The organism is Herbaspirillum sp. BH-1, from assembly GCF_002870055.1.
Taxonomy (GTDB): domain Bacteria; phylum Pseudomonadota; class Gammaproteobacteria; order Burkholderiales; family Burkholderiaceae_D; genus Herbaspirillum; species Herbaspirillum frisingense.
In genome coordinates this window covers 1-115,343 of the sequence record NZ_PKOI01000011.1, presented here as the reverse complement: position 1 = coordinate 115,343, position 115,343 = coordinate 1, and the positions used below count along the sequence as shown (strand labels likewise).

Sequence of the window (115,343 nt, the reverse complement as noted above, 5' to 3'; positions counted from 1 at the left end):
GGACTTACACCTTAATGACTGATCTATGGAACGAAATTGTTTTAAAGCATTTCCGAAATGATTGCCTGTTCCTTCAGAAACTTCTTTCCGCAATAAGCAGAGTTACAACCGTTGACATGGGAATGACTACTGCCGTTTACTACGATTCGCAATCAGATGCGCTACGAGAGCTAGCCCACGAACTAAACTTTGCGCTAGCGAGAGCAGGAGAGTTTCGCGATAACGAAACCGGGCGTCATTTAGTAAGAATGAGCAAAATGTGTCGTGCACTTGCCAAGAAAATTGGTATGGAAGATCAATGGGCGGAAATGCTAGAAATTGCTAGCCCTCTCCATGACGTTGGAAAGATCGGAATTCCAGATAATGTGCTACTCAAGCCAGGAGCGCTTCTACCCGATGAGATTAGATTAATGCGCACTCATCCCAGTATCGGCGCTACTATTATTCCAGACTACCCTGCGGAAGTAATAAAAATTGCACGTCGAGTGGCACTGACCCATCATGAGAAGTGGGATGGAACGGGATATCCCTCTGGACTGAAAAAAAAAGAGATCCCTCTAGAAGGCAGGATCGCAGCGATTTGCGATGTCTACGATGCTTTGGTGTCGGCCCGCCCATACAAAGAGCCATGGACTTCCCAGAAAGCCACCCACTATATACAGGAAAGAAGCGGGCAGGACTTCGATCCAGACTTAGTTGAAGCATTTCTAGCGATCCTTCCAGAAGTCCATGCCATTCAAATAAAGTATTCAGATCATTGACCCAACAAAAAATATGTCATCGGGTTACTTCTTGTTGAATTAATAGCCGATGAAATGAATTCTTGTGTGCCTAATAGCACGTCGATTTCCTCCGTTATCGGATAGTGGCCGATTGCTCACATCAGGGCCTTTAGCAAACATTCGCATTCGGCAACGAAAATTCCGCTTCGCATTTTTTAAGCGACCGAGGCCCAATAAGGGCTTGAGAGACGTTACTTTTCCAAATTGCGAAGCAAAAAAGAGACTAAGCATCTGATTTCATTGAATTCAACGCCGGACTTGTAATCAGGGGGTGGCGGGTTCAAGTCCTGCAGCCAGCACCAGTATTTAAAAGGCTCTCCGACCGGAGAGCCTTTTTCTTTTGCTTCGCCATTTCGGCTCTTTCCCTGCCGACATCCTGCCAAGTCGACTGCGCATAGCCTAATAGGCGTATCCAATGCCGAATCTACGGCACGCCGCAACCGCGCAATTTTCTTCCAGATGAAGCGGGAAGAAAATCCACCAATACGCAGCAGTGAGTGGAGTGATGAAAAATCTACCTCGTACTTTTCATGAAGTGGCAGGTTGTGGCCGTTGCGGGCGGTATGCCAGTATCAGAAGGTGTAGCGCATACCCACGCGTAGAACAGGGTACATGCGATAGCCGCGCAGCTTGTCATTGAGCTTGCTGTTTTCCGTAGCGATGTCCGATGCCAGTTGTGCGCAACCGGCTGAACCCAGCGTGCAATTCGTGCTGTTGATCGAGGTGCTTGCACGCCCTTGGAACATCACCCCCGCGTCCGCTGTGAACCCCCAGCCTTTGTCAGGTGTGGCCGCATTGCCATAGCCGAGGCCTAGATAGGGCGCATATTTCTTGAACGCGACATTGCCGTGGATCTTGCCAACCAGGTTTGCGGAATAGTCAGTACCGTTTAGCTGGTAGTTATTGTTTTCATCAGGCTTGCCTTCGATGTCAACGGTGTTGCGGTTATAAATCGCACCAGCAGTCAGGCGAAAGCCGTTCTCGAACGGGAACCAATCCATCAACGCATCGAAGGTGCGGAGCTTGGCACTGGCTTCACAACCAATACGATAGATGCGCGAGTAGAAAGAATAGTTAAAGTAGTTCGCACCGACCCGGGCATTGAGGGTGGACGTGATCGGCACACTGACGTGTATTCCCGCGCCAGTGGTGCCGACCTCGGTGCTGAGACCAAGGTTGATTGCATGTGCCTGTCCAGTCGAAATCGCAGCCAGCACGACAAGCAGAAGAGCAGGTCTGATTGGTTTATTGTTGTTTGCCACGGTAATCCCCCTTGTCGTTTTCTTTAGAACAGCGTTGGGGCAGTCTATTCAGAAAATTTTGTCTGAACGATCGGGGTTTTCCTGATGAGGCAACATCAGCGATTGCATTTCAAATCGGCAGATCGCCGGGAGCTGGGAAATTTTTTGCAGCGTAGTTCTGTAATGACCCACTAAAAATCAGCTCAGTGGGTAACTCCGAGAGAAAATCAGAACGAGCTAGGTCATGGAAGAAGATTTCACGCGTTTGGCAGCCAAGCGCAAAGTAGGACTGGCGACAAACGTGATCCACGTAAGACAACGGTAGCGGAGGTCGACCTGCCGTTTTATATCACCTCGTGCGAGATCGAAGAATGGGGTAACGAGGGATTCAAAAGGATGGTAAATGCCCTTCGTGCCATGCCACTTGGTGTGACTGCGTACAGCTCAAGGTGAAGGCCTTGCCATCAAGCTGTGGGGCAGATAGAGGCGGCAAGAGACGGATTTCCTTGATCCGCTTGCACAGGGAATCGATCAGTTACCGCGCAACGGTAGCAGATCATTTCAACGAACCGCTGCAGTCAGCTTCATTACACAGCGTGCGTCCCGGTTCCTCGATCACGCAAGCTGACCCCCGCCCAGGCGAAATACGCTTACCGACTGTGCCAGTCGTCGCGCCTGTTCCTTCAATGCTTCGGTGGCGGCAGCGGCTTCTTCCACCAGGGCGGCGTTCTGTTGCGTCACGGTGTCCATTTGCGCAATGGCCTGATTGACCTGTTCGATCCCCGCTTCCTGCTCGCCGCTGGCGGCCGAGATTTCACTCATGATCTGGGTGACATTGCGTACGCTTGTTACCAGTTCTTCGATGGTCGCCCCGGCGCTTCTGACCAGCCTGGTGCCGTCTTCCACCTTCTCGACCGAGTTGCCGATCAGCGCCTTGATTTCCTTCGCCGCTGTAGCCGAGCGTTGGGCCAAGGTGCGTACCTCCGAGGCCACCACCGCAAAGCCACGTCCCTGCTCACCGGCACGGGCTGCTTCCACCGCTGCATTGAGCGCGAGGATATTGGTCTGGAACGCGATGCCGTCGATGACAGAAATGATTTCCTCGATTTCGCGGGCAGAGGCCTGGATTTCGTCCATGGTGCTGACTACGTCGGAAACCACCAGTCCGCTGCGCGACGCCACCTCGGAGACCGAGCCTGCCATCGCATTTGCCTGGCGCGCATGATCAGCGTTACGTCTCACGGTAGAGGTGATCTGCTCCATCGCCGCCGCCGTCTCTTCCAGCGAACTGGCCTGTTGCTCGGTACGTGCGGAGAGATCGAGATTGCCACCAGCGATCTGCGTCGAGGCCGTAACGATGGTGTCGCTGCCGGTGCGCACGCCACCGACCACGCGTTGCAAGCTGCTGTTCATATCCTTGAGTGCTTGCAGCAGTTCACCGGTCTCATCCTTGCGAGTGACTTCGATCCGGCTCCCAAGGTCACCTGCTGCGACGGTCTTGGCGATTCTTACTGCCTCGTGCACCGGTCGTGTGATCGAACGCGTCGCCAGCACGGCCAATAAGGCGGCTAGTGCCATCACCAGCGCACCGACGGCCAGGTCGATGGACTTGCCGGTACTGATGGCTTTGGAGATATCCCGGCCCGTACCGTTGGCATTCTCGCGCGCGATCGCCAGCAGACCGGAAAAACCGGCCGCCAATACCTTGTCAGCGCCACTGATGGAAGCATCGATTTCCGTCACGGAGGCAGCCGTTGACTTCATGCCTTGCGCCTTCGCCAATGCCTCGCGGTAATTTCTTTCGCCTGTAGCGATCTTCTGTAGAAGTTCATCTTCTTTGGGATTGTCTACGCCAAGCTTGCGGTATTCGATCATCAGGCGGTTGATGGCATCCATATCGGCCAGGAAGTGCTTGTCATAGTCCTTGCCGCGGACGACGTAGTTCTTGAAGTTCTGTACACCATCGCCCAGTTTGATGTAACCCTGGGTGGCATAGTCCTGCTTGCTCAGCACCGTGCCCGAAAAGTCGTCCCAATGTCGTCCGATCTGGTTCAGGATCAGAATTGAAGCGACGATCAGGCTGCAGGCAAGCAGCGTGACCAGCATGAATGAACCACCGAGCCGAGTGCCGATTCTCATACCTGTTCCCTGAATAGTATTTATAGGATTACCAGATTCTGACCGCGATTAGCGATATGGAAAGGTAAGTGGAAGCGGTAAAAACCGGTTCAGCTCGCAATTTGATGCTCTAACTGACGCTCTAACTGCTGCAAGACAAACAAGATTCGCGTGCACATTCTTTCAAGTGCCGCAATACAGCATTACCCGATCACCGGTTTTTCTCTCATCGCCGGGCCGATAAACTTCTCGCATGAGAATGCAGCATTGATAAAGGATAAGCATAGGGCTGGGTCCGCTTGCATTCATCGAGGAGCAGATCATGAGCAACATCACCATTCGTCATTGCGCGGTCGCCATTAGCTTGGCCTTGACCGCCTTCGCTGCCCATGCAGCCTACGCAGCCGACACCCCACCGACCACATCTACCGAGCAGTCGGCAGCCAAGCAGGTTGCCAGCGTTACCGGCTCGCAAATGGCTGACAAGGGGCATACAGGGCTCACCCGAGAACAGGTCAGGGAAGACCTCAAGCGTTACCAGCGTGAGCATGCCAATCCGAGCTATGCAGAGTTGGTTTTCCTGCGCTGATCCAGCCTGGCCCGGGCTGACCTAGGCTTGTGTCAGAGATCCTGAGCGTGCTGCCGATGATCCGTTGGTGATCGAAAATCGGCAGCCGTGGAGGTGTGTGGCATTCCCCACCGCAATCTGGCTCTTCAAGCTCAGGGCAAGGTGATAGTCAGGTTGGCTGCCCGCGGGGCAAGTTTGACAATATCGGCATAGCCGGCCAGCTGATTTTCGGTTCCCTTGGTCAGGGTCCAGTTCAGCCCTATGTAGGCAAACATAGCGGTCAGTGCAAATAGGGAGGCGACTACCCACAACGGCACATCGTTGCGCAACTTGTTGACGATGGCATCAGGCCTCTCGCCATTCGGTGCGAACCCGGCAGTCTTGCCCTTCAGGTGAGCAATCTCATCACCCAGCCGAGCGGTCAGGTAATCGAGTTTTTCCGGGCCCTCTAGCGCATATTTTCCCTGGAATCCCAGCAACAGGCACATATGAAAGACTTCCAGTGGCTGGAGTCGGGCGGTACCGCGAACGCGTAGATCCTCTAGCCGATTGAAGAAATTTTCACCGGCCAATTGATCACCAAACATCGCCAGTTGAAGGGGGCGGCGTTGCCACGTATCACGGATGCTGAAATTAGAGCGCAGGACAATCTCATCCACGGAAGCACAGAAGGCATATTTGGCTGCGTAGACATCCTCGGGCGACACTTCCAGTTTCCTGGCGCCGCGTTCAACATCTCCCAGAAACTTCCGTATTTTCGCCATGAATGACACCTCGTCCACCGGCGTGCCACCGTTCTTGAGCATGAACAGCGCATAAAAACCGTCGTACATCAGGTCCAGGAGCGAACTGGCGTTAATCGGTGCGCCGGCTTCATAAGTGGACGAAAAATCCGCAGGATCCAGCAGGGAAGGGATGGTTGTCGTGTTCATTGGGTCACCGCCAGAAGTTCAATATTGAGGTCGCGAATGCCGGATGGCACATAGATACAGATCGACTGTGCCTGGAGCATGCGCTCGTACATCGCGCCCTTGTTCTCGAGCGTGAAGTAGTAGGTGTCCGGCCGAACCGGTAACGCAGCTGGCACCTGAGGAGAGTGCACAAGCTTGACGCCGGGCAGCGCCGCCAGCACGAATTTTTCAACATCGTCAGGCGCGCCGATCTTGAAGCGCAACGGCACGACCTCGACCAGCTCGATGGCCGGCAAATCTGCATGGACCGCGAGGTAGAAGTTGGTCTTCTCGTCGATCTTGCCTGAGTCCAGCATGCCCATATGGTAGGAGGGCTTGCTCTCGTTCAGAGCAATCGCAAAATACCGGGAAGAGATCACGGTATCGAGTAACTCGCGAATGATCGCGTCCAGCTTGGCGAAAGCCGGTCCCGGATCGCGGTGATCGTAAGCAGGAAGGTCGGACAGGGCCCGGCTGCGTGAGAAGGTCATGAGCGATCCGGCCAATGACAATAACTGTTCAAAAAGGCGCTCCGGGTGATGCATCGGATGGTTCAGGTAGTGCGACAGATTGGCATAGGCGGTACTGGCGGTATGCAACAACCAGAACGATGTGATGTCGCCAGAACGGAATTCGACCACACTCTTGCTAGGCTCGCGATGATGCCCGTACAGGGCGCTGACCTTGGCTTGCAGCGCGTCCATGAGACGACGCAGGCGCTGGAACAGCAAGGCTGACGCGTGTACTGACAGGCTGGGTGGAACGAAGTCAGGGTCCAGCTCGAAGCCAGGCCCGCTCGCGCGACGCAGGCGCGCCACAGGAATGCAGACCAATGAATCACGGGGCTCGTTTTCCGATACCAGACGTACTGCCTTTTTCAAGTAGCTTATTTCCGCCTTCGCGGCTTGCGTAAACAGGTCCGGCGTCTGGACGCCATCCTGAATATAGCGGGTCGATTGCTGATTGCCGCTGCCAACGGAGAAATTGCTACCGAAGCCTTTCAGCATCGGCAAGGCCGCATAAAAGGTAATGGAGTTTTGGGACAGCGGAATTTCTGTCAATTCGATGGGGGCCGGGAGGTCATCCCCGTCCGGCGCTTTGAAGATTTCTCCATCATGGAAGATAGCCGACAGCTCCAGCAGACGAAGGGTGCTGTTATTAAGCGCGTCTCCATCGATCTTCAGGGATAAAACGCCCCAGCAATGGGGATTGAGGGCGAGCGCAGTCTGATGCAGACGCGTTTCATGGTAATGATCCTGGCGCTGGAAGTGCTGAGGTCGGAGGAAAAGCCCCTCGCCCCAGAGTACCTTGTTGGGATGGTTCAATTGCTTGGCTCCGTAATAGATGATTGTCGCATCGTGATCTGCAGTTAAGAGATTGTTGATTTCTAATGACACTCGACTGGCGCGAGCATCAGGTTCCGGTCAACTGGCTTACCCAGGGTATCCACGGCAATAGCCCCCGCACCTACCGTGACAGAACAGGATTGCAAGCCCGCCGTAATGCCGTTCTTTTCGGATTCGTCGGCCTTGAAGCTGACCCGCCAGCGTTGCTGATCTGGATTGATGAACAGCGCTACCAGACCGATATATCCCGCCTCGTAGCTCACCTTTTCATCGACCTCGTAGCGCTGTCCTGGTACCAGCGTGACTTCCTTGACCTCCAGCAGATCGGCTCCCAGAACTTCCTTCTCCTTTTGTGGATTCAGAAAGGCGTCATATGACGCCTGCTGGAAACTAACGTTCTGTTTCAGCTTATAAATTCTGACTACCAACGCCAGTGGACGCTGCTGCGAATCCATGTTGAGCGCCTTGGATGCATGCAGCTTGATGAGTACCTTGCGTGGCTGCTTCATCGCGTCCGGAACTTCAGGTGCGTCAGGCTTCTTCAGGCCCAGCGCCTCCAGTGTCGACTTGGCAACCTGGCCCACCTTGGATGCCGCCCCCACTGCGGCGCAGCCGGTGATGGAAGAGATGATCAATCCCAGCGCCACAGCATTTCTCTGTCGTTTATTCAACTTTACCCCGCATGTTTTATCTGGTTTCTGATTGGCGCGAATTTCCCGCGTGCCGAAAAATTTTTAGGAAGCGTTCACATATGGAGTAGCTCCATTTTGTAAAAGGGGTCTATGGGATACATTCGAGTGATCCTCAGTTGCCTTACTTAAAAACTAAGTCTTAGCAGCAAGCCGATGGCGGAAATTGAAACGTGGCGCGACTGAAGAGCAGGAATGAATGAAGCGCCAATTTTCACCAGAAATTCATCGCCGCGTTTCATTCCAAGTTTAAAAGTCGTGACAAGCCGAATATCTTCCGGTCCTCTCCATTCGAATACGTGTGAGAGGTCGGATAGGTTCTCCAGAATTGAAAATCTAAGGATTGAATCCCCATGCATGCAAGAAAGAGACGAATAGATCGGTTGATTCCAGCTCTGCTGACGCTGGCATTGATGATGACGGGGTGCGCCAATAGCGACTCCAGGCAGGGGGCGGAGGCAGAAGCCAAGAGCAGCCTGGAAAGCAGCGTGGAAAAGGTTGAGGCGGCACTGGTCGAGGGCCGGACCGATGATGCCGTGAAGATGCTAAAGACTCTGGCGTCGCGTTTCCCCGCAGACAAGGCGCCCTGGTTGCGCATTGCGCAGATTCGCTTCGATGCAGGCGACTACAGCGACGCCATCATCAACGCCCAGGAGGCGATAAAGCGTGACCCTTCCGAAAAGGGCGCCAACAGCATCCTGACGCTTTCCAGCCTGCGCCTGGCTACCAAGTCCCTCGCTGACTTGCGCTCGCAGAATGCACTCAACGGATCAATCAAGACCGACGCCCAGGCGCTGACCAGGACGCTGCGCGAGATCACGGGGGAGGCGCCGGTATCGGTGCCGGGAAAGCCCGCCGCTGCGGCACCTCCCCGCGGCAAGACGGTGCGCAAGACAGCGCCGGCACCTGCCAGCGATGTCGGCAGCGGTAGCGGACCCAATCCGTTCATCAACCTGAAGTAAGAGGTCAGGCGGGAACAGGTTGAGTGTCTCCCGACGATCAGAAGCCTCAGGAAATGAGGCGTGTGGACCAAACCAGAAACGGAGAAGAAATGTCGAAAAAGGAAAGTATTCAGAAGAAGCTGCAAAGGGTGCGACCTCCGCGCGTGCAGATGACATATGACGTCGAAATTGGCGACGCCATCGAGAAGAAGGAGCTTGCCTTTGTGACTGGGGTGATCGGCGATTTCAGTGGCAATTCGGAAGTGCCCCAGCCTCGACTGAAAGACCGCAAGTTCGTCAACATCGATTCGGATAACTTCGATGAGGTGATGAAGGGGCTAGAGCCGCGTGCTGTCTATCGCGTCGCTAACGAGCTCTCCGACGCCGGAGGGGAGTTTGCCGTGGAACTGAAGTTCCGATCGATGGCGGACTTCCGACCTGAATCGGTGGTCCAGCAGGTTGAACCCTTGCGCAAGCTGCTTGAGGCGCGTACCAAACTGGCGGATCTACGTAACAAGATCGCTGGTAACGACAAGCTGGAAGACATCCTCAACGATGTGCTCAGCAGTACCGAAAAGCTCGCAGAGCTCAGCAAGCAAACCACCAAATAATCGAGATCTGCATGTCCGCTCAAATCAATAACGAAGTCGCTCAAAGCGCTTTGCCCACCGCTGCCGGCGGTACTCTACTGGACGATATCGTCGAACAAAGCAAGGTGGCGAAATCCGCTTCCGAGCACGATCGTGCCAAAGACCTCATCGCAGAATTGGTTGCTCAGGTGATGGAAGGTACCGTGGTCGTATCGGAAAATCTTTCCGTAACCCTGGCTGCGCGTATCGCGGAAGTGGATCGACTGATCTCCAACCAGGTAAGTGCCATCATGCATGCGGCGGAATTCCAGAAATTGGAGGGAAGCTGGACCGGACTGAACTACCTGGTGCGTAACACGACTGTGGGAGAAGGTCAGAAGATCAAGCTCCTTAACGCAACCAAGAAGGAACTGGTCAAGGATTTCAATTCGGCGCTGGAGTTCGACCAGAGCGCGATGTTCAAGAAAGTCTACGAAGAGGAATTTGGTACCTTCGGCGGTGCTCCTTTCGGTGCCCTGATCGGTGATTTCGAGATCACCCGTCAGCCGGAAGACATGTACTTCATCGAGCAGATGTCGCGTATTGCCGCTGCATCTCATGCGCCTTTCATTACGGCGGCCTCGCCCGAGCTGTTCGGTCTTGAAAGCTATGCCGACATGGGCAAGCCCCGTGATCTTTCCAAGGTGTTCGACACCATTGAGTATGCGAAGTGGAAGTCCTTCCGCGAATCCGAGGATTCACGCTATGTTGGATTGACGTTGCCGCGTTTCCTTGGTCGCCTGCCTTTCAATCCAAAGGATGGAACGACGGTGGAGGGATTCAACTTCGTCGAGGATGTTGACGGCACCGACCATTCCAAATACCTATGGTGCAATGCTGCTTACGCCTTCGGAACCAAGCTCACCAAGGCGTTCGAGGACTTCGGATGGTGCGCCGCGATCCGCGGCGTCGAGGGGGGCGGCCTGGTCGAAGACCTGCCGACGCACACCTTCAAGACCGACGAAGGTGAGGTGGCATTGAAATGTCCTACCGAGATCGCGATCACCGACCGCCGCGAGAAAGAGCTTTCCGATCTTGGGTTCATATCTTTGGTCCACTGCAAGAACTCTGATTATGCGGCTTTCTTTGGTGCCCAGTCCGCGCAGAAGCCCAAGAAGTACAACACGGACGCAGCGAATGCCAATGCCGTCCTTTCCTCGCAACTGCAATATATCTTCGCAGTTTCCCGTATCGCTCACTACATGAAATCGATGATGCGGGACAAGATCGGTAGCTTCGCTGCTGCCTCAAATGTCGAAGACTTCCTCAACCGCTGGATCGCGCAATACGTGCTGTTGGATGACAACGCCACGCAAGAGGCCAAAGCGCAATTCCCGCTGCGCGAAGCTTCGGTACAGGTGTCGGAAGTGCCGGGACGACCGGGTGTTTATCGCGCCGTGTCGTTCTTGCGTCCGCATTTCCAGTTAGATGAACTGTCTGTTTCGCTTCGGCTGGTTGCGGAGTTGCCGCAGGCAGGGAAATCCTAACTATTTTTCCTCCCTCATATTTACAGGATAAGTTATGGCAATTGACGTTTATCTGCAAATCGATGGCATCAAGGGTGAATCCACTGATGACCTGCACAAGGACTGGATCGAATGCAAGACCGTTGACTGGGAAGTTCTGCAGCCGAAGTCTGCGACGGCATCGACCGGTGGTGGTCATACGGCGGAGCGCTGCGAGCACAAGGACATCGTGCTCAAGAAAGTCGCCGATCTGGCGTCGCCGCTGCTGCTGCAAAACTCCTCGTCGGGCAAGACCATTCCGAAAGCCAAGTTCGAATTCATGCGTGCCGATGGCAAGGGCGAGCGCGTGCGTTACTTCGAAATCGAACTGACCAACGTGATGATCAGCAGCGTGAAGCCCTCCATCGAGGCAGGAGAGATCCTCGGTGAAACGGTAGGTCTGAAGTATTCCTCCGTGAAGTGGAAGTACACCCAGCAGAAAAAGGATGGTGGTGCTGCCGGCAATACTTCCGGCGGTTGGGATCTGTCGACCAACAAGGTCATCTGAGTCCATCCATCATGACGAAATGAACTGTCGGTAAAGAACAGGATTTCGCCTGCTTCCATGAAATCCGCCGGTTTCCGGCGGATTTCATTTTCCAGATTCATCGCATTCAACGATTTTTGATGTGGGTAAGCGCAAATGAAGGGTTTCGCACCGAGTCTGTTCGACAAACTGATGAACGATGGGCCGAGGTCCAACATCAGTCCAGTGATCACTCGATTCTCGATGGAGGAGCTCAAGGATGCCGTTGCGCGAGACCTTGAAGCCACGCTCAATACTCGTTCAGTTATTTCTGAAGAGTTATTGGGTAAATATCCGGAATGCAGCCAATCTATTCTTGCCTACGGTCTCGGTGATTTCGCCGGCTTGAGCCTGGCCAGCATGGATGATCGCCTGGCTATCTGCCAGGCCCTTCAGAAATCCATATCACGGCATGAACCCAGGTTGCAAAGTGTGCTTGCCAATCTGGAAATACAGGAAGGCTCGATCAACCGGCTCAACTTCGCCATCAGTGCTCTATTGGTTGTCAATACAGCGCAGGAGTCGGTCAATTTTGATGCGGTGCTGCAGCCATCGACGCTGCAATACTCGATCAGCAAGGCGCGGCCAAGCCGCATTGGAGTGTAAGTGCAAGACCTGCTTCCTTATTACGAACGGGAATTGAGCTTCCTGAGACGATATTCTCGTGATTTCTCGGAGCGTTATCCAAAGATCGCCGGTGGTCTGCTGATGGCCGGCGAGGTATGCGAAGACCCGCACATCGAGCGCATGATCCAGTCGTACGCACTGCTCAATGCGCGCGTGTCTAAACGCCTAGACGATGACTATCCAGAGCTTACTGAAGCACTGTTCGAGGTCCTTTATCCGCACTATCTCCGGCCGTTTCCGTCTTGCTCGATTGCGCGCATGGACCATCTCGCCTCTGCAGACCAGCTCACTGCGACCACCGAAATCCCCCGAGGTAGCTTGTTGTCGAGCGGCCAGGTCAAGGGAATCGTCTGTAGATTCAGGACTGCCTATGATGTATCGATAGCGCCGATCCGCCTGTCTCAGGTGACTTTTGCACCCATTATCGACGCACCAGAGGCGGTGATGCTGCAGCCCGGAATCAGCTCCTCGCTTTCCATCACTTTTGAATCCTTCGCCGACAATGTACCCTTTGCATCCCTGGGATTGGCATCGTTAAGGTTGTTCATTGACGGAGAGGCTTCATTCTGCGCGGCGTTGCGCGACAGCCTTTTCATGCGTACCGAGGCCGCCTGGGTTGAAGCATCCGGGAGCGGGCGATGGATCGCGCTTCGTCAGCCGCCGCTGGCAGAAGTGGGGTTCGCCGAGGAGGACGCGCTAATCGATTTCCCCTCACAATCCCATCCCGCGTATCGGCTGCTGACCGAGTATTTTGCTCTTCCCGAAAAATTCAATTTCTTCGATCTTGATCTTGGCGCCGTGTTTGCGGTTCTGCCATCCGGTGCCAGGCGATTTACCGTCCATCTCGGACTGTCTGGTTTGCGAGCGGACTCTCACGTTGCGCGACAGCTAGGCAGCATCAGCAATTCCAACATCTTGCTGGGTTGTACTCCGGTGATCAATCTATTCCCTCATGCCGGCGACCCGATCAGATTGACGCATGCCGGCGCCTATCATTCCGTGTTGGTCGACGGACGGAACACGTTTGGCTACCAGGTACATTCGATCAATTCGGTGCAGCTCCTAAGGCAGACTCCGCAGGGCGAAACGATTACCCGGTTTCGCCCCTTCTATTCCTTGCGTCATGGTCAATCTCCCGAACATGATGGACATTACTGGATCATGCGGCGGGATGAACTGGTGGCGCTGAAAAGTCCGGGGCACGAAACTGAGATTTCCATCGTCGATATCGACTTCGATCCAGCCAAGGTCGAGACGGATACGATCAGCCTCGAGCTGACCTGCCAACCGGGATCTTCCTGCTTCGTTGACCTATGGCCTGCCGGGCGGCGACTTGAGCATGGAAGGCGGCGGTGTAATCCGTACGGTCGCTCTGCTACGAAAACCGACCCATCCCTCACGCTTCGAACGGGGTCGAGGTGCCCAGTGGCGGCTGATCTCCCATCTTTCGCTCAATCATCTTTCCCTGATGCAGGGAGGGCTGGAGGCCTTCCAGGAAATGCTGATGCTCTACGACCAAACCAATTCGCCCATCTCGCAACGTCAGATCAGCGCCATTGTGGGGATTGAACACAAGGCTGCCGCGGCCTGGTTGCCAGGAAATCCGTTTGCAAGCCTGGTGCGCGGAATCGAGATCAGGCTGACGGTGGATGAGGACGGCTTCGTCGGCAGTGGCTTGCATGCATTTGCCGGCCTGATTAATCGTTTCATGGGGCTTTATGTCCAGGCCAACAGCTTTTCGCAATTGACCGTGCTATCTAAAAGGACAGGGGAGGAATTGCTGAAATGCAGCCCACGCAGCGGAGATTTGAACCTGGCGTGATCGAGAGGATATTCTCCACTCCTCACCGCTTTCAGTTTTTCCAGGCAGTGCGCATGATCGAACTCTGGTTCAAGCGCAATGGCGTGCCACATGAACGAGCGGTATGTGACTTCCTGCGGTTCGCCAATCGTACTCTGCTGACGTTTCCTGCCAGCGAGATAGAGCATATCGAAACCTTTCCGCCGCGAAATGGCGCGTCGTGCTCCGCGGACGAGTTGAAGAAATCCCTGCTCGATGGTGAGCTGAAGTACGTGCAGATCACGCCGACATTCATGGGCTTCCTGGGCGGCAACGGGGCCCTGCCAGCGCATTATACGGAGCGGGTCGCGCGACATCTGCTGGAGCAGCGCGACGAAGGACCGCGTGCATTTCTCGATACTTTTTCTTCGCGATCACTGGCCTTGTTCTATCAGGCGTGGCGCAAGTACCGGGTGGCCTTCCAGTACGAGGCAGGGCGCCGCGATACCTTCCTGCCCTTGTTGCTGTCGGTGGCCGGGTTGGGCTTCCGTTCATTACACCATCGTCTGTATGGCAGCGATGGGAAAGGAGTGCGCGACGAATCGTTGGCGCACTTCGCTGGGGCTCTGCGGCATCGCCCGGCATCGGCGTTCTATATGCAGCGTGTACTGGCGGACTATTTCTCGGTTCCTCTGGAAATCCAGCAGTTTGCGGGAGACTGGTACCACGTTCCGCGAGAGCACCAGACCATCCTCGGATCGACCAACTCCTTGTTCGGCAAGGCGATGGCAGGCGAGCGGGTCTGGCAACGCGACTTGCGCATGCGGCTGTCTATCGGACCGTTACAGATAGAGAAATTTGAACAGTTCCTACCCGGCGGCGGGGGCGCGCTGGCGCTGTCACGGCTGCTTGGCCTGTTTACCGGCTCTGCGCTGGAATATGAGATCCAGCTGATCCTGCTTGCGCGGGATGTCCGTGGTGTCACGCTAGGTAGCACTGGCAATGGCGGTCGTCTAGGCTGGGATGCATTCATTTCCACAGAACCGGAAACACAGGATCGCGCCGATATCCAGTACGAGGTCACCTTGCATTGACCGTGTGGGTGAGAAGAAAAAATTCAGGCCGCACCGCGGTCAACATGACAAGGAAACGCAGAATGAGCATCAATCTGAAATCGCTGATCGGCAAGCTGAACGAAACCAGCCGCATGGCTACTGAGCGTGCTGCCACGCTGTGCATGTCACGCGGGCAGTACGAAGTCGACCTGGAACACTTGTTCCTGGCCTTGCTGGAACAGCCGCAATCCGACTTCAGTCTGATTGCTCACCACAGCGGGGTCAGTAACGACAGCCTGCAGGCTGATCTCGAGCATGAGATCGCCAGCTTCAAGAACGGCAATACGCGCACGCCAGTCCTGTCCCCCCACTTGCAGACCTTGTTCGAGCATGCGTGGCTGATTGCCTCGCTGGAGGGCAGCAATCCTCGGATCCGCAGCGGGCATCTCTTGCTTTCCCTGCTGACCCATAGCGAGTTATCGCAGCTCGCCGATCGCGGCTCCCGGCTGTTCGCCCATTTCAAGGTCGAACAGATCAAGCATGACCTGCGCAAGCTGACCGTAGGGTCGGTGGAATCTGCTGTAGGGATTGAATACAGCGCAGCGCCAGAAGATAGTGGACTATCACAGGGTGATCTGGTCGGCGAAATGCAGGTGAGGTCCGGCGGAAAGACAGCAGTGCTCGATCAGTACACCATCAATCTGACGCAGCTCGCCCGTCTTGGAAAGGTCGATCCTGTGGTGGGACGCGATGCCGAGATCCGGCAGGCAGTCGATATCCTGCTACGTCGCAGGCAGAACAATCCGATTCTCACCGGGGAAGCCGGTGTCGGCAAGACCGCGGTGGTCGAGGGGCTGGCTCTGAGCATTGTCCGTGGCGACGTACCGCAGGCTCTTCAAGGTGTTGAGATCCACACCCTGGACATGGGCTCGCTGCAGGCCGGCGCCAGCGTCAAAGGTGAATTCGAAAACCGTCTCAAGAACGTGATCGATGCAGTAAAGAGCAGTCCGCATCCCATTATTCTCTTCATCGACGAGGCCCATACCATGATCGGTGCGGGTGGACAGGCCGGCCAGAACGATGCCGCCAATCTGCTCAAGCCGGCCCTGGCACGTGGCGAGTTGCGCACCATCGCCGCGACCACCTGGACCGAGTACAAGAAGTATTTCGAGAAGGATGCTGCGCTGGCGCGGCGCTTCCAGGTCATCAAGATCGAGGAACCCAGTGAGGAAACAGCCTGTGCCATGCTGCGGGCGATGGTGCCCTTGATGGAAAAGCACTTCGGCGTCCGCATCTATGACGAGGCCGTCAAGGAAGCCGTGCGACTTTCTCACCGTTACATCACCGGTCGGCAACTCCCGGACAAGGCGGTGAGCGTGCTTGATACCGCCTGCGCCAGGGTTGCGCTGGGGCAGAGCGCCACGCCGCCGTCGCTGGGGGACCTGAAGCGACGGCTGGAAGAGATCGATGCCGAAATGCTTGCCCTTGAACGCGAGGTGGCCATTGATATCGCCCATGAGGCGAGGTTGACCCAATTGAGTCGGCAACGTGTGGCGACGCTGGCCCATCTGGAGGCATTGAAAGCTCGTTGGCAGCGGGAACGTGAGCTCAATGAGCACATACAGAGTGTTCGCGCGACGCTGGAGATGCAGACGCAGGAAGGTAGTCCGGGCCAGGATCCCGCCCAGGCGCGCGCCGAGCTGCGACAGCTAATGGATGAACTCAGGCTGTATCAGGGGGAGACGCCGCTGCTGCCCGTGCAGGTCGACGGCCAGATAGTGGCGGAGATCGTCTCCGGCTGGACTGGCATCCCGCTGGGCAAGATGGTCAAGGACGAGATCAAGACCGTACTTGGCCTGGATGCCTTGCTTCAGGAGCGTGTGCTTGGTCAGCGACATGCGACCGATACCGTGGCTCAGCGGGTGCGCACTTCCCGGGCCAATCTGGATGATCCGGGCAAGCCCAAGGGCGTCTTTCTCTTTGTTGGTCCTTCCGGCGTAGGCAAGACCGAGACCGCCCTCACGCTGGCCGACGTGCTGTATGGCGGCGAGCGCAAGCTCATCACCATCAACATGAGCGAGTACCAGGAGGCGCATACGGTCTCGGGACTCAAGGGATCGCCTCCAGGCTATGTGGGTTACGGCGAGGGTGGCGTGCTGACCGAGGCGGTACGTCGCAACCCTTACAGCGTGGTCTTGCTTGATGAAGTGGAGAAGGCCCATCCGGATGTACTGGAACTCTTCTTCCAGGTCTTCGATAAGGGTGTATTGGACGACGGTGAGGGGCGTCAGATCGACTTCAGGAACTGCATCATCATTCTGACCAGCAATGTCGCCTCTGCGCAGATGATGCAGGCTTGCCTGAACAAGGTCGGCGACGAGCTGCCCACTCCTGATGAACTTGACGCCCTGATCCGGCCGCAGTTGGTCAGGGCCTTCAAGCCAGCCTTCCTTGGGCGGCTGAAGGTGATTCCGTATTACCCGATCGCTGATGACATATTGGTGAAGATCATCGAGCTCAAGCTCTCGCGCATCGCCAAGCGCATTGAAGCGAATCACAAGGCCGAATTCGTCTACGACAAGACCCTGGTGGATGCCGTGCTGGCCCGCTGTACGGAGGTCGATTCCGGTGCGCGCAACGTGGACAATATCCTCAACGGCAGCCTGCTGCCCGAGATCGCTGGAAGTGTGCTGGCACGCATGGCCGAAGCGCAGGGTATCAGTCGTATCAAGGTATCGGCCAGCAAGAAAGGCGATTTCAAGTACGTCATCCAGTAAAGCGTTACGGGAGAAGCGCCAGCGCGGTTCAGGCGTCCCCGATCAGAAACCAAGCAGACACCGACCATCAATCTGGCCCTCATGAAAATACCGATTCTCAACTCCCTAGGGGGAGACACCCCTGCCACTGCCGCCATCGTCCATTTGCTCAAGCCCATCAATGACAAGCAACCTGGCGGGGAGGACCTTTCCTTCAGTGCTGATCTGGATGTCATCGTTGAGGCGCGCCGCTTCGATGATCCCACCCTTGACCAAGGTGAATGGGTTACCGATATCAAGGAAGCCGACTGGGCGTTTGTTGAACAGCGATGCGCGCTGTTGATCGAGACGCGCAGCAAGGATCTGCGTCTGGTGGTGTGGTACTGCGAAGCGGCTTGCAAGACGCGGGCAATGCGTGGACTGGGTGATGGTTTCCTTCTGCTGGCCGGTCTGTTCGATCAGTTCTGGGATCATCTCTATCCGCCCTCGGAAGATGCAGATCATGACCTGCGCATCGGTAACCTGACGTGGCTCCTCTCGCGTACGGTCCAGATGGCACGCGAGATCCCGCTGACCGAAGGTCGGGGAACAGCCTTTTCCCTGCTGGACTTCGAAGCAGCTCGCTCTCGCGCCGCCAATGCGGAACGGGTCGCAACAGAGGGCGGCAGGCCGGAAGAGGGCGTCAAGCTGGCTGCGATGGATGCGGCCCGTAAGCGCAGTTCACATGCATTCTACGAAGCCATGATGGCCGATGGCCTGTATTGTCTGCAATCGCTTGCTCAGCTGGAGAAGTCCGTGGATGAGCGCCTGGGCTTGGATGGCCCCGGCTTTTCGGCGGCCCGCGAGGCATTGACTCTGGTACATGAGACCCTGGTCCGCTTTGCTGCCGATACCGGTCTGCGCTCCGCGGCATCCAGTGAGACGCGACTGAAGGACGAAGCCGGCACGCCTATGCTTGCTTCACCACAGCAAGCAAACGTCCATGGCAATGCGCAGCCGGGCCACAGTGGTCCCCTACGCAACCGGGCAGAGGCGATTGCGCAGTTGCGTGCCGTAGCGGAATTTTTCCGGCGCACGGAACCTCACAGTCCCGTCACGCATCTGGCCGACAAGGCGGCACAGTGGGGAGAGATGCCCCTGCATGCATGGCTCAAGACCGTCATCAAGGACAATGCGGCGCTGTCACACGTGGAAGAACTGCTGGGACTGCAGGCGCCCCCGGCCGAATGATCGATGCGTCACGGGTAGCGGCGAAATGAATAGCGGAACTGGTTCACCAGTTCCGCTTTTTTTTGGTCACCGAGGCCTGCGTTACTTTGCAATACGGAATTCGATGCGGCGATTCCTGGCGCGACCTTCGGCGGTGAGATTGGACGCGATCGGGCGATCCGGGCCTTGTCCCGATGTGCTCAGCAGACGTTCGTCCACGCCCTTGCCGTTGAGGTAACTCTTGACCGTCTCTGCGCGCGCCATCGAGAGCGATATGTTGCTGGCGCGCAGGCCTTCATTGTCGGTATTGCCGACAATTTCCACCCGGCGTCCCTTGAGCGTGAGCAGCGTGGCAGCGATCTCATCCAGGATGCGCTTGCCTTCCGGCGTCAAGGTGGCCTGTCCGCTTTCGAAGGACACTACCCGATTGCCCAGGGAAGTATCCAATACTCCCTGTTCGGAGACCGGCACGCGTAGCGCGTTATTGATCGTATAGGTCGAGTTGAGGCTGGTGGTCATGGCGCTGGCGATATTCTGGCGTTGGGCTTCGTTGGCGACTTCGCCGGAAATGCTCACCGTGGTGCCGTCGATCTTCAGTTGCCCCCGACTGACCGATGTGAGATTGAAGGAAATCAGTCGTTGTACGTGAGTGTTCCAGTTGGCCGGCAATACGACCTGTCCGATGGCGATCTGGTCTACCACGCGTTCCGCGCCGTAGATTTCCCGCAGCCGTGCCAGAGCTGCGGACTTGCTGGCCTCATCCGGGACCGTGCCGGTGACCAGAACCTGCCCGGGAGCGGGTGTGGCAACCGGTGGCGCGATGTTCTGGGCCTGACCCCAACCGGTGATCAGGAGTGCTGCCCCCAGCAGCGCGATGCGTGGGACGAATTGTGGGAAAGAAGTTTTCATGATTCAGGCACCAATGAAGGCGTGATGGAATGAACCCATGACCGACTTCAACGACAGGTCGGGATGAGTCAGGTAGCTGGACAGTTTCTGGATGCCGGGACCGCTGTACACATGCTCTTCGACCCAGTCTGCCTTGTCGAAGGCAATGTTGTGCTCCGCGCCCGAGCCGCTGTCGATGACCGCGTGCAGTGTGCGCGGGGAGGCTCCGGAAAATCCCAGAAACATGCATGGTTGCCCGCGCAGACTGGTCTGAAATAGCAGCAATTCGAAATCGGCGCGCGACAGAAAGGGTGTCAGCAGATGCATCCAGAAGCTGGTCACCAGACCACGATAGAGCGGGTCGAGCGGCAGTGGCAGGATGAGGTTCTTGTCCAGGCGGCTTGACGTACTCGTCATCACAGGGTGTAACAGCAGACCCAGCGCCAGGAGCAGGTGGCGCAGGTCGCCCTGGAATCCTGCGTGCTGCAGCAGCTGCCCCAGCGACGCCAAGGTCTGTAGTTCCAGGAAATCGGTAAAGATGGCGCTATACCCGGTGCGGTCGATATCCAGCTCAAGTTCGGCCGCAGTAAGCGCCTGCAGCGGTGGGCCCGGGTCGGACGCATCCAGTACGTCGTCGGTCAGCATGTCCAGGCGTGACCAGAGCCGTGACAGGATCATCGCACTGTGATTGACGAAGGCAATCGGGTCTTCCACATCGAAGGTACTCATCGAGATAAACGGGAAGCGACGTTGCGACTGGTCCCCGCTGGCGCGCAGGTGGCCGGCGACGGCCCTGCGACTGCGTGGCCCCATGACAACGAAATGCAGTGGCTTGAGCGCGTCATAGATATCCTTCCAGCGTGGATCGTTGGAAAGCAGCTCCATGGCTTGCGCCAGCCAGTTGTCGAGGAGCGTGATCAGTGCGGCATTGTCGGTGGCCTTGATGAAGTCTCCGCGCGCAGGAATCTTGCCGAAATAGCCGACCCGGATCGGTGTGCTGGTGCGGCTCATTGTTTCCTCCCCATGTCGATCCCTGGACGCTGCAGGAGCGTCGCCGGATCGCCCGTGATTGCGCCGGCCTGGTTGAACGGTGGGGTGGCAGAGGTCGGGCCGGAGTGAACGTCGGAACTGGATGGCGCGCTACCGACGATGATTTCCGGCAGTTTCAGTCCGCGCAGCGCTGCTGTCCCACGCGCAGCTCCATTGCCGCTGCCGGTGACCGCCGCACTGCTGATGATCTTCAGATTCACGGCGACCGTCACCCCTTCACTGGTCCACGACAATTCAAAGATCCCGTTGTCCTTGCGCTTGCGCTGTGCACTGTTGATCAGCCGTTCCAGCCCGAAACGGCCAGGCTGATTGGCCAGTTCTATCGTACGGCCGTCATAGGTCACGGCCGTCACGCGTGCGCCAGGTGCGCCTTGCGGATTGGGCCAGATGAAGTTGGTCCACTGCGACTGGGTATTGCGGTAGCGCAGTTGCTGACCGTCGATCTCGATGGAGTATTCGAGCGCACCCGGCGCCGGTTGCGCCTGGATCTGGAACACCGTCTGGCCGTCGCCGGCGCCGCCAGCAGCGCCCCCGCCGCCGGCGCTACCTGAGGTATTGACCCAGTCGGCGAAGCTGCCCGTGATGGCCGGCGAGAGGTTGATGCCCATGTCGGCCCACCTGCGTGGGGACAAGGCGTCGCCGCGTCGTACTACCAAGGGGCCCATTGCCGTGTTCACGAACTTTGCGATTGCGCCGTTCTCGCCGAAGACCGTACCGATCTCGCCGCTATTGGCTTCGATCTTGGATGCGGGGGAGAACGGATACTTGGCGGCCAGATTGTTCTGGAACGGCTCATAGACCTGGGCCCGCCAGATCTTGTTGACTTCTCCTTCGGTCGGAAGGATCAGCGCGTTGAAGCCCTGGATCAGCGGGCGGACCAACAGGGGGCGCAGCACGGCCTTCTGCTGGTCGTTCAGGCCGGGCAGCATTTCTTCATCAACAAACTTGAGCGAATCGGACAGCTCGGAACCTGTACCTTCCAGCGTCTGCTGCATCAGCTGCTTGGCCCCCGGGCCGGTATCACCCTGGTTCTTGATGGTATTGAGGCGGGTGCGCAGCTTGGAGAGGTTCTCCATGTAGCCGCTCATGTATGAGCCTCCCTTGTCCTTGCTGGCCACCAGTCGCGCCACCCCGGCAAATTCCTGGCCGACTGCCCCCATTGCGCCTGTGCCGTCACCATTGAGCTGGTTCGGCGTCGGCACGGCGATCGGCGTCGGAGAGCGACGCAGGATGTTTTCCTTGACCCACCCCGTCAAGCCATTGCTGACGGTGGCCACGCCGGCGGACACCATGGAAGGGTTATCCCAGGAGGTTTCCTCGTAGACGGTTTTGATCACTTTGTTGATCGGTGAGGTGACGGGATCGCCAAGGCGGTTCATGGCATTGGTGGCATCGTCCAGGTTGCGCAGTTCGAGAATGCTCACGCCTTGCAGGAATTTCTGCCATTCACGGGCATACTCGGCCTTGTATTGCGTTACCAGGGCTTTCTGGATCTGTTCGGGACTGCCCTCCAATGTCAGGTCGTCCTTGGAGGATGTCTTCAAGACCCAGTCGGCACTCTGCAATTCCCGGTTGGCCGCATCCTTGAAGGCATCGCCGACGAATTTGCTCCAGGCGTCGCGGGTAAAGGTACCGGGGACTGCATAGCTGCCCATGACCAGCTCTCTGTCCTTGTCGCCGACGATACGCGCCACCGTCACGGAAGCGAAGCGGGTGGCGGCCCGGGCCTTCACGTCCGCGTAGACACGCTCGCGCGCCGGCATGCCGCGCACCACGCGACGCAGGTTTTCTCGCGTCTGGTCGACCAGGGTGAGCTTGTTTTCAACCGTGGGCCAGGAGGGATCGTTGATCTGTTCCAACGAGAAACTGATCAGCCGTTCGGCATTGCGTATCATCTGCTCGCGCGGCATGGTGCCGCGATTGGCCTCCAGCCAGCCACGCCAGAAACGGGTGATCTGGTCGCTCAGGTGGCCGGATTCCGCACGTGGCTTGTCGGCCAGCATCAGATAGGTCTTCAGGGCGTTGTAGGCATCTTCCACGTTGGTGGCCGAGCTATCCTTGTAGGTGCGCAACGCCGGAGCGGACAGTGCGCTGGCGTCGGCGGCTGCAGTCACGGCGCTTGCCTGCGCCGGACGCGACATGGGCTCCAGCTTTCCGGCGTTGGCATTCACCTCCATCAGGTAGGTTTCGATGTTGGAAGCGACTGGCTTGAGCATGATCTCCCTGATGCCGGCGAAATACTCTTCGCGTAGCTTGCGCTCCAGCAGATCGCCCTGGTAGAGCCCCAATCCGACCGAAATCGGACGGCTGCTGCGGTAATGTTCAAGCTGTTCGATGCGATCCTGCAGCAGTTCCAGTGCCTCGAAGCGTGACTGCAGGTCCAGCCGGTTATCCTGGAGCTTGATGGCCTTGTCCATATCGGCCTGGACATTGATGAGCAGTTGTCGATTGCCCATATACGACCAGCTCCAGCCGCCCAGCAGCGCACCCAGCAGGGTAACGGCACCGAAGAAGGTCACATAGCGCAGCCGGATCTTGTTGCGGCTGGTGTACTGCGACACCAGCTGCTTGTCAGCAAAGATCACCTGCTTGAACAGGTTATGAAGGAAGAAGCCATGCCTGGAGATGATCGCGCGCTCCGGCTTCTTCTCCAGCGTCAGTCCGAAACGTTCCGCGATGCGTTCGGATGAGGAGCTTACCGTCTCCCCTTCCTGCAAGGCACTGGTGAAGTAGAAGCCACGGAAGACCGGTTTGAACTGGAAAGGATTGTCTTCGAACAGTGTCGAGACGAAGGAGCGCAGCGTGCCCTTGATGGCAGAGAATTCCAGCGGGAACGTCAATACGCCAGGCGCCAGATTTTCGCCGCGCCTGACGGACATGTTGGCCAGGCTCATTTCCTTGAGTCCGGCATACAGTTCATCAAAGCGCTCCGAGAAGAAGCTGGTGACATCCTGGCCACCGCGCTGGCGGTCATAGGTGAGGGTAGCGCCCCACACCCGATCACGCTCGCTGCGTTCGGTATCGAGGAAGAATTCATTGAATCCCGTGATCAGGTCGGCCTTGGTGAAGACCACGTAGACCGGGGCGAAGACTTCCAGCTTCTCGGTCAGTTCCTGCACGCGCTGGCGCAGGTTCTTGGCCAGCGTGACCGAGAACTGCGGGTCATTGCCGGTCAGATCGGCGATGCTGACGGCGATGATGATCCCATTGATCGGGGCCTGCTTGCGATACTGCTTGAGCAAACCGAGGAAACTGAACCACTCCTTGCGGTCATCGTCGTAGACCGCGTAGCGGCCGGCCGTGTCCAGCAGGATGCCATCGGTAGTAAAGAACCAGTCGCAATTACGCGTCCCGCCTACGCCCTGAACAATTTTCCCGGCCGTGTCGGCAAACGGGAACTGGAGACCGGAGTTGGCGATGGCCGTACTCTTGCCGGCCGCCGGATTGCCGATCACCATGTACCAGGGCAGTTCGTATAGCGCCGCCGTACCCGATTTCTGGCCCAGCTTGGAAGTCTTGATGGTATTGATGGCCTCCAGCATGCGCTGGCGCAGTGCCGCGACATCGTCGCGCTGAACCTCGTCGCTGCTGGCCGGAGGTGACTGTGTCGCCTGCTTCTCCAGGGCGTCCTCCAGTTTGTTTGCCGCACGACGCGCCTTTGCCCGCTTGAGCAGCCAGAAGGCCAGCCATATCAGCAGGCACACGCCGAGGACGAGAAAAACCCAGGCCAGATCGATCTCCAACTGATCGGCCGCTAGGAGGAGAAAGATGGCGAAGGCGACGAACCCGAGTATGAAGAGGGTGCGTTTATCGGTAAGGAAATGCCAGATTCGTTTCATGATGTTGGGGGATTTCTGCTAGAGGTTGTTGTCATGCGATCGCAGTGTTGAGTATCGTCGGCTCGGCCCTCGTGGGAAGGCGTAAGACGGCGCGTACGTTGGCAGGCGGAGGCTGGCCCAGTTGCCTTCTGATCCGATGGTCGGAGGATATCTGGCAGCCAGAACGCATCTCACACCCATTGATGAAGCGGGTTCTGGAAACGGTGTTCAGTGCTCTGGCGGATGACCTGCATCCATCCTGCGCGAGCAGATTCCGCGGAAATTCATCCGTGTCGGCACGGCCAGGCGAGCGGCGGGTACCGGGCGCAGCCGATCGGCCCCGGTATTGCGCCGGAAGAGCGCTGATGTCAATGAATGATGGAGTCGGCTGGAGCCAGTCCAGGACGGAGCCTGCACCGGGCTCGGTGACATGGGAGCGGGTGACGGACATCACCCCGGTGTCGGGAAAGCTTGCGCGGTTCAGGAGGGCGCATCTTGACCATGTAGGCATCGGTGTTCACGTTCTTGTTCTCTTATTGTTGTTATTGATCCCAGCCCCTGATGTGGGCGGTCCGTCCGCCCGATATGTGGTGTCTGCCCTAGCTGGCGCCGCGCAGTGCGTCGCAGCAGGAGGGCGGGCGACCGCACTTGCCGGCGCGCGCGCTGAGGCTGCGGCTGAGTGCAGCCTGGTATCGTGCATGGATGATTGGCGTGTTCATGGTGTATCCCCCGTATTTCCTGCAATCTTTCATCGGGCTGCCTGGCACGTGACGATGGCAGCGATCTACCTTTTCATCACGCCCGGCATCCGGTATTCGGTATGGCCGAAATCCATCATTTTCCAGTTTCCTCCCCAGGTCAGCCCCACCGACCCGGCCACCTCGCCGTAGAGACGATAGCCTTCCATCGCCCACGGGTCCTTCTCGCTGATCACCAGCTTGCCGTTCCGAACGAAGGCACAGTCACCGGCGAGCCCATACTGGTGATAACTCTGGAAGGCCGCCGCATTGGTGACGCTGCTGCCGAACCCCGCCAGCATGTTCTGTCGCTCGGGACTGCGATATCCCTCGATGAGCACCATCTCATAGCCATGCCTTTCCTTCATGATCCTGAAGACCAGTAGCAGTCGCTGCGCGTATTCGGCGTTAAGCAATTGCCAGTTGCGGCTGGCGTAGACCAGCATGGGTCGAACCTTGACGACTTCCGCGGTGGTAAACATGTCCGGCGGAAGCGGTGGAGGTGGTACGAGTTGCTCGCCTTTTAAAAGTTCCGCAATCCTGGAATCCGATGTCCGGTTGCTATCTTCGAAGCTGTCCAGCATAGGCTTGCCACTCAAGAGATATGCAATGACTGCTGGAGTGGTCAATAAGGCAACCATAGCGGATAGTAATTTATAGTTTCTACTCGCATAGTTTATGCCCGCGTTGAGGGAGCTTCGCACGCCGATTCTGGTTCCTGAAACCACTTCTTCTCTCTTTGATTTCCAACGCCTGCATATCGTGGAGACGCGGGCGAGGCAGGCCTGGATAATTCGTGAAGTCCGCATGCGGCCGGAGGGAAAAAGCAGCAGCCACATCACGAATCCGGTGATGATCAGATAGACAGTAATGAGGAAAAACAGCACGACGACGTCCCCTTTTTGTTGTGGTCAACGCATTGTCCTAGCGGTCGTGCGAAGCCAGCACACTTCTGGAATTGATCCGTTCTGCCCAGAACAGAAAATCAGTAAACCCAGAAATTTTATTGAATTGAATTGTCAGGAGAACGGCCTTGCAGTCCCCGAATCATGAAAAATCATCCCCCCGAAGGCCGAGCCTGATGCCAGCATCGGACACTCCCATCACCGATGAAGTTCGCATGCTCGATTCGATTTCCAAAGGGCAGATGGAGACCGGCGATCTGGTCGGTCGCAGCAAGCCAAAGCGCCGTCGCACGATAGTTGTGCTGGCCTTGTTGACGTTAGTGGCTATCTTCGTTGTAGCAGCCATTGCGGCCATGGCAGCAGGCATGACGCCGCCAATCAACTGGTTGGATAGCAGCCCGTTGAAAGCAATGGCAACAGCCGAGCCGGAACGGGCCCGGACTGGGCCTGAAACCACCCATGCAGCGGGCGTGAAAAAAACGGCGGATGACACAGATCATCCGCCGCCCGAAGGAGAGGGGGCGCGTGATTCAGGGCCTTTGACCAAGGCCCTGGAAGAGGGACTCGCTCCACCGCCAACTGTGTCGAAGAAGGCGCTTGACGCGAAGCGTTGATGCAGGGCCAAGGTGAGCCGGACATCCGCCGGTAATAACAAGGCCGCAACTCATGGAAAAAGGCAGCGGTGGCAGGAAGAGAGGCAGGAGCATTGAGCGTGCCATCGACAGGTAATACAGACTGGCGCATTAGCTTCTGAAGCCGAGCGCCTTCACCCGTCGTCGTTACTGCGGCAAGAACATCTTCTGCAGCAAGCCAATCAACTGCGCCCGCTCGTCATCGGACAGCATCTCGGTGGCCTTCATTTCCAGCTCGACGGCGGTCTGTTCGGCCTTGGTACACATGCGCATGCCGGCCGTGGTCAGGGCCAGGACCTGTGAGCGGCGATCCTGCGGGTTGCGCTGGCGCAGCACCAGGCCGCGCTGCTCCAGTTTGTCCAGCAAGGTGGCGAGATTGGGTGGGGAGACGTTGATCGCCTTGGACAGGCGCTTCTGGTTGATGTCGGGGTTGGCCTTCAACAGGCTCAGTACCGTGAAATCCACCGGTCGCAATGCGAACTTGGCCATGCGCTTTTCGAACAGCGGCATGATCGTGATATAGGCGCGGCGGCAGTTGTAGCCGACCAGGCTCAACAGCAGTTGCTGGTCCAGCGCCGCATTCTCGGCAGCGCCGTCGTCGGAATCGAAATCAGCCGGCTTCTTGGGCAGCATGGTGGTCCAGGTCGGTTGGAAGGGGCGGCAGACCGGTTGTCAGGCAGCCTTCGATCACGCTGGACAACTGCTGGACTTCCGCAAATACAAAGGCGAAATGATAGCACGCGGCATCCCGCTTGCTGCCGTACCAGGCCGGGTCCGAGTCCAGCGCCGACAACGCCCGACGCCCCGCGCGCAACCACATCCAACCCAGCGCCACATGTCCGGTCAGGCGCAGCATCTCGTCGGCCACGTAATAGGGAAGGACGGGCTTCTCCCGGGCCGCGTCCGTAATCCCGATGGCGAACCTGCTTAAATTATCCACAGCGTCTTTCAGCAATCGGCCTTGCTCGACAAATCCTGCCGCACCATCGATATCAGCCTCCACCAGCGCCAGGAAATCGTGCAGGCGCCGCCCGTCGTCGGCCAGCACCTTGCGCATCAGGAAGTCGATGGCCTGGATTTCATTGGTCCCCTCATAGATCATCGTGATGCGGGCATCACGCATGAACTGCTCTATTCCGGTCTCGACCACGTAGCCATGTCCGCCGAACACCTGCAAGGCCCGGCTGGCGCACTGGAAGCCCTGGTCGGTCAGGAAGGCCTTGATCACCGGCGTAATGAATTCCAGCCGTTCGTGATGCCGACGGCGCAGCGTGGCATCGCTATCGTGCTCTGCCAGGTCCAGCAGCAGGCCCGCCCAGCAGGTCAACAGGCGCGCGCCCTCGATGCGGCAACGCTGTTCCATCAACAGCTTCTGCACTGCCGGATGGCGGAGGATGACATCGGTGCCGGCGGCGCCCGGCGCACGTGATTGCCGGCGCTCCTTCGCATAGGCCATAGCGCGCTGCCAGGCCGCCTCGGCCAGTCCCACGCCTTGCGCACCCACATGCAGGCGCGCCGCATTCATCATCACGAACATCGCCGCCAGTCCACGTCCGGGCTCGCCCACCATCCACGCCTGCGCGTTCTCGAAATGCAGGCTGCAGGTGGCGCTGCCGTGAATGCCCATCTTGTGTTCGATGCCGGTGCACTGCACGCCGTTACGGCTGCCATCGGGCAGCACGCGAGGCGCCAGCAACAGGGACAGCCCCTTGCTGCCCGGCAGTGCATCGGGCAGGCGTGCCAGGACCAGATGGACGATGTTGTCGGTCAGGTCGTGCTCGCCACCGGAAATGAAGATCTTGTCCCCGGTCAGGCGATAACTGCCATCGGCCTGTGGCAGCGCACGCGTGCGCAACTGGCCCAGGTCGCTGCCGGCCTGGGCTTCGGTCAGGCACATGGTGGCCAGCCACTGGCCGCTGGCGATCTTCTCCAGATAGCGCGCCTGCAGTTCGGGCGCGCCATGTGCAGCCAGGCAGGCATAGGCGCCATGCAACAGGCCGGGATACATGGTCCAGCCATGATTGGCGGCACTGAGCATTTCATAGAGCGCGCAGTCCAGCACGTGCGGCAGCCCCTGGCCGCCGTGTTCGGGTGCGCAGGCCAGCGCCGGCCAGCCGGCTTCGCAGAATTGCGCATAGGCCTGCGCAAATCCGAGCGGGGTGCTCACCATTCCGCGCTCGAAGCGGCAGCCCTCGCGGTCACCGATAGCGTTGAGCGGCGCGACGACATGGGCGGCGAAGCGGCCCGCTTCTTCCAGTACCTGCCGCATCAGCTCGCCATCGATCTCCGCATGCGCCGGCAAGGCGCGCAAGACCTGTGGCGCCTGCAATACTTCATCGAGCACGAAGGCGAAGTCGCGCAGGGGCGGCGTATAGTGCATCGTCATTCTTTCCGCTTCGTTCAGTTCAGCAGGTAGGCGTCATATACCACCGCATTACCCAGCCGCATGGCGTAGCCCACACCCATGGCGCGATTGAGCCAATCGTATTTCTTGGAAGCGGTTTCAAAGTTCATGAACAGGCGGAAGGTATAGCGCGAGGGATCCACCGGCTTGCCCTTGGCCACCTCGGCCATCACTTCCGGCGGGCCGTAACGCACACCCCGCGTCTGCAGGTAGACCAGTTCGCCATCGTCCAGCTTCAACAGATAGCGGGTGTCGATGATGGCCAGCCCATCGGCGGTGACGGTCTGCCAGTCGGCGCCGTTGTTGAGGATTTCACCGTTGATCAGCGGCCCCTTGAAGCTGCCACCGGTGATCGGGATGATGCGACGTTTACCCAGATCCGAGGTCTTGCCCAGTTCCCAGATCGGCGCCACCAGGTCCACCGAAAAGCGCGCCAGGAAGGCCAGCTTGGGTTGCGGTGGGGTGAGCGCGGTGTTGTCGGCATCGCTCGCCGCATGGGCCTGGAAGGATAGCGTCAGTGCGGCCAGCAGCAGGAACAGCTTCTTCATCTTAGTCTCCGTTATCTATGTTGATTGGTCATGCGATGGTGCAGAAAGCGTCAAGGCTCAGGAAGCGGCCACCACCTCGGCCTCAGCCTTCTTGCCAAAGCCCAGGTAGGCCTGGATCACCTGCGGATCGCCGGCCAGCCGTGCCGATTCTCCCTGCATGCTGACCTTGCCCAGTTCCAGCACGTAACCATAATCGGCGGTCTGCAGCGCGGCGCGCGCATTCTGCTCCACCAGCAGCACCGCGATACCGGCCGTGCGCAGTTCGGAGACGATCTGCAGGATTTCCTTGACGATGCGCGGTGCCAGTCCCAGGCTGGGTTCGTCCAGCATCAGCAGTTCCGGCTTGGCCATCATGGCGCGTCCGATGGCCAGCATCTGGCGCTCGCCACCCGAGAGCGTGCCGGCCAGCTGGCTGCGCCGTTCCTTCAGGCGCGGGAACAATTCGAAGACCGTGGCGAGCTGATCCATCGGCTGTGCCTGTCGCAAGCGCAGGCGGCGAAAGCCGCCCAGCAGCAGATTGTCTTCCACGCTCATGCTGGAAAAGAGTTCGCGTCGCTCCGGCACCAGCGCGATACCGGCCATGACACGCTGCTCCAGCGTCCAGCGCTCCGCCGCCCGACCGTGATAGCGCACCGTTCCCTGCGCCGGCAGCACTCCCATGATGGCGTTGAGCAAGGTCGACTTGCCCGCACCATTGGGGCCGATCACGGTGGCGATGCTGCCGCGTTCGAGTCTGAGATCAATGTCGTGCAGCGCCTGCACCTTGCCATAGCTTGCGCGCAGTTGCGCGACTTCGAGGACCAGTTCGCTCATTCGATTCCACCCAGGTAGGCTTCGATCACCGCCGGATGCCGCTGGATTTCCTGCGGCGTGCCTTCGGCGATCTTGGCGCCGAATTCCATCACCACGATGTGGTCGGTCAGTTCCATGACGAATTCCATGTCGTGTTCCACCAGCAGGATGCTCATGCCGTCGCTGCGCAGCTCCTGCAATACCCGGGACAGCGCCTGCTTTTCCAGGTGACGCAGGCCTGCCGCCGGCTCGTCCAGCAACAGCAGCAGCGGGTCGCAGCAGAGGGCGCGGGCAATTTCCAGGATGCGTTGCTGGCCAAGTGCCAGATTGCCCGCCTGCTCGTGCATCAGGTGTTGCAGGCCCACGCGATGCAGGGCGCGCGCGGCCTCATCCAGCAAGGCCTTCTCTTCAACCCGCTCCAGATGCAGCATGGCATTGACCGTATTGCGCAGGAAGCCCTGCTGGCTACGCATGTGTGCGCCCAGCGCCACGTTCTCCAGCACCGACATGCCCGGTAGCAGGCGCACGTGCTGGAAGGTGCGTGCAATCCCCAGGTGGGCGATGGCACGGGCCGGCAGACCGGCGATGTCGCGCCCGTTGAAGCTTACGCGTCCACCGCTGGCATGCAACAGTCCGGTCACCAGATTGAAGGTGGTCGACTTGCCCGCGCCATTGGGGCCGATCAGCCCGACGATCTCGCCGGCCTTGACGTTGAATGACACATCGTTGACCGCCACCAGCCCGCCGAAGCGCTTGTTGATCTGGTCCACCTGCAACAGCGGCGCGCCGCGTGTCGGTCCCGACCGCCTGTCCATGGGCGCGGCGCTGGCCACGCGCAGCGGCTGCGGCGCCGGCGGGAAGGCGCGCAGCCACAGGGCGCGCACCCAGGGCCACAAGCCGCCACGGGCGTACTTCAGCAGCACGATCAGGATCAGCCCGAAGACAATGGTTTCATAACTGCCGGCGTCGCCCAGCAGCGCGGGCAGCAACACCTGCAACTGGTCCGACAGCAGCTTGAGCACACCCGCACCCAGCAGCGCACCCCAGATATGGGCGATGCCACCGACCACCACGATGAACAGGTATTCGATGCCCATCGCCAGGCTGAATGGCGAGGGATTGACCGTGCGCTGCATGTGCGCGAACAGCCAGCCCGAGACCGATGCCAGCAGCGCCGCGAAGACGAAGACCAGGATCTTGTAGCGTCCGGTATCCACGCCCATGGCCTCGGCCATCGAGCGGCCACCCTTGAGGGCACGGATGGCGCGGCCAGCGCGTGAATCCAGCAGGTTCAGCGAGACCCAGGCCGCCGCCAGCACGATGATCCAGATCAGGTAGTAGAGGTGGCGTTCGCCAGCCAGATCCACGCCCGCCAGGTGCAGAGGTGGAATGCCGGAGATGCCGTCGTACTTGCCTAGCCAATCCACCTTGCCGAACAGGAAGTACAGGCTGATCCCCCAGGCAATGGTCGCCAGTGGCAGGTAGTGGCCGGACATGCGCAAGGTGATGCGTCCCAGCACATAGGCCGATACCCCGGTGATCAGCAGGCCCAGCGGCAGCGTCAGCCAGGGCGAAACGCCATGGACCGTGGTGAGATAGGAGGTGGTGTAGGCCCCCATGCCGACGAAAGCCGCCTGGCCGAAGGACGTCATGCCTCCGATACCGGTCAGCAGCACCAGACCGATGGCCACCAGCGCGTACAGCCCGATGTAGTTGGCCTGGATCACCCAGAACTGCGGCGTGGGCAGCAGCGGGAACAGTGCCAGCACGATCAGCAGCACGTAGAGCGGGAGTCGTTTGTTGATCATGCTCATTCCTCGTCCTCGTCATGCGCCGGTGTCACCAGCGAGCGCCACAGCAGGATGGGCAGCAGCGCCATGAAGACGATCACTTCCTTGAAATCGCTGGCCCAGAAGGAACTGAAGGATTCCAGCAACCCCACCAGCAGCGCGCCTCCTGCGGCCGCCGGGAAACTCGCCAGCGCACCGATGGTGGCGGCGACGAATCCCTTCAGCCCGATCAGGAAGCCCGAGTCATAAAAGATGGTGCTCATCGGGCCGATCAACACACCCGACAGAGCACCGATAAACGCTGCCACGGCAAAGGACAGTTTGCCGGCCAGCGTCGTGGAGATTCCCATGAGCCGCGCCCCCAGGCGATTCACCGCCGTGGCGCGCAGCGCCTTGCCATACAGCGTGCGGCCGGAGAACAGCCACAGCGCCAGCAGCAGTGCCAGTGCGGCGAACACCACCACCAGTGTCTGCGCACTCAAGGTGAGCGAGGCGATGTTCCAGCGCTCATCCCAGAAGGCCGGCGTGCGGAAGCCCTCGGCCCCGAAGAACACCAGCCCTAGCCCGGTCATCGCCAGGTGGATGCCGACCGAGACGATCAGCAGTTGCAGTACGCTGGCGTCGGCCAGCGATTCGAACACCACCTGGTACATCAGTGGCCCCAGCGCGGTAATGAGCAGCAGCGTCAGCAGCACCTGCACCGGCAGCGGAAACTGCTGCGGCGCAGCCCACCAGACCAGCGCGGCCACCGCCAGCGGCAAGCCCAGCGTGCCCAGCAGCGCACGCGGCAGCAGCGCCGCCTGCCCCGAGCGCAGCAGCGCAAGGGCCTGCATGACCGCCGCGCAGACCGCCAGCACCAGCAGCAGCCACAGTGGCCCGGGGCGCTGGCCTTGCTGCAGCATGGCCAGGGTCAAGGCGCCATAGGCGACGAATTCACCCTGCGGAATGAAGAGAATGCGGGTGACCGTAAACACCAGCACCAGCGCAATGGCGATGAGGCCATAGACGATGCCGTTGGTCAGGCCATCCAGGGTGAGGATGGCGGCAATCGAAGAATCCATGAGTAGTCGGCGAAACAGGCAAATTCCACGGAACAACGGCGACACGGTCTGCAATCAAGCCGTGCCGCCGCAACGGTTGGCGCAGCGTCAGGGGTTGACTGCCTTCCAGTTGCCATTCTGGATGGTCAGCATGATGCGGGCATCGTCACCCAGACCGAAGTGATCCTTCGGCGAGTAGTTCAGCGTGCCTTGCGAAATCTGGATCGGGCCGGCGTTCTCCAGCGCTTCCTTCAGCGCAGTGCGGAAGGCCGGGGTGCCGGGTTTGGCCTTCTTCAGGGCCTCCGGGACCACCTTCTGCAACACCAGCTGGGCATCGTAGGTATGGGCCGCGAACAGGTTGCGGGTGCCGGCGCCGAATTGCTTCTCGTAGCGCGTGACGAAGTCCATGGCCAGCTTCTTGGAAGGATTGCTGTCCGGCAGTGCCTCCGGCACCACGGCCGGGCCGGAGATGACGTAGGAACCTTCCACATCCTTGCCACCCAGGCGGATCAGGTCGCGCGAGGCGGCGCTATGGGTCTGGAAGATCTTGCCCTTGTAGCCGCGCTCGATGAGCGCCTTGTGCGGCATGGCCGCGCCGCTGCCGGAGGCCACCACCAGCACCGCATCCGGGTTGGAGCTGACCACGCGCAAAGCCTGCGCCGTCACACTGGTGTCAGCCCGGGAGAAGCGCTCCACCGTGCCCATCTTGATGCCGGCGGCACTTGTCAGGCGCTGCACTTCCTTTAACCAGTTTTCGCCATAGGAGTCCGAGTAGCCGAGGAAGCCCACGGTCTTCACCCCCAGCTTCTTCATCTGTTCCACCACGCCACCGGCCATCACGGCGGTCGATTGCGGCAGGCGGAAGGTCCAGGCATCCTTGCCCTCGGCTGTTTCGATGGGAGAGATGGCCAACTGCACGGTCTGGGTTTCCAGCGCGACATCGGCGATGGCCAGGGTGGGCGGCACGGCGGCCGAGCCGATGATCAGGTCGACCTTGTCTTCCGCCACCAGGCGGCGCGCATTCTTGCTGGCCTGGGTGGGATCGGTGGCGTCATCGAGGATGATGAGCTTGACCTTTTCCCCGCCGATGGTCTCCGGCCACAGGGCGAAACCGTTCTTGGCCGGAATGCCCAGTCCCGATCCCGGGCCGGTCAGCGACATCACCACGCCGATGGTCAGTTCGGCATGTGCCATTGCGGAACAGGCCAGCATGGAAGCCAGTACCCCTGCCTTGATTGCCAGTTTCATCTTCATCTCCGTCTCCTTGTATTTGTCATCGAGTGATCGATTTATGACGGGCAGGGCATGGACGCTCCGCCTCGTTTGTTGCCTGGTCTGCTGATTCCTGTCTAGCTGCACATTTCCCTGATGTCCTGCGGAATGGCGATGGCCTTGATGCGGCTCGGATCGTCCGGATGGCGGATCGCAAACACCCGGGTGTCACGTCCTTCGCACAGCAGTTCGCCATCGCGTTTCAATTCGTGGCGCATCACGAAGGTCTTGTCGTTCCATTCGATGATGGTGGAATGCACCTCCACCTGGTCGCCGTAGGTGGCCGGGCGCACGAAGCGCGAACTGATGTCCACCACCGGCGTGCCGATGATGCCGCGGGTCTTTTCGGTCTCGCGCCAGGGCGGCACCCCGCACTGGTGGAAGAAATTGCGCGAGGCTGCGTCATACCAGCGGAAGAAATTGGGAAAGAACACGATGCCGGCCGGATCGCAATCGCCGAATTCCACGCGCACCGGATAGATGATGGTCTTGCTCATGTCGCTCTCCTCAACGCGGCGCCAGCCGCAGTGCGCCATCCAGGCGGATCACCTCGCCGTTGAGCGACAGGTTGGTGGCGATATGCAGCGCCAGTTGCGCATACTCTTCGGCCTTGCCCAGACGTTTCGGGAAGGGGATGCTCGAGGCCAGCGACTGCTGTACTTCTTCCGGCAGCTTGTAGAGCAGGGGCGTCAGGAACAGACCCGGTGCGATGGTGACCACGCGGATGCCATATTGCGCCAGGTCGCGTGCCAGTGGCAGCGTCATGGCGGTGATGCCGCCCTTGGAGGCCGCATAGCCGGCCTGCCCGACCTGGCCGTCGAAAGCCGCCACCGAGGCGGTGGCCACGATCACGCCGCGTTCACCGTCTTCCAGCGCGTCGGTTGCGGCCATGCGGGCGGCCGCCAGGCGGATCACGTTGAAGGTGCCGATCAGGTTGACGTTGACGATACGGCTGAAGTCCTCCAGCGGCATGGCGCTGCCGTCCTTGCCGACCATGCGTTTGGCACCGCCGATGCCGGCACAGTTGATGAGAATGCGTGGTACGCCATTGGCTTGCTGCGCGGCGTCCAGCGCAGCCTCGACCGAGGCGCTGTCGGTGATGTCGCAGCGTGCGGCATGGCAATTCAATTCGGCCGCCAGGGCCTGTGCCGCTTCGACGTTCACGTCGAGGATGGAAACGCGGGCGCCGGCGTGCACCAGCTGGCGCACGGTCTCGGCCCCGAGGCCGGAGGCGCCGCCGGTGACCAGTGCGGCTTGTCCTTGCAGTTGCATGGTAAAAGTCCTTCTCGATTCAATGGGAAGCCGCCGGGTTTTCCAGCAGCAGGGCAATGCCCTGGCCACCGCCGATGCAGGCCGAGGCGATGCTGTAGCGGGCTTCCCGACGATTCATTTCGCGTGCCGCCGTGATCGACAGGCGCACGCCGGTGGCTGCCAGCGGGTGACCCAGGGCGATGGCGCCGCCATTGACGTTGAGGCGTTCGCGATCGATGCCCAGTTCGCGCTCCACCGCCACGATCTGCGCGCCCTGCGCTTCGTTGATCTCGAAGCAGCCGATGTCGGCCACCGTCAGGCCATTGCGTTCCAGCAGCGTGCGGATGGCCGGCACCGGGCCGATACCCATGATCTCCGGCGGCACGCCGGCCACGGCGGCGGCGACCACGCGGGCCAGCGGTGCCTGGTCATGGCGCCGCAGATAGTCGCCGGAGGCGACGATGGTGGCTGCCGCCGCATCGACCAGTGCCGAGCTGTTACCGCCGGTCTGCACGCCATCCGGGTAGAGGGTGCGCAGCTTGCCCAGCACGTCCACCGGCGACGGGCGCGGATGGGTATCGCTGGCCGCTTCGGTGAGCTTGCCTTGCAGCTTGATGTGACGGTCGTTGTAGCCCTCCAGGTGGAAGGTCTCGTTGACCACCGGCACGATCTCGCCCGCATGGAAACCGGCGGCCTGTGCCTTCAATGCGCGCTCGAAGGAATAGGCGGCGTAGGTATCGACCTCGGCGCGGGTGATGCCATATTTCCTGGCCAGGTTTTCGGCGGTCTGCGGCATGGTGATGCCGGGCGCCGGATCGACCAGCGCTTCCCACATGTAGTCCTGGAATTCCACCGGCGCGCCCAGCCTGAAGCCACTGCGATGGGCGAAGGCGACGATGGGATTGCGGGTCATCGACTCGCTGCCCACGATCAGGGCGGTTTCGGTGTAGCCGCGTTCGATCTGGTCGCCGGCCTGGCGGATCAGTTCGAAGCCGGTACCGCAGATGCGCTGGACCATGATGGCCGGGGTAGTGATTGGCACACCGGCGTACAGGCCGATATGACGCGGCAGCATGTACTGGTAGGCGTCGCCCGGGGCCATGTTGCCGGCGATGACCGAGCCGATGTCAGCGGCCGCCACGCCGGTGCGTGCCAGTACCTCGCGGGCCACCTTGATCCCCATGTCGGTGGGCGAAAGCTGGCTGAAGCTGGTGCAGTAGTCGACCATGGGCGTGCGTACGCCGCCGATGAGCCAGATATCCTTGAAGCTTGAATAGAACGCTGCCTGTGCCATGTGCAATGCTTCCTCAGTGAGCGGTTGTGAGCGCGGCCTGTGCCGTCAGCAGGTCCGGGTCGGTGCCGGCGTACAGCGCCTCGACCAGCGCGGCGCGGTGCGTCAGTACCGAACGCTGGTTGATGGATCCCTTGTCGGTAATCTCGCCACGGTCGAAGGAGGGTGGGTCAATCAGCACCAGCGCCCGCATCACGCGATTGGAGCTGCCCGTGGCATGTGTCTGCAGACGATCCAGCACACCCTGGAAGAAGCCGCGTACGGCCGGTGCCGACAGGACCTCGGCCCGCGACGCTTCTGCCGGCAGGCGCGCCAGTTGGCGGCAGCGCTCGATGTTGGGGACGATCAGCATGCCGACCTCGTTGCGGTCCTGGCCGGTGATGACGGCATCCTGCAGGTAGGGCGCGCCCTCATGGGCGATCAATGCACGCAGCGGGCCGACGCTGACCCAGGTGCCGGTGTAGAGCTTGAAGTCCTCCGCCACCCGACCATCGAACATGAAGCCGCGGTCCGGATGGGCCGCATCGAGCCAGCGCACCGCGTCGCCGGAGCGGAAGTAGCCCTCCTCGTCGAAGGCCTCGGCGGTCTGTTCCGGCGCCCGCCAGTAGCCGGGCGTGACATTGGGGCCGCGATAGCGGATCTCGATCTTGTCGCCATTGGGGACCAGCTTGATCTCCATGCCCGGCGTGGGGATGCCGATCTGACCCGCCTTGACCTGGTGATCCACCACGAACAGCGCCGAGGGCGAGGTCTCCGTCATGCCCAGCCCGCAGGACATCACGATGCGCTCGCCGCAGGTGGCCTCGGCGGTGGCATGCAGCTTGTCCCATACCGGCTGCGCCAGGGCCGCGCCGGCGTAGAACTGCATGCGCAGGCGGCTGTAGAAGGTACGGCGCAGGGCCTCGTCCTTTTCCAGCGCATGGGCAATGCCTTCCCAGCCCACCGGCACGTTGAAGTAGACGGTGGGCGCGATCTCGCGCAGGTTGGCCAGGGTGGTGGCCAGTCCCTGCGGCGTGGGCTTGCCTTCGTCGATGTACATGGTGCCGCCGTTGTAGAGCACGATGCCCACGTTATGGTTGGCGCCGAAGGTATGGTTCCAGGGCAGCCAGTCGATCAGGATCGGCGGTTCCTCGGCCAGGAAGGGGAAGGTCTGCACGATCATCTGCAGGTTGCTGCACATCATGCGCTGGGTGTTGATCACCGCCTTGGGCATCCTGGTCGAGCCCGAGGTGAAGAGGAACTTGACGATGGTGTCCGGCCCGGTGGCGGCATAGGCACGTTCGACCTCGTCGCCGGCACGGGTGGCGTCAAGCTCGGCGAAGAGCGTGCATGCGCGCCCTGGTGGCGGCGCTTCGGTGACCACGAATTCGATCTCCGGCGCCACTGCCGCGACGGCAGCCGCAAACTTCTCGCCATGGGCGGCGAAGATCAGGCCGGGGGTGAGCAACTGCACCGCGTGGCGCAGCTTGGCGTAATCCTTGGAGAGCAGCGAATACGCCGACGACACCGGAGCATAAGGTACGCCCGCGTAATGGCAACCCAGGACCAGCATGGCATGTTCCAGGTCATTCTCGGACAGGATCAGCAGCGGACGTTCGGCCGACAATCCCCGCTGCAGCAGCGCCTGGCCGATGCGGCGCGCACTCTGCAGGGCCTGGCCATAGCTGATGCGGCGCCATTGACCGTCCTGGTCGCGGCGGGCCATGTAGGTGCGCTCGGGATCGACCGTGGCCCAGTGGATCAGCTTGTCGGTCAGGCGCGCCGGATAGTCCTGCAGTGGCTGGCTCGTCCTGACGATGGAGGTGCCGTCAGTGCCGGCGACGACGTCAACGCCGCCGATGCCGAACCTGACGCTGCGATAGCGAGGTGGAGTGTTCATACATGTCTCTGTTGTCTGACTGCCCGATCGTGGTCGGGTAGTGGTGTTGTTATGTACTACGCTGTATTACTGACTTTCTGGTCCTGCCCTGGCCGCCGCGCCGGATGTGCTCAGCCCGGCCTGACCTTGTTCTGCTTGTGATCGAGGAAGGCTGCCAGCCGACCCTTGGTATCGGGATCGCTGCCGGCCACCGCCGCCATCAGGGATTCGGTCATCAGTCCATCCTGGATCGACTGGTCGTGGATGCGCGGCAGCACATGCATGACGCCGTAGTTGGTCATCGGCGCATTGCCGGCAATGCGTTCGGCCAGCTCGCGCGCTTTGTCCAGTCCGGTACCAGCGGCCACGCTGTATTGCGAGATGCCGGCTTGGTGACCTTCTTCGGCGTTCAGCACGCGCCCGGTCAGCATCATGTCGGCCATGCGCGCCACGCCGATCAGGCGCGAGATGCGCACCGAACCGCCGCCACCGACGAAGAGACCGCGTTGCCCTTCCGGCAGGCCGTAGAAGGCGCTCGGCTCGGCCACCCGGATGTGGGCAGCCGCTGCCAGTTCCAGGCCGCCGCCGATGACTGCGCCGTGCAGCACCGCGATCACCGGTACCCGGCCGAAGCCGATCTGTTCGAAGGCGGCATGCCACATGCGCGAGTGGTGCATGGATTCGCTGGTGTCGCGTGCGCGCAGTTCGGACAGGTCCAGTCCGGCGCAGAAGTGCTCGCCCTTGCCGTGGACGATGGCGACCTTCACGCCCGCCGGCAGGTTCTCGAAGCAATCGCGGATGGCGCGTACCAGTGGGTCGTTGAGGGCATTGCGTTTGGCGGCGCGGTTGAGTGCGATCTCGGCGATGGCGCCGTGCACTTGGATGTCGAGAAGGTCGCTGTGCTGGTTCATGCTGTCTCTGGTCATGCCCGTAGGTTTTTTGAAATTAGTTATAAGTTATAACGTTTATTTAGTATAAGTAAGATGGGCGCAAAAGCAAGCGCCATCAGTGTTGCGTGTTGTGCGTTATTCGCAAAAGCGGGCGGTAGCCGAACATATTTTTGTGCGTGTCACCGATACGTCGATGCTGCGTTGCGCTGCCCTGGCTTGCTCTTTTTCCGGACGTGCAGCGCCAGCCCGCATGCCATGCGCACACGCCAAGAAAAAACGCCGGTGTGCAGTGCATCACCGGCGTTTCCCGTGGGCATGGCAAGCACTACTTGCCGGTGTCCTTCATGTTCTCGAACTTGTCGAACTCGACGTTGTAGGCTTCGTTGCCGATCTTCTCCACCTTGCGCACATAGACCGTCTGCACGATGTCGCGGGTGGCCGGGTCGATGGCAATGGGTCCGCGCGGGCTCATGAACTTCATGGTCTTGAGGATGGCCATGGCCTTGTCGCCGTCGATCTTGCCATTGAGTTTCTTGCTGACCTCGTAGATCGCATTCATGCCGTCATAGGCTGCCACGGCCATGAAGTTGGGACGTCCCGCACCGGGATTGGCGGCGGCGAAGCTTTTCAGGAAAGCCTTGTTCTCCGGCGAATCATGGGCGGCCGAATAGTGGAAGGTGGTGATCACGCCCAGCGTGGAGTCGCCCATGGCGGGCATGACGTGATCGTCGGTCAGGTCCCCGGTGGCAATCACCTTGATGCCAGCCTCGGCCAGGCCGCGCTCACGATACCCCTTCATGAACGCAATGCTCTGCTCACCGGCCGGCACGAAGATGAACACCGCCTCCGGCTTGGCATCCTTGATGCGCTGGATGTAGGGCGCGAACTCCGGATTGCGCAGCGGCACCCGGATCGATTCCAGCACCTGGCCACCGCCGCCCAGCAGGTTGGTCTTGAAGGCGGTCTCGGCATCGATGCCCGGGCCATAATCGGCCACCAGCGTGACTACCCGCTTGATCCCGTTCTTCAACGCCCAGGTCGCCATGGGGCCGGAGACCTGCGGCAGCGTCATCGAGAAGCGGGCGATGTAGTTGGACTTGGTGGTGATGACCGAGGTGGCGGCATTCATGATGATCATCGGTTTCTTGGCCTGCTCCGCAATCGGCGCCACGGCCAGCGCTTCCGGCGTGAGGCCGAAGCCGGCCAGGAAGTCCACCTTGTCACGCACCACCAGCTCCTGCGCCAGGCGCTTGGCGATCTCCGGTGCCGGACCGGTGGTGTCCTTGATGATGATCTGCACCTTCTTGCCCGCGACCTGATCGCCATGCTGCGCCATCCACGCCTTGATGCCGCCCTCCATCTGCTTGCCGTAGTCGGCGAAGGGGCCGGAGAAGGCCGCGACCAGACCCACCTTGATGGTTTCCTCGGCTCGTGCGGACGCAACTGTCATGAGCTGGGAAGTCGCCAGCAGGGCCAGCAACGCGATTTTCTTGAACGTCATTTTTCAGTCTCCTTTGTGATTGTGGTGAGGGGCGATGGGCAGGCGGTTCTGGTGCCGTCGTGATTGTCGCATCGCCGGTCCGACTGTTGCACTCGGACGACGCATCGATTTCCCTTCCTCGGCTCGCCTTGTTGACAAAGCTTCGGTGCCGACAATAGTATCGCACCATCCGTTCGGTAAACAAACCGATGTGCGGTAACCGAACGGCTAATAAAAGTTATAAAAAATAAGCAACGAGACGAATCTTTCTGCGACGCCCGTCTGGTGGTGTCGACCAACTCGTATTTTGAGCGCTGACACAAATAGTGTCCGCCAGTAAATATGCCAATGGCCTGGACCATGGGGCAGGGGCCCTTTTACGCCCGCGCCTGGCCGGCTTGCCGTAGTGGCATCGAAGAATTCGCAAGAGCAACACCCGCAATATCGGCAACATCGGAGGGACTGACGGTATTGGAAGTGACCCGGCCCGGCGAGCGGCGAATCGTCGGAGGGCGTCTGGAGGACGACGCGTTCCGGCAGCAGACCGGCCAATCATCATTCATAGAAATCAGGAGGAGATGGCAATGACAAAGAAAATGACCTTGCGCGCAGTGGCCCTGGCCGCGGCAGCATGTGCTTGTGCAGGTACGGCCGGTTCGGCGCTGGCTCAGAGTTCGGTAACCATCTACGGTATCGTCGATACCGGTGTGGTCTACACCACCAATGCCAACGCCAATGGCAATTCGGTATTCAAGATGCCGTCGCTGACCGGCAGCTTCCCCTCACGCATCGGCTTCAAGGGGACGGAAGATCTCGGCGGCGGCCTGCAGGCGATGTTCGTGCTGGAAAGCGGCTTCGCGCCTGACACGGGTTCGATGGGGCAGGGCAACCGCATCTTCGGTCGTCAATCCTACGTTGGCCTGAAAGGCGACTGGGGCCAGATCATGCTGGGACGCCAGGTCAACATGACCTATCTGTCGCAGTTGAAGACCGACGTCATGGGACCCAACATCTTTGCCATCGGTAGCATCGATGCCTACCTGCCCAATGCCCGTAGCGACAACGCCATCGGTTACCTCGGCAGCTTCAGTGGCTTCACCGTCGGCGCGACCTACAGCTTCGGTCGCGACACGTCGGCCACCGGCGGACCGGCAGCGACCAACTGCGCCGGTGAAGTGGCCGGCAACAGCAAGGCCTGCCGCCAGGTAACCGGTCTGCTGGGTTATGACGGCAAGGGCTGGGGCGTGACCAGTTCCTACGACATCCTGTATGGCAATACCGGTGCCAGCGGCGGTCTCACCAGCAGCAGCAACAGCGACCAGCGCATCACGCTCAACGGCTACTTCATGATCGGTGACGTCAAGCTGGGTGGCGGTGTGGTGGATCGCCGCACGCGCGCGGCGGCCAACGTCAATACCGATTCCGACCTCTACTACCTGGGCGTGAGCTATCCGCTGTCCGTGGCCCTGGTGCTGGATGCACAGGTGTCGCGCCTGTCGGTGAAGAACAGCCCCAACGATGTCACGCTGTCGGTGGCACGTCTGACCTACAACCTGTCCAAGCGCACTGCGCTGTATACCTCGCTGGGTTACATCAAGAACGGCGGCACTGCAGCGGTGGCCATCGATGCAGGTGGCACCGTGGGGGCGGGCAAGAACCAGCTGGGCGTGATGTCAGGCATCCGTCACACCTTCTGAGTGAGGTCGCTGGAACGCTCTTGAGGAGGATGGCGCGCCCGCAGGCAGAGAGGGCGCGCCGACATCCGCGGCACGACAAAGACAGGGTCTGTTTTTGTCTTCGGTCCGGCTCCCCGCAAGAGGGGCCGGGCCGGTTTTTTTCAGGGCAGCAGGACCGACAGTTCCTGCGCACCGCGCAGCAGCACCGGCAGGATCTCTTCTTCCATCTGCTGGCGCGATACACGTGCGGCCTGCGCGCCCACGTTCAGCGCCGCCAGCACGTTGCCGGATGCCCCACGCACGGGAACCGCAATGGAACGCAGGCCCACTTCCAGTTCTTCATCGATGACCGCGTAACCGTTTTCACGCACGCCGGCCAGGATGTCACGCAGGCGTTTTTGCGAGACCACCGTTTTCTCGGTGAGGGCGCGCAGCTTGACCTTGTCGAAATAGGCCTTCAACTGGTCGTCCGGCAGGTGCGCCAGCATGGCACGACCGAGCGAGGTGCAGTAGGCCGGCAGCCGGCTGCCGGTATTGAGCGCCACCGACATCACGCGCGAGGTGGCCGAGCGGGCTACGTAGAGCACTTCGTTGTCGTCCAGCACGGCCAGTGAGCAGGATTCGCCGAGGGTACGGCTGATGTTGTTCAGGTAGGGCTGTGCAGAAACGGTCAGCGGCGTGGAGGATAGATAGGAATAGCCTAGCGTCAATATCTTGGGGCGCAGCGAGAAATTGTTGACGTCCGAATCGGCATAGCCCAGTTGCTTCAAGGTGTGCAGGCAGCGTCGCACTGCCGCACGCGGGATACCGGTCTTCTGGCTGATCTGGGCGATGGTCAGGCTGCGGCGCGAATCGCTGAAGGCGCGGATCACCGCCAGGCCACGCGCCAGGGAGGTCATGAAGCTGGGGTCGGTGAGGGCGTCGATTTCCTCGGCGATGGTCAGCTCGCGTTCCGCTTCGGTCGCGGCAGTGGGGGCGACGGCGACGTTCTTGCTCTTGGCCCGGCTGCTCCTGCCGGCCTTGGCATCGACGGTGGCGGCTGCTGTGGCGCTGCTTTTGGCAGCAGTCTTGCGGGTCTTGGCGGCGGGTGCGGTGGACATGGGCTCGGATGGGCTCTCTGGGCGGATGGTTCAGGACGGCTCGGGTTTCGGACGGCGCCGATTGCGTCCGGATTTTAACGTTTTGTGCGGCAAGCGAACACATCCTGCCGGTTTTTCTTGACGGCCGTCAAGCCGGATCGCTAAACTCTTTTTGTGCGAAAATCAAACATTAGTTCGGTGATCGAACATTGAGTGCCGGGAAAAGTCAGTCCGAAGTCAATCCGGCAGCAAGCCTCAAATGTCCGCAGACACCGACCGAGACGAGCCCGTGCAACACGCCCGCCCGGCTGCAACGTGGCAAACCAGATGGCGGGATATCCAGCAGGCGCAGCCCCAGGCGCCGCATCTAAAGTGAGAGCAACGTGATCAATAAAATTTCTGACTCCCTGGAGCAGGCGGTGGCCGACATCCATGATGGCGCCACCATCATGATCGGCGGCTTCGGCAATGCCGGCATGCCGTCGGCCCTGATCGATGCGCTGATCGCCCAGGGCGCGCGCGACCTGACCATCGTCAACAACAATGCCGGCAACGGCGACACCGGCCTGGCGGCGCTGCTCAAGACCAAGCGGGTGAAGAAGATCATCTGTTCCTTCCCGCGCCAGACCGATTCCCATGTCTTCGATGCGCTCTACCGTGCCGGCGAGATCGAACTGGAACTGACCCCACAAGGCAACCTGGCCGAGCGCATCCGCGCCGCCGGTGCCGGCATCGGCGGTTTCTTCAGCCCCACCGGCTACGGCACCATGCTGGCAGAAGGCAAGGAGACCCGCGAGATCAACGGCCGCCACTATGTGCTGGAGTCGCCGATCCACGCCGACTTCGCGCTCATCAAGGCGCTGCATGGCGACCGCTGGGGCAACCTGGTGTATCGCAAGACCGCCCGCAACTTCGGTCCGATCATGGCCATGGCCGCCAAATGCACCATCGCCCAGGTCAGCGAGGTGGTGGAACTGGGTCAGCTCGATCCGGAAAACATCATCACTCCCGGCATCTTCGTGCAGCGGATCGTGCAAACCAAGGAGGCACAGCAATGAATCGCTTTACCCGTGAACAGATCGCCGCGCGCGTGGCCCAGGACATTCCCGAAGGTGCCTACGTGAACCTGGGTATCGGCCTGCCCACCAAGGTCGCCAACTACCTGCCGGCCGACAAGGAAATCTTCCTGCACAGCGAAAACGGCGTGCTCGGCATGGGCCCGGCGCCGGCGCCCGGCGAGGAAGATGAAGACCTCATCAATGCCGGCAAGCAGCCGGTGACGCTGCTGACCGGGGGGGCCTATTTCCACCATGCCGATTCGTTTGCCATGATGCGTGGCGGTCACCTCGACATCTGCGTGCTGGGCGCCTTCCAGGTGTCGGCCAAGGGTGACCTGGCCAACTGGCATACCGGCGCGCCGGACGCCATCCCCGCCGTGGGCGGAGCGATGGACCTGGCCATCGGCGCCAAGCAGGTGTTCGTGATGATGGATCACCAGACCAAGACCGGCGAAAGCAAGCTGGTCCAGGCCTGCGCCTATCCGCTCACCGGCATCGGCTGCGTCAACCGCATCTACACCGACCTGGCCGTCATCGACGTCACCCCGCAGGGACTGCAGGTGCGCGAGATCGTCGAGGGCCTGTCCTTCGAACAACTGCAGGAGCTGACCGGCGCGCCGCTGCGCCCGGCGGCCTGAGTCCGTTCGAATCAACCAATTTTCGCTGCGAGGAATGCATGAAAGACGTATTTATCTGTGACGCCATCCGCACCCCCATCGGTCGCTACGGCGGCGCGCTCAAGGACGTGCGTGCCGACGATCTGGGCGCGGTACCGCTGCGCGCGCTGATGGAGCGCAATCCGCAGGTGGACTGGAGCGCGGTCGATGACGTCATCTTCGGCTGCGCCAACCAGGCCGGCGAGGACAACCGCAACGTCGCCCGCATGTCGCTGCTGCTGGCCGGTCTGCCGCAGGAAGTGCCGGGCAGCACCATCAACCGCCTGTGCGGCTCGGGCATGGACGCCCTGGGGACCGCCGCGCGCGCCATCAAGTCCGGCGAGACCGGCTTGATGATCGCCGGCGGGGTGGAGTCAATGACTCGCGCTCCCTTCGTGATGGGCAAGGCCGATAGCGCCTTCTCGCGCCAGGCCGCGATCCAGGACACCACCATCGGATGGCGCTTCGTCAATGCCTTGATGAAGCAGAAATATGGTGTGGATGCCATGCCCGAGACGGCCGAGAACGTCGCCGTCGACTACAAGGTCAGCCGCGAGGACCAGGACCAGTTCGCCGTGCGCAGCCAGGCCAAGGCCGCCGCCGCGCAGGCCAACGGCAACCTGGCACAGGAGATCGTGCCGGTGGTGATCCCGCAGAAGAAGGGCGACCCCATCACCGTCACGCAGGACGAGCATCCACGTGCCACCAGCATGGAAGCGCTGGCCCGTCTGAAGGGTGTGGTCAAGCCCGATGGCACGGTCACCGCCGGCAATGCATCGGGTGTCAACGATGGCGCCTGCGCCTTGCTGCTGGCCAGTGCCGAGGCGGCCGAGCAACACCGGCTCAAGCCACGTGCCCGCATCCTGGGCATGGCCACGGCCGGCGTCGCACCGCGCATCATGGGCATGGGCCCGGCCCCGGCCAGCAAGAAGCTGCTGGCGCAACTGGGCATGCGCATCGAGCAGATGGATGTGATCGAACTGAACGAAGCCTTTGCCTCGCAAGGTCTGGCAGTGCTGCGCGAACTGGGCGTGGCTGACGACGATGCGCGGGTCAACCCCAATGGCGGCGCGATCGCGCTGGGTCATCCGCTGGGCGTGAGTGGCGCCCGCCTGGTGACCACCGCCCTCTACCAGCTGGAACGCACCGGTGGCCGCTACGCGCTGTGCACCATGTGCATCGGCGTGGGGCAGGGCATCGCTATGGTGATCGAACGCGTGTGATGACAAGGGGATGGCGCGGCGATGCACCTGGCTGCGCCATCCCCGTCGTTCGACCAACCATGAAGATGGTTGATGCGATCCTGAAAATTGATCAGGCAGGCATAGAGGAAAAAGCAGCACAATAGAAAAAAGAACCACAATAGAAAAAAGCACCATCCCATCACCAAGCGGCCACCAACACAGAGCCGCAGGCCAGAATAGGAGACACATCGCATCATGCATCGACATCATGATTGCGCGCCGCGTGCGGCCGCACCCACGCACCGTCATCGGGGAGCTGCGCCATGCTAGGCAACTTCCTCGGTGTGCTCTTTGACGGCATCGCCTACGGCAGCCTGCTATTCCTGATCAGCGTCGGCCTGTCGGTGACGATGGGCATGATGAACTTCATCAACCTGGCGCACGGCGCCTTTGCCATGCTGGGCGGCTACGTCTGTGTCAGCCTGCTCAATCGCATGGGTGTCCCCTTCCTCGCGACCCTGCCGCTGGCCTTCCTGGCGGCTGCCGTGGTCGGACTGGTGCTGGAACGTTCCCTGTATCGCCGTCTCTACAAGGCCAGCCACCTGGATCAGGTGCTGTTCTCCATCGGTCTGACCTTCATGGCCGTGGCCGGCGCCACCTGGCAGTGGGGGCCGACCCAGCAACCGGTGGTGCTGCCGGACTGGTTGCGGGGCCAGGTCTCCTTGTTCGGACTGGATGTGGGCGCCTATCGCGTCTTCCTGATTGGCGTGGTGGTGATTGTCACGCTGGCCCTGGGCCTGCTGATCGAACGCACGCGCTTCGGCGCACAGATCCGGGCCTCGGTGGATAACCAGGTGGCCGCCGCCGGACTGGGTATCAACGTCAGCCGCGTGTTCAGCCTGACCTTCGCGCTTGGTTCGGGCCTGGCCGGTCTCGGCGGCGGTCTGGGCATCGACGTGCTGGGGCTGGACCCGACCTTCCCGGTCAAGTACATGGTCTATTTCCTGCTGGTGGTGGCCGTGGGCGGTGCCGGCACCATCAAGGGGCCGCTGCTGGCGGCCGTCATCCTGGGCGTGTTCGACGTGGCCGGTAAATACTATGTGCCGGAGATCGGTGCCTTCGTCATCTATGGACTGATGGTGGTGCTGCTGATCCTGTTCCCGGCCGGACTGATGCGGAGGCGCGGATGAGCATCGTGAACTCGGCCTCCACTTCTACCTCCTCCACCTCCGCCGCCAGCCCGGGAAAGCCGACCATGAAGCCTGCCCTGCACCTGCCCAATGACCACTGGAGGCCGCTGGAAATCGTGTTCTGGCTCTTGCCGGTAGCCGCCTATTTCATCTTCCCCGATTACCTAGTGCTGATCAGCCAGATCATGATCGTGGGCCTGTTCGCGGTCTCGCTGGACCTGATCCTGGGCTATGCCGGCATCGTCTCGCTGGGCCATGCGGCCTTTTTCGGGCTGGGTGCCTACACGGCAGGTCTGCTGGCCGTGCACGGGTGGGGCGAGCCGATCACCGGCCTGCTGCTGGCTGCCGTGGTAGCCGCCATCGCTGGTTTCCTGGTGAGCTTCCTGGTGGTGCGCGGGGCTGACCTGACTCGCCTGATGGTGACGTTGGGCATCGGCCTGATGCTGTTCGAAGCGGCCAACAAGGCGGCCTTCATCACTGGCGGTGTCGATGGGCTCTCGGGCATGGTGATGAGCAAGATCTTCGGTGTCTTCGAGTTCGACCTCAACGGGCGCGTGGCCTATGTGTACAGCTTCGCGGTGCTGCTGGTCCTGTTCGTGGTCTTGCGGCGCCTGGTCAATTCACCGTTCGGCCTCGGCCTTAGAGGCATCCGCGAGGGTGGTCGCCGCATGCCTGCCATCGGCGCCGACGTCAGCCGCCGGCTGGTGGTGATCTTCACCGTCGCCGCCGCAGTGGCTGGCGTAGCCGGTGCCTTGCTGGCGCAGACCACGCAGTTCGTCGGCCTGGACGTACTGGGTTTCCCGCGCTCGGCCGAATTGCTGATCATCCTGGTGCTGGGCGGTACCGGTCGCCTGTATGGCGGCCTTGTCGGCGCACTGGTCTACATGCTGGCGCAGGATTACCTGTCCGGGCTCAATCCGGCCTACTGGCAATTCTGGATCGGCCTGCTGCTGATCGTGATCGTGCTGTTCGCCCGTGGGGGTTTGCTGGGAGGCCTGGTTGTGCTGCGTGACAAATTCTTCAAGGGAGGCCGCGCATGAGCCTGCATCCATCCATCGGTGACACCACGCTACGCACCGAAGGCCTGACCAAGCGCTGGGGCAGTTTCGTTGCCAACAGCGATGTCTCGCTCAGTTTCGCTCCCGGGGCGCGCCACGCCCTGATCGGCCCCAACGGCGCCGGCAAGACCACCTTCATCAACCTGCTCACCGGCGGCTTTGCCCCCAGCAGCGGCAAGGTCTGGTTCGGTGGCGAAGACATCACGTCCCTGCCGCAGCATGAACGCGTCAAGCGCGGCATGACCCGCACCTTCCAGATCAATACCCTGTTCGCCGGCCTGACCGTGCTGGAGTCGGTGGTACTGGCGATCCAGGAACGGCGCGGCATGCAATACAAGTGGTACCAGACCGTAGCCAGCCAGACCGAGGTGGTGGAGGAAGCCATGTCCCTGCTGGCTTCGCTCAAGCTGGAGCAGGACGCCAACACCCTGACCCGCAGTCTGGCCTACGGCAGGCAGCGGCTGGTCGAGATTGCGCTGGCCCTGGCCACCCGGCCCAAGGTATTGCTGCTGGATGAGCCGGCGGCAGGCATCCCCTCGGCCGAGAGTCGTGAACTCTTCGAAGTCATCGCGCAATTGCCGCGCGAGGTCACCATCGTCTTCATCGAGCATGACATGGGACTGGTGTTCCGCTTTGCCGAACGCATCACCGTGCTGGTGGGCGGCAAGGTGCTGGTGGAGGGAACGCCGGCCGAGATCGCCGCCGACCCGCGGGTCAGGGAAGTCTATCTGGGGGAGGCCGAACATGCGTGAACTGCTGACGTTGGAGAAAGTGACCGCCGGGTATGGCGAATCCATCGTACTGGAAGACGTGTCCTTCGCGATGAACGAAGGCGAGAGCCTGGCCCTGCTGGGCCGCAACGGGGTGGGCAAGACCAGCCTGCTGATCACCCTGATGGGCTTGACCCGCATGCATGGCGGCAGCATCCGCTGGCGCGGTGGCGACATCGTGCGCGTGCCCACGCACAGGCGCGCCCATGCGGGCCTGGGCTGGGTGCCGCAGGAACGTTTCATGTTCCCCTCACTGTCGGTGGAAGAACATCTCACCGTGGTCGAACGCGGCGGCCAGTGGGACCTGAAAAAGATCTACCAGATCTTCCCGCGCCTGCATGAACGCCGCAACAACATGGGCAACCAGCTCTCCGGTGGCGAGCAGCAGATGCTGGCCATCGCTCGCGCTCTCATGGTCAGCCCCAGCATCCTGTTGCTGGATGAACCGATGGAAGGCCTGGCCCCGATCATCGTGCAGGAACTGCTCAAGGTGATCCGTCGCCTGGTCAGCGAGGAGGGCATGTCGGTGATCGTGGTGGAGCAGCACGCCCGCATGGCACTCTCGCTCACGCAGCGTGCCATCGTGCTGGATCGTGGGCGTATCGTGCATGCCTCCGACAGCCAGAGCCTGCTCGACGATGGCGAGAAACTGGACCGCCTGGTGGCAGTGGCCTGAACTGAGTCCCTGGATATCAGCTGGCAGGGTTCGCATCCTGGCCGCGTTGTACGATGCCATCCGTCCGTGGCCAGGCCATCAGGTCGAGCACGCCGTTGCTGCCGATGTCGTGTTCGTCCCGGGCATGCAAGACCTGCACGACCGGGCGAGTCAGGTCGGTGGGATTCTGGCGGATCACCCGCCCCGCCAGTCCCGACTCCAGTCGCACCAGCGAGCCTACCGGATAAATGCCCAGGGTCTTGACGAAAGCCAGCAGCAGGCGGCGATCGAAATGCCCTTCCCAGCTGGCCATCTGGTAGAGCGCATCGGCCGGGTCCCAACCCTGTTTGTAGGGACGCTCCGAGGTCAGCGCGTCATAGACGTCGCAGATCGCCGTCATCCGGGTGTACTGGGTGATTGCATCGGCGGCCAGGGCATCGGGATAGCCGCGCCCGTCCAGCCTTTCATGGTGATGCAGGCAGACCTCGCAGGCATAGGCGGGCATGTCCGGGTTCTGGATCAGGTATTGGTACCCCAGTTCCGGATGCCGCTTGATCAGGGCGAATTCCTCGTCGCTGAGCCTGCCGGGCTTGTTGAGGATGTCGTCGTCGATGAAGGCCTTGCCCACATCATGCAGATACCCGCACAGCCCTGCCTCGCGACAGGCCGACTCGCTCAATCCCAGCGTCCTGCCCAGGGCCACCATCAGCGCGCATACCGCTACCGAGTGCAGGTAGGTATATTCGTCATTGAGCTTGAGGCGCAGTACGCTCAGCAAGCCGGTCGGATCGCGCAGCACCGAGCAGGCGATCTCTTCCACCAGGTCCACGCATTGCGGTAGGGCCACCACCCTGCCCATGCGGGCCGCGGTGAACATGCTGCGGGTGAGCTCCCTTGCATGTTCGCGCAGGGCGATGGCCTGTTCCAGGGCGGGGTCATCGGCCGTCCTCGTAACGATCACCTCGACAGCAAGTGCTGCGTCATCATCACCGCCGTCCCGAGGGGCTCCTGACGGCACCGTCATTCGATCATCTTCGACCGCCGCCATCACATCCCGACCACGCGAAATATCGATCCAGCAATAGGCGATGCCGCTGGCGCGTGCCTGTTCGAGGTCGTTCTCGTGTTTGAGCAGGAAGCGGGTCTTCCAGAACGGATGATTGAGCCAGCCGGCGTCGAAGCCGCAAAAGTACATCCCGAGGACCAGCTCCGCGACATTGATCTTCTTGAGCATGTTGTGGACGGGGTATGTCCGTGCGGAAACTATCGTCGCGTAATCATACCGTTCTGACTTTATTTGAGAATCCGTTAATCACGAATAACGTTTATTCGACATTGGAATTGGTAACTATTTTCAGGCGCTGTATGTTCGGCATCTTTCATGTGGGAAATGGGAGGGGAGAATGGCCAATTTCGATCTGAATCTATTGCCGATCGCCTTGGCAATCTTCGAGGAGCGCAGTGTCAGCGCGGCTGCAAGGAAGCTCGACATGAGCCAGCCGGCGGTGAGCATGGCGCTCAACAAACTGCGCAGCGCACTGGGTGATCCGCTATTCGTGAAGACCGGGCGCGGCATGCAGCCGACACCGCGCGCCTGCACCCTGATCGACCCCACCCGCGAAATCCTGCAGCGGGTCCATGCCGAAGTGCTGGCCAGTGAACAATTCACGCCAGCCACGACCACCAAGCGTTTCGTGCTGGCGCTGTCGGATATCGGTGAGCTGATGTTGCTGCCGAGGTTGCTGCAGCGGGTTCGCGACGAGGCTCCGCATGCCTCCGTGGAGACGGTGACGATGTCGCCAGAGGCACTGGTCGTGGCGCTGGAAAGCGGTGAGGTGGACCTGGCCATCGGCTATTTTCCCGACTTGAAGAACCGTAACTTCTTCCAGCAACGGCTGTTCTCGCACGATTTCGTCTGCCTGCTGCGCGCCGAACATCCGCTGCTGGCGCAGGAGATCAGTCTGGATCAGTTCCTTGCCATGGGGCATATCGTCATCAATGCCGAAGGCCGTGACGAACCCATGTGCGAGCGTTTCCTGCTACGTCGCAAGATCAGGCGTCGGGTAGTCCTGTCGACTTCCCATTTCATGTCCATCCCGCTGTTGATCGCTACCTCCGACCTGATCGCCACTGTCCCGCGTGCCTTCGGCGAGTTCGTGGCACGCTTTTCCAACATCCGGCTGGTGGAGCCCGGGTTCGAGATGCCATCCCTGGACCTCAAGCAGCACTGGCATCGCAAGTATCACAAGGATGGCGGCAATGCCTGGCTGCGCAGCCTGACGACGGCGCTGTTTCCGACGGGTATGTAGCAAGTGGGGCCGGCCTCAGTCCTCATCGCAGCTTTCGTTGCGCAACCTGGCCAGCGGGGCGCGGCTATGCGGATTGTTTTCGTGCACCAGCTTGTCCAGCAGCAGCATGAACTGCGCCTTTTCGGCGTCATCCAGCGGTGCCAGGATGCGCTTGCGCAGCCGCTGCAATCCGGGAATCAGTTCCTGCAGCAGGGCCTCGCCGGCCGGCGTGATGCGCAGGGCGCGCTGGCGGCGGTTGTGTGGAATCACTTCGCGCACCAGCAGACTTTTTTCTTCCAGCCGCGCACAGACGGTGGCACCAGTGGACGTGTCGATGGCCACCAGCCCGGACAGCGTCACCTGATCGATGCCGGGGTGGTTGGAAAGCATGCGCAGGATGGCGTATTGCACCGGCGTGACCACGCCGCCGGTCTCGTCATGGAAGATCGAGACCGAAATCTGCTGGGCGCGCCGCAACAGGTGACCGGGATGTTCGTACAGGTCGATCAGCTGGCTTTCTTGGTCGGGGTGCGGTGTGGTGGACATGGTGTGGTCAGTCGATGAGCCGTGGCTCGCAGTTCGGATCGGCAGGGCGACGAGGTGAGCGGCAGTGTAGGGCAGGCCTCCGCTTTCCCTCAATCAATTGATGCAACGCGCAACGAAAAAACTCCGCCAGTGAGTTTACTTGCGCAGCGGATTGGCGGATACTTTTCTCATACATTCAGTGTACTGAATATTAAAACAAAAAAGCAGGAGACCCGACAGGATCTGGATCAACAGAATCGACAGACCTGCGGATCAACAAACAAGCAAGAGACCCAAGACTGATCATGGCGCCGGCCGTCCGTGCTGCGCGCCGATTGAGGAATTCACCCGAGAGGAGACCGTCATGTTCCCCAAGAATGCCTGGTACGTTGCCTGTACCCCCGACGAAATTGCCAGCAAGCCGCTGGGCCGCCAGATCTGCGGTGAGAAGATCGTGTTCTATCGTGGCGCCGAAGGCAAGGTCGCGGCGGTGGAGGATTTCTGCCCGCATCGTGGTGCGCCGCTGTCGCTGGGTTTCGTGCGCGACGGCCAGCTGGTGTGTGGCTATCACGGCCTGGAGATGGGATGCGATGGCAAGCCCGTCAGCATGCCTGGCCAGCGGGTGCGCGGCTTCCCGTGCATCCGCAGTTTTGCGGTGGTGGAGCGCTACGGTTTCATCTGGATCTGGCCGGGCGAGAAGGAGCTGGCCGACCCGGCCCTGATCCATCATCTCGAATGGGCGGACAACCCGGAGTGGGCCTACGGTGGCGGCCTCTATCACATCAACTGCGATTACCGGCTGATGATCGACAACCTGATGGACCTCACGCACGAGACCTATGTGCATGCCTCCAGCATCGGCCAGAAGGAAATCGACGAGGCCCCCGTGAACACCCGCGTCGAAGGCGAGCAGGTCATCACCAGTCGCTACATGGAAAACATCATGGCGCCGCCGTTCTGGCGCATGGCCTTGCGCGGCAATGGCCTGGCCGATGATGTCCCGGTGGATCGCTGGCAGGTCTGTCGCTTCACCCCACCCAGCCACGTCATGATCGAAGTCGGCGTGGCCCATGCCGGCCATGGCGGCTACGAGGCGCCCGCGCAGCACAAGGCATCCAGCATCGTGGTCGACTTCATCACGCCCGAGACCGAGACCTCGCACTGGTACTTCTGGGGCATGGCACGTCATTTCCGTCCCGATGATCAGGAGCTGACGGCCACCATTCGTGACGGCCAGGGCAAGATCTTCGGCGAGGACCGTGAAATGCTGGAACTGCAGCAGGCCAACCTGCTGAAGTATCCCGAGCGGCGTCTGCTGGCACTGAACATCGATGCCGGCGGCGTGCAGTCGCGCAAGATCCTCGACAAGTGGCTGGCCCGCGACGTCGGGGCCGGCAAGGCCGCAGCGGCATAAGGGGGCAGCATGACGACATTGCAGGTCAAGGTCGCCGCACGTCGCGAAGAGGCCGAGGGCATCATCGGCCTGGAGCTGGCGGCCGTCGATGGCGGGCCGTTGCCGGAGTTTGCAGCCGGGGCGCATATCGATGTGCATCTGCCGGGCGGCTTGCTGCGCCAGTATTCGTTGTGCAATGCGCCGCATGAACGGCAGCGCTACCAGATCGGGATCCTGCGCGATCCGCAGTCGCGTGGCGGTTCGCTGGCCGTGCATGATGCGCTGAAGGTAGGCGACCTCATCACCATCAGCGCGCCGCGCAACCAGTTTGCATTGCAGCCGGCGCCGCACAGCCTGCTGCTGGCCGGTGGCATCGGGGTCACCCCCATCCTCTGCATGGCCGAGGCATTGGCCACCGCCGGGGATTCGTTCGAGCTGCACTACTGTGCGCGCTCTCCCGCGCGCCAGGCATTTCGCGAGCGCATTGCCGCTTCGACCTTCGCCGATCGTGTCGTGCATCACTACGACGATGGCGAGGCCGATCAGAAACTCGACCTCGACGCCTTGCTGTCAAGGACCGATCCCGCCACCCGTCTCTATGTCTGCGGCCCCACCGGCTTCATTGCACACGTGCTGGAGACGGCCCGCAGGCGTGGCTGGCCGGAGTCACAGTTGCACTTCGAGTATTTCGGTGCAGCACCGGTGCAGGCCGATGGCAACGCCGCCTTCGACGTGAAGCTGGCCAGCAGCGGCCAGGTCTATGCCATCCCGCCCGGGCGCACGGTGATCCAGGTGCTGTCCGAGCATGGCGTGGATGTGCCGGTGTCGTGCGAGCAGGGCATCTGTGGCACCTGCCTCACCCGCGTGCTGGAGGGTGAGCCCGATCATCGCGATCAGTACCTGACCGATGAGGAGCGCGCCGCCAATGACCAGTTCACCCCTTGCTGTTCCCGCGCAAAGAGCGCATTGCTGGTGCTGGATCTTTGAATAACTAAAGAGAGGAGACACGATGAACGAAATGATCGATGCGAGGCGTCGCCAATTGATGCTGGCTGGCGCAGCACTGACTGCGACGGGACTGCCCTTGCTGGCGCGTGCCGCCGACCCGGTTAAGGTCGGCCTGATCGTGCCGATGTCGGGGCCGTTTGCCTCGACGGGTCGGCAGATCGAAGCGGCGGTGAAGCTGTACCAGCAGAAGAACGGCGACAGCGTGGCCGGGCGCAAGGTGGACATCCTGCTCAAGGATGATGGTGGTGTTTCACCCGACGTCACGAAGCGACTGGCGCAGGAGCTGGTGGCGCGTGACAAGGCACAAGTCCTGATGGGCTTCGGCCTGACGCCGCTGGCGCTGGCGGCAGCTCCCATCGCGACCCAGGCCAAGGTGCCGATGATCGTGACGGCTGCGGCTACCTCCATCATCGTGCAGCGTTCGCCCTATATCGTGCGTACTGGTTTCACGCTGGCGCAGGTGACGTCGCCGCTGGCGTCATGGGCAGCGAAGAACGGGATCAAGAGCGTGGTGACCTTCGTGTCGGATTATGGGCCGGGGCTGGATGCGGAGAAGGTGTTCGTGAAGACCTTCGGCGAGGCAGGGGGCAAGGTGGTGGAGAGTGTGCGGGTGCCGTTGCGCAATCCTGACTATGCGCCCTTCCTGCAGCGGGTGAAGGATGCGCGGCCGGAGGCGTTGTTCGTCTTCGTGCCCTCGGGTGAGGGGGCGGCGGTGCTCAAGCAGTTCACCGAGCGTGGGCTGGGAGCAGCGGGAATACGACTGATTTGTACCGGGGATGTGCTGGATGATGATCTGATGGCCGGGATTGGTGCGGCGGCCAAGGATGTGGTGAGCAGTCATCATTATTCGGCGGCGCATGCTTCTGCGGCCAACAAGGAGTATGTGGAGGGGATCGCGCAGGCCAATAAGGGGATGCGGGCCAACTTCCATTCTGTGGGGGCTTATGACGGTATGCATCTTCTGTATGAGTCGCTGAAGAAGACGGGGGGGGATGCCGATGGTGAGAAGTTGCTGGCGGCGATGAAGGGGATGAGCTGGGAGAGTGTGCGGGGGCCGGTGAGCATCGATGCGGGGACGCGGGATATTGTGCAGACCGTCTATATGCGCAAGGCCGAGGCTAAGGGGAATGAGTTCTACAACGTTGAATTCGATAAGGTGGAGAAGGTGCGGGATCCTGGGGTTTGAGTAGTTTCGTGATTTCGCAGTTTTGTCGTTGGGTTGTTGGGCTGGGGTCGTCTGCACGGAAGTCCTTCCTGCGCCCTGGCTTAATATCCATCTTTCTCCGGGCGGGACGGAGCGCCGGGGGCGGCCCGGCAGCCGCTCACTTTTCTTGCTTCGCCAAGAAAAGTAAGCAAAAGAAGGCGACCCCTGAGAGCCAGCCCTCCTGCGGAGGGTCCCCACCGCAGCAGAGCAAAAAGTGGGAAAAATAGAGTCGCTTCGCTCCCACTATTTTTCTTGTCCACTTTTCGCTCCGCTGCGGTGGCTGGCTCTAAGGGGAATAGCCATTCGGGCTCGCCTTCGGCCTCGCCATGGGCCGACTCGCCTTCGGCTTTGTCGGATGGGACGATGTGATGTTGGTGAATTTGAAGTCGAAACGGATAAGCAAATAGCTCGCGGAACGGCGGGCTGTAGCAATCTGCTTGATCGAAGAGAGTCGAAGCGCCAGCGAGCCCTCAGCGAAGCCGAAGGCGAGCCGGATCGGCTGTCCGCTTCTGACCCGCCGCGTTGGCACCCACGAGAACGGATCAGGAAAATAGTGGGAGCGAAGCGACTCTATTTTTCCCGTTCTCGTGGGTGCCAACGTGGGGACCCTCCGAAGGAGGGCGGGGCAGTAGCGGTCGCCTTCTTTTGCTTACTTTTCTTGGCGAAGCAAGAAAAGTGAGCGGCTGCCGGGCCGCCCCCGGCGCTCCGTTCCGCCCGGAGAAAGATAGAAATTAAGCCAGGGCGCAGGAAGAACTTCCGTGCAGACTACCCCAGCCCAGCCCAGCCAAGCCAAGCCAAGCAAAAAATTCACAGCCCTTCAATAAACCCGGCAACCAGCCCATCAAACACCACAGGCTGCTCCACCGCACTGATATGTGAAGCCCCGGCAATCACCTCCAGCCGGGCAGCAGCAATCGCATCCACCAGGACCTGTGCCATGGCCACAGGCGTCCCCTGATCCAGCTCCCCCGCAATCACCAGCGTAGGCACCTTGATGGCACCCAACCGGGCGGTGGTATCCACCGTCCCGACTGCATGACAGCATCCGACATAGCCCACTGCATCGGTCGTGACCAGCCGATGACGATAGCGCGCCACCGTCGCCCCGTGCGCCGCCCGGAAGTCCTCATGGAAATAGCGCCCCATCACCGCATCGGCAATCGCCTCGATTCCGTCCGCACGCACGGTAGCAATACGCTGCTGCCAGGCCGCCTGCGCCGCCTCCGGATAGGCCGAGGTGGTATTGGCCAGCACCAGCGCCCGCACCAGTCCGGGATGCCGCAACGCCAGCTCCTGCCCCACCATGCCACCCATGGACAGACCCACCCATACCACCGGCCCGGTATCGAGCTCACGCAGCAGGCGCGCCGCATCGTCGGCCAGGTCGGCCATGCTGTAGAGGCCATCCAGTTTTTCCGAACTGCCATGCCCGCGATGGTCATAGGCAATCACGCGGCAATCCTCCGACAGCCTGTTGGCCAGCCCATCCCACATCATCAGGTCGGCACCCAGCGCATGTGACAGCACCACCGTATGGCGCGGAGCCTTGCCGTTACGGGGCTCGCGCAAGGTGTAATGCAGCGCCGGGGAAGAGGAGGTACGACCTGCACGGCCGATGCCGGGATGCACGCTGTTGGCAGGCGCCTGCGGCGCAACCACATAGCCGATCTGCTCACCCACTTCACGCAGGATTTTCTGCGCGTGGGTGAAGGCAGTATTGCCCGCCGGGACGCCGGCATAGACTGCTGCCTGGATCATGACTTCCTTCATTTCGTCCGGCGTCAGACGAGTCGCAGGATCGGCGGTCAAGCCGGCGCGGACGTGCAGTTCGAATTCTTCCCAACGGCCCAGAGCGATGGTAATGGCCAGCACGATGATGCGGCGGGTCTTGTGGTCCAGACCGGGGCGGCCCCAGATTTCGTTCCAGGCGAAGCGGGTGATGAGATTCTGGAAGTCGGCATTGAAGTTGGTGGCGTTGGCCACCGACCGGTCCACCCACTGATCGCCCAGCACACTGCGGCGGTTGCGCATGCCGCGCTCGAAGTCATGGTCCAGCGGATCGTAGCTCATGGTGTTCTCTCTCTCTGTCTTGGTGTGTTTTTATTGGGGACGCTGCACTCAGGCAGGTGGCTTGCCTTGTGCAGCCTGCATTCTTTCAAGCTGCTGCTCGGCCAGACGGCGTGCCGGGCGGGTCGCGATGACGGGGTCGAACAGGGCGCGCAGATGCGCGCTGTCCAAACTCTTGTGCAGCGATTCGTCAGACTCCACCGCCGCGACCAGCAGGTCCACCAGCTGCCCGCCCTCGGCCACGGTCTTGCGCGTCAATTGTTCCAGCAGGGCATGTGCTCGCGGGCGCCCGATCACGGTGGCCAGCGCGATGGAGGCCGACTCGGCAAATACCAGGCCCTGCAGGGCATCGATGTTGCGCAGCATGCGCTCCTGGTCGATCTGTAGGCCGGCGAAGGCTTCATTGAGCGCACGCAGGGCACCATGTACACCGAGGAACAGGGCCGGCCACTCGGCCAGTTCGGCTTGCCAGTTGCCCAGGCCGCGTTCGTGCTGCTGTCCCATGGCGGCCAGCAGCGCCGCGGCTTGCTGTGGGGCGCGGGCAGCGGCGGCCAGCGCGATCATGGACGAGACCGGGTTGCGCTTGTGCGGCATCGCCGAGGAGCCGCCACGGCCGTTGCCGGAGGGTTCGGCCAGTTCGGCGATCTCGCCTTGCGCCATCAGCGACAGGTCGGTGGCAATCTTGCCCAGGCTGCCGGCCAGTACAGCCATCTCGGTGCCCAGCCTGATCCATTGGTCGCGCTGGGTATGCCACGCGGCTTCGGGCGTGGCCAGTTCCAGTGCCGCCGCCATGCGGGCGGCGACCGCCGGTCCTTTGTCATCCAGTACCGCAAGCGTGCCGACTGCACCGCCCAGTTGCAGTTGCAGGGCATGGCTGGACAAGGTCTGCAACTGCGCCCGCGAGCGCAGCAGCGGCGCGGCCCAGCTACAGAATTTGAAGCCCAGGCTGGTGACCTGGGCCGGCTGCATCAGGGTGCGCGCCAGTACCGGTGTGTCCAGATGGCTGCGTGCCAGTTCCAGCAGTCGTTGCGTCAGGGTCGCCAGTTCGGCGTCGATCAGGTCGAGTGCGTTACGCGTGACCAGCACCATGGCCGTGTCCAGCACATCCTGGCTGGTGCTGCCCCAGTGCACATGGGTCGCGGCTTCTTCACTGTAGAGCGCAACCGTACGCTGCAATTCCTTGACCAGGGGGATGGCCAGTGCGCCGGCACGGCGGCCGGCCACGATCAGCGCTGGGATGTCGTACAGCGGTGCCCGGCACACGCTGGCGATGGCGCGGGCAGCAGTCTCGGGAATCACGCCTTCGGCGGCCTCGGCCTCGGCCAGCGCCTGTTCGAAGCGCAGCATGGCTTGCACCACGGCCTGGTCGTCGAAGACGGCGATCATCTCGGACGTGGTGAGGAAGCTGTCGAATATGGAAACGCTCATGAAATCTCCAGGTTGATCCGCCGCCATGGTGTCGTAACGCAAACGGGATCCGGCAGGCCTGGGCCTGCGGATCCCCTGTTGCTGGCGCCGTGGGCGGCGGTCAGTTCAGATCAGATGTAGTCGAAGAATACCGTCTCGTGCTCGCCCTGCATGTGGATATTCCACAGGTAGCTGCCATCGGCCTGCTTGCGGGCGATGAGGGTGTCGCGGCGGTTCGGCGGTACTTGTTCCAGCAGTGCCGATTGTGCCAGGGCGGGATCGTCTTCCAGGAACACCGCGCTGAACTGGTGCTTGACCAGGCCACGGGCGAACACGGTGACATAGGCCACCGGCTTGCCGGCGGCTGCCTGCGGTTGCGAGATGGAGAAGGCGAAGCCGCCATCTTCGCCACTCGGTACGCGACGATAGCCGGGGATGGCATGGGCGCTCTCGGCCGGGGCGCTGCCGGGCAGCCAGGCCTCGGCCCAGGCGTCGTTGATGGGCTGGCCGTCGCCGTCGAAGATGGCACCGCGAACCTTGATCTGTGCGGCGCTGCTGTCCACGCGGGCGGTCAGTTCCACGGCCCAGGCCCAGGCTTCGTGAGGGAAGGGGCCGATGGTTTGGGAGGTGGTGATATTGCTCATGTCTGCTCCTGCTCAGTCTGTGTGTCAGATACCCATGGGCGTGCCGTTGCGGCCGCGCAGGACGATGTCGAATTCGTAGCCGAGCATCTTGTCGTCCACCGTCTCTTCCAGCGAAAAGCGCGAGATCAGGCGCTGGCGGGCAGCCTTGTCGGGGATGCTCTGGAAGATCGGGTCATAGTCGAACAGCGGGTCATTGGGGAAGTACATCTGCGTGACCAGGCGCTGCGCATAGACGTTGCCGAACAGCGAGAAGTGGATATGCGCCGGACGCCAGGCCTTGTGGTGGTTGCCCCAGGGATAGGGGCCGGGCTTGATGCTGACGAAGCGATAGCGACCGTCGTCGTCGGTGAGCATCTTGCCGAAGCCGGTGAAATTGGGATCCAGCGGCGCATCGTGCTGGTCCTTCTTGTGGAAGTAGCGGCCGGCGGCATTGCATTGCCAGACTTCCAGCAGGGAATTGCGTACCGGCTTGCCGTCTTCGTCCAGCACGCGGCCGGTGACGACGATCTTCTCGCCCAGGGGTTCGCCCTTGCCCTGCTTGGTCAGGTCCATATCGTGCGGCAGGATCAGCCTGGGCGAGGCAAACAGGTTGGTGCCGGTGGCGGTCTCGTCGCGCACGCGCAGGGGCGCCTGGGTGGGACCGCGCTTGGCGGTGGATTTGTAGGGGGGATAGATCAGTTCCGGATAGACACCGGGTTCGATGGCATCGAATTGCATGAGGTCTCCTCAGGTCGCTAGGGGCGGCTGCGCTTGTTCACATTGCCTTGCTGCCAAATGTGCGATTTGCGCGCCGTGCTTGGGTGTGGAGAGATAGTAGGCAAGCACCCGGACTGCCTCAAGGCCAACGCAGCGCAGCATATTCGCCATTCGCCCGCTTTGTGCGAGAATCGCACAAATGGCCGGTTTTCTGCAGCAAGCCTGCAGTGACCGGCATCAGCTTGTCTTATCCACAGGGCGGGGACGCATGCAGCAAGAGCGAATCGACGAGGACATGGCCGAGGACGAGGCGGGGCCGCTGAAGCGCGACCTGGTGGCGGGCCTGGAAAAGGGTCTGCAGGTCATCGAAGCCTTCGACCAGGAGCGCTCGCGCCTGACCATCGCCGAGGTGGCGCAATTGACCGGACTGACCCGCGCCGCCGCCCGGCGGTATCTCATCACGTTGACCCATCTGGGTTACATGCGCCACGACAACAAGACCTTTTCGCTGACGCCGACAGTGCTGCGGCTGGGCCAGTCCTACCTGCACTCGGCACGCCTGCCGCGCATCGTGCAGCCCTTGCTGTACCGGCTGGCCTATTCGTTGGGCGAGGCGGCCTCGTGCGGGGTGCTGGACCACGATCAGCTGGTGTGCGTGGCGGCGGTGAGCGCGGGGCAACTGGTCTCGACCACCCTGCAGCCAGGCACGCGCGTACCGGCCTATTGCACTGCCAATGGCCGCATCCTGCTGGCCAATCTGCCTCAGGCGCAGCTCGATGTCATCCTGGCCCGCGCCCAGCCGGAGGCCATTACCGTCAACACCATCACCGATCCTGAACGTCTGGCCCTGGAGATTGCGCGCGCCCGCGCCCAGGGTTATGCGCTGGTGGATCAGGAACTGGAACTGGGCCTGCGCACCATGGCCGTGCCGGTGCGCAACTTCCGCGGCGAGGTGGTGGCGGCCATGAACATCAGCGTGCATGCGGGGCGGATGAAGCTGGAGGACATGGTCGAACGCTGCCTGCCAGCCATGCTCAAGATACAGGTGGAACTGGGCGCGCTGCTCTAGGCGCAGGAAGGGGGCGGTACCGTCGGCTCATTCCTCCACGTGCGTGCGCCGGTACTGCTTGGGCGTCACGCCCATGTGTCGTTTGAAGAGACGGCTGAAGTACGCCGGGTCCTGGAAGCCCAGCTCATAGGCGATGGTCGCCACTCCGGATGGCACATAGGTCAGCTTGCGGCAGGCTTCCAGGATCAACCGCTGCTGCGCCAGGTCGAAGGCCGAACGGCCCGCCAGTTTCAGGCACAGGCGGTTCAGGCGGCTGGGCGTGACGCGCAGCTTGTCGGCATATACCGCGACTTGCCATTGTTCCCGGAAATGTTGCTCCACCAGCGTGCGGAAGCGACTGAACAGTTCGAAATCTCCACGTCCGCTGAGCTCGGCCGAGCGATGGTCGGCCTCCAGTCGCACCAGCAGCAACATCACGCTGCGTGCCAGCCATTCCAGCATCAATGCGTGCCCGGTGCGGGGCGCAGCTGATTCGGCGATCAGCAGGCGCAGCAGGGTCTCCATGCGGGCATGCAAGTCCGGAACCCGAGCCAGTTCGATGGCCATCGGGCGCAGGAACAGCGGAGAAAACAGCTCGCCATGGGCCTCGCCGCCACCGCCCGAAAACACGATGTGCGGGTCCACCGTCAGCACGAATCCCACTGCCTGTTCCGAGAAGTCGAAACCATGCACCAGCGAGGGATGGATGGTGATGACGACCGGGCCGTCATAGTCCCATACCTCGTCTTCCATCAGCGCGCTGACATGGCCGGACATTAAAAAAAGTACCTGAAAAAGTCCGGCATGTGTGTGCGGTGCAATATGCCAGTCATGGATGCGGCTGCGCGTCTCGATCAGTTCGATATGGACCGATTCGGCATCATCCGGCCGCACAGCCTCACCGTACAAGGAAAACTGGGGTACCTCGCTGATGCGGGGTTTGTTGCGTGCCAGGGGCATGAGGTCTCCGTCCGTCGCTCTGGGGGCAGGGCTTGTTGTACTGGTCTGTAAAAATAGTACAAGTTTTTGCCGGGATCATCCATTTTTAAATGGCCGCCCGACGACTAAGATTCGCTCCACACCAGAACAAAAAACAACCTTCATTACGGAGACCCCCCATGCGTACCCAAGTCGCCATCATCGGCGCCGGCCCGGCCGGTTTGTTGTTATCCCATCTGTTGCATCTCAAGGGCATCGAATCGGTCGTGCTGGAAACCCGCAGCCGCGAAGAAATCGAGTCCACCATCCGTGCCGGTGTACTGGAGCAGGGCACCATGGACATCCTCACCGATACCGGCGTGGGGGAACGCATGAAGCGCGAAGGCGCCTTGCACCATGGCATCGAACTGGCCTTCGGCGGGCGGCGTCACCGGATCGACCTGACCGAGCTGACCGGCCAGGCCATCACCGTCTATGCCCAGCATGAAGTGATCAAGGACCTGGTGGCTGCGCGCCTGGCGGCACAGGGGCAACTGCTGTTCGAGGTCAGCGGTACCACGATCGAAGGTGTCGACACCGACAAGCCCCGCGTGCGCTTCCTGCACGCGGGTGAACAGCATACGCTGGAAGCCGATTTCATCGCCGGCTGCGACGGCTTCCACGGTGTGTCCCGCCCGGCCATTCCGGACAGCAAGCGCCAGGACTATCAGCGGGTCTACCCCTTCGGCTGGTTCGGCGTGCTGGTGGAAGCGCCGCCGTCCTCGGACGAGCTGATCTATGCGCAGCATGACCGCGGTTTCGTGCTGGTGAGCACGCGCTCGCCTACCGTGCAGCGGCTCTACTTCCAGTGCGACCCCAAGGACAGCGTAGACAACTGGAGCGATGACCGCATCTGGAACGAATTCCACTGCCGCCTGGAAAATGGCGACGGCTGGCGTCTGAAGGAGGGCAAGATCTTCCAGAAAGGCATCATCGGCATGCGCAGTTTCGTGTCCACGCCGATGCAGCACGGGCGCCTGTTCCTGGCCGGCGATGCGGCCCACATCGTGCCACCGACCGGGGCCAAGGGGTTGAACCTGGCAGTAGGGGACGTCAAGCGCCTGGCCGAGGGGATCGAGGATTTCTATCGCACATCCAGCGAGGAAGGCCTGGCTTCCTACACCGAACTGGCGCTCAAGCGCATCTGGCGCGCCGAGTACTTCTCATGGTGGATGACCAGCATGCTGCATACCTTCGAGGACGCCTCGCCCTTCCAGCGGCAGATACAGCGTGCCGAACTGGAGAACGTGGTCAATTCGCGGGCGCTGTCGACGGCGTTGGCGGAAAACTATGTCGGCGCCTTCTGAACCTGGGCAAGACTTCCATTGACAATGACGCCCGCGCAAGCGGGCGTTTTCATTGGTGCGGGTCGGGCGCCGGCAAGATATCGGCACCGTCCTCGTCACCGTGCGCAAGCAAACGGCGATAGTGTCGTCGGGCAACGTAGACGCAGGCGTGCCAATAGCACTGCGCGCCGACAAGTGCTCCGGCGATGCTGCCGGGATAGCCCATGCCGATACTGCGTCCCAGCGCCGCCAGCAAGGCGCAGGCCAACAGGCCCAGCCAGGTCTGCCAGTGATGAAACAGACGCAGCGAGACGCCTCGCCAGCGCGCGAGACGTTGCCGGCGGTCAAGGCAGGCGAGTTCGGGTATCTGTTTGAGCGACCAGTAGATTTTCATGCCAGGCTCCGTGTTTTCCCGCCGTGGCGCGGGGAGAGGGACGTGCTGCAATCTGGACTTCGATGAGGGGCGTGCTTGAGCATCCATGTTGGCACAGCGCTCTGACAATGCACTGACGCTGAACTGACATAACGATGTCGTTTTGCAGGAGGGTGATTTTCCGGCAGAGGCGGATCGAAGCAGCACGTCGAACCAGGCTCTACAATGCCGCCATGAACTTGCCCGAACTCCATACCCACCTGTGGGATGCCCTGCGCCTCGGCGCCAGTCCCACCCGATCAGCTTTCACCATCTGGCAGCTTGCGACCCTGGGGCTGGACGGTGCGCCACAATTGCGCTCCATCGTCTTGCGCGAGGCTGACGAGTCGACTGGCACGCTCGCCTTCCACACGGACCGTCGCTCTCCCAAGCTGGCCGACATCGATGCCGACGACCGGGTGGCCATGCTGTCGCTGGACCTGGATCGCCATGTGCAACTGCGCCTGAACGGAAGGGCGCGCCCGGTGCAGGACGGTGCTCGCGTGCGACGCATGTGGGACGGGGCGCGGCCGCATACGCTGATCCTCTACCAGACCCCGCATGCACCGGGAACGGTCATCGCCCAGCCGGAGGACGGCCATGTTCCGTCAGAGCCCGCGCACAGCGGCTTCGACAATTTCACCCTGGTCGAGGTGGTGCTGGATGCCATCGAATACCTCGACCTGACGCCGGGTCAGCATTGCCGCGCCGTGTTCCGCCGCGACGACGGCGCGTGGCGCGGACAATGGATCGCACCCTGAACGGGTGACGCCGGATCAGGCCAGCGCGGGATAGGTAAAGCCGAGGAAGTGCACGGCATTGAGCGCAAAGTGGACCGCAATGGCGGCTTCGATGCGCCCACTGCGCTGGAAGACGATGGCATAGCCGAGACCGGCCACGCTCGCCAGTGCGGCATAGACCATCCCTCCCCCCAGATGGGCCGCGCCGAACAGCACGGCCGACACCACGACGGCCAGCAATTGCCCGCCGCGCAGCGTGTGCAGCGCCAGTTGCAGGCGCTGCTGGATCAGCCCACGGAAGAAGGCTTCTTCCGCCACCACCGTCAACAACAGGTTGATGGCGAGGAAGGTGGCGGCAAAGGGCGGCCACTTGGCTTCGGGCCGCACCATGCCGAGCAGCCAGCCCGACAGCATGACCACTACGATGGTAAGCAGGCCCGGCAGCAGTGCGCGGCGCAGTGCGGCCTGCCATTGCTTGCGTGCATGGCAACGCGGCGCCAGCAGCGCCAGCAGCAACAGCCCGGCAGCACCCTTGTCGAGATTCGCATACAGCATGAAGGGTAGCGCGTCCGGCGTGATGGCCTGGCGCGGCAGGACCAGCGGATTGAGAAAGCCCGGCCAGCGATGCATGGCCAATAGCAGGCTCAGCACGATGACCGGGAGCAGCCACATGCCGGCCGGCCATGCGTGTTGTGCATGGCGTGCATGGGCGGCTCGCCACGCGCTCACGCCCAGCAGCAGCAAGCCGAGCACGCCGGTCACGGTGAGCTGGCCGTTGAGCAGGGCCGCGACTACGGCCAGCACCAGCAAGAGCAGCCAGGGCGGCAGCCGCATTGCGCCACGCAGGGGCAGCGCAGGAAGCCAGACGGTGCAGATGGCCAGCATCAGCAGCAGGGTGGCGGTGAGAGATGGTAGCGATGGCTGCGAGGGCAACGAAAGCAACGAGAAGGCGGACATTGGTGGCTACGACGGATGTCGGATTGATGGGAGCGGTGTTTTACCATGATGGGCGACCTTGAAGTGGCGCAGGCGCATCATTTCGTGAAAACATTGCGCAATTTCGGTCAGGATTTCGCCTGCCGATTCTTGCACAGTACGTCCCGTGAACCGAGGACAAGATGAGTGACGCCCGCAGAAAATCCTATGTAGCCCGTTTCGAACGGGTACTCGACCATATCGAACGTCATCTCGACGATGCGCTCGATGTCGATCGCCTGGCCGGCGTCGCCCATTTTTCGCGGTTCCATTTCCAGCGGCAATTTGCCGACTTCGTCGGTGTCGGGGTGGCTCGCTACATCCTGCTCATGCGTCTGAAACGGGCCAGCCTGCAACTGGCGTTCCGGCACGAGAGCAGGATCATCGAGATCGCCCTGCAGGCCGGTTTTGAAAATCCGGAATCCTTTACCCGCGCTTTCAGAAGCGCCTTCGGACAATCGCCTTCGCAGTTCCGGCGTGCGCCCGACTGGCCGGCCTGGAACGAGCGTTATGTGTTCCGTATCCCTGAAAGGAAAGTGGACGTGCAAGTCGATATCGTCATGGTAGAACCCGTTCGCATCGCCGTGCTGGAGCATCGCGGTCCGGTGCCCAATCTCAACGCCACGGTGGCGCGTTTCATCGAATGGCGCAAGTCGTCAAGCCTGTCGCCAGTGGAGCGCTGCCGCACCTTTGGCCTGGCCTGGGACAATCCGGATACCACGCCGCCGGAGCAATTCCGTTTCGATATCTGCGGAGAAATCGAGAGCGCCCTGCCGGACAATCCGCAAGGTCTGGTGGAGAAGCTGATTCCGGGTGGGCGCTGCGCCCGGGTGCGGCATGCGGGCGCGCACGAACGGCTGGCCGAGAGCATCTATCCGCTCTATCGTCAGTGGCTGCCGGGCAGTGGGGAGGAATTGCGTGATTTTCCGCTGTACTTCCACTACCTCAATCTGCTGCCGGATACGCCGCCGGGCGAGCTGCTGACCGATATCTATCTGCCGCTGAAGTAGTGCTGGAGGAATGCTGAAGTAACGTTGACGTAACGTTGACGTAACGTTGAAGCAACGCTGAAGGAAGGGCAGGGAGCTTCAGGCCACCAGGGCCTGCGAGAAATGCGCGACCTGGTGCGCCGGTACCAGCAGAGGGATGAAGGAGGCGTCGTTCATGGCCAGCCAATAGGGCAGGTGCGGGCTGGCATCGAACCCGTAGTTGCTGCCGTCGAGCTGCCAGAAGCGTGGCACTGCCAGCGGCGGGCGCACCGTGTTCTTGAGCTGGTCCAGGCTGGCCAGGCGCTGTGCGCAGGGCTGGAAGCTGGACAGGGCAGCGCGTTCCCCGCTGGCGGCGAAGCCGGCCGTGGCGAACCATTCCAATACCTTGCGCGGGCTGGCGTTGAGGCTGGCCCAGTCATGGGGGGCGCCGCCGGGCGCCGTGATGAGGCGGGCGCCGCCGCTCACGTACAACTCGACCATGCCCAGCAGGGCGGCGGGAACGGGGACACGGACTTTGGTAAAGGGCATCATGGACAGGGGCTTCCTTGGAGTGGAGGATCAACTGTTGCCAGTCTAGCCAGTCCATCGTGATTCGCCGATAGGGGAAATCCTGACAGCTTGCTGTCAGCTTCGCGCGGGGCGTCAGGAATTTCCCGATGCCCGCAGCGGCAATGCTCCTGTACAACGGTAGCTGGCAGTCTGCCCTTGCTTCAGTTGTTTCACAGGATGTCCCAAGAATGAATTTCCCCAGTATCGTGATGATCGATCCCAGCCAGGAAGCCGTGGAGCTGGCCCGTTTCGCGCTGTGGCGCTCGGGTCTGCATTGCGCCTTCCGCAGTTGCCCCGACGCGGCCAGTGCCCGGCGTTGCCTGCTGCAGGGGCGGCGCAGCGGCGATGGCGTGGCGCCTTGTCTGATCCTGCTGGAGTCCGACATGGGCTGCTACGACGGTCTGGAGCTGCTGCGCGAGTTGCGCGCCAGCAAGCATCTGGCGCAGGCGCCGGTGGTGGTGTTTCCCTCGCGGGACATGGAGGGCGAGCAGGCGGCACTGGCGGCCGGTGCCAGTCAATACCAGCCCAAGCCGGTCGACGGCGAGCACTATGCGCGTTGCGTGGTGGAGATGGTGGAGCGCTGGTGTGATGCCCTGGCGGCGAGGGGACCGGTACCGGCCAAGGTGATGGCATCGGTCCTGGGAGGTGCCGAGGCGCACCCGGCACGGCGGCGTGATGATCCGGCCAGACCGGAGGATGAGACCTCGCATTGAGTGCCGGCAGATCGCTGCTGACGCTGGAAAAAACGAAAGGGCCGGGCGGCCCTTTTTTCATTGTTGCGCCGGCCCCGCAGGCGGTTCAGCGGCGGGTCTTGATTTTGGGCGTGGGCAACGCCGTCTTGTACTTGATCTGCTTGAGGGCAAAGCTGGAACGGATATTCTTGATGCCGGGAATCTTGGTCAGGTGATCGACGATGAAATGTTCCAGCGTCAGCAGGTCGGGCACCACGATGCGCAGCAGGTAATCCTCGTCGCCGGTCATCAGGTACACTTCCATGACCTCATCGAAGGCACTCACGGCCGTCTCGAACTGGGCCAGCGCTTCGGCGCCCTGGCGCTCCAGGATCACCTTGACGAAGACGTTGACCTTCAGGCCCAGCAGGTGCGGATCGGCCAGCGCCACGTAGCGCGAGATGATGCCTTCGGTTTCCAGCCGCTTCACACGGGCCAGGGTCGGCGATGGCGAGAGGTTGATACGGCTGGCGAGCTCCAGATTGCTGATCGAACTGTTCTCCTGAAGGATGTTCAGGATGCGCAAATCGGTGGTATCTAGTTCCATTATCGAAATTAAATTCTGTCGGTTTCGGTTTTGCAGCACTGGATGCTGAATATTGTACGGCAACTTCCTGTTTTAAGTGACTCATGCCGGGCTATCCGGCGTATCGTAGTCCGGTAGTTCATCTCGCAAGCTAGCCCTTACCACCAAGACAAGACCGAAAAGGCGTCGGGCGCGGGGAGACCGATGGCGCGGCCTGTGTTTTACCGGCTTTTCGTCTCTTTGCATAGCGGCGATTGCAGCGGCAGCAGGTTTTATGCCGACCCGCGCTGCGCCAGCCTCGGCGTGCGACCAGACAGGAGATCAGGAAGTGGACATGTCCCGCCCCAGTGACAGCGATATCGCCCGTGATATCGACCTCGATGCCCAGGAAACCCAGGAGTGGCTGCAGGCGCTGCAAAGCGTGCTGGCCGAGGCCGGACCGGAGCGTGCGCGCTTCCTGCTCTCGCGCCTGTCGGCGGCGGCCCAGCAGTGGGGCGTGAACTGGCGCGATGCGCGCAATACCCCTTATGTGAATACCATCCGCCCCGAGCAGGAGCCGCCTTTCCCCGGTGGTTCGGACGCCCAGGCCATCGAGGAACGTATCGCCAGCATCATGCGCTGGAATGCGCTGGCCATGGTGGTGCGCGCCAATCGCGCCTATGGCGAGCTGGGCGGGCATATTGCCAGCTTCGCCTCGGCGGCGGACCTGTTCGAGGTCGGCTTCAATCACTTCTTCCGTGCCCGCGATGACAAGTTCGCCGGTGACGTGGTCTATTTCCAGCCGCACTCGGCACCCGGCATCTATGCCCGCGCTTTCCTGGAAGGCGCCTTGAGCGAAGAGGACCTGGCCTATTACCGCCGGGAGATCGAGGCCAAGCGCGTCGGTCGCCAGGGATTGTCGTCCTACCCGCATCCCTGGCTGATGCCGCAGTTCTGGCAATTCCCGACCGGCTCCATGGGCATCGGTCCCATCAATGCCATCTACCAGGCGCGCTTCCTGCGTTACATGGAACATCGCGGCCTGTTGCAGGACCAGGGCCGCAAGGTATGGGGGGTGTTCGGCGACGGCGAGATGGACGAGCCCGAATCGCTGGCGGCGCTCTCGCTGGCCTCGCGCGAGAAGCTGGACAACCTGATCTTCGTGGTCAACTGCAACCTGCAGCGCCTGGATGGTCCGGTGCGCGGAAACGGTCACATCGTCGATGAGCTGGAGACCCTGTTTGCCGGTGCCGGCTGGAACGTCATCAAGCTGCTGTGGGGCTCGGACTGGGATGGCCTGTTCGCCCGCGACCGCGACGGTGAGTTGGTGGACGCCCTGAACCGCACGGTGGACGGTCAATTGCAGACCTTCGCCGCCAACGATGGCGCCTTCAATCGCCAGCATTTCTTCGGCCAGACACCGGGCACCCGCGCTATCGGTGCCACGCTCACCGATGAGGAAATCAACCGCCTGCGTCGGGGCGGGCACGACATGAAGAAGATATTCTCGGCCTACCAGGCGGCGGCCCAGCATCGCGGCCAGCCGACTGTGATCCTGGCCCAGACCAAGAAGGGCTACGGCATGGGCGCGGCCGGTGAAGGCAAGATGACCACCCACCAGCAGAAGAAGCTGGATGAGGAAAGCCTGCTGCAATTCCGTGACCGCTTCAAGCTGCCGCTGTCGGATCAACAGTGCCGCGAACTGGCCTTCTACAAGCCCGCGCCCGACAGCGCCGAGATGAAACACCTGCATGCCCGCCGCGCTGCGCTGGGCGGCTACCTGCCACGCCGCGATGCCGGTCAGGCGCGCCGCGCGGTGCCGGCGCTGGAAGCGCACAGCAAGTTCGCGCTGGAAGCCGATGGCAAGGAGATGTCATCCACCATGGCGCTGGTGCGCCAGCTCGGCAACCTGTTGAAGGACCCGGAGTTCGGCCGCTACGTGGTGCCCATCGTGGCCGACGAGGCGCGTACCTTCGGCATGGCCAACCTGTTCCGCCAGGTCGGCATCTATTCCTCCCAGGGTCAGCTGTATGAGCCGGAGGACATCGGGTCCATCCTCTACTATCGCGAGGCCAAGGATGGCCAGATTCTGGAAGAGGGCATCACCGAAGCCGGCGCGATCTCTTCCTGGACGGCCGCCGCGACCGCCTACTCGGTGCATGGCACACCGATGCTGCCGTTCTACATCTACTACTCGATGTTTGGTTTCCAGCGCATCGGCGACCTGATCTGGGCAGCGGCGGACCAGCGCGCACGTGGCTTCCTGATCGGCGCCACGTCGGGGCGTACCACCCTGGGCGGCGAGGGCTTGCAGCATCAGGATGGCAATAGCCTGGTGACGGCGGCTTCGATTCCCAACTGCGTTTCCTATGACCCGGCCTATGCCTACGAGCTGGCGGTGATCCTCGACGACGGCATGCGCCGCATGATGGAGCGCGGCGAGGACGTCTTTTACTACATCACCGTCACCAACGAAAACGAGGCCCAGCCCAGCCTGCCGCCGGGCGTGCAGGAAGGCATCCTGCGTGGGCTGTACTGCCTGGGTCGCAAGGAGAACGCGCAGGCGCGCCTGTTGGGTGCAGGTCCCATCCTGAAGGAAGCAGTGGCCGCCGCCGCGTTGCTGCAGCAGCACTGGCAGATCGAGGCCGAGGTATGGAGCGTGACCAGCTATACCGAACTGGCGCGTGATGGCGTGGCGGCGCAGCGCAACCAGCGTCTGTCGGGCGCGCACCCGCTGCCGTATGTGACGCAGCAACTGCAGGGCAGCGCTGCACCGGTCATCGCGGTGAGCGACTACATCCGTACCTTGCCGGAGAGTATCCGTGCCTTCGTGCCGGCGCAGTATGTGACCCTCGGAACGGATGGCTTTGGCCGCAGCGACACGCGGGTGAACCTGCGCGACTTCTTCGAGATCGATGCACGCTGGATCGCCTATACGGCGTTGTGCGCGGTCTGGGGAGAGGATCGTGCGCGGCTGGAGGATGCAGCGCGTACGCTGGGTATCGATACGGCCAAGCCGCTGTCGAGCACGGTCTGATGCACAAGTACCGGGATACATGAAAGGCAGGCCCAGGGATTGAAAATCCTTCATCTGGCCGCGCCTGGTGTTTGTTATAGTGGAAACCGCCCGTGCATCACGGGCGGTTTTTTTTATCCGCCGACGATGCAGGTTCCGTCCATAAGATCATTGAGGAGTCAACACGATGGCTGCACCCAAACGTATCGCGCTGGTGACCGGCGCAGGCTCCGGCATCGGCCGGCAGATTACCCTGGCGCTGCTGCGCGAAGGCTATGGCGTGGCCCTGGCCGGACGTCGCCAGGATGCGCTGGAAGAGACCGTCAAACTGGCTGGCGAACACGGTGCCAATGCGCTGGTGGTGGCAACCGACGTGACCGATCCGGCCTCGGTCAAGCATCTGTTCGCACAGACCCGGCAACGCTTCGGCCGGCTCGACATGCTGTTCAACAATGCCGGCATCTTCGCACCGCCGGTATCGCTGGAGGAGTTGAGCGTGGAGCAGTGGAAGGCAGCGGTGGACATCAACCTGACCGGTGTCTTCCTGTGTACCCAGGAAGCCTTCCGCGTCATGAAGGAGCAATCCCCGCGGGGTGGGCGCATCATCAACAACGGCTCCATCTCGGCCCATGCGCCGCGTCCGTTCTCGGCCTCCTACACGGCCACCAAGCATGCCATCACGGGCCTGACCAAGGCCACCTCGCTGGATGGTCGCGCCTATGACATCGCCTGCGGCCAGATCGACATCGGCAATGCCTCCACCGACATGACCACGCTGATGAAGAAAGGCACCTTGCAGGCCGACGGCTCCACCAAGGTCGAACCGACCATGGACGCCGAGCATGTAGCCAAGGCCATCCTCTACATGGACAGCCTGCCGCTGGATGCCAATGTGCAGTTCATGACGGTGATGGCGACCAAGATGCCCTATATCGGGCGGGGTTGATTCTTCCCGGCGGGATCGGAAGTGAAGAAGTGGCCGCGGTTGTGTACTGCGGCCATTTTCATTGGTGTTGTTCGGGCAAGCCGCGTCTAGCCGATAAAGACCGATGCACCGACGCCGAAGCGCTGGGCCAGTGCCTTGACCTGACGCAGATTCAATTCGCGCTTGCCGCGCAGGATTTCGGAGACCACGCCTTGTGAGCCGATCTCGGGCAGGTCGGATTGTGTGAGCTGATGTTGCTCCATCAGGAATTGCAGGACATCCACAGGAGAGACCTGCTGCAACGGGAAGTGCTTGTCGTCGTATTCGGCAATGAGGCTGCCGAGTGTATCGACCAGATCGGCCAGAGGGTGCTTTTCATTGCCGGCACCGGCGTCGAGCAATTGATTCAGGGTGGTGACTGCGCGGTCATAGTCATCATCAGAACGAATCGGCCGCAGCGGGATGAGAGACGACAAGGCCGCAAAGTGCGAGGTGATCTTGTCCATCGCACTTTTTTCCATCAGTCAGCTCCACCCTTCATGCCTTGCCATTCGGGAGTGAGCTGCATGGAAATCCCGAACATGTCCAGCACGCGCCCGAGGGTGTGATCGACCATCTCTTCCATCGAGGCCGGGCGCTGGTAGAAACCGGGCAGCGGCGGGAAGATCACACCGCCCATCTCGGTGACGGCGGTCATGTTGCGCAGGTGGGCCAGGTTGAAGGGCGTTTCGCGCACCATCAGTACCAGGCGACGACGTTCTTTCAGGACCACGTCGGCGGCGCGGGTGATGAGGTTGTCGGAGAGACCATGCGCCACGGCGGCCAGGGTCTTCATCGAACAGGGTGCCACCACCATGCCGGTGGAGGCGAAGGAGCCGCTGGCGATGCAGGCGCCGACGTCGCGCACGTGATGCACCACGTCGGCCAGGGCTTCGACCTCCTTGCGCCGCATGTCCAGTTCCTGGTGCAGATTGAGCACGCCGGCTTCGGAAATCATCAGATGGGTTTCCACCTGACCATGCTTGCGCAGGTGCTCCAGCAGGCGCACGCCATAGATCGCCCCGGTCGCACCGGTGATGGCGACGATCAGACGCTGGCGTGGCGGACTGGAAGTGGAACTCACAAGAGAAACCGGAGCAGGGCAGCGATGCGCCGGGTTTAGCCCTTGATCAGGGTCTGCAGTTCGCCCGAGGCGTACATCTCGCTCATGATATCGGAGCCGCCGACGAATTCACCCTTCACGTACAGCTGGGGAATGGTTGGCCAGTTCGAGTATTCCTTGATGCCCTGACGCACGTCGGCGCTTTCCAGCACGTTGACGGTAACGATGTTCTCGGCGCCGCTGGCCTTGAGCAGCTGGATGGCCTTGCCGGAGAAGCCGCATTGCGGGAACTGGGCGGTTCCCTTCATGAACAGCACGACAGGGTTTTGGGTCACGGTTTCTTTGATCCAGGATTGGACGTCGCTCATGGCTATGCCTTTAAAAATGGGATTGCCGACATTATAGGGAAAAGCCGCCGCTCGCGTTGAAGTCGGCAGGGTTGCGGCGTGGTTGGGGTGTCGTCCGGCATTGCTTGGTGGAAATCATTTATACGATTTCCCTTTGGACCTTGCCACCAAGATGAGGGCGGGAGGAGCCCCTTCAAGTCTCATTACGGGCCGCGTCGGGAGAACAACGGCGGTGATGGACGCGGGATCACTGTTTGCCACAGGAAATGAAACCGACCCCGGCGCCGCAAAATGAAAAAGGGCGCTTGCGCGCCCCTTCCTCATGAGATTCCCACCTTATGCGTCACGCTGTCGTTGCGCACCCGCCGGCAGGAATGGTCCCGGGTCCTTGTCTTATGCCGCGCCAGCCACTGCATCAGTGGGGGTATCGTCGGGCAGACGCTTGGCCATGGAGTGATGCTCCTGCAAGCGGTCCTTGTGCTTGATGACCTGGCGGTCGAGCTTGTCGATCAGGGCATCGATGGCGGCATAGAGGTCGTGCGCAATGCTTTCCGCATGTAGATCCTTCCCCTTGATGTGGACGTTGATTTCCGCTTTTTGGCGCTTTTCCTTTTCTGTGAGTTTATCTACGCTCAGGATCACGCTGACGTCGATCACGTTGTCGAAATGGCGCTTGATACGGGCCAGCTTGCTTTGCACGTATTCCCGGATGGCGGGGGTCAGTTCGAGGTGGTGTCCACTGATGGTCAGATTCATACAAGACTCCTATCGTGAGGTCACTGGAGGTTCGTGCGATGCATCGTCTACAGCTGCTGTACCACGGGCACGGTCTTCGTGTCGGATGGCATGGGCACCAGGTAGGGATGCTTGCCTGAACACAGCAACGGTACTGCTACAGAAAAACTGAGGAAAGCTCAGAGGGACTTGCGGAGATTGACTGGCGGAATCTTCAACACTTCGCGGTATTTGGCGACTGTGCGTCGCGCGACCACCATGCCTTGTTCTGCCAGCATATCCGCAATCTTGCTATCGGATAATGGGGTCTGCGGGTTTTCGGCTCCTATCAACTGTTTGATCAGCGCCCGTATCGCGGTGGAGGAGGCTTCGCCTCCGGTTTCAGTCGCGACGTGGCTACCGAAGAAGTACTTCAACTCGAACATGCCGTGCGGCGTGAGCATGTATTTCTGAGTTGTCACGCGAGAGATTGTGCTCTCGTGTAGACCCAGTGTATCAGCAATTTCACGCAGCACAAGGGGCCGCATGGCGACTGCGCCATGTGAAAAGAAGTTTCTTTGACGTTCGACAATAGCCTGCGCGACTCGCAAAATTGTATCGAAACGTTGCCGCATGTTCTTGATGAGCCACTTGGCTTCCTGCAACTGGGAAGACAGCGATCCTTCGCCCTTGGCCTGCTTGAGCGCACTCGCATACATCGCATTGACGCGCAGCTTGGGCATGACCTCATGGTTGAGCATGACCTGCCAGCCGTTCTTTGTCTGTTTGACAATCACGTCCGGCACCACGTAGTCCGAAGCATCGCGCGCGAATTCGGCGCCCGGATGCGGACGGCACTGACGGATCACCGTCTGTGCTTCGCGCAGGTCCTCGTCATCGCAATCGAGGGCCTTCTTGATCTTGTTGAAGTCGCGTTGCGCGAACAGCGGCAGGTAATCCTCGACGATCCTCAAGGCCAGCTTGCGGGTGACGAAGGGCACCTTGGGCAGGCGGCGGATCTGCAGTGCCAGACATTCACCGGCACTGCGCGCACCCACCCCGGCCGGGTCCAGGCTCTGCAGCAGCTTCAGCGAGATCGACAGTTCTTCCAGGTCAACGCCCAGCTCTTCCGGCAGGCGCGCGAGGATGTCTTCCAGCGGTTCTTCGAGGTAACCACTTTCGTCCAGCGCATCGGTGAGCAGTTCCAGCAGCGCACGGTCGCGGTGCGTGCGGGCGGTGACCCGGATCTGTTCCAGCAGGTGTTCGCGCAGGGTCAGCTCATGCGCTTCCAGTTGCGGGCGGGCATCGTCATCGTCGGGCGACTTGCCACTGCGCGCCACGTCGTCGAAGCTCCAGTCGGATTCCCCGCTGACGCCGCTCTCGGGGCTGTTGTCCTGGTAGTCGAAACTGGCTTCGCCATCGGTAGCGGCAGGAGCTGCTTCGTTGCCGCTGTCGCCAGCGGGCTCGGCCACTCCGGTGGAGGGCGCCGAAGAGACCGCGCCATCGGCCAATAGGCGCACCGAATTGTCGAGCGCGTCGTCCAGGCGTTCGAGCAGGGGATTGTCGGACAGGATCTGTTCCAGTTCCTGGTGCAGTTCCAGCGTCGACAGTTGCAGCAGCCTGATCGACTGCTGCAGTTGCGGCGTCAATGCGAGGTGCTGCGAGGTACGTAACTGGAGCGACTGTTTCATCTGTCTTTCTGGGAGCGGCGTGGCCCGCTGGTTGCAATACCGTTGTACGGCCGATGGACGGTGGGTGCTACATGCGGAAGTGTTCGCCCAGGTATACCCGGCGCACCGATTCGTTGGCGATGATCTCTTCCGGGTTACCGCTGGCCAGCACCGTGCCCTGGTTGATGATGTAGGCGCGGTCGCAGATACCCAGGGTTTCCCGCACGTTGTGGTCGGTGATGAGCACGCCGATGCCGCGTTCCTTGAGGAAGCGCACGATGCGCTGGATTTCGATCACTGCAATCGGGTCGATACCGGCAAACGGTTCGTCCAGCAGCACGAAGCGCGGATCGGTGGCCAGTGCGCGGGCGATTTCCACGCGGCGGCGTTCGCCACCGGAGAGCGACAGTGCCTGGCTCTCGCGCAGCTTTTCGATCTGCAGTTCATGCAGCAGGTTGTTCAGGCGGCCCTCGATTTCATCGCGCGAGAGCGGCTTGCCGTCTTCCTGGCGCAGCTCCAGCACGGCGCGGATGTTGTCTTCCACCGTCAGCTTGCGGAACACCGAGGCTTCCTGCGGCAGGTAGGACAGCCCCAGCGTGGCGCGCTTGTGGATCGGCAGGCGCGAGATGGGCGAACCGTCCAGATCGATTTCGCCACCGTCCGAGGGGACCAGGCCGACGATCATGTAGAACGAGGTGGTCTTGCCGGCACCGTTGGGGCCAAGCAGGCCGACCACTTCGCCACTACGCACTTCCATGGAGACGTCACGCACCACCTGGCGCGCACCGTAGCTTTTCTTCAGGCCGCGAACGACCAGTGAGCTTGCCATCGTTACTGGTCCTTTCCGTTCTGACGGCGCTGGGCCGGTGCCGGCGTAGCGGGCTGTGCGGGCGTGGAAGGCTGGGAGGCATCCGCCGGAGGCGGGTTCTTGGGCTGGATCACGGCAGTGATGCGTCCTGCCCCCGGCTTGCTTTCGCCGCTGGCGGTGTTGTTGACGGAGTAGAACTCGGCGCGGCTGTCATAGGAAATGAATTCGCCATTGACTTCGTCAGTGATGCGGCTGCCATCCATGCGCTGGATGTGCGCGCGCTGGAACAGCTTGGAGACCTCGGTCTGCTCGGAATACTCGATGCGTTCGGCCTGGCCTTCGATCCACAGGTTGGGGCCACCATCGCGCTTCTGGCGGAAGTTCGCCAGTGCACCAGGAGCCGCGTACAGCACCGCATTTTCATAGCCGTACTGGTCGGTCGTGAGTACCACGCGGCCTGCCTTGATGATCAGGGTGCCGCGGGTCATGACGACGTTGCCGGTGAAGGTCTTCACCTGGCGCACGTCGTCGTAGACCATCTGGTCCGCCTCGATGTTGGTGGGCTTGGTGGAGTCCGCCTTCTCGGCGTGGGCCACGCCGCACACGGCAGCCAGCATCAGCATCGGCAGTAAGAGTGAGCGTTTCATGGATTTCCTGTCTGGTCGGTTCTTGGCGTTTTTATCGTGGGGACAACCGGTTTAGCGTTTCTTCGGCGTGGGCTCGTAATAACCGCGCACATTGCCGAACAACTGCACAACCTGGGTGGCGTTGTTGGCCAGCATGCCCACTCCATTCAATCTGGTGGTGCCCATCGTCATTGCAACCGGTTTGTCGGTCTTGACGATCTCGTCATCGGGCAGCAGCAGCAGGTATTCCGAGACCAGATGCATCGGCGCACGGCCGTTGGCGGCGCCACGGATGGCGTTGGCATTGCCATACATGTGGATCTGGGTCTGGTCGTCGGTCACGCGTGCCGTGTCGGAATACAGTTCCATCGGAGGCTTGTCCTTGTCCAGGCTGTGCACCACCGGCTTGGTGATCTCGAAGGAGTCATCCAGCGGGAAGTGGACCATCTTGGTCCCGGAAACGTCATAGCGCGGGAGGCCCGTGGGACCGAGTTTCACGTAGTTGAAGTTTTCCAGGTAGTAATCGGGTTTGCCACGTGGGCGCTGTACTGCGTGCTGGTCGCTGGAGGCACGCAAGGCCTGCAGTACCCAGAAGCTGCCCAGGGCCGCGCCGATCAGGATCACCACGATCACCGCCAGCCGGATGCGCTCGGCGGCGCGTTCTCCGCTGCGCCCGCTCATGCCAGGTACGGCGCCAGCGCCGCCTCGTAGTTGCCCTGCGCGGCCAGCACCAGGTCGCAGACTTCGCGCACGGCGCCGTTGCCGCCAGTGGCCTGGGTCACGTAATCGCAGCGCGCCTTGACCTCGCGGTGACCGTTGGCCACGCACGCCTTGAAGGCGACGCGGGTCAGAACCGGCAGGTCGATGATGTCGTCGCCCAGGTAGCCACATGCGGCCGCCGTGAGCTGGGTGTGCTGCAGCAGTTGTTCGAAGGCCTGGCGTTTGTCGTGTACGCCCTGGAACACGTGGGCGATACCGAGGTCGCGCGCGCGCCGCAGTACATAGGGCGACTGGCGTGCGGTAATGATGGCGGCGGCCGTGCCGAACTGTTGCATCATCTTGATGCCGTGGCCATCGAGGGCGTTGAAGCGCTTGAAGGCCTCGCCCTCTTCGCCGTAGAACAGGCCGCCGTCGGTCAGGACGCCATCGACATCGAAGATCATCAGGCGAACGCCGGCTGCCTTGGCGAGGGCGTCCGGCGGCAGGGAGCTGGTGAAGGCGGACGCGGTCATCAGATTACCTTGGCGCGGGTCAGGTCATGGATGTGCAGCGCGCCCGTGAGGACGCCCTCGGCATCGGTGACCAGCAACTGGTTGATACGGAATTGTTCCATCAGCTGTACGGCGTCCACCGCCAGCCGATCCTGGTTGATGCTTTGCGGCTGGGCGTGCATCACTTCGGCGATGCTGAAGCTGGTGAAATCCTGGCCCCGCTCCAGCAGGCGGCGCAGGTCACCATCGGTGAATACGCCGATCGGCCGGAACTGCTCATCCACCACGGCCGTCATCGCCATGCCCTTGCGCGTGATTTCCATCAGCGCGGCCGATAGCGAGACATCCGGACGCACCGCCGGGATGGCCTCGCCACTGCGCATCACGTCGCGCACGTGGGTCAGCAGGCGGCGGCCCAGTGCGCCACCGGGGTGGGAGCGCGCGAAATCTTCTTCCAGGAAGCCGCGGGCGTCCAGCAGCGACACCGCCAGCGCATCGCCCATGGCCAGCGTGGCCGTGGTGCTGGCGGTGGGGGCCAGGTTCAGGGTACAGGCTTCCTTGGCCACGCCCACGTTGAGGTGCACCGCCGCCATCCGGGCCAGGCTGGAATCGTCATTGCCGGTCATGGCGATGATCACGGCACCCATGCGCTTGATGATGGGGACGATCGCCAGCAGCTCGGCGGTTTCGCCGGAGTTGGAAATGGCGATGAAGACGTCCTTGGGGGTCACCATGCCCAGGTCGCCATGGGAGGCTTCGGCCGGATGCATGAACAGCGAGGGGCTGCCGGTGGAGGCGAGCGTGGCGGCGATCTTGCGGCCGATGTGGCCTGATTTGCCGATGCCCGAGACCACGGTGCGGCCCTGGCATTGCAGCACGGCCTGCACGGCTTGTGCCAAGGGCTCGGCGCTATCGTCGCGCAGGCGGCTCTTCAGCGCCAGGATGGCATCGGCTTCGATCTGCAGGGTCTGGCGCGCCAGCTCGACGGCACGGCGGGCAGCCTCGGCGGAAAAAGATGCAGATGTGGTTTTGTCATCGGTTACACTCATAACCGAAGTATAAACGAATTAGCAAAGCAAAAAACTTGCCAGATGTAAGGGAATGCTGTTGAGCTTGATATAAGGTGCAGGATTGCGACGCACCGCAACATGCTCGCCAGGGGGGGAATCACTGCCGGTTCCGGCAGCACTGAAGAAGGCGGGGCGCAGGGCGCCGGCATCAGACCGGCATCAACCAGGAGCCCGGCTACGCCAACCAGCATGCACCGTTGCGGCCCGCCTCCGCCACCCGCCGCGGTGAGCTGCGGTGAACACCCTCCCGCGCTGCCTTGCTCTGGTGCGTTGTCAAATTGCTCATATTCACTGCGTTGCATTGTCATAAGAAACTAAACAAGCCATGTTTTCCGGACTGGAACTGACACTCTTCCTTCTGGCTGCGGCGGTGCTGGGCGTGGTCGCCTTCCGCATGATGCAGTTGCCGCCCATGCTGGGCTATCTGGTGGTGGGCATCATCATCGGCCCGCACGGGCTGGCCTTCGCCGAAGACAATGAAACCACCCACGCCCTGGCCGAGTTTGGGGTGGTGTTCCTGATGTTTTCCATCGGCCTGGAGTTTTCCCTGGCCAAGCTGTCGGCCATGCGCCATATCGTCTTCGGGCTGGGCGTGGCGCAGGTGGCCACCACCATCGCTGCCACCATGGTGATGGCCTGGGGCTCGGCCATGGTGCTGCCGCAGTTCATCAACGTGAGCTGGCAGGCGGCCTTCGCGCTCGGCGGCGCCCTGACCATGTCATCCACCGCCATCGTCTCCAAGCTGCTGACCGAACGGCTGGAACTGGAAACCGAGCATGGGCGCCGCATCATGGGTGTGCTGCTGTTCCAGGATCTGGCCCTGGTGCCGCTGTTGATCGTGGTGCCGGCGCTGGCCAACAACTCCGGCAACATCATGGTCACACTGGGTTGGGCCGTGGGCAAGGCGATGGTGGTGCTGGCGCTGCTGCTGTTCTTCGGCAGCAAGCTCATGCGTGGCTGGTTCCGCATCGTGGTCAAGCGGCGCTCGCAGGAACTGTTCATGCTGAACCTGCTGCTGATCACCCTGGGCGCGGCCTGGATCACCGAAAAGGCCGGCTTGTCCCTGGCCCTGGGCGCCTTCATCGCCGGCATGCTCATTTCCGAGACCGAGTTCAAGCACCAGGTGGAAGAAGACATCAAGTCCTTCCGCGATGTCCTGCTGGGCCTGTTCTTCATCACCATCGGCATGCTGCTCAATGTGCGCACGGTGGTCGATCACTGGTTTCTGGTGCTGCTCCTCCTGACCGGGCCGGTGCTGCTCAAGTTTGCCCTCATCGCCGGGCTGGCGAGGCTGTTCGGATCGTCCACCGGCGTGGCGCTACGGGTCGGCCTGGGGCTGGCGCAGGCCGGGGAGTTCGGCTTCGTGCTGCTGAGCCAGGCCGGCGGACTCAAGCTGGTCGATCCCTTGCTGATCCAGGTGATCCTGGCGGCGATGGTGCTGTCGATGCTGGCCACGCCCCTGATCCTGGCCAAGTCCGACGCCATCGTCATGCGATTCTCCGCCAACGAGTGGATGCTGCAATCCCTGGCCCTCACGCAACTGGCCACCCGCACCATGGGCGTGCAGAAGCACGTCATCATTGCCGGTTTCGGCCGCAGCGGTCAGAGCCTGGCGCGCCTGCTGGAGGAGGAGGGGATCGCCTACCACGCGCTGGAGATGGACCCGGAACTGGTGCAGGATGCCCGCAATGGGGGCGCCAATGTCTCCTACGGCGATGCCGCCCGGCGCGAAAGCCTGGTGGCCGCGGGCATCCACCGTGCCGCCGCCCTGGTGGTCACCTATGCCAGTACGCCCTCGGCGCTGAAGGTCTTGCATCACGCCGCCGAACTGGAGCCGGAGCTGCCCGTGATCGTGCGCAGCCATGACGACGCCGATCTCGAAAAACTGCTCGCCGCCGGTGCCACCGAGGTAGTGCCCGAAGCGCTGGAAGGCAGCCTGATGCTGGCCTCGCATGCGCTGGTGATGCTGGGTGTGCCATTGCGCCGCGTGGTGCACCGCGTGCAGGATGCGCGCGATGAGCGCTATGCCTCGCTGCGCGGCTATTTCCATGGCATGTCCGACGCCGAGGCCGATGGCGTGGGCATGAATGTACGCCTGCAGTCGGTCACCCTGATCGACGGCGCCAGTGCGGTCGGTCACACCCTGGCCGAGATCGACCTGCCCGCGCATTGCGGCGCCGAGGTCGCCATGCTGCGCCGGGGCAAGCAGCGTCTCGATGCGCCTGATCAGGCGGTGCTCATGGCCGGTGACATCGTGGTCTTGCGCGGCAGTTCGGAGAGCATCCTGCGCGCCGAAAAACGCCTCCTCAGCAAATGAGGATCACCCCCGCGCAATGAGGCCTTGTTCCCCTGGTACGGGAAATGCTAGTGTTGCTGGATGGTAGCGGCGCGGCTTATTCGCCTGCGTCGCCCGTGTCAGGACAAGGGCTTCGCACAACGAATCCCTTGTTGAAAAAACAATAGCAAGTCCGGGAGGAACATGTTCAGCACACTCACGATCAGGGCTCGCCTGATCTTCGTCATTGGTTTTCTGGCCCTGCTGCTGGTGGCATCGGGCGTTCTCGGTCTGGTCGGCCTGCGCTCGACCAATGCGCAGATGCGCTCGCTCTACGAGGACAGGCTGGTGGCGCTGTCCCAGCTGGAACGCATGTCAGCGGCGCTGGATGCGGCGCGCAACGGCATTTCCACCTCCATCGTCGGTGACTCCGGCGATATCGACGCCAACATGGACAAGCTGGAAAAGGCCCTCAAGGCCAACGATGCCGTCGTCAAGCAGTACCAGGAAACCGTGTTGACCACCGAAGAAAAGGCGCTGCTGGACAAATTGCTGCCGCAACGCCAGAAATTCATCACCGATGGCATCAAGCCCGCGGTCGAAGCCCTGCACAATCGCGACTTCCAGGGCGCCATCGAAGTCTATGGTGGCGTCATGCTCAAGCTCTATGCCGATGCGCATGCCACCCTGGGGCAATTGATGGACCTGCAGCGCAATGTCGGCCGCGACCTGTATGAACAGGCGCAGCAGCGCTACCAGACCCTGCTCGTCGTGATGAGCGTGGCCATGGCCGCCGGCCTGGCGGTAGCGCTGCTGATGGGGGTGTTGCTGGTGAAAGCCATCTCGGCACCGCTGCGACATGCCGTCGCGCTGGCGCAAGCCGTGGCCGCAGGTGACCTGACCCAGCGCATCGAGGTGCACAGCCAGGACGAGACCGGCCAGCTGATGCAGGCGCTCAAGCAGATGAACGACAACCTGCAGGGCATCGTCGGCCAGGTCCGCCTGAGTACCGATACCATCGCCACGGCTTCCAGCGAAATCGCTCACGGCAACCTGGATCTTTCCTCTCGTACGGAACAGCAGGCTGGTGCCCTGGAAGAGACCGCCTCGGCCATGGAAGAACTGACCTCGACCGTGCGCACCAACGCCGACAATGCGCAGCAGGCGCGGCAACTGGCGCATTCGGCTTCCGAAGTGGCGGTACGTGGGGGAGAAGTGGTGCGTCAGGTGGTCGATACCATGAGTTCCATCAACCAGTCCTCCAGCAAGATCGTGGACATCATCAGCGTGATCGACGGCATCGCCTTCCAGACCAACATCCTGGCCCTGAACGCTGCAGTGGAAGCGGCACGTGCCGGCGAGCAGGGACGTGGCTTCGCGGTCGTGGCGTCGGAAGTGCGTTCGCTGGCCCAACGCTCGGCGGCGGCGGCCAAGGAAATCAAGGTGCTCATCGATGATTCCGTCACCCGGGTGGGTAGCGGCAGCACGCTGGTAGCCCAGGCCGGCGCCACCATCGACGAAGTCGTCAAGAGCGTGCAGCGCGTCAGCGAAGTGGTCAGCGAGATCAGTGCAGCCGGGCAGGAACAGAGCCAGGGCATCGAAGAAGTCAACCGCGCCATCACGCAGATGGATGAGACCACCCAGCAGAATGCCGCGCTGGTGGAGCAGGCCGCTGCGGCCGCCCAGGCCATGCAGGAGCAGGCGGCGCGCCTGTCGGAAGCGGTCAGCGTATTCCGTGTTGGCGGCAGCACCGTGCTGGCGGTTCAGTCGTCCAGCATCACATCCTCGGAGGCCGCCGAGCGGGTGCCAGGCAGGGGTGGATTGCTCTTGCCGTGATAGGCGAACACGGCCGAACACTTGACCTGGTCGCTATCGTTGCGGCCAGCCGCGTGGAACAGGCCGCTGTGGAACAGCACCACGTCGCCCGGCTCCAGTGACAGCGCAATGCCTTGCGCGAACAGCGCCTGGTTGGCCGGCACTTCCGGGCGCAGGAAATCCAGTTCATCCATCTGCTCGGCTTGCAGCGTCAACCTGTGCGAGCCGGGGATGAACTTGAGCGCGCCGTTTTCGGGCGTCTCCGCGCCCAGCGCCAGCCACACCGAGATCAGATCGTTGCGCGGGAAGGACCAGTAGCGGATGTCGCGGTGCCAGCCGGTGGCGGTGCCGAAAGCCGGATGCTTGGTCATCACGCAATTGTGGTGGGCCAGGGTCAGGCAGACCGGTTCTTCGAACAGTTGATGCAGCATGGCCACCAGTTGCTTGTGTCCGGCCCACTCGCGGTAGACCGGGTCGCGCTGCCAGGCTGCGCGCAGGCGCCGCGCCGTGCGGCCACCTTCGGCCTCCAGCGAGGCGGGGGCACCTTCATAACCGACCTCGGCTTCATATTCGAGCGGGGCGACCGCGCGTTGCAGGTGATCGCGGGTGACGGCGAGCATGCGCTCGCGCAGATCGGCAGGGACCATGCCCTTCAACAGCAGATAGCCTTGCTCGCGGAAAAAGGCGACCTGGGCGGGTGACAGCGGGTTCGACATGTAGGTCTTTCGGGGTTGCACGGCGGCATGCCTGCGGGAATGCCTGCCTTCATTGTGCGCCGGATGGCGGCCAAGAGCATGACTGTATGCCAAGGCCGGCGGCGCGCAAGATACAGATGCGACCAGATTCTGTATCGTTTGCGCGCGCGCAAGTCCGGACTTCTTTTTTTACTTCGCTTTCTTCTTCAGCAAGGGTGCAAGGTACTTGCCGGTGACGCTGGCCGGATTCTTCGCCACGTCCTCCGGCGTGCCGGCCGCGACGATCTTGCCGCCGCCCGCGCCCCCTTCGGGGCCGAGGTCGATGATCCAGTCGGCGGTCTTGATGACGTCCAGATTGTGCTCGATGATGGTCACCGTATTGCCCTGGTCGCGCAGGCGGTGGATCACCTTGAGCAGCAGGTCGATGTCATGGAAGTGCAGGCCGGTGGTGGGCTCATCGAGGATGTAGAGCGTGCGTCCGGTATCGCGCTTGGACAGTTCCAGCGACAGCTTCACGCGCTGCGCCTCGCCGCCCGAGAGGGTGGTCGCGCTCTGGCCCAGCTTGATGTAGCCCAGGCCCACGTCCAGCAGCGTCTGCAGCTTGCGGGCGATCAGCGGTACCGGCTTGAAGAACTCGTGGGCATCCTCCACGGTCATGTCGAGGATCTCGGTGATGTTCTTGCCCTTGTATTGCACTTCCAGGGTTTCGCGGTTGTAACGCTTGCCGTGGCAGACGTCGCAGGGCACGTACACGTCCGGCAGGAAGTGCATTTCCACCTTGATCACGCCATCGCCCTGGCAGGCTTCGCAGCGCCCGCCCTTGACGTTGAAGGAGAAACGACCGGCACTGTAGCCGCGTTCCTTGGCCATCGGCACCGTGGCGAACAGGTCGCGGATCGGCGTAAACAGGCCCGTATAGGTGGCCGGGTTGGAGCGCGGGGTGCGGCCGATGGGGGCCTGGTCCACCGCGATCACCTTGTCGAAATGCTCCAGGCCGCCGATGGCTTCGTGCTCGGCCGGCTCGGTCTGCGAGCCATACAGGTGGCGCGCTGCCGACAGGTAGAGCGTGTCATTGACCAGGGTCGACTTGCCCGAACCGGAGACCCCGGTCACGCAGGTCAGTAGGCCCACCGGCAATTCCAGGTCGACGTTCTTGAGGTTGTTGCCGGAGGCGCCGGTGATGGTCAGCATGCGCGACTCGTCGCAGGGCGTGCGCTTCTTGGGGACCGAGATTTCCAGCGAGCCGTTGAGGTACTTGGCGGTCAGCGACTTCTTGTTCTTCAGGATCTCCGGCAGCGAGCCGTGGGCGATCACATCACCGCCATGCACGCCCGCGCCGATGCCCATGTCGACGATGTAGTCGGCGGTGCGGATGGCGTCTTCATCGTGTTCCACCACCAGCACGGTGTTGCCGATGTCGCGCAGGTGGCGCAGGGTATCGATCAAGCGGTCGTTGTCGCGCTGGTGCAGGCCGATGGAGGGTTCGTCCAGCACATACATCACGCCGGTCAGGCCCGAGCCGATCTGCGAGGCCAGGCGGATGCGCTGGGCTTCGCCGCCGGAGAGCGTGTCGGCGCTGCGTTCCAGGGACAGGTAGTCCAGCCCGACGTTGTTGAGGAAGGTCAGGCGCGAGACGATTTCCTTGATGATGCGGTCGGCAATTTCCTTCTTGGCGCCGGTCAGCTTCAGGGTCTCGAAGAAGGACAGGGTCTCGCGCAGGGGCGTAGCGGCCACTTCATAGATGGCGCGTTGCTGTTTGCCGCTGCCCACCTTCACATAGCGTGCTTCCACCCGCAGGCGCGCGCCGTGGCAGGAAGGGCATTGCTTCTCGTTGATGAACTTGGCCAGCTCTTCCTTGACTGCCATCGAATCGGTTTCGCGGTAGCGACGCTGCAGGTTGTTGACCACGCCTTCGAAGGTGTGCTCCTTGACCACGGTACGGCCGCGCTCGTTGACGTAGGCGAAGGGGATGGCCTGGCGGCCGGAGCCGTACAGCACCACCTGCTGGGCCTTGTCGTCGAGCTGTTCGAAGGGAACGTCGAGGTCGAAGTCGTAGAAGGCGGCGATGCTGGTGAGCATCTGGAAATAGAACTGGTTGCGACGGTCCCAGCCCTTGATCGCACCTGAAGCCAGCGACAGGTTGGGGAAGGCGACGATGCGCTTGGGATCGAAGAATTCGATGTGGCCCAGGCCATCGCATTCCGGGCAGGCGCCCATGGGATTATTGAAGGAGAACAGGCGCGGCTCCAGCTCCTGCAGCGAATAGCCGCAGATGGGGCAGGCGAACTTGTTGGAATACAGGTGTTCCTTGCCGCCCTCCATTTCGAGTGCGATGGCGCGGCCATCGGCCAGGCGCAGCGCGGTCTCGAAACTCTCGGCCAGGCGCTGCTTGATCTCGGCTTTGACCTTGACGCGGTCGATGACGACATCGATGGTGTGCTTCTCGGTCTTCTTCAGCTTGGGCAGGTCATCGACCTCGTAGACCTTGGCCGCGCCGGTGCCGCTCTGGATGCGGAAGCGCACGAAGCCCTGGGCCTGCATCTCTTCGAACAGGTCGGCATGCTCGCCCTTGCGGTTGGCCACCACCGGCGCCATGATCATCAGCTTGGTATCTTCCGGCAGGGCCAGCACCGCATCGACCATCTGCGAGACCGATTGGGCCTCCAGCGGATGTTCGGGGTGATCGGGGCAGTAGGGCGTGCCGACACGGGCGTACAGCAGGCGCAGGTAGTCGTGGATCTCGGTGACGGTGCCGACCGTGGAGCGCGGGTTGTGCGAGGTCGCCTTCTGCTCGATGGAGATCGCAGGAGACAGGCCCTCGATCATGTCCACGTCCGGCTTTTCCATCAGTTGCAGGAACTGGCGCGCATAGGCCGACAGCGACTCCACGTAGCGGCGCTGGCCCTCCGCGTACAAGGTATCGAAGGCCAGCGAGGACTTGCCCGAACCGGACAGCCCGGTGATGACGATGAGCTTGTTGCGGGGGAGGTCTAGGTTGATATTCTTGAGGTTGTGCGTGCGCGCGCCGCGAATGCGAATTTCTTCCATGGATGCCTTCAGCTAGGGGTTTCCTGCCGCCGCGTGGAATGACGCCTTGCGCGGAGCAGCGGTGGGACAACATGTAACTATAACAGGACTGCGAACGGCCGGCAGGCGGGCCTGCAGCGCCAGATGACGCATGTGGGAACACATCCGGGAAATGAAAGCGCGGCAGTGGGAAAAGCCACCCGGATGGAGCGCGAATGACGCAGGAAATCGTCCGTGCCAGCATTCTGCAGAATGCGTCGGCCAGCAAAAAGCCGGCGCGTGGCCGGCTCGTATTCCCAGGGCGATGGACTTGAGGGACAGCGACCGATGTTCAACCGGCGCGCTGCCAGACCTTGAAGAGCTGTCCGTCGTCGCCGTCGCGGCGGCCTTCCCAGAACAGCGTCCAGTGACCTTTGGGGCGGTGGGTGACGCCGGGCATTTGCTGGATGACCCAGCGGCATTCGGTCGTTCCGGTAGCGTCGATGGGCTGGTGCAGGAGGTCAGTGTAGTAGTACAGCATCGGTGCTTCCGACTCGCCCAGGTTCTGGCTGGCCATGCAGTCGTCGGCACGCCAGGCGGGGGCGAGCCGGGTGTTCAGGTCGGCGTAGACGAACTCATAACTTTTCCCGTAGTCGGCCCACGGCAGCAGCAGCGTGAAGGCCAGGCCCCACATCAGCGTGATGCCGCCAAACCAGGAAAACGCGCCGCGCCATTGGCCGGCCTGCTGCAAGAGACCCAGCGAGACGATCCACAGGATGCTCATGGCGCCGGCTGCCAGCAAGGCCAGCGGCTGGATCGGCGTGACATACTCCAGCGGCAGCCACTTGCCCATGAAACCGATCCAGTGATGATGTTCGATCGGCAAGGTCGAGATCACATAGATGGCCCAGATGCCCACGGCCATCAGGCCGAAGGCCACACGCGCCAGCCAGTCCCAACCCAGATTGAATACATCCGGAAGGCGCGGGATGGCGCGTGCGCCCAGCATCGCCAGCGGCAGCAGCACCGGCAGCAGATACAGCTGGCGGGCCGTGGCCGAGCTTTGCAGCACGACCAGGCTGATGGCAGCGAAGACCAGCGGCACGGCGACCCGCGAGCTGCCAGCCTGGCGCCAGTCGCCGCTGGCCAGGCCCAGCAGGGCCAGCAGTGAGCCGGGCAGGGCGAAGCCGGCCAGCGCCCGCAGGATCACGGTGTGATCATTGTCCGAGCCCAGCTTCTTCACCGAAAAGCCGAAGAAGCGGCCGACGTTGTTATCCCAGAACCATTCCATGAACAGCGGTACCGAGTGCTGCGCCAGCAGGGCCGGCCAGATCACGAAGAAAGGCAGCGACACCAGCACCGCCAGGCCAACCATCTTCCAGTAAGTGCGGTGGCGGCAGGACTGCACCAGCAAGCCCAGCACCAGTGCCGTGGCCGCGAAGGTCAGCGGTACGAACAGGCCCTTGCTCATCTCGGTGATGCCCACACCCAGGCCGAACCAGAAGGCAGCGGTCCACGATGGCGTGCGTCGTTCCTGGTTCAGGGCGATGGCCAGCAGGCCATAGGTGGCCATGGTGGTGCCGGCGACCAGTGCCACGTCGGTGAACATGTCGTGGGCATGCTTGACCATGCCGGGCGAACCGGCGAACAGCGCCAGCGTCGCCAGCACCGGCAGGCTCATCAGGCTGCGCTGGTTCCACATCATCTGGGCGATGCGCGCCACGAAGACCAGCGTCACCAGGTTGTAGAGGATGCTGGCCAGGCGCGCACCCTCGTGGTAAGGCAACAGCGGATGCACCAGCTTGGCCAGGAGCACGGCCGTCCAGTAGTACAGCGGCGGCTTTTCCATGAACGGCCGGCCGGCGTTGGTCGGCACCAGATATTCGCCCGAGGTCAGCATGTGATGGATCATGCCGAAGGAATAGGTTTCATCCTGCTTCCACGGGCCGTGGCCGAAGATGCCCGGCAACAGCCAGGCGGCGCCTGCCAGGACCAGCAGCAGCCAGGCCATGCGCGAGGACAGGGCGCGCTGACCCAAGACCGGTGCCGAGGCCGTCGAAAGAGAAGGCCCTGGCTTGCGTTCAGAGACCGAGTCGAATAGGAACATGCTGGATACGGATGCGAGCCGCCTGCGCCGCCCGCGAAAAATTCAAAAACCGAAAACCTGGGAGCAGAGCAGCAACGAACGTGATCCTGGGCGCGCCTTGGCGCAGTGCCTGGTGCTCTTCGCCATCCTCTGCATCGGGTTTTCTCCCCCTTGATGCGTGCTTGCTTTATTTTTCTTGGCGAGGATTATTGCCTGGCGAAAATCTTCCGGTAGGGGAAGTCGGCGGCTGTTATAGGACACTGCAGAAAAAATGAGCAAGTCGTCATTTTGGCATAGGCATTGAACTAAATGACGTATTTGTCAGGAAAGGTGTGAAGATTTGCTACATTCTGCCGTTTGCTGACCGCGCATTGTTGGATTGATGCAGCACATGGAAGCGCGCTAAACCCGTCGGATGGGTGCAGAGCTCGTCAGGCGGGCTCACGAGGCGCCAGACTATGCTGTTACCATATTGCCTTTGTCCTACAGCCCGGTTTCACGAAAGACCGGGCAGCCGCCAACGCCAGCCCCTACACGCCACACGTATGTCCCACGACACAAGTTCATCCGCACAGCCTGAGAAAACCGGCATGTCGCGCGCCGAGGTGCGTGCCAGCGTTTCCCTGGCCTCGATCTTTTCCCTGCGCATGCTGGGCCTGTTCCTGGTGTTGCCGGTGTTTGCCGTGCACGCCCACAGCCTGCCCGGAGGCGACAGCGATACCCTGGTCGGCATCGCCCTGGGCATCTATGGACTGGCGCAGGCCTGTGGACAGATTCCCTACGGGATTGCCTCCGACCGCTACGGCCGCAAGCGCATCATCGTCATCGGCCTGTTGCTGTTTGCGCTGGGCTCCTTCGTGGCCGCCGGTGCCCAGAGCGTGATGTGGCTGCTGGTGGGACGAGCACTGCAGGGATCGGGCGCGATCTCTGCCGCCATCACCGCCTTCATCGCCGATTCCACCCGCGAGGAACATCGCACCAAGGCCATGGCCATGGTGGGCGCCTCCATCGGGGTGACCTTCGCGGTCTCGATGGTGGCCTCACCACTGCTCTACGAGTCGATCGGCATGGGTGGCATCTTCGGCCTGACCGGCGTGCTCTCCCTGCTGGCCATCGCGGTGGTGCTATGGGTGGTGCCGGCGGCGCCGATGGTACAGGCCAGGCGGGTGTCGCTGGCCGAGGTGCTGCGCCAGACCGAACTGCTGCGCCTGAACTGGGGCGTATTCACGCTGCACCTGACCCAGGTTGCCATGTTCCTGGTGGTGCCGGCCGCGCTCGTGCAATCAGCCGGCCTGCCGCTGGGCGAACACTGGAAGATCTATCTGCCGGTGGTTCTGGCCTCCTTCGTGCTGATGCTGCCGCCGATCATCGTGGCCGAGAAGTACGGGCGCATGAAACCGGTCTTCGTCGGCGCCATCAGCCTGATGCTGCTGGTGCAGGTGGGCTTCTGGCTGGTGTTGTCCCAACCGCTGGGAAGTCTCTGGATGTTGGTGACCCTGCTGTTCCTGTTCTTCGTCGCCTTCAATATCCTGGAAGCGGCCCAGCCCTCGCTGGTGTCCCGTATTGCCCCGCCAGCGGCCAAGGGCGCGGCGCTGGGCGTCTACAACACCCTGCAGGCGCTGGGTTTGTCCTGCGGCGGCGCCCTGGGTGGCTGGCTTAAACAAAATGTGGGGAATTCCGCGGTGTTCCTCTTGTCTGCTGTGCTCACCCTGACCTGGCTTATAATCGCGGCTAACATGAAAAACCTGCCGCGCCGTTCCGCGCCGGCGGCGGGTGCAACAGCCTAAACGTATTCAGGAGAAACAATGGCATCGGTCAATAAAGTCATCATCGTCGGCAACCTGGGACGCGACCCGGAAACACGCTACATGCCCAACGGCGAAGCCGTCACCAACATCGCCGTCGCCACGACCGAGAGCTGGAAGGACAAGAATTCCGGCGAAAAGAAGGAGCTCACCGAGTGGCACCGCATCACCTTCTATCGCAAGCTGGCTGAAATCGCCGGCCAGTACCTGAAGAAGGGCTCGCAGATCTACGTCGAAGGCCGCCTGCAGACGCGCAAGTGGCAGGACAAGGAAGGCGTGGAGCGCTACACCACGGAAATCATCGCCGATACCATGCAGATGCTGGGCGGTCGCCAGGGCGCGGGCGGTGGTGGTGGCATGGATGAAGGCGGCTACGGCGGCGGTGGTGGCGGTGCAGGCAGCTACGGCGGCGGCGCACCCCGCCAGAGCGCTGGCGGCAATGCGGGCGGTGGTGGTGGTGGCGGCGCCCCGCGCCAGCAGCCGGCCCAGCGCCCGGCGCCGAACTTCTCGGACATGGATGACGATATTCCCTTCTGATCCGTTTCCCGCAGGCTGCGAATGCGGCCTTGCTCTTCTGACGAACCCCTCGTCTGCCTACGCAGCGAGGGGTTTTTTCATGGGCCCAGATTTCAACTGAAACCTGGACGGGCAAACCTGCAATGTGGCGGTAACCGGTCAACGCGATGATGACAACAAGCCGAAGCAAACAGCATCGGTCCCAACCCACCAGATCAAGGAGAACACCATGCTTATCGGACTCATCATCGCCTTCGCTGAAACCATGTCCCACATCTTCGGCGGCTGATTGGCTGTCACTACAAGGAGAACACCATGCTCGTCGGACTGATCGTCGTTTTCGCTGACACCATGTCCCGCCTCTTCGGCGGCTGATCGCCCGCTACTACAAGGAGAACACCATGCTCGTCGGACTCATCGTCGTTTTCGCTGACACCATGTCCCGCCTCTTCGGCGGCTGATCGCCCGCTACTACAAGGAGAACACCATGCTCGTCGGACTCATCGTCGTCTTCGCTGACACCATGTCCCGCCTCTTCGGTGGCTGATCGCCCACTACTACAAGGAGAACACCATGCTCGTCGGACTCATCATCGCCTTCGCTGAAACCATGTCGCGTCTGCTCGGAGCGTGATGCTCGGGTCAAATGTCAAGGTGCCGTAAGCCGCTGCCAGTCAACGAGGAATCCGGGGGCTGCCGCTGGATTGCTGCCGGAGGGACTAGCGACCACTTTCTCTGTCAAGGCCTCAGTGATATAGTCCAATGTTTAAATTCGTAGGCAATTTGTAAGCAAACTTTACAGTCGGGGAAGAATTTCGACTTCAGTTGCCGGATTGTCTTTCTTCATGGCTCACTATGCTCATCAACGACCTGTTGGCGCGAACTCGCGCTCATGAAGCGCTTATTAATGCGGCCTTGCAGCGCGTGGTCGCGCGAGGATGGTTCGTTCTAGGGCCTGAGGTGGCGCAATTCGAGCAGGCTTTTTCTGCCTACCTTGGGCTGTCGCATTGCGTTACGGTGGCCAACGGCACCGACGCGATCGAAATTGGCCTGCGTGCCATCGGTATGAAAAAGGGAAGCAAAGTTGCAACTGTGGCCAATGCCGGCATGTATAGCACGACGGCAATTCTGGCGATCGGTGCTGAACCTTGCTTTATGGATGTCGCTCCTGATACCCATAATGTAGCCCTGGAGGAAGTTGAACGAGTCATTGCGCTCGGAATAGACGCGGTAATAGTCACCCATCTCTACGGCCGTGCTGTGGCCGATATTGAAGAAGTCGCACGTCTGTGTAACGCCGCCGGGGTGCGTCTCTTCGAAGACTGTGCTCAGGCGCATGGCGCCAGAATCAACGGGCGCAAGGTCGGAAGCTTCGGTGCTGCATCCAGTTTCAGTTTTTACCCTACCAAAAATCTCGGTGCTCTTGGAGATGGTGGTGCCATCGCCACAGCGTCGGACGAAGTTGCCGCTGTTGCCCGCAGTCTGCGTCAATACGGTTGGGCTCAGAAATATCAGGTCAGCCGTGCCCACGCTCGCAATAGTCGGCTTGACGAGATGCAAGCGGCTGTGTTGTCGGAATTCCTCCCTTTGCTAGATGCCACCAATGCGCGTCGCCGCCACATTGCACAGCGCTACTCCGATGCTATCAAGCATCCCAGGGTCAGCCTGCCGTCGTGGACTGGCGAAGATTACGTTGCGCACCTTTTTGTCGTCCGCTGCCCCGAACGCGATGCTCTGCGCGCCCATTTGCGCGGACTGGACATTGCCGCCGAGATCCACTACCCCCTGCCGGACCATCGTCAGCCAGTCTTTGGTGCGACCTATTCGGAAGTTTTCTTGCCTGATACGGAGCAATTGGCCACCGATATCCTGACCTTGCCCTGCTATCCGGAGATGACCGATGAACAGGTGGACCTCGTGATTGATGGAATCAACGCATGGGTAGCCTGAAGTACTCCGTCATCATTCCGGTCTATAAAAACGAGGAATCCATTCCTCGTTTGCTGACCGCACTGGCTGATCTCGATACTCAGCTTGAGCATAGTCTCGAGGTCGTGTTCGTAGTCGATGGCAGTCCTGATCGCTCATTCATGTTGCTGGAACAGCGATTGCCCGAGCTACCTTTCAGCGCGCAACTGGTGGGGCACTCCCGTAATTTTGGTTCGTTTGCCGCAATTCGCAGTGGTTTGAACATCGCCAAAGGGGAGTTCTTCGCGGTTATGGCCGCCGATCTGCAAGAGCCCCCCGAGTTGCTGTTGTCCTTCTTCGCCTCACTGGCCACCGATGAGTGCGACGTTGCCCTCGGTAACAGGGCTGCACGTGAGGATCCCCTGTCCTCGCGCATTCCCTCTCACGTTTTCTGGTCTTTGTATCGCAAGCTGGTGTTGCCGGAGATGCCGCCGGGTGGCGTGGACATCTTCGGATGCAATCGCGTCTTCCGCGACCAGTTGCTGCGATTGGAAGAGTCGAGGTCGTCCTTGGTGGCGCTGATTTTCTGGCTGGGTTTTCGTCGGAAACTTTTCGAGTATAAACGACTTGAAAGGCAAGAAGGAGTGTCCGGCTGGACTTTCAAGAAGAAGGTCGATTACATGCTCGACAGCATCTTTGCCTTCACTGACTATCCGGTGCGTTTGCTGGTTCGGCTCGGCCTCACTGGCTGTATTTTTTCTGTGTTGCTGGCCTTGATGGTGATGGTTGGTCACCTGCTGGGGAGCATCACAGTTCCCGGCTACGCCACCATTATCATCGCCGTGCTGTTCTTCGGCGCGCTCAATACTCTGGGAATAGGCATTGTTGGCACCTATGCTTGGCGCGCTTATGAAAACACCAAGAAGCGTCCCCTGGCTATCATAGCGCGCCATCTCGTTTCGCCGCACGCCTCCCAAGACCAGGATGCCAAATGAAAATCCATCCCAGCGCCGATGTACAGACAAGCCAAATCGGTACAGATACCACCATATGGCAATATGTGGTAATCCTTGCAGGAGCCAGGATCGGCAGGGACGTGAACATCAACGCCCATTGTTTCATCGAAAACGATGTCACCATCGGAGATCGCGTCACAATTAAGTCTGGCGTTTACTTATGGGACGGCATCCGGGTCGAGGACGATGTGTTTATCGGCCCCAACGTAACTTTCACCAACGACAAGTTCCCGCGCTCCAAAGTCTATCCGGAGCGCTTTGTCGAAACCACGCTGGAACGCGGCGCCTCCATCGGTGGCGGTGCCACGATCCTGCCAGGCGTGCATATCGGTCGTGGCGCCCTGGTCGGGGCAGGTGCGGTAGTCACCAAGTCGGTCCCGCCTTATGCTGTCGTTACTGGCTGCCCGGCGCGTATCACCGGCTATGTCGATGCTGGCGAGCAACCCCGCGAGGAAGACCGGGTCGAGATGCCTTCAGAGAGGGACCGAGTTGTCGCGCTAGACGTCAAGGGTGTGACGCTTCACCGGCTTAAACAGGTTTCAGACATTCGTGGTGACTTGTCAGTGGGCGAGTTCCCGGTGGACATTCCCTTCGTTCCCAGCCGCTATTTTCTGGTTTACAACGTCCCGAGTGAAAAGACTCGGGGCGAGCACGCCCATCATAAGTGCCGCCAGTTCCTGATCTGCGTGAAAGGTAGCTGTTCGGTGGTGGCTGACGATGGCCGCTCCCGCATCGAGGTGCTGCTAGATTCGCCGGATCTGGGAATTTATTTGCCGCCCCTGACCTGGGGAACCCAGTACAAGTATTCCAGTGATGCAGTCTTGCTGGTGTTCGCGTCCGATAGCTACGATGCCCAGGATTACATTCGCGATTATGAGAGTTTTTTGCAGACGGTCTCACCGAAGGACGAGATATCTTGATCCCACGTGGCAAATACTGGATCAAGTTCTTAATCGGTGGCCTGATCAATACCGGATTCAGCTATGCGACTTATCTCGTGCTGAAGCTGGTTCTCCCGTACCAGCAAGCATATTTGCTCGCTTATGTAGCCGGTGTGGTGTTTTCCTATCTTCTCAATTCGCTACTGGTATTCCGCGTACCACTTTCCTGGCGACGTTTTCTCGCCTTTCCGCTGGTATACGTTGCCCAGTACATCGCCAGTGCACTACTTCTCCACGTACTGGTGGAATCATTGGGTATCTCAAGCAACTGGGCGCCTTTGTTGGTCACCGCAGCCGTGCTGCCGATGACATATCTTCTTTCCAAGCTCATCTTGTTACACAAGGCGAATGCCGGTGGGTGATCCCGGCCTTCTCCGGATGGGATGACTGCTTGTTCCAATCACTACCTTCTCTATCGTCCTCATGCTGATCAATGCCCATCACCACCTTATCAGGATTCGTGAGGCATTGCGGCGGGCGGGTAGCGGGCGGACGGCAAGTGTGGTGTTGCCATGGTTGCTGATGCTGGTGATCCTAGCGTTACAGAATGGCTTGTACTTCTGGCGTCACTTTTCCGCTAACGGCATTTTTCCTAACGATTTTCTGCTGACTTACCAGGCAGTACCTTATTACCTGGTCGAGGTCGCAAGGGTGGGTAAGGATACCTCCTGGATTCCTTTCCAGGGCATGGGCTACCCTACTTACATGAACCTGCAAAGCGGGTTTGACTATCTGCCCATCCGCTTGCTCTCTTGGTTAGGCGTGGCCTATAGCTTCGAAGTGGCGAAGTTGCTGCAGATTGCCCATGTATATCTGGGTGCGGTAGGTGCTGCCGTTTGTGCACGGACTTGCGGAATGAAGTGGTGGCAGGCCATCCTCGCGGGTGTGTTCTATCAGGGATTTGGCGGTTTCTACTCCAATGCGCAGCACCCTGACATCATCCGTTCTTTCGCTTTCCTGCCATGGTTGTGCATGCCTGTGTTCATGAACTGGCGTGCCATGTCCAGGCTAAACTGGATAGCAATAGTGCTGCTGCCGCTCTGGATATTCATGCAATGGACAGGCGCTTATCCTGGCGCGACGCTAGCGGTCTTTTTCGTGCTTGGTAGCGTCACCCTGGTCAGGACGCTCCTTGAAAAGGAGGCAGGTACTGTCGGGCTTCTCATCGGGTCGGCCATGCTGGTTGGTACCTTGCTTTCCGGGTTGACGCTACTCCCGGCCTTTCTGGATGCACGGGAAATCGCGCGATCCGTCGAGGTCGGTAGCATGCAGTACGACTATCTGGTGATGAGCGATATGCTATCGCTGATCTTCCCAATTACCAATGATCGCTTGTTGCACCATGATCAATCGATGCGTTCGGTATTTGTAGGGATTCCCGCGATAACTCTTTTTCTGCTAGGTCTATTGCGCTGGCGCCCCATGATGAAGTGGCCAGTGGTGTCGATGGTGCTAGCCATTCTGATCGCCAGTGGTTTGCTACATCCATTGCTGGCCAGACTGATTCCGCCGCTGGGGGTCAGCCGCTTCGTGATGGCCGATTATCGCGGCATCATCGGTTTAGCGATCGTTCTGGTGGCATGCGCCGCGTTGCAGGATACCCGAGCGCAGGCACGTCGAATGCTGCCACTGCTGCCCGTGGCACTCCTCTTGATTGGCGGGACCTATTTCTTCGACGAGCTTGCCATTGCCGACTGGACCCTATGGCATATGGAATATGTCGTTCAAGCGATTTGTGCCATCGCTGCAATATCTTTGCTGATGTTGGTCAGGTGTATTCCCTCCTGGCCCGGGCAGTGGATGTTCGTGTCCGGCCTGGTCGCGGTGGGGGCCTTATTTCTTCTGGCGCTGAACTATCTGTTCGGCGTGGTGCTATTGTCCACAAGAAGTTTGCTGTTGCTCGTCATCGTACTTTTGATTCTTGCCCCTCTCAGCGCCCGCATTCGCGTGTTTCTTCCGCACTTGGCCGGCCTGGGATTGCTGCTGCTAGGCGCCAGATACGTCTGGTATCTCTATACCGTACCGGCGCACGGTCAGTTACCGGTTCTGGTGGCACTATCCTTGCCGTTCGGTTTGGCAGCGGTAGCGCTGTGGCTTTTGCCGGGGCCTGGGCGCTGGCTGCTACCTGTCCTGATGGCAGCAGCCAGCGTGTTCAATTGGAGCGGGGTGCATTGGGACCAGCGTTATTTCCTGGCGCACCCGAATGATGGTGTTCCATGGGTCGAAGCCCATGCAGGAAAGTTCTCGGAAACGAGGTCGCAGCTGATGGCTGCCCTCCGTTCGGAGCAATGCCGAACGGCGCGCAGGGAGGTCTCCCATAACGAAGAAGTATTCCCGTGGAACGGCTATTACACCGGTCAGTATTTCATGCGTGACTATTCGGGACCCCTTAAGCTCGCTCGACACGTGGCCATACTCAAGTCGGACGTTAGCCGCAATTTTGCGCAAAAAGAGTGGACGATGATGGCATTGCCGGGCCGCCCATCTTCACAAGCTGGAACGCTGGACCTGAGCAGCGCCGTCCGCGTCGACGCTACCTGCATTAAAAGCGGCACTTCTAGTGAAGAGTTCCACTTTAGTCTGGCAGAGCCAGCTCTTGTGGTCGAAAACGAAATTTTCTGGGACGGTTGGGCCGCCACGCTACAGTGCATCGATTGCCAATCTGCGGATAAGCCGATTCAATTGACGGCCCTGGAGGTGGGCGGATTTAGAGCGTGGCAACTGCCTGCGGGTAATTACCGAATGGAGGAACAATTCACCGCACCACATCTGTGGCCTGCTCGGATAATGACTCTAATAGGTGTGTCACTATTGTTACTGTTATGGGCCTTCCTCAAGCGACGTATGGCAGCATCGGAAAGGCTCATTCATCGGGCGCCGGATTAGATTTTGAGGTCTTGTCCAGCCGTCCTGACACGCGCTGTCGGCCTTCCGAAACCATGTCGCGCCTGCTGGGTGCTTGATGGCAGGCATCACACGCAAGGCTCATGACGGCCGCTGCCAGCCGGGAAGAATTCCACCGGCTGCCAGCGGCCGTCATGCCGGAACAGGGTATAGCGCGGATTGGCCCTTGCTCCGTTTGGGGCAAAGCTGATCGGTCCATGCAGTCCGGGATGACGCAACTGGTGCAACGCCACCGCGATCCTGCGGCCATCGCCGCTGCCGGTCTGCAGGATGGCCGCACCCAGTACGCTGGCCGCATCATAGGCATAGAAGGAGTAGGTGGTCGGCGCGGTATCGAATCTGCTGCGATAGGCTTGGGCGACCTTTTTCCATTGCGGACAATAGTCCCGTGCGATTTCGAATTCCAGCACATGCAGCCGTGGTTCGGGCTGCGATGCCAGCTCCAGGTTGCTGGCACCTCCCGTGAGCAGAATGCGTGCCTTTGATCCCGAACGGCGGGCCGCATCGATGAATGCGCGCGCCTGCGGGTACAGGGCCAGGAACACGATCACATCAGCGTCATGCTGCATCGCCGCCTGCATCGCCACATGGAAGTCGGTGGTCCGACGCGCGACCTGGATGCGCCCCAGCGCGATGGCTGGCGCCGTTGCTGCCAAGCGTTCCATTACTGCATCGGCCAAGGCAGTGCTGTAGGCCGAATCGTTCTGGATCACGAAGACCCGCTGCCCCGCCAGCGAGCGGCCGGCGACCTCGGCCAATGCGGAGGACAGTTCCTGCGTGCCGCCCACCACCCGGAACGGCATGCGGTGGCCCATGCTGGTCCACTGGCTGCTGGTGGCGGTAAATCCGATCTGCGGGATGCCTGCGTTTTCGTAGATTGCGGCGGTGGCCAATGCGGCGTCGCTGCTCCACGGGCCGACGACGCCGGCCACGTTTTCCTTGATGTAGTAACGGGCGATGTTGATGGCGAAATTTTCGTTGCCGTGGTCATCCTGCGGCAGCAGTTGCAAGCGCAGTGGCGAGCGACGCCGTATGGCCATCGCATTGGCGTCGTCGATGGCCAGTTGCGCACCCTGCAGGGCGCTCTGCGTAATCGGTTCGGAAAGTCGGCCGGTGAAGCCCAGCGTGATGGTCGTCAGGTTCTCCGACCACGCCGATGCCGCCAGCGAGCAAAGCAGCAAGCTGATGGCGAGTATCGTCATCGAGTCCGGTCTGCGCATGGGGTCCCCCCGTGGTCCGCTGAATTTATTGTGAACTTCGCTTCATGCGTCCTGCTGGGGAAAATATACACATCAATGCTCAATGAGGCCAGCGGACTTCAAAGCAGGTGCCGCCCAGTGGCGAGGGCCGGCAGTCGGCGGTACCGTGATGCGCACTGGCAATGGCCCTGACCACCGCCAGCCCCAGGCCGCTGCCACGGTGCTGGGCGTCGTCGCTGCGCGGGCCTCGCTGGAAGGCGTCGAAGATCATCGTCGCATCGGTAGCCGCCAGCCCCGGGCCGCTGTCCTCCACGCGCAGGCAATGCTGGCCTGCGCTGCTCGCGGTGCTGATGCGCAAGCGGCCGGGTGTGGCGTGCTGCAGGACGTTTTCCAGCAGGGCCAGTAGTGCCTGGCGGATGCGCACCGGATCGCAGACCGTGCGCTGCAGTGCGATTTCCAGTGTGACGGCGAATCCCTTGTCCTGCAGCGCCGATTCGCAGGCTGTCAGCACGGTGCCGATTTCCTGTTGCAGGTCCACCTGCTGCAGCTGTATGCGCAGGTGTCCACTTTCGGCCAGGCCGACGATGCGCAAGTCCTCGATCAACCGCGCCAGTCCCTCGACTTGCACCAGCAGGCTGGAAAAGAGCGCCGGTTCGGGCGGGAACACGCCATCGGAAAGACCCTGCAATCGACCGCGCAGGATGGTCACCGGCGTGCGCAGTTCGTGGGCGATCGCGGCGTTCCAGAAGATGCGTTCCTGCTGTACCCGCTCCAGCCGCTCGGCCATGGCGTTGAAGTCGCTGATCAGCTGCGAGGCTTCATCCAGCGGTTGTCGTTGCGCTCCCGCCCGGGCCGCCAGATCGCCCTGTGCCACGCGGCGCAGGCTGGTGGCCACTGAATTGAGCGGCGTCAGAATGCGGCGCGCCAGGCGCATGGCCACCCAGATCGCAATTCCCAGGCCCAGCAGCGTGGTACCGGCGATCCAGCCCCACTCGGCCGGCGAGGGCAACCAGCTGTCCGGCGCCGACAGGGCGCTGGGCAGGAAGATGAACATGGTCGAATAGAAGGCATACGAGCCCAGCAAGACCATCAGCATGATGGTCAGCGCCAGGATCGCCACCGAACTGATGATCTGCCGTGCCAGGCCCTTGCCGCGCCATAGTGCCAGCAGGTCGACGCCGGGCTTCATGAGTGCGCCTCCACGGTATCAGCTACCTTGCTGGAAACGATAACCCACCCCACGAATGCTGACCGGAATACCGGCGATGCCCAGGTCCTCCAGTTTCTTGCGTAGTTTGCTGACATGGCTGTCGACGGTGCGCTCCAGCGTATCGCCCTCCGGCAGGCAGGAGGCCAGCAGTTCGGCGCGACTGAACACGCGCCGTGGCGAGCGCGCCAGTTGCGCCAGCAGCTTGAATTCGGTGAGCGTGAGCACCAGTGCATGCGAAGTACCGTCAATCTCGGCCACGGCCTCGTGCTGCTCGAAGTCGATCACGAAGGGCGGGACCCGCAGGATGCGTCGGTCATCGCGCTCATCACGGGGTTGGCTGCGGCGCAGGACTGCCTCGACCCGGGCCACCACCTCGGCCGGATTGAAGGGCTTGACCACGTAGTCGTCTGCGCCGATGCGCAGGCCGGTGAGCTTGTCCACGTCCTGGTCCAGGGCGGTGAGCATGATGACCGGGGTCTGGTCACGCTGGCGAATCTGCGCCAGTACCTGCCAGCCATTGAGCTGCGGCATCTGGATGTCCAGCAGCACCAGGTCCGGTTTGAGGGCGAGATGCAGCTCCAGCGCCCGTACGCCGTCGCCCGCATGCACGCTGCGCATGCCGCTGCGGGCCAGGTAGGCGGCCAGGATGTCAGCGATCTCGGGCGCATCCTCGGCAATCAGCACCAGCGCGCCGGTGGCCGGCGCCGTGGGCGCCAGGCCCGGTTCGCTCACGCTATGCGGTGCTGTCGGCATCTTTCCTTCTCCATCGAAACTCCATCGTTGTATCGCGCAATCCTCACGCTCATCGCCCAGACTCCGCCTTCGCTCGCGATTGTACTGTCGGCTGGCGCGGCGCGGCAAAAATGCCGTTGTCGTTAAGCCTGCCACCAGGTACCGAGCCAGACTGATGGAGTTCTTGCATGCCCCGCTTCTTTATCGACCGTCCCATCTTCGCCTGGGTGGTCGCCCTGTTCATCGTGCTGTTCGGCGTGATTGCCATGAGCCAGTTGCCCATTGCGCGCTATCCCTCGGTGGCGCCGCCCACGGTCTCCATCAATGCCACCTATCCGGGGGCAACGCCTCAGACCATGAACGATGGCGTGATCAGCCTGATCGAACGCGAACTGTCGGGCGTCAAGAACCTGCTCTACTTCGAGTCCTCCGCCGATACCTCGGGCAGCGCCCAGATCAGCGTTACCTTCAAGCCCGGCACCGATCCGGAACTGGCCCAGGTGGATGTGCAGAACAAGCTCAAGGCCATCGAAGCGCGGCTGCCGCAGACCGTGCGCCAGAATGGCGTGACGGTGGAATCTGCGGCTTCGGGCTTCCTCCTGATGGTGAGCCTGACCTCGACCGATGGCCGCTACGATGAAGTCCGACTGAGCGACTACCTGGCACGCAATATCGTGGAGGAATTGCGCCGCGTGGAAGGCGTCGGACGTGTGCAGCTGTTCGGCGCAGAGCAGGCCATGCGCATCTGGATCGATCCCTTCAAGCTCAATGCCTTCGGCCTGACCGTTACCGACATCAGTACTGCAGTGAGCCAGCAGAATGCCCAGATCGCACCCGGTCGCCTGGGTGATTCGCCTGCCGTTCCGGGCCAGCAGATCGCCGTGCCGCTCACGGTACAGGGGCAATTGCAGTCGCCGGCACAGTTTGCCGCCATCGTGCTCAAGGCAAAGACCGATGGTTCGCGCGTGTTGCTGGGGGATGTGGCGCGGGTGGAACTGGGGGCGCAATCCTATGCCTTCTCCAATCGCGAAGACGGCAAGCCTGCCGGCGTGGCCGCGGTGCAGCTCGCTCCGGGTGCCAATGCGGTGCGCACGGCGGCCGCCATCCAGGCTCGCATGGAAGAACTGCGCCCCAGCCTGCCGGCGGGTATGGTGTTTTCGCTGCCCTATAACACCGCGCCCTTCGTCAAGGTCTCCATCCAAAAGGTGGTGCAGACCCTGATCGAGGCCATGGTGCTGGTGTTCCTGGTGATGTATCTGTTCCTGCAGAACGTGCGCTATACCGTCATCCCCGCCATCGTCGCGCCCATTGCGCTGCTGGGTACGCTGGCGGTGATGCTGGTGGTCGGCTATTCGGTCAATGTGCTCACCATGTTCGGGATGGTGCTGGCCATCGGCATCATTGTCGATGACGCCATCGTGGTGGTGGAAAATGTGGAGCGCATCATGGCGCAGGAAGGTCTGGCGCCACGCGAGGCCACCATCAAGGCCATGCGCGAGATTACCGGGGCCATCGTCGGCATCACGCTGGTACTGACCGCGGTCTTCATTCCGATGGCGCTGGCAGGGGGCTCGGTGGGCGTGATCTATCGCCAGTTCGCGCTGGCCATGGCCGTGTCCATCCTGTTCTCGGCCTTGCTGGCGCTGAGCCTGACGCCCGCCTTGTGTGCCACCCTGCTCAAGCCGGTGGCACCGGGGCATCATGAAAAGCGCGGCTTCTTTGGCGCGTTCAACCGGGCCTTCCATCGTCTCACCGCACGCTATGAATCCGCATTGGCGCGCCTGATCGCACGAGGGCTGCGCATGATGCTGGTGTACGTGGCGCTGTGCCTGCTGCTGGTGCTCGGTTTGCAGGCCTTGCCCTCCGCTTTCCTGCCGGAAGAGGATCAGGGTTACTTCATGACCTCCTTCCAGTTGCCGGCCGATGCCACCAGCGAGCGCACTGGCCGTGCCGTCGATCAGTTCGAGCGTTACCTGCAGACCCGCGAGGATATCGGCGCCAACCTTTCGGTACTGGGATTCGGGTTTTCCGGCTCCGGGCCGAACGCGGCCATGGCCTTTACCGAACTCAAGGACTGGAAGCAACGCAAGGGTTCCACCGCTGCCGCCGAGGCCATCGCCGCCCAGGGCGCCATGGAACGCAGCGTCGATGGCATGGTGATGAGCCTGCTACCACCGGCCATCGAAGAGCTGGGGAACTCCTCCGGCTTCGCCATGCGTCTGCAGGATCGCGCCAATCAGGGTTATGCCGCCCTCAAGGCTGCGGAAGCGCAATTGCTGGCGCTGGCGGCCAGGAGCGACAAGCTGGCCGGCGTCTATTCAGACGGATTGCCGCCGGGAGCCAGCCTGCAGCTGGATATCGACCGTCACAAGGCGGCCGCATTCGGGGTCTCCTTCGCCAGCATCAGCGATACGCTGTCGGCGGCCATGGGTTCGTTCTATATCAATGACTTCCCCAATGCCGGCCGCATGCAACAGGTCATCCTGCAGGCCGAGGCTGGTGCGCGCATGCAGATCGAGGACGTGACGAAGCTGTACGTCCGCAACCAGAGTGGCGGTTTGCTGCCGTTGGGTGAAGTCGTGAAGACATCCTGGCAAGAACAGCCGACGCAGCTGCAGCGCTACCAGGGCTTCCCTGCAGTACGCATTTCCGGCAGCGCCGCAGCTGGCGTGGCCAGTGGCGAGGCCATGGCCGAGATGGAGCGCCTGGCCCAGCAGCTCCCGCCTGGATTCGCGGTGGCGTGGACTGGCCAATCCCTGCAGGAACGTCTGTCAGCGGCGCAGGCGCCGATGCTGATGGCCTTGTCCATGCTGGTGGTGTTCCTGGTGCTGGCGGCCCTGTACGAGAGCTGGCGTGTTCCGTTGTCGGTCATGCTGGTGGTGCCGCTGGGTCTGGTCGGTGCCGTGGCGGCGGTGATGTTGCGCGAGATGCCCAATGACGTCTTTTTCAAGGTGGGTCTGATCACCGTGATCGGCCTGTCTGCCAAGAATGCCATCCTCATCGTGGAGTTTGCGCGGCAACTGCGGGCCGAGGGCGCCGGGCTGGCGGACGCGGCGATCCGGGCGGCCGTGCTGCGTTTGCGTCCCATCCTGATGACCTCGCTGGCCTTTGCGCTGGGTGTGGTACCACTGATGCTGGCCTCAGGCGCCAGTGCGGAGACCCAACGCGCGATCGGCACCGGCGTGTTCGGTGGCATGGTCACTGCCACGGTGCTGGCGGTGTTGTTCGTGCCGGTGTTCTTTGTGCTGGTGCTGGGGCGGACGCAGAGGCGGACTCGCAACGAGCACTGATGCCTTGCGGCATGTTCGGCTGCTTTCTTCCATGGTGATGCATCCATGGAAGACGGGGAGGTGCGCCGCGAGAAACGGAAACGCTCAGGCACCCACCGGCGGCGCGAAATCCCCATCCTTGCGTGGCGGCTGCTCCAGCGGCTGAACCGATGTGGTGCTGACAGGCGTAGGCGCATGCTGTTGCGTGCCATCCGCCACCATGCTGCTTTCTTGTGCGACAGGTTGCATGTCCTGCTCACCCATGACGCTGGGCATGCCGGATTCGGTCTCGCTTTTTCCTTCGGCTTCGGCCATCCGGCGTCGGTTGATTTCGTCGAACTGGCGCTTTACCGGCTTGGCGCAGGCCAGCATGGCCAGCGAACCTGCAGCGAGCATGAACAGGGAAGTCTTTTTCACGGCGGCTCCTCCAGAGAATGAACGGAGCCTTGATTATCTCCAGCCGGCTGGGCCGCGCATGTCGGACGATGGCGCAAACGCTCGTCGGTGAGCGGGAGAGATTGTGGCTGAGCTGGGACGGGTTGCAGCAGGTTGCAGCAGTGAGGTGCTGCCCGGGAAGGATCAACAAAAAGCGAAACAATAAAAGTGTCCAGTCCTAAAATAAGTTGACAGGTTTTTACTGCAACACAGACGCCCGATGCACCGCATCGGGCGTTTTGTATTTCAGGGCCGTATGAGGCCGTTCCTGGTTGTAAATCCGTACTGATTGCGCCACCATCTTTGCTGCTTGTTGCAGATCTGCGGGCCGGTTAAGCAAGAACTCTCCTTTAAGAATCCCATTGATTCGTTCGGCCAGGGCGTTTTGGTAGCAGTCATATCCATCGGTCATTGAGCAAACCAAGCCGTGGCGGTCATGGATATTCTGGTAATACGTCGAGCAGTATTGGATGCCTCTGTCAGAGTGATGGATCAGCGGCGCACTGCCACGGCGTCCGCGCAGGGCCATCTTCAGCGCTTGGCTGACCTCTTCCGTTTGTAAGCTCCCGTGTACGTGGTACCCAACAATCTTGCGCGACCAGGCATCTGTCACCAAGCTCAAGTACACGAACTTCCCGCGTGTCGGTAGGTAAGTGATGCCAGCCACCCACACCTGTTCCGGGCCGGTAGGCACCACTTGGTCCGGTCCTGCCTTGAGTAAATTCGGATGGCGCCGGAAGCGATGATGGCTGTCTGTGGTCTTGTGGTACGCCCGTTGCGGCTGAACTAACAATCGTGCCTGCCGCAGGATGTAGAACAGCCGATCTCGTCCCACTTTCAGTTCCGCTTGCTCAAGGCTCGCACCCAGCATGTGATGGAGCTTGCGTGTGCCCACTCTTGGTTGGCGCAGGCGAATCGGCTGCACCAGCGCAATCACTGCCTCAGCCTGATCCTCACTAATTCGTTCCCGCTGGCAATGTTTGTAGTGCGCTTGGCGGCTTATGCCTATGAAACGGCAAGCTTTCTGAATGCTCAGTCCTTGGACTTCACCACCACAGATAGCTTGCCGGCATGCTTTTTTACCGTCACCCCGTGCTCATCGCGCATGATGTCTATCACCTTCTCGAACAAGGCCGACTTCAGCTTTTCGTCCTTGAGCTGCTTCTCCAGCTCCTTGATGCGCTGCTCGGGTGTCTGTGGCTTGGTATTCATCGGCGCTCTCCGCTTGCTGCGGCCCCTCGGCTGGGTCCAGTCCTGCAAGCCATGTTTGCGACACCATACCAAAACTGTTGATCGACCTTGGATTCCGTATCGCAATTGCGCTTGCTTATACGTCATTTCGCCTTTTTCTACCTGATCGACAACGCTTAATTTAAAAGCCAGGCTGTAATCCCGCTGGCTACGCCGCATCCCTTGCTCCATCTGACACTCCTTCCTCTTGTCGGAAAAGTGTCAACTTAATTCAGGACGGGTCAAAGAAGAAACAAAAAAGGGCCCATCTTGCGATGGACCCTTTTTTTACTACATATGGTGCGGCTGGCAGGAATCGAACCCACGACCCCTTGGTTCGTAGCCAAGTACTCTATCCAGCTGAGCTACAGCCGCGAAAGAACGAGATTATAAGGAGCTTTTCTGAAAAGTACAAATCTTTTTTCAAGGAAAGGAAAAAACTGTCTCAATACACTTCCCTGGAGGTGAAGGGATGGTACTGGAACAGCCAGGTCTCGCTGAGTGCCTGTCCGTCGTGTCGCAGGAATAGACGCAGTTCGACCGGTTCCTCGCCCGCAGCCGTCAGGTCGAACTGGGCGCGCCAGTGGCCGGCTACGTCGTTGGGCAGGGCCTCGGTGTAGACATAGGAAATGCTGCCTCTGGAGGCAGTGATGACGGCTTCCGGTTTCACGCCGAAGGGCAGGCCTTCCAGCGGCTTGCCCTTGAACTCGACCATGAACTTGCGGACCTGCGCCGGGCGTGCCTGGCCGGGCTGGCCGCCGCGTCCCAGGCGCGTCGCCACGCAGCGCGCCAGCGCCGTCGGGAAGGGCTCGTCCTGCTCCCAGTGGAGGCGGTAACGCAGCCGATAGCTGGCGCCGGCCCGCGCAGGAGTTTTCGGCACCCACATCGCGACGATGTTGTCGTGGATTTCGTCATCGGTACGCAGTTCGATCAGCTGTACCTCGCCCTGGCCCCAGTCCCCTTGCGGTTCCACCCACAGGCTGGGGCGGCGCTCGTAATGCACGCCGTCCAGGTAATGGTCGACATTGCGGTCGCGCTGCAACAGACCGAAGCCGCGCAGCTGCTGGTCGGCGAAGGCCGAGGCGGTGGTGCGGGGCGGATTGTTCAGGGGGCGCCAGAGGTGTTCGCCGGCACCGGTCCAGATCGCCAGGCCGTCCGAGTCATGCACCTCAGGTCGCCAGTCCGCGCCGCTACCCTTCACGGTTTCGGAGAACCAGTACATCGAGGTCAGCGGTGCCAGGCCCAGGCGGGCGACGTCGCGGCGCAGGAACAGCGCCTTGTCCACCTCCATGGTCACGCCGGCACCGCGTTGCAGGGTGAAGCGATAGGCGCCGGTGATGCTGGGGCCATCCAGCAGGGCATAGACCACGACGGTATCGCTGCCCGGTGCAGGTGGCTCGAAGAAGAATTGCGTGAAGTCGGGGAATTCCTCGGGGCGGTCGGCTTGTGCGACGTCAATGGCAATGCCGCGTGCCGACAGGCCATATTGATAGAGGTCGCCGATGGCGCGGAAGTAGGACGCGCCGAGGAAAGCCACCCAGTCGTTCTTGCGCCAGTCCTTGGCCTGCTGGTCGGCCAGGCGGCTTTCCTGGAAGCGGAAGCCGGCAAAGCCGCTGCCGGCCGGGAGGCGGTGGGCCGGGCTGTCGGCCGGCATGTCGAAGTAGTCGTCGCGATACAGCAGTTCGCGGGCGCGGGTGGGAGTGGAAGTGGGAGTGGAGGCTGGGGCGGGCGCATTACCCGGGCCATCCAGCACGAACATGCGCACCGGGACGCGGAAGAACTTGCCGAGATGGAAGAAGGTCAGCGGGAACGGGCCAGGACCGTCGGCGAAGACGGCGTAATCGGACTTGAAATGGATCTTGCCGTGGGCTTCGTAGTCGATCTGGTCCAGCACTGCGGCGGGCACCGCCGGCGGCGCCTGGTAGGGCGTCCTGGCCATGTCGCGGGCGCGCGCCATGAGCTGGTCGAAGCTGAAGGCCTGGGCCGGGCCCATCTTCATGGACTGCGCGGCCAGCGCCTGTGGTGGCAGACCCAGGGCGGCCAGCGCGGCGGCTGCGCCGGAGGCGGTAAGGAAATGTCGGCGGCTGGGCATGGGCGGTTCTCCGGTCTCTTTGGAAACTCTACAGAGTCTTGCCTGACGAGCTTGGTTCCGGCCAAGAAAAAGCCCGCTGCGCGCGGGGCGGCAGCGGGCGGGTAGTGCAGCGGTGCAAGTAATGCGGTAATGCGTAGGACCGATGTCGCAGGCGGGATCAGTATTCCCAGAACATCTTCTGGATTTCCTTGCTGTCGGTGGTCTTGGTCAAGGCCAGCATCAGCAGGATGCGCGCCTTCTGCGCGTTCAGCGTGTCGGAGACGACGAAGTCCAGCTTGTCGTCGTCGGCTTCGCCATTGCGCGCCACGATGCCCTGGCCGACACGGCTGGAACGCACGATGACCACGCCCTTCTTGCGGGCTTCGCTCAGGGACGGCAGCACGGTGTTGTTCAGGCTGCCATCGCCCACGCCGGCGTGGATGATGCCTTGCGCACCTGCAGCGACGAAGGCGTTGAGCGCGATCGGGTTCATGTTGGCGTAGCCATAGACGATGTCCACTTGCGGCAGCTTGTCCAGGTTCATGATGTCGAACGGGGTGTCGACCGTGTTCTTGCGGGTGGACTGGCGGTAGAAGTAGGGCTTGCTACCCTGGATGTAACCCAGGAAGCCCAGTTCCGGCGTCTTGAAGGTGTCCATCGTGGAAGTGTTGGTCTTGGTGACTTCACGACCGGCGTTGATCTGGTCGTTCAGGGTCACCAGCACGCCCTTGCCAACGGCTTCCTTGGAACCGGCCAGCAGCACGGCGTTGTACAGGTTGATCGGACCATCGGCGCTGATGGCGGTGGACGGACGCATGGCGCCCACGATCACCACCGGCTTCTTGCTCTTGACCACCAGGTCGAGGAAGTAGGCGGTTTCTTCGATGGTGTCGGTGCCGTGGGTGATCACGATACCGTCCACGTCGCTCTGTGCCAGCAGGGTATTGACGCGCTTGGCCAGCTTGAGCCAGGCGTCGTTGTTCATGTTCTCGCTGGCGATCTGCATGACCTGCTCGCCGCGCACGTTGGCGACCTTCTTGAGTTCAGGGACAGCGGCGATGAGTGCATCCACGCCGACCTTGGCGGCGGTGTAGCCAACCGTGGTGGTGCTGGTGGCGCCGGTGCCGGCGATGGTGCCGCCGGTGGCCAGGATGACCACGTTGGGCAGGGTTTGGGCCTGTGCAGCGGCGGCTGCGGCCAGGCAGAGCAGGACCAGCATCTGCTGGAAGAATTTTCTGATGAGCATGTGTACCTCGGTAGCTGTGGTTGTACGGATTTCTCTGAGCGGATTTTTGTTAGTTTTATTGGCTTGCTTCACCGGGAAGGACGCAGGCTGGCTGCGTATTGTCATCACGGTAAAAGCGCCGACACGATAGCACCGGCTCGCGTGACGATCAAAGGATTTTTTACGCGGTGAGAAAGCCGCATCGCAAAAGGCTTTGTGAGGGGATGGAATGCAAGTTTCGTGCAAAATGGCTGCTTTGAACGTTGTCAGACGGGCGGAATGACTCGCAACTGACAGCGCGCTGACGGATCGCTGTACACACGTGCCGCAGGTCTGCGACAAAGGGCGGGGGATAACCGGGGAAAATAAGTAAACCGCAGCGAAGAGCTTGGAAGATATCACCGAATGCGCAGGTCGGAAAGGCGGACAAGCCGGCCGTTGTGCCGCCTCATCGCAGCCTGCTGCGTGCTGCATGAAACGCGCCGCTCTCAGGTAAGATGGTGCTGCGCACAAGTTGTTTCGATGAATGACCGGCCAGACCGGCCGCGCCGCTCCAGCGCAGTTCGACCCCACACCGGCGCGGCGCGCGGCAATGATGGAGAACACGATGTTTGCCACAGAAAAATTCACCAATCCCGAAGCCGCCTACGCACGCGTGCTGGAAATCTATGAGCACAACACCACCATCCTGCGCGATGCCTTCCGCCAGTTCTCCAGCGGGCAGGGCATGTCGCAGCGGGTGCGCGCCTGCTATCCCTTCGTGCGCATCACCACCGAAAAATCCACCCATACCGATACCCGCCAGTCCTTCGGCTTCGTGGCCGGCCCCGGCTGTTACGAGACCACGCTGACGCGACCACAGTTGTTCCACCAGTACCTGCTGGCACAGTTCAAGCTGGTGCTGCAGAACCATGAGGTGCCGCTGGAAATCGGCGTGAGCGACATGCCCATCCCGGTACATTTCGCCTTCCCCGAGGGCATACACGTCGAGGGCAGCCTCGACCCTGAGCACCTGCGTACCTTGCCCGACTACTTCGATCTGCCGGACCTGGCGACCATGGACGATCGCATCGCCAACGGCAGCTACGAGGTGGACAACGGCGCCTGGCGCGAGGGTGTGCATCCGCTGGCCTTGTTCACCGGACCGCGCATCGACTATTCACTGCATCGCCTGCGCCATTACACGGCGACCTCGCCGGACCAGTTCCAGCGCTATGTGCTGTTCACCAACTATGCCTTCTACGTCGACGAGTTCGTGCGCCTCGGACGGCGCCTGATGGAGCCGACCGACGATCCGGAGGAGCTGGCCTATCGGCGTCAGTACACCGCTTTCGTGGAGCCCGGCAACGTCACCACCTGGAGCGCCAATCAGGAAGGCCTGGAGACGCGTGCCGCTTCCGGCGTGGCACCGGCACGCCAGCCGCAGATGCCGGCCTATCACCTGCAGCGGGCCGATGGCAGTGGTATCACGCTGGTCAACATCGGTGTCGGTCCTTCCAATGCCAAGACGGTCACCGACCACGTGGCGGTGCTGCGTCCGCACGGCTGGCTGATGCTGGGACATTGCGCCGGGCTGTCGGCGTCGCAGCGGATGGGGGATTACGTGCTGGCGCACGCCTATGTACGCGATGACCACGTGCTCGATGACGATCTGCCTCTGTGGGTGCCGATTCCGGCGCTGGCCGAAGTGCAACTGGCGCTGCAGGATGCGGTGGCCAGCATCACCCGGCTGGAAGGTTATGAATTGAAGCGCATCATGCGCACCGGTACCGTGGCCTCGGTCGATGACCGCAACTGGGAGTTGCGTGACCACCGCATGCCGCTGCTGCGTTTTTCGCAGAGTCGCGCCATTGCGCTGGACATGGAAAGCGCCACTGTCGCGGCCAACGGCTTCCGCTTCCGGGTTCCTTATGGCACCTTGCTATGCGTGTCGGACAAGCCGCTGCACGGCGAGATCAAGCTGCCCGGCATGGCCAATACCTTCTACGAGCAGCGCGTGGCACAGCACCTGCAGATCGGTATCCGCGCGCTGGAGCTGTTGCGCAACAATGGTATCGAACAGGTACACAGCCGCAAGTTGCGCAGCTTTGCGGAACCGGCGTTCCGCTGATCGGCAATGCAGCAGGAATGCGCCCGCGACAGTGGCTGTCGCGGGCGTTTTTCATTCAGGCGCTCTGGCGTGGCAACGGATGGCTGCGCGTCAGGCGGTAATACAGCCAGGCACCGATCAGCAAGGTGGCTGCTGCCACGCACAGCGAAGGCGTGAAGGACCCGCTGCCGTGCACCAGCGCGGTGGCCAGCGGCGGTCCGGCAATCTGGCCGATGCCGTAGGCAGCCGTCATCAGGGCCATCAGGCTGCTGGCCTGTTCCTTGCGCAGGCGGCGTGCCTCGCGCATGCCGAACAGGGTGATGGCGGTGAAGGGCAGGCCCAGCAACAGGCAGCTCAGCGCGAAACCCAGTGCATTGGGGAAGAGGATCGACAGCAGCACCCCGGCCGCCTGCATCAGGTAGGCGCCGGCCAGTAGCAGGCGCTGATCGCCCTGTACCGACAAGCGGGTGGCGCTGAAGGCGCCCAGCGCGACCGACAGGCCGAAGATGGGCCAGAAGTAGTCCGGCCAGGCCGAGCCCGGCAGCGCCTGGCGCGCGATCACCGGCAGGAAGGTGGCGGTGATGATGTAGCCGAAGCCGGCGATGCCATAGGCGATCACCTGCACCAGCACTTCACGTTTCTGCTGTGCGCTCTCGACGGCCTTGGATGCTTCGCCATGGAGCGGGTCGCTGTGCACGCTCAGGCCGCGACCGGCATCGAAGCTGAAGGATTTCCAGACGACTGCCGTCAGGGCCAGTGCAATGACGCCAAAGGCGATCCAGCCGCCCGCGGCCAGCCAGCCGGCCGCGATCATGGGGCCGGAAAGCAGCCCGGTGATGGCGATCCCCAGGCCGGGGCCGCAGAAAATGACTCCGCCCAGTTCCGGCCGGCCCAGTTGTGTCAGCTGCTGCAGGCACCAGCCGGCGGTATAGACGAATACGTAGGCGCTGGCCACGCCGGAGAGAAAGCGCATCCACAACCAGGCCCAGTCCTGATGCAGCACGCCCATGCCCAGGGTGAGCAGGATGGTCACCACCAGCCCACCGCGCAGCATTGCCACGCCGCGCTTGCTGCGATGGAAGGCGCACAGCATGGCGCCGGCGAAATAACCCAGGTAGTTGGCCGTGGCCAGCCAGCCGCCCATCTGCAGCGACAGGCTGCCCTCGTGCAGCATCATCGGTAGCAGTGGCGTGAAGGCGAAGCGACCGATCCCCATCGCCACTGACAGCGCCACCATGCCCGACAGGCAGACCTTCCATGCCATGCCGTGGCGGGATGGGGTGGAGAGC

Annotated in this window: 96 protein-coding genes, 1 tRNA gene and 2 pseudogenes (1 of these 99 running past the window's edge); 43 read left to right on the top strand and 56 right to left on the bottom strand. The window is 61.4% G+C overall.

The window, feature by feature from the left end:
* Positions 1–761, top strand: the 3' portion of a protein-coding gene (locus HBH1_RS15670; RefSeq protein WP_102663505.1) for an HD domain-containing phosphohydrolase. 352 nt of this gene lie to the left of the window's left edge; only the last 761 of its 1,113 coding nucleotides appear in the window; its start codon lies beyond the left edge, outside the window; its stop codon occupies positions 759–761.
* A 593-nt stretch (positions 762–1,354) separates the two neighbouring features.
* Here the strand turns inward: HBH1_RS15670 and HBH1_RS15665 are convergent.
* Both HBH1_RS15665 and HBH1_RS15660 read right to left on the bottom strand, forming a co-directional pair.
* Positions 1,355–2,044, bottom strand: coding sequence for a hypothetical protein (locus HBH1_RS15665; RefSeq protein ID WP_102663504.1), 690 nt, complete (start codon positions 2,042–2,044; stop codon positions 1,355–1,357).
* A 594-nt stretch (positions 2,045–2,638) separates the two neighbouring features.
* A complete protein-coding gene (locus tag HBH1_RS15660; protein ID WP_102663503.1) occupies positions 2,639–4,162 on the bottom strand; it encodes a methyl-accepting chemotaxis protein in 1,524 nt (507 codons plus the stop codon).
* Between the two features lie 301 nt (positions 4,163–4,463).
* Between HBH1_RS15660 and HBH1_RS15655 the strand changes: the two genes are divergently transcribed.
* Positions 4,464–4,730 carry a hypothetical protein gene (locus tag HBH1_RS15655; RefSeq protein WP_102663502.1) on the top strand — a complete coding sequence of 89 codons (267 nt, stop codon included), beginning with the start codon at positions 4,464–4,466 and terminating at the stop codon, positions 4,728–4,730.
* Between the two features lie 131 nt (positions 4,731–4,861).
* On the opposite strand, the gene icmH is transcribed toward HBH1_RS15655, so the two are convergent.
* The 3 genes from icmH to tssJ all read right to left on the bottom strand — a co-directional run bounded on the left by icmH (position 4,862) and on the right by tssJ (position 7,640).
* The gene (icmH, locus tag HBH1_RS15650; RefSeq protein WP_102663501.1) at positions 4,862–5,641 is read right to left on the bottom strand and encodes a type IVB secretion system protein IcmH/DotU; all 780 of its coding nucleotides are present in this window, start codon (positions 5,639–5,641) and stop codon (positions 4,862–4,864) included.
* Positions 5,638–6,984, bottom strand: coding sequence for a type VI secretion system baseplate subunit TssK (gene tssK, locus HBH1_RS15645; RefSeq protein WP_102663500.1), 1,347 nt, complete (start codon positions 6,982–6,984; stop codon positions 5,638–5,640). Before tssK ends, icmH begins: the two co-directional genes overlap by 4 nt.
* A gap of 62 nt (positions 6,985–7,046) precedes the next feature.
* Complete coding sequence (gene tssJ, locus HBH1_RS15640; RefSeq protein ID WP_199181599.1) at positions 7,047–7,640, bottom strand: type VI secretion system lipoprotein TssJ; 594 nt, start codon at positions 7,638–7,640, stop codon at positions 7,047–7,049.
* 407 nt (positions 7,641–8,047) lie between these two features.
* Here tssJ and HBH1_RS15635 point away from each other — a divergent pair, with 407 nt between their 5' ends.
* The 9 genes and pseudogenes from HBH1_RS15635 (at position 8,048) to tssA (ending at position 18,743) form a co-directional block, all read left to right on the top strand.
* Positions 8,048–8,656, top strand: a complete 609-nt coding sequence (locus tag HBH1_RS15635; protein ID WP_102663498.1) for a tetratricopeptide repeat protein — start codon at positions 8,048–8,050, stop codon at positions 8,654–8,656.
* Between the two features lie 89 nt (positions 8,657–8,745).
* On the top strand, positions 8,746–9,246 hold the full coding sequence (gene tssB, locus HBH1_RS15630) for a type VI secretion system contractile sheath small subunit (RefSeq protein ID WP_102663497.1): 501 nt from the start codon (positions 8,746–8,748) through the stop codon (positions 9,244–9,246).
* An 11-nt stretch (positions 9,247–9,257) separates the two neighbouring features.
* On the top strand, positions 9,258–10,751 hold the full coding sequence (gene tssC / locus HBH1_RS15625; protein ID WP_102663496.1) for a type VI secretion system contractile sheath large subunit: 1,494 nt from the start codon (positions 9,258–9,260) through the stop codon (positions 10,749–10,751).
* Positions 10,752–10,785: 34 nt separating this feature from the next.
* Positions 10,786–11,277, top strand: a complete 492-nt coding sequence (locus HBH1_RS15620; protein ID WP_102663495.1) for an Hcp family type VI secretion system effector — start codon at positions 10,786–10,788, stop codon at positions 11,275–11,277.
* 135 nt (positions 11,278–11,412) lie between these two features.
* On the top strand, positions 11,413–11,901 hold the full coding sequence (gene tssE / locus HBH1_RS15615) for a type VI secretion system baseplate subunit TssE (RefSeq protein ID WP_102663494.1): 489 nt from the start codon (positions 11,413–11,415) through the stop codon (positions 11,899–11,901).
* Positions 11,902–13,744, top strand: a pseudogene (gene tssF, locus HBH1_RS15610) (type VI secretion system baseplate subunit TssF). It abuts the gene before it with no gap.
* Positions 13,708–14,796, top strand: a complete 1,089-nt coding sequence (gene tssG / locus HBH1_RS15605) for a type VI secretion system baseplate subunit TssG (RefSeq protein ID WP_102663493.1) — start codon at positions 13,708–13,710, stop codon at positions 14,794–14,796. Before tssF ends, tssG begins: the two are co-directional and overlap by 37 nt.
* Positions 14,797–14,858: 62 nt before the next feature.
* The gene (tssH, locus tag HBH1_RS15600) at positions 14,859–17,534 is read left to right on the top strand and encodes a type VI secretion system ATPase TssH (RefSeq protein WP_102663492.1); all 2,676 of its coding nucleotides are present in this window, start codon (positions 14,859–14,861) and stop codon (positions 17,532–17,534) included.
* An 81-nt stretch (positions 17,535–17,615) separates the two neighbouring features.
* Positions 17,616–18,743, top strand: coding sequence for a type VI secretion system protein TssA (gene tssA / locus HBH1_RS15595; protein WP_102663491.1), 1,128 nt, complete (start codon positions 17,616–17,618; stop codon positions 18,741–18,743).
* 81 nt (positions 18,744–18,824) lie between these two features.
* On the opposite strand, the gene HBH1_RS15590 is transcribed toward tssA, so the two are convergent.
* The 4 genes from HBH1_RS15590 to HBH1_RS15575 all read right to left on the bottom strand — a co-directional run bounded on the left by HBH1_RS15590 (position 18,825) and on the right by HBH1_RS15575 (position 26,102).
* Positions 18,825–19,631, bottom strand: a complete 807-nt coding sequence (locus tag HBH1_RS15590; RefSeq protein WP_102663490.1) for an OmpA family protein — start codon at positions 19,629–19,631, stop codon at positions 18,825–18,827.
* A gap of 3 nt (positions 19,632–19,634) precedes the next feature.
* The gene (gene tagF, locus HBH1_RS15585; RefSeq protein WP_102663489.1) at positions 19,635–20,621 is read right to left on the bottom strand and encodes a type VI secretion system-associated protein TagF; all 987 of its coding nucleotides are present in this window, start codon (positions 20,619–20,621) and stop codon (positions 19,635–19,637) included.
* Positions 20,618–24,499, bottom strand: a complete 3,882-nt coding sequence (gene tssM / locus HBH1_RS15580) for a type VI secretion system membrane subunit TssM (protein ID WP_102663488.1) — start codon at positions 24,497–24,499, stop codon at positions 20,618–20,620. The genes tagF and tssM overlap by 4 nt, the downstream gene beginning before the upstream one ends.
* 763 nt (positions 24,500–25,262) lie before the next feature.
* Positions 25,263–26,102: a M15 family metallopeptidase gene (locus tag HBH1_RS15575; protein ID WP_102663487.1), complete on the bottom strand. Its 840-nt coding sequence runs from the start codon at positions 26,100–26,102 to the stop codon at positions 25,263–25,265.
* A gap of 233 nt (positions 26,103–26,335) precedes the next feature.
* Here HBH1_RS15575 and HBH1_RS15570 point away from each other — a divergent pair, with 233 nt between their 5' ends.
* Positions 26,336–26,734: a hypothetical protein gene (locus HBH1_RS15570; protein ID WP_158243300.1), complete on the top strand. Its 399-nt coding sequence runs from the start codon at positions 26,336–26,338 to the stop codon at positions 26,732–26,734.
* A gap of 165 nt (positions 26,735–26,899) precedes the next feature.
* Here the strand turns inward: HBH1_RS15570 and HBH1_RS15565 are convergent, their stop codons facing one another.
* The 13 genes from HBH1_RS15565 to HBH1_RS15505 form a co-directional block, all read right to left on the bottom strand.
* Positions 26,900–27,385, bottom strand: coding sequence for a MarR family winged helix-turn-helix transcriptional regulator (locus HBH1_RS15565; RefSeq protein WP_006461636.1), 486 nt, complete (start codon positions 27,383–27,385; stop codon positions 26,900–26,902).
* A complete protein-coding gene (locus tag HBH1_RS15560; protein ID WP_102663485.1) occupies positions 27,363–29,138 on the bottom strand; it encodes an acyl-CoA dehydrogenase in 1,776 nt (591 codons plus the stop codon). The genes HBH1_RS15565 and HBH1_RS15560 overlap by 23 nt, the downstream gene beginning before the upstream one ends.
* Before the next feature lie 14 nt (positions 29,139–29,152).
* Positions 29,153–29,704: a DUF3237 domain-containing protein gene (locus HBH1_RS15555; protein WP_102663484.1), complete on the bottom strand. Its 552-nt coding sequence runs from the start codon at positions 29,702–29,704 to the stop codon at positions 29,153–29,155.
* Between the two features lie 57 nt (positions 29,705–29,761).
* Positions 29,762–30,517 (bottom strand): ABC transporter ATP-binding protein, encoded by a 756-nt coding sequence (locus tag HBH1_RS15550; RefSeq protein WP_102663483.1) that lies wholly within the window; start codon positions 30,515–30,517, stop codon positions 29,762–29,764.
* Complete coding sequence (locus HBH1_RS15545) at positions 30,514–32,310, bottom strand: branched-chain amino acid ABC transporter ATP-binding protein/permease (RefSeq protein ID WP_102663482.1); 1,797 nt, start codon at positions 32,308–32,310, stop codon at positions 30,514–30,516. Before HBH1_RS15545 ends, HBH1_RS15550 begins: the two co-directional genes overlap by 4 nt.
* The gene (locus HBH1_RS15540; protein ID WP_102663481.1) at positions 32,307–33,347 is read right to left on the bottom strand and encodes a branched-chain amino acid ABC transporter permease; all 1,041 of its coding nucleotides are present in this window, start codon (positions 33,345–33,347) and stop codon (positions 32,307–32,309) included. The genes HBH1_RS15545 and HBH1_RS15540 overlap by 4 nt, the downstream gene beginning before the upstream one ends.
* Before the next feature lie 87 nt (positions 33,348–33,434).
* Positions 33,435–34,580, bottom strand: a complete 1,146-nt coding sequence (locus HBH1_RS15535) for an ABC transporter substrate-binding protein (protein ID WP_102663480.1) — start codon at positions 34,578–34,580, stop codon at positions 33,435–33,437.
* 95 nt (positions 34,581–34,675) lie between these two features.
* On the bottom strand, positions 34,676–35,095 hold the full coding sequence (locus HBH1_RS15530; RefSeq protein ID WP_102663479.1) for an acyl-CoA thioesterase: 420 nt from the start codon (positions 35,093–35,095) through the stop codon (positions 34,676–34,678).
* A 10-nt stretch (positions 35,096–35,105) separates the two neighbouring features.
* A complete protein-coding gene (locus tag HBH1_RS15525) occupies positions 35,106–35,870 on the bottom strand; it encodes an SDR family NAD(P)-dependent oxidoreductase (protein ID WP_102663478.1) in 765 nt (254 codons plus the stop codon).
* A 19-nt stretch (positions 35,871–35,889) separates the two neighbouring features.
* Positions 35,890–37,143: a thiolase family protein gene (locus tag HBH1_RS15520; RefSeq protein WP_102663477.1), complete on the bottom strand. Its 1,254-nt coding sequence runs from the start codon at positions 37,141–37,143 to the stop codon at positions 35,890–35,892.
* 13 nt (positions 37,144–37,156) lie between these two features.
* Complete coding sequence (locus HBH1_RS15515) at positions 37,157–39,019, bottom strand: feruloyl-CoA synthase (protein ID WP_102663476.1); 1,863 nt, start codon at positions 39,017–39,019, stop codon at positions 37,157–37,159.
* 110 nt (positions 39,020–39,129) lie between these two features.
* Complete coding sequence (locus HBH1_RS15510) at positions 39,130–39,909, bottom strand: crotonase/enoyl-CoA hydratase family protein (RefSeq protein ID WP_102663475.1); 780 nt, start codon at positions 39,907–39,909, stop codon at positions 39,130–39,132.
* Between the two features lie 304 nt (positions 39,910–40,213).
* Positions 40,214–41,389, bottom strand: coding sequence for an ABC transporter substrate-binding protein (locus HBH1_RS15505; protein ID WP_102663474.1), 1,176 nt, complete (start codon positions 41,387–41,389; stop codon positions 40,214–40,216).
* A 563-nt stretch (positions 41,390–41,952) separates the two neighbouring features.
* On the opposite strand from HBH1_RS15505, the gene HBH1_RS15500 reads away from it, so the two are divergent.
* The gene (locus HBH1_RS15500; protein WP_102663473.1) at positions 41,953–43,065 is read left to right on the top strand and encodes a porin; all 1,113 of its coding nucleotides are present in this window, start codon (positions 41,953–41,955) and stop codon (positions 43,063–43,065) included.
* Between the two features lie 140 nt (positions 43,066–43,205).
* Here the strand turns inward: HBH1_RS15500 and HBH1_RS15495 are convergent, their stop codons facing one another.
* Complete coding sequence (locus HBH1_RS15495) at positions 43,206–44,144, bottom strand: IclR family transcriptional regulator domain-containing protein (protein WP_102663472.1); 939 nt, start codon at positions 44,142–44,144, stop codon at positions 43,206–43,208.
* Between the two features lie 362 nt (positions 44,145–44,506).
* Here HBH1_RS15495 and HBH1_RS15490 point away from each other — a divergent pair, with 362 nt between their 5' ends.
* From HBH1_RS15490 to HBH1_RS15460, 7 genes are all read left to right on the top strand, one after another.
* Positions 44,507–45,181: a 3-oxoacid CoA-transferase subunit A gene (locus HBH1_RS15490; RefSeq protein ID WP_102663471.1), complete on the top strand. Its 675-nt coding sequence runs from the start codon at positions 44,507–44,509 to the stop codon at positions 45,179–45,181.
* Positions 45,178–45,819: a CoA transferase subunit B gene (locus tag HBH1_RS15485; RefSeq protein ID WP_102663470.1), complete on the top strand. Its 642-nt coding sequence runs from the start codon at positions 45,178–45,180 to the stop codon at positions 45,817–45,819. Before HBH1_RS15490 ends, HBH1_RS15485 begins: the two co-directional genes overlap by 4 nt.
* A 38-nt stretch (positions 45,820–45,857) precedes the next feature.
* Positions 45,858–47,060, top strand: coding sequence for a 3-oxoadipyl-CoA thiolase (pcaF, locus tag HBH1_RS15480; RefSeq protein WP_102663469.1), 1,203 nt, complete (start codon positions 45,858–45,860; stop codon positions 47,058–47,060).
* A 284-nt stretch (positions 47,061–47,344) separates the two neighbouring features.
* Positions 47,345–48,211, top strand: coding sequence for a branched-chain amino acid ABC transporter permease (locus tag HBH1_RS15475; RefSeq protein WP_102663468.1), 867 nt, complete (start codon positions 47,345–47,347; stop codon positions 48,209–48,211).
* 65 nt (positions 48,212–48,276) lie between these two features.
* Complete coding sequence (locus tag HBH1_RS15470; RefSeq protein WP_233207623.1) at positions 48,277–49,251, top strand: branched-chain amino acid ABC transporter permease; 975 nt, start codon at positions 48,277–48,279, stop codon at positions 49,249–49,251.
* Positions 49,248–50,021 (top strand): ABC transporter ATP-binding protein, encoded by a 774-nt coding sequence (locus tag HBH1_RS15465; protein ID WP_102663466.1) that lies wholly within the window; start codon positions 49,248–49,250, stop codon positions 50,019–50,021. The genes HBH1_RS15470 and HBH1_RS15465 overlap by 4 nt, the downstream gene beginning before the upstream one ends.
* Complete coding sequence (locus HBH1_RS15460) at positions 50,014–50,715, top strand: ABC transporter ATP-binding protein (protein ID WP_102663465.1); 702 nt, start codon at positions 50,014–50,016, stop codon at positions 50,713–50,715. The genes HBH1_RS15465 and HBH1_RS15460 overlap by 8 nt, the downstream gene beginning before the upstream one ends.
* 16 nt (positions 50,716–50,731) lie before the next feature.
* Here the strand turns inward: HBH1_RS15460 and HBH1_RS15455 are convergent, their stop codons facing one another.
* A complete protein-coding gene (locus HBH1_RS15455; RefSeq protein ID WP_102663464.1) occupies positions 50,732–51,928 on the bottom strand; it encodes an HD-GYP domain-containing protein in 1,197 nt (398 codons plus the stop codon).
* Positions 51,929–52,097: 169 nt separating this feature from the next.
* Here HBH1_RS15455 and HBH1_RS15450 point away from each other — a divergent pair, with 169 nt between their 5' ends.
* Positions 52,098–53,003, top strand: coding sequence for a LysR family transcriptional regulator (locus tag HBH1_RS15450; protein WP_039874051.1), 906 nt, complete (start codon positions 52,098–52,100; stop codon positions 53,001–53,003).
* 15 nt (positions 53,004–53,018) lie between these two features.
* Here HBH1_RS15450 and HBH1_RS15445 read toward each other — a convergent pair whose 3' ends face one another.
* Positions 53,019–53,528: a MarR family winged helix-turn-helix transcriptional regulator gene (locus tag HBH1_RS15445; protein WP_102663463.1), complete on the bottom strand. Its 510-nt coding sequence runs from the start codon at positions 53,526–53,528 to the stop codon at positions 53,019–53,021.
* A 343-nt stretch (positions 53,529–53,871) separates the two neighbouring features.
* Here HBH1_RS15445 and HBH1_RS15440 point away from each other — a divergent pair, with 343 nt between their 5' ends.
* Genes HBH1_RS15440 through HBH1_RS15430 form a run of 3 tightly spaced genes read left to right on the top strand, consistent with a single transcriptional unit; the run spans position 53,872 to position 57,094 of the window.
* A complete protein-coding gene (locus HBH1_RS15440; RefSeq protein WP_102663462.1) occupies positions 53,872–54,921 on the top strand; it encodes an aromatic ring-hydroxylating dioxygenase subunit alpha in 1,050 nt (349 codons plus the stop codon).
* 9 nt (positions 54,922–54,930) lie between these two features.
* Positions 54,931–55,887, top strand: a complete 957-nt coding sequence (locus HBH1_RS15435) for a PDR/VanB family oxidoreductase (RefSeq protein ID WP_102663461.1) — start codon at positions 54,931–54,933, stop codon at positions 55,885–55,887.
* A gap of 22 nt (positions 55,888–55,909) precedes the next feature.
* Positions 55,910–57,094, top strand: a complete 1,185-nt coding sequence (locus HBH1_RS15430) for an ABC transporter substrate-binding protein (protein ID WP_102663460.1) — start codon at positions 55,910–55,912, stop codon at positions 57,092–57,094.
* Between the two features lie 825 nt (positions 57,095–57,919).
* Here HBH1_RS15430 and pcaD read toward each other — a convergent pair.
* The 4 genes from pcaD to pcaH form a co-directional block, all read right to left on the bottom strand.
* Positions 57,920–59,182: a bifunctional 4-carboxymuconolactone decarboxylase/3-oxoadipate enol-lactonase PcaCD gene (gene pcaD, locus HBH1_RS15425; protein WP_102663459.1), complete on the bottom strand. Its 1,263-nt coding sequence runs from the start codon at positions 59,180–59,182 to the stop codon at positions 57,920–57,922.
* A gap of 48 nt (positions 59,183–59,230) precedes the next feature.
* Positions 59,231–60,607, bottom strand: a complete 1,377-nt coding sequence (gene pcaB / locus HBH1_RS15420; RefSeq protein ID WP_102663458.1) for a 3-carboxy-cis,cis-muconate cycloisomerase — start codon at positions 60,605–60,607, stop codon at positions 59,231–59,233.
* Positions 60,608–60,717: 110 nt separating this feature from the next.
* Positions 60,718–61,230 (bottom strand): peptidase associated/transthyretin-like domain-containing protein, encoded by a 513-nt coding sequence (locus tag HBH1_RS15415; protein WP_102663457.1) that lies wholly within the window; start codon positions 61,228–61,230, stop codon positions 60,718–60,720.
* Positions 61,231–61,254: 24 nt separating this feature from the next.
* The gene (pcaH, locus tag HBH1_RS15410; RefSeq protein ID WP_006461669.1) at positions 61,255–61,947 is read right to left on the bottom strand and encodes a protocatechuate 3,4-dioxygenase subunit beta; all 693 of its coding nucleotides are present in this window, start codon (positions 61,945–61,947) and stop codon (positions 61,255–61,257) included.
* Positions 61,948–62,194: 247 nt separating this feature from the next.
* On the opposite strand from pcaH, the gene HBH1_RS15405 reads away from it, so the two are divergent.
* Complete coding sequence (locus tag HBH1_RS15405) at positions 62,195–62,995, top strand: IclR family transcriptional regulator domain-containing protein (protein WP_102663456.1); 801 nt, start codon at positions 62,195–62,197, stop codon at positions 62,993–62,995.
* 27 nt (positions 62,996–63,022) lie between these two features.
* On the opposite strand, the gene HBH1_RS15400 is transcribed toward HBH1_RS15405, so the two are convergent.
* Positions 63,023–63,934 (bottom strand): helix-turn-helix domain-containing protein, encoded by a 912-nt coding sequence (locus HBH1_RS15400; RefSeq protein WP_006461671.1) that lies wholly within the window; start codon positions 63,932–63,934, stop codon positions 63,023–63,025.
* Between the two features lie 158 nt (positions 63,935–64,092).
* Here HBH1_RS15400 and HBH1_RS15395 point away from each other — a divergent pair, with 158 nt between their 5' ends.
* A complete protein-coding gene (locus HBH1_RS15395; RefSeq protein ID WP_102663455.1) occupies positions 64,093–65,259 on the top strand; it encodes a 4-hydroxybenzoate 3-monooxygenase in 1,167 nt (388 codons plus the stop codon).
* A gap of 49 nt (positions 65,260–65,308) precedes the next feature.
* Here HBH1_RS15395 and HBH1_RS15390 read toward each other — a convergent pair whose 3' ends face one another.
* Positions 65,309–65,632, bottom strand: coding sequence for a hypothetical protein (locus HBH1_RS15390; RefSeq protein WP_102663454.1), 324 nt, complete (start codon positions 65,630–65,632; stop codon positions 65,309–65,311).
* 212 nt (positions 65,633–65,844) lie between these two features.
* Here HBH1_RS15390 and HBH1_RS15385 point away from each other — a divergent pair, with 212 nt between their 5' ends.
* Positions 65,845–66,411 (top strand): pyridoxamine 5'-phosphate oxidase family protein, encoded by a 567-nt coding sequence (locus HBH1_RS15385; RefSeq protein WP_102663453.1) that lies wholly within the window; start codon positions 65,845–65,847, stop codon positions 66,409–66,411.
* 15 nt (positions 66,412–66,426) lie between these two features.
* Here HBH1_RS15385 and HBH1_RS15380 read toward each other — a convergent pair whose 3' ends face one another.
* Positions 66,427–67,347: a CPBP family intramembrane glutamic endopeptidase gene (locus HBH1_RS15380; RefSeq protein ID WP_102663452.1), complete on the bottom strand. Its 921-nt coding sequence runs from the start codon at positions 67,345–67,347 to the stop codon at positions 66,427–66,429.
* A gap of 161 nt (positions 67,348–67,508) precedes the next feature.
* On the opposite strand from HBH1_RS15380, the gene HBH1_RS15375 reads away from it, so the two are divergent.
* Positions 67,509–68,375 (top strand): AraC family transcriptional regulator, encoded by an 867-nt coding sequence (locus HBH1_RS15375; RefSeq protein ID WP_102663451.1) that lies wholly within the window; start codon positions 67,509–67,511, stop codon positions 68,373–68,375.
* Positions 68,376–68,453: 78 nt separating this feature from the next.
* Here HBH1_RS15375 and HBH1_RS15370 read toward each other — a convergent pair whose 3' ends face one another.
* Entirely contained in the window at positions 68,454–68,885 is a 432-nt protein-coding gene (locus tag HBH1_RS15370) for a hypothetical protein (protein WP_102663450.1), read from the bottom strand.
* 206 nt (positions 68,886–69,091) lie between these two features.
* On the opposite strand from HBH1_RS15370, the gene HBH1_RS15365 reads away from it, so the two are divergent.
* The gene (locus HBH1_RS15365) at positions 69,092–69,616 is read left to right on the top strand and encodes a response regulator (RefSeq protein WP_102663449.1); all 525 of its coding nucleotides are present in this window, start codon (positions 69,092–69,094) and stop codon (positions 69,614–69,616) included.
* 85 nt (positions 69,617–69,701) lie between these two features.
* Here HBH1_RS15365 and HBH1_RS15360 read toward each other — a convergent pair whose 3' ends face one another.
* Positions 69,702–70,181, bottom strand: coding sequence for an Lrp/AsnC family transcriptional regulator (locus tag HBH1_RS15360; RefSeq protein ID WP_006461679.1), 480 nt, complete (start codon positions 70,179–70,181; stop codon positions 69,702–69,704).
* Between the two features lie 313 nt (positions 70,182–70,494).
* Here HBH1_RS15360 and mdeB point away from each other — a divergent pair, with 313 nt between their 5' ends.
* Together mdeB and HBH1_RS15350 are read left to right on the top strand one after the other, a co-directional pair.
* Entirely contained in the window at positions 70,495–73,176 is a 2,682-nt protein-coding gene (gene mdeB / locus HBH1_RS15355; protein ID WP_102663448.1) for an alpha-ketoglutarate dehydrogenase, read from the top strand.
* 166 nt (positions 73,177–73,342) lie between these two features.
* Entirely contained in the window at positions 73,343–74,101 is a 759-nt protein-coding gene (locus tag HBH1_RS15350; RefSeq protein ID WP_006461681.1) for an SDR family oxidoreductase, read from the top strand.
* 86 nt (positions 74,102–74,187) lie between these two features.
* Here HBH1_RS15350 and HBH1_RS15345 read toward each other — a convergent pair whose 3' ends face one another.
* The 10 genes from HBH1_RS15345 to HBH1_RS15300 form a co-directional block, all read right to left on the bottom strand.
* A complete protein-coding gene (locus HBH1_RS15345) occupies positions 74,188–74,601 on the bottom strand; it encodes a helix-turn-helix domain-containing protein (protein ID WP_174616827.1) in 414 nt (137 codons plus the stop codon).
* Positions 74,601–75,203, bottom strand: coding sequence for a UbiX family flavin prenyltransferase (locus HBH1_RS15340; protein ID WP_102663447.1), 603 nt, complete (start codon positions 75,201–75,203; stop codon positions 74,601–74,603). Before HBH1_RS15340 ends, HBH1_RS15345 begins: the two co-directional genes overlap by 1 nt.
* A gap of 35 nt (positions 75,204–75,238) precedes the next feature.
* Complete coding sequence (grxD, locus tag HBH1_RS15335) at positions 75,239–75,550, bottom strand: Grx4 family monothiol glutaredoxin (protein WP_006461683.1); 312 nt, start codon at positions 75,548–75,550, stop codon at positions 75,239–75,241.
* Between the two features lie 372 nt (positions 75,551–75,922).
* A complete protein-coding gene (gene hpf, locus HBH1_RS15330; RefSeq protein WP_006461684.1) occupies positions 75,923–76,285 on the bottom strand; it encodes a ribosome hibernation-promoting factor, HPF/YfiA family in 363 nt (120 codons plus the stop codon).
* 158 nt (positions 76,286–76,443) lie between these two features.
* Complete coding sequence (locus HBH1_RS15325) at positions 76,444–77,934, bottom strand: RNA polymerase factor sigma-54 (protein WP_102663446.1); 1,491 nt, start codon at positions 77,932–77,934, stop codon at positions 76,444–76,446.
* A gap of 67 nt (positions 77,935–78,001) precedes the next feature.
* Positions 78,002–78,742 (bottom strand): LPS export ABC transporter ATP-binding protein, encoded by a 741-nt coding sequence (lptB, locus tag HBH1_RS15320; RefSeq protein ID WP_006461686.1) that lies wholly within the window; start codon positions 78,740–78,742, stop codon positions 78,002–78,004.
* 2 nt (positions 78,743–78,744) lie between these two features.
* Complete coding sequence (gene lptA, locus HBH1_RS15315) at positions 78,745–79,368, bottom strand: lipopolysaccharide transport periplasmic protein LptA (RefSeq protein ID WP_102663445.1); 624 nt, start codon at positions 79,366–79,368, stop codon at positions 78,745–78,747.
* A 51-nt stretch (positions 79,369–79,419) separates the two neighbouring features.
* Positions 79,420–80,028 carry an LPS export ABC transporter periplasmic protein LptC gene (gene lptC, locus HBH1_RS15310; RefSeq protein WP_102663444.1) on the bottom strand — a complete coding sequence of 203 codons (609 nt, stop codon included), beginning with the start codon at positions 80,026–80,028 and terminating at the stop codon, positions 79,420–79,422.
* Complete coding sequence (locus tag HBH1_RS15305) at positions 80,025–80,579, bottom strand: KdsC family phosphatase (RefSeq protein ID WP_006461689.1); 555 nt, start codon at positions 80,577–80,579, stop codon at positions 80,025–80,027. The genes lptC and HBH1_RS15305 overlap by 4 nt, the downstream gene beginning before the upstream one ends.
* On the bottom strand, positions 80,579–81,607 hold the full coding sequence (locus tag HBH1_RS15300; RefSeq protein ID WP_006461690.1) for a KpsF/GutQ family sugar-phosphate isomerase: 1,029 nt from the start codon (positions 81,605–81,607) through the stop codon (positions 80,579–80,581). Before HBH1_RS15300 ends, HBH1_RS15305 begins: the two co-directional genes overlap by 1 nt.
* 346 nt (positions 81,608–81,953) lie before the next feature.
* Between HBH1_RS15300 and HBH1_RS15295 the strand changes: the two genes are divergently transcribed.
* Complete coding sequence (locus HBH1_RS15295) at positions 81,954–83,945, top strand: monovalent cation:proton antiporter family protein (protein ID WP_102663443.1); 1,992 nt, start codon at positions 81,954–81,956, stop codon at positions 83,943–83,945.
* Positions 83,946–84,107: 162 nt separating this feature from the next.
* Positions 84,108–85,739 (top strand): methyl-accepting chemotaxis protein, encoded by a 1,632-nt coding sequence (locus HBH1_RS15290; RefSeq protein WP_102663442.1) that lies wholly within the window; start codon positions 84,108–84,110, stop codon positions 85,737–85,739.
* On the opposite strand, the gene HBH1_RS15285 is transcribed toward HBH1_RS15290, so the two are convergent.
* From HBH1_RS15285 to HBH1_RS15275, 3 genes are all read right to left on the bottom strand, one after another.
* Positions 85,667–86,434: a phytanoyl-CoA dioxygenase family protein gene (locus tag HBH1_RS15285; RefSeq protein WP_102663441.1), complete on the bottom strand. Its 768-nt coding sequence runs from the start codon at positions 86,432–86,434 to the stop codon at positions 85,667–85,669. The genes HBH1_RS15290 and HBH1_RS15285 overlap by 73 nt on opposite strands.
* A gap of 168 nt (positions 86,435–86,602) precedes the next feature.
* A complete protein-coding gene (gene uvrA, locus HBH1_RS15280) occupies positions 86,603–89,461 on the bottom strand; it encodes an excinuclease ABC subunit UvrA (protein ID WP_102663440.1) in 2,859 nt (952 codons plus the stop codon).
* Positions 89,462–89,771: 310 nt separating this feature from the next.
* Positions 89,772–91,457 carry an ArnT family glycosyltransferase gene (locus HBH1_RS15275; RefSeq protein ID WP_233207621.1) on the bottom strand — a complete coding sequence of 562 codons (1,686 nt, stop codon included), beginning with the start codon at positions 91,455–91,457 and terminating at the stop codon, positions 89,772–89,774.
* Between the two features lie 67 nt (positions 91,458–91,524).
* On the opposite strand from HBH1_RS15275, the gene HBH1_RS25105 reads away from it, so the two are divergent.
* The 8 genes from HBH1_RS25105 to HBH1_RS15240 all read left to right on the top strand — a co-directional run bounded on the left by HBH1_RS25105 (position 91,525) and on the right by HBH1_RS15240 (position 100,576).
* Positions 91,525–91,680, top strand: coding sequence for a hypothetical protein (locus HBH1_RS25105; protein ID WP_158243299.1), 156 nt, complete (start codon positions 91,525–91,527; stop codon positions 91,678–91,680).
* A gap of 415 nt (positions 91,681–92,095) precedes the next feature.
* Positions 92,096–93,292 (top strand): MFS transporter, encoded by a 1,197-nt coding sequence (locus HBH1_RS15270; protein WP_006461697.1) that lies wholly within the window; start codon positions 92,096–92,098, stop codon positions 93,290–93,292.
* 18 nt (positions 93,293–93,310) lie between these two features.
* A complete protein-coding gene (ssb, locus tag HBH1_RS15265) occupies positions 93,311–93,847 on the top strand; it encodes a single-stranded DNA-binding protein (RefSeq protein WP_102663438.1) in 537 nt (178 codons plus the stop codon).
* An 833-nt stretch (positions 93,848–94,680) separates the two neighbouring features.
* A complete protein-coding gene (locus HBH1_RS15260) occupies positions 94,681–95,775 on the top strand; it encodes a DegT/DnrJ/EryC1/StrS family aminotransferase (protein ID WP_102663437.1) in 1,095 nt (364 codons plus the stop codon).
* On the top strand, positions 95,763–96,728 hold the full coding sequence (locus HBH1_RS15255; protein ID WP_102663436.1) for a glycosyltransferase family 2 protein: 966 nt from the start codon (positions 95,763–95,765) through the stop codon (positions 96,726–96,728). The genes HBH1_RS15260 and HBH1_RS15255 overlap by 13 nt, the downstream gene beginning before the upstream one ends.
* Positions 96,725–97,669, top strand: coding sequence for a WxcM-like domain-containing protein (locus HBH1_RS15250; RefSeq protein ID WP_006465577.1), 945 nt, complete (start codon positions 96,725–96,727; stop codon positions 97,667–97,669). The genes HBH1_RS15255 and HBH1_RS15250 overlap by 4 nt, the downstream gene beginning before the upstream one ends.
* The gene (locus HBH1_RS15245) at positions 97,666–98,052 is read left to right on the top strand and encodes a GtrA family protein (RefSeq protein WP_102663435.1); all 387 of its coding nucleotides are present in this window, start codon (positions 97,666–97,668) and stop codon (positions 98,050–98,052) included. The genes HBH1_RS15250 and HBH1_RS15245 overlap by 4 nt, the downstream gene beginning before the upstream one ends.
* A gap of 61 nt (positions 98,053–98,113) precedes the next feature.
* Positions 98,114–100,576 carry a hypothetical protein gene (locus HBH1_RS15240; protein ID WP_102663434.1) on the top strand — a complete coding sequence of 821 codons (2,463 nt, stop codon included), beginning with the start codon at positions 98,114–98,116 and terminating at the stop codon, positions 100,574–100,576.
* An 86-nt stretch (positions 100,577–100,662) separates the two neighbouring features.
* Here the strand turns inward: HBH1_RS15240 and HBH1_RS15235 are convergent, their stop codons facing one another.
* The 3 genes from HBH1_RS15235 to HBH1_RS15225 form a co-directional block, all read right to left on the bottom strand.
* The gene (locus HBH1_RS15235) at positions 100,663–101,814 is read right to left on the bottom strand and encodes a branched-chain amino acid ABC transporter substrate-binding protein (protein WP_233207620.1); all 1,152 of its coding nucleotides are present in this window, start codon (positions 101,812–101,814) and stop codon (positions 100,663–100,665) included.
* 79 nt (positions 101,815–101,893) lie between these two features.
* A complete protein-coding gene (locus HBH1_RS15230; protein ID WP_102663432.1) occupies positions 101,894–102,982 on the bottom strand; it encodes an ATP-binding protein in 1,089 nt (362 codons plus the stop codon).
* Positions 102,983–103,000: 18 nt separating this feature from the next.
* The gene (locus HBH1_RS15225) at positions 103,001–103,756 is read right to left on the bottom strand and encodes a response regulator (RefSeq protein ID WP_233207619.1); all 756 of its coding nucleotides are present in this window, start codon (positions 103,754–103,756) and stop codon (positions 103,001–103,003) included.
* 167 nt (positions 103,757–103,923) lie between these two features.
* On the opposite strand from HBH1_RS15225, the gene HBH1_RS15220 reads away from it, so the two are divergent.
* Entirely contained in the window at positions 103,924–107,025 is a 3,102-nt protein-coding gene (locus HBH1_RS15220) for a multidrug efflux RND transporter permease subunit (RefSeq protein WP_102663430.1), read from the top strand.
* A gap of 84 nt (positions 107,026–107,109) precedes the next feature.
* Here the strand turns inward: HBH1_RS15220 and HBH1_RS15215 are convergent, their stop codons facing one another.
* From HBH1_RS15215 to HBH1_RS15195, 5 genes and pseudogenes are all read right to left on the bottom strand, one after another.
* The gene (locus HBH1_RS15215; protein WP_102663429.1) at positions 107,110–107,421 is read right to left on the bottom strand and encodes a hypothetical protein; all 312 of its coding nucleotides are present in this window, start codon (positions 107,419–107,421) and stop codon (positions 107,110–107,112) included.
* A 217-nt stretch (positions 107,422–107,638) separates the two neighbouring features.
* Positions 107,639–108,861 (bottom strand): annotated as a pseudogene (locus tag HBH1_RS15210) (IS3 family transposase).
* A 106-nt stretch (positions 108,862–108,967) separates the two neighbouring features.
* Positions 108,968–109,044: transfer RNA gene (locus HBH1_RS15205), tRNA-Arg, on the bottom strand.
* Positions 109,045–109,114: 70 nt separating this feature from the next.
* Positions 109,115–110,761 carry an OpgD/OpgG family glucan biosynthesis protein gene (locus HBH1_RS15200; protein ID WP_102663427.1) on the bottom strand — a complete coding sequence of 549 codons (1,647 nt, stop codon included), beginning with the start codon at positions 110,759–110,761 and terminating at the stop codon, positions 109,115–109,117.
* 157 nt (positions 110,762–110,918) lie between these two features.
* Positions 110,919–111,986 carry a type II asparaginase gene (locus HBH1_RS15195; protein ID WP_006465682.1) on the bottom strand — a complete coding sequence of 356 codons (1,068 nt, stop codon included), beginning with the start codon at positions 111,984–111,986 and terminating at the stop codon, positions 110,919–110,921.
* A 586-nt stretch (positions 111,987–112,572) separates the two neighbouring features.
* Between HBH1_RS15195 and HBH1_RS15190 the strand changes: the two genes are divergently transcribed.
* Positions 112,573–114,075: an AMP nucleosidase gene (locus HBH1_RS15190; RefSeq protein WP_102663426.1), complete on the top strand. Its 1,503-nt coding sequence runs from the start codon at positions 112,573–112,575 to the stop codon at positions 114,073–114,075.
* Between the two features lie 55 nt (positions 114,076–114,130).
* On the opposite strand, the gene HBH1_RS15185 is transcribed toward HBH1_RS15190, so the two are convergent.
* A complete protein-coding gene (locus tag HBH1_RS15185) occupies positions 114,131–115,318 on the bottom strand; it encodes a YbfB/YjiJ family MFS transporter (protein ID WP_102663425.1) in 1,188 nt (395 codons plus the stop codon).
* Between the last annotated feature and the right edge of the window lie 25 nt (positions 115,319–115,343).

What these genes read in the sequence shown, in the direction of transcription:
- HBH1_RS15300 (WP_006461690.1), bottom strand. Translation starts at nt 81,607, where the DNA reads ATGAGTGTAACCGATGACAAAACCACATCTGCATCTTTTTCCGCCGAG.
- tagF (WP_102663489.1), bottom strand. Translation starts at nt 20,621, where the DNA reads ATGAGCCGCACCAGCACACCGATCCGGGTCGGCTATTTCGGCAAGATT.
- HBH1_RS15535 (WP_102663480.1), bottom strand. Translation starts at nt 34,580, where the DNA reads ATGAAGATGAAACTGGCAATCAAGGCAGGGGTACTGGCTTCCATGCTG.
- tssM (WP_102663488.1), bottom strand. Translation starts at nt 24,499, where the DNA reads ATGAAACGAATCTGGCATTTCCTTACCGATAAACGCACCCTCTTCATA.
- HBH1_RS15250 (WP_006465577.1), top strand. Translation starts at nt 96,725, where the DNA reads ATGAAAATCCATCCCAGCGCCGATGTACAGACAAGCCAAATCGGTACA.
- HBH1_RS15460 (WP_102663465.1), top strand. Translation starts at nt 50,014, where the DNA reads ATGCGTGAACTGCTGACGTTGGAGAAAGTGACCGCCGGGTATGGCGAA.
- HBH1_RS15445 (WP_102663463.1), bottom strand. Translation starts at nt 53,528, where the DNA reads ATGTCCACCACACCGCACCCCGACCAAGAAAGCCAGCTGATCGACCTG.
- pcaF (WP_102663469.1), top strand. Translation starts at nt 45,858, where the DNA reads ATGAAAGACGTATTTATCTGTGACGCCATCCGCACCCCCATCGGTCGC.
- HBH1_RS15545 (WP_102663482.1), bottom strand. Translation starts at nt 32,310, where the DNA reads ATGAGCATGATCAACAAACGACTCCCGCTCTACGTGCTGCTGATCGTG.
- HBH1_RS15520 (WP_102663477.1), bottom strand. Translation starts at nt 37,143, where the DNA reads ATGGCACAGGCAGCGTTCTATTCAAGCTTCAAGGATATCTGGCTCATC.
- HBH1_RS15555 (WP_102663484.1), bottom strand. Translation starts at nt 29,704, where the DNA reads ATGAAGAAGCTGTTCCTGCTGCTGGCCGCACTGACGCTATCCTTCCAG.
- HBH1_RS15295 (WP_102663443.1), top strand. Translation starts at nt 81,954, where the DNA reads ATGTTTTCCGGACTGGAACTGACACTCTTCCTTCTGGCTGCGGCGGTG.
- HBH1_RS15525 (WP_102663478.1), bottom strand. Translation starts at nt 35,870, where the DNA reads ATGCAACTGCAAGGACAAGCCGCACTGGTCACCGGCGGCGCCTCCGGC.
- HBH1_RS15560 (WP_102663485.1), bottom strand. Translation starts at nt 29,138, where the DNA reads ATGACGATGCACTATACGCCGCCCCTGCGCGACTTCGCCTTCGTGCTC.
- HBH1_RS15505 (WP_102663474.1), bottom strand. Translation starts at nt 41,389, where the DNA reads ATGACGTTCAAGAAAATCGCGTTGCTGGCCCTGCTGGCGACTTCCCAG.
- HBH1_RS15465 (WP_102663466.1), top strand. Translation starts at nt 49,248, where the DNA reads ATGAGCCTGCATCCATCCATCGGTGACACCACGCTACGCACCGAAGGC.
- HBH1_RS15435 (WP_102663461.1), top strand. Translation starts at nt 54,931, where the DNA reads ATGACGACATTGCAGGTCAAGGTCGCCGCACGTCGCGAAGAGGCCGAG.
- HBH1_RS15225 (WP_233207619.1), bottom strand. Translation starts at nt 103,756, where the DNA reads ATGCCGACAGCACCGCATAGCGTGAGCGAACCGGGCCTGGCGCCCACG.
- lptA (WP_102663445.1), bottom strand. Translation starts at nt 79,368, where the DNA reads ATGAAACGCTCACTCTTACTGCCGATGCTGATGCTGGCTGCCGTGTGC.
- HBH1_RS15260 (WP_102663437.1), top strand. Translation starts at nt 94,681, where the DNA reads ATGCTCATCAACGACCTGTTGGCGCGAACTCGCGCTCATGAAGCGCTT.
- HBH1_RS15235 (WP_233207620.1), bottom strand. Translation starts at nt 101,814, where the DNA reads ATGCGCAGACCGGACTCGATGACGATACTCGCCATCAGCTTGCTGCTT.
- HBH1_RS15345 (WP_174616827.1), bottom strand. Translation starts at nt 74,601, where the DNA reads ATGGAAAAAAGTGCGATGGACAAGATCACCTCGCACTTTGCGGCCTTG.
- lptC (WP_102663444.1), bottom strand. Translation starts at nt 80,028, where the DNA reads ATGAGCGGGCGCAGCGGAGAACGCGCCGCCGAGCGCATCCGGCTGGCG.
- HBH1_RS15375 (WP_102663451.1), top strand. Translation starts at nt 67,509, where the DNA reads ATGAGTGACGCCCGCAGAAAATCCTATGTAGCCCGTTTCGAACGGGTA.
- HBH1_RS15470 (WP_233207623.1), top strand. Translation starts at nt 48,277, where the DNA reads ATGAAGCCTGCCCTGCACCTGCCCAATGACCACTGGAGGCCGCTGGAA.
- pcaB (WP_102663458.1), bottom strand. Translation starts at nt 60,607, where the DNA reads ATGAGCGTTTCCATATTCGACAGCTTCCTCACCACGTCCGAGATGATC.
- pcaH (WP_006461669.1), bottom strand. Translation starts at nt 61,947, where the DNA reads ATGCAATTCGATGCCATCGAACCCGGTGTCTATCCGGAACTGATCTAT.
- tssB (WP_102663497.1), top strand. Translation starts at nt 8,746, where the DNA reads ATGTCGAAAAAGGAAAGTATTCAGAAGAAGCTGCAAAGGGTGCGACCT.
- HBH1_RS15415 (WP_102663457.1), bottom strand. Translation starts at nt 61,230, where the DNA reads ATGAGCAATATCACCACCTCCCAAACCATCGGCCCCTTCCCTCACGAA.
- grxD (WP_006461683.1), bottom strand. Translation starts at nt 75,550, where the DNA reads ATGAGCGACGTCCAATCCTGGATCAAAGAAACCGTGACCCAAAACCCT.
- HBH1_RS15290 (WP_102663442.1), top strand. Translation starts at nt 84,108, where the DNA reads ATGTTCAGCACACTCACGATCAGGGCTCGCCTGATCTTCGTCATTGGT.
- HBH1_RS15485 (WP_102663470.1), top strand. Translation starts at nt 45,178, where the DNA reads ATGAATCGCTTTACCCGTGAACAGATCGCCGCGCGCGTGGCCCAGGAC.
- HBH1_RS15200 (WP_102663427.1), bottom strand. Translation starts at nt 110,761, where the DNA reads ATGCCCAGCCGCCGACATTTCCTTACCGCCTCCGGCGCAGCCGCCGCG.
- mdeB (WP_102663448.1), top strand. Translation starts at nt 70,495, where the DNA reads ATGTCCCGCCCCAGTGACAGCGATATCGCCCGTGATATCGACCTCGAT.
- HBH1_RS15495 (WP_102663472.1), bottom strand. Translation starts at nt 44,144, where the DNA reads ATGTCCACCGCACCCGCCGCCAAGACCCGCAAGACTGCTGCCAAAAGC.
- HBH1_RS15220 (WP_102663430.1), top strand. Translation starts at nt 103,924, where the DNA reads ATGCCCCGCTTCTTTATCGACCGTCCCATCTTCGCCTGGGTGGTCGCC.
- HBH1_RS15510 (WP_102663475.1), bottom strand. Translation starts at nt 39,909, where the DNA reads ATGAACCAGCACAGCGACCTTCTCGACATCCAAGTGCACGGCGCCATC.
- HBH1_RS15570 (WP_158243300.1), top strand. Translation starts at nt 26,336, where the DNA reads ATGCTCGATTCGATTTCCAAAGGGCAGATGGAGACCGGCGATCTGGTC.
- HBH1_RS15350 (WP_006461681.1), top strand. Translation starts at nt 73,343, where the DNA reads ATGGCTGCACCCAAACGTATCGCGCTGGTGACCGGCGCAGGCTCCGGC.
- HBH1_RS15395 (WP_102663455.1), top strand. Translation starts at nt 64,093, where the DNA reads ATGCGTACCCAAGTCGCCATCATCGGCGCCGGCCCGGCCGGTTTGTTG.
- HBH1_RS15270 (WP_006461697.1), top strand. Translation starts at nt 92,096, where the DNA reads ATGTCGCGCGCCGAGGTGCGTGCCAGCGTTTCCCTGGCCTCGATCTTT.
- HBH1_RS15380 (WP_102663452.1), bottom strand. Translation starts at nt 67,347, where the DNA reads ATGTCCGCCTTCTCGTTGCTTTCGTTGCCCTCGCAGCCATCGCTACCA.
- HBH1_RS15255 (WP_102663436.1), top strand. Translation starts at nt 95,763, where the DNA reads ATGGGTAGCCTGAAGTACTCCGTCATCATTCCGGTCTATAAAAACGAG.
- HBH1_RS15660 (WP_102663503.1), bottom strand. Translation starts at nt 4,162, where the DNA reads ATGAGAATCGGCACTCGGCTCGGTGGTTCATTCATGCTGGTCACGCTG.
- HBH1_RS15440 (WP_102663462.1), top strand. Translation starts at nt 53,872, where the DNA reads ATGTTCCCCAAGAATGCCTGGTACGTTGCCTGTACCCCCGACGAAATT.
- HBH1_RS15390 (WP_102663454.1), bottom strand. Translation starts at nt 65,632, where the DNA reads ATGAAAATCTACTGGTCGCTCAAACAGATACCCGAACTCGCCTGCCTT.
- HBH1_RS15385 (WP_102663453.1), top strand. Translation starts at nt 65,845, where the DNA reads ATGAACTTGCCCGAACTCCATACCCACCTGTGGGATGCCCTGCGCCTC.
- tssE (WP_102663494.1), top strand. Translation starts at nt 11,413, where the DNA reads ATGAAGGGTTTCGCACCGAGTCTGTTCGACAAACTGATGAACGATGGG.
- HBH1_RS15455 (WP_102663464.1), bottom strand. Translation starts at nt 51,928, where the DNA reads ATGCTCAAGAAGATCAATGTCGCGGAGCTGGTCCTCGGGATGTACTTT.
- tssH (WP_102663492.1), top strand. Translation starts at nt 14,859, where the DNA reads ATGAGCATCAATCTGAAATCGCTGATCGGCAAGCTGAACGAAACCAGC.
- HBH1_RS15195 (WP_006465682.1), bottom strand. Translation starts at nt 111,986, where the DNA reads ATGCTCATCAGAAAATTCTTCCAGCAGATGCTGGTCCTGCTCTGCCTG.
- icmH (WP_102663501.1), bottom strand. Translation starts at nt 5,641, where the DNA reads ATGAACACGACAACCATCCCTTCCCTGCTGGATCCTGCGGATTTTTCG.
- HBH1_RS15230 (WP_102663432.1), bottom strand. Translation starts at nt 102,982, where the DNA reads ATGAAGCCCGGCGTCGACCTGCTGGCACTATGGCGCGGCAAGGGCCTG.
- HBH1_RS15240 (WP_102663434.1), top strand. Translation starts at nt 98,114, where the DNA reads ATGCTGATCAATGCCCATCACCACCTTATCAGGATTCGTGAGGCATTG.
- HBH1_RS15475 (WP_102663468.1), top strand. Translation starts at nt 47,345, where the DNA reads ATGCTAGGCAACTTCCTCGGTGTGCTCTTTGACGGCATCGCCTACGGC.
- HBH1_RS15405 (WP_102663456.1), top strand. Translation starts at nt 62,195, where the DNA reads ATGCAGCAAGAGCGAATCGACGAGGACATGGCCGAGGACGAGGCGGGG.
- HBH1_RS15305 (WP_006461689.1), bottom strand. Translation starts at nt 80,579, where the DNA reads ATGACCGCGTCCGCCTTCACCAGCTCCCTGCCGCCGGACGCCCTCGCC.
- hpf (WP_006461684.1), bottom strand. Translation starts at nt 76,285, where the DNA reads ATGAATCTGACCATCAGTGGACACCACCTCGAACTGACCCCCGCCATC.
- lptB (WP_006461686.1), bottom strand. Translation starts at nt 78,742, where the DNA reads ATGGCAAGCTCACTGGTCGTTCGCGGCCTGAAGAAAAGCTACGGTGCG.
- HBH1_RS25105 (WP_158243299.1), top strand. Translation starts at nt 91,525, where the DNA reads ATGCTGGATACGGATGCGAGCCGCCTGCGCCGCCCGCGAAAAATTCAA.
- HBH1_RS15400 (WP_006461671.1), bottom strand. Translation starts at nt 63,934, where the DNA reads ATGCCCCTGGCACGCAACAAACCCCGCATCAGCGAGGTACCCCAGTTT.
- HBH1_RS15325 (WP_102663446.1), bottom strand. Translation starts at nt 77,934, where the DNA reads ATGAAACAGTCGCTCCAGTTACGTACCTCGCAGCACCTCGCATTGACG.
- tssC (WP_102663496.1), top strand. Translation starts at nt 9,258, where the DNA reads ATGTCCGCTCAAATCAATAACGAAGTCGCTCAAAGCGCTTTGCCCACC.
- HBH1_RS15360 (WP_006461679.1), bottom strand. Translation starts at nt 70,181, where the DNA reads ATGGAACTAGATACCACCGATTTGCGCATCCTGAACATCCTTCAGGAG.
- HBH1_RS15515 (WP_102663476.1), bottom strand. Translation starts at nt 39,019, where the DNA reads ATGAACACTCCACCTCGCTATCGCAGCGTCAGGTTCGGCATCGGCGGC.
- HBH1_RS15590 (WP_102663490.1), bottom strand. Translation starts at nt 19,631, where the DNA reads ATGAAAACTTCTTTCCCACAATTCGTCCCACGCATCGCGCTGCTGGGG.
- HBH1_RS15530 (WP_102663479.1), bottom strand. Translation starts at nt 35,095, where the DNA reads ATGAGCAAGACCATCATCTATCCGGTGCGCGTGGAATTCGGCGATTGC.
- HBH1_RS15620 (WP_102663495.1), top strand. Translation starts at nt 10,786, where the DNA reads ATGGCAATTGACGTTTATCTGCAAATCGATGGCATCAAGGGTGAATCC.
- HBH1_RS15450 (WP_039874051.1), top strand. Translation starts at nt 52,098, where the DNA reads ATGGCCAATTTCGATCTGAATCTATTGCCGATCGCCTTGGCAATCTTC.
- HBH1_RS15370 (WP_102663450.1), bottom strand. Translation starts at nt 68,885, where the DNA reads ATGATGCCCTTTACCAAAGTCCGTGTCCCCGTTCCCGCCGCCCTGCTG.
- HBH1_RS15500 (WP_102663473.1), top strand. Translation starts at nt 41,953, where the DNA reads ATGACAAAGAAAATGACCTTGCGCGCAGTGGCCCTGGCCGCGGCAGCA.
- pcaD (WP_102663459.1), bottom strand. Translation starts at nt 59,182, where the DNA reads ATGAGCTACGATCCGCTGGACCATGACTTCGAGCGCGGCATGCGCAAC.
- HBH1_RS15285 (WP_102663441.1), bottom strand. Translation starts at nt 86,434, where the DNA reads ATGTCGAACCCGCTGTCACCCGCCCAGGTCGCCTTTTTCCGCGAGCAA.
- HBH1_RS15540 (WP_102663481.1), bottom strand. Translation starts at nt 33,347, where the DNA reads ATGGATTCTTCGATTGCCGCCATCCTCACCCTGGATGGCCTGACCAAC.
- HBH1_RS15365 (WP_102663449.1), top strand. Translation starts at nt 69,092, where the DNA reads ATGAATTTCCCCAGTATCGTGATGATCGATCCCAGCCAGGAAGCCGTG.
- ssb (WP_102663438.1), top strand. Translation starts at nt 93,311, where the DNA reads ATGGCATCGGTCAATAAAGTCATCATCGTCGGCAACCTGGGACGCGAC.
- HBH1_RS15655 (WP_102663502.1), top strand. Translation starts at nt 4,464, where the DNA reads ATGAGCAACATCACCATTCGTCATTGCGCGGTCGCCATTAGCTTGGCC.
- HBH1_RS15185 (WP_102663425.1), bottom strand. Translation starts at nt 115,318, where the DNA reads ATGGCATGGAAGGTCTGCCTGTCGGGCATGGTGGCGCTGTCAGTGGCG.
- tssG (WP_102663493.1), top strand. Translation starts at nt 13,708, where the DNA reads ATGCAGCCCACGCAGCGGAGATTTGAACCTGGCGTGATCGAGAGGATA.
- HBH1_RS15430 (WP_102663460.1), top strand. Translation starts at nt 55,910, where the DNA reads ATGAACGAAATGATCGATGCGAGGCGTCGCCAATTGATGCTGGCTGGC.
- tssA (WP_102663491.1), top strand. Translation starts at nt 17,616, where the DNA reads ATGAAAATACCGATTCTCAACTCCCTAGGGGGAGACACCCCTGCCACT.
- uvrA (WP_102663440.1), bottom strand. Translation starts at nt 89,461, where the DNA reads ATGGAAGAAATTCGCATTCGCGGCGCGCGCACGCACAACCTCAAGAAT.
- HBH1_RS15565 (WP_006461636.1), bottom strand. Translation starts at nt 27,385, where the DNA reads ATGCTGCCCAAGAAGCCGGCTGATTTCGATTCCGACGACGGCGCTGCC.
- HBH1_RS15550 (WP_102663483.1), bottom strand. Translation starts at nt 30,517, where the DNA reads ATGAGCGAACTGGTCCTCGAAGTCGCGCAACTGCGCGCAAGCTATGGC.
- HBH1_RS15635 (WP_102663498.1), top strand. Translation starts at nt 8,048, where the DNA reads ATGCATGCAAGAAAGAGACGAATAGATCGGTTGATTCCAGCTCTGCTG.
- HBH1_RS15190 (WP_102663426.1), top strand. Translation starts at nt 112,573, where the DNA reads ATGTTTGCCACAGAAAAATTCACCAATCCCGAAGCCGCCTACGCACGC.